The 90109-nt window shown below is 37.3% G+C and carries 109 protein-coding genes and 1 tRNA gene; 63 read left to right on the top strand and 47 right to left on the bottom strand.

Annotated features, from left to right (window positions below; all coding sequences use genetic code 11):
- The first annotated feature begins 191 nt into the window (after positions 1-191).
- From CDOM16188_RS08065 to CDOM16188_RS08040, 7 genes are all read left to right on the top strand, one after another.
- Positions 192-623 (top strand): DsrE family protein, encoded by a 432-nt coding sequence (locus tag CDOM16188_RS08065; protein ID WP_172201205.1) that lies wholly within the window; start codon positions 192-194, stop codon positions 621-623.
- Between the two features lie 175 nt (positions 624-798).
- Entirely contained in the window at positions 799-1815 is a 1017-nt protein-coding gene (locus CDOM16188_RS08060; protein WP_172201203.1) for a bifunctional 3,4-dihydroxy-2-butanone 4-phosphate synthase/GTP cyclohydrolase II, read from the top strand.
- A 29-nt stretch (positions 1816-1844) separates the two neighbouring features.
- Positions 1845-2261 carry a hypothetical protein gene (locus CDOM16188_RS11330; RefSeq protein ID WP_253908156.1) on the top strand — a complete coding sequence of 139 codons (417 nt, stop codon included), beginning with the start codon at positions 1845-1847 and terminating at the stop codon, positions 2259-2261.
- Positions 2262-2272: 11 nt separating this feature from the next.
- Positions 2273-3091, top strand: coding sequence for a sensor histidine kinase (locus CDOM16188_RS11480; RefSeq protein WP_367649343.1), 819 nt, complete (start codon positions 2273-2275; stop codon positions 3089-3091).
- Positions 3084-3812: a response regulator transcription factor gene (locus CDOM16188_RS08050; protein ID WP_172201201.1), complete on the top strand. Its 729-nt coding sequence runs from the start codon at positions 3084-3086 to the stop codon at positions 3810-3812. The genes CDOM16188_RS11480 and CDOM16188_RS08050 overlap by 8 nt, the downstream gene beginning before the upstream one ends.
- A gap of 193 nt (positions 3813-4005) precedes the next feature.
- Positions 4006-4584, top strand: coding sequence for a cytochrome C (locus tag CDOM16188_RS08045; RefSeq protein ID WP_172201199.1), 579 nt, complete (start codon positions 4006-4008; stop codon positions 4582-4584).
- A 113-nt stretch (positions 4585-4697) separates the two neighbouring features.
- Positions 4698-7256 carry a molybdopterin-dependent oxidoreductase gene (locus CDOM16188_RS08040; protein WP_172201197.1) on the top strand — a complete coding sequence of 853 codons (2559 nt, stop codon included), beginning with the start codon at positions 4698-4700 and terminating at the stop codon, positions 7254-7256.
- Positions 7257-7323: 67 nt separating this feature from the next.
- On the opposite strand, the gene CDOM16188_RS08035 is transcribed toward CDOM16188_RS08040, so the two are convergent.
- Positions 7324-7788, bottom strand: a complete 465-nt coding sequence (locus CDOM16188_RS08035) for a methylated-DNA--[protein]-cysteine S-methyltransferase (RefSeq protein WP_172201213.1) — start codon at positions 7786-7788, stop codon at positions 7324-7326.
- 128 nt (positions 7789-7916) lie between these two features.
- On the opposite strand from CDOM16188_RS08035, the gene CDOM16188_RS08030 reads away from it, so the two are divergent.
- From CDOM16188_RS08030 to CDOM16188_RS11320, 3 genes are read left to right on the top strand one after another with little or no spacing between them, the layout of a single operon-like run.
- Positions 7917-10472, top strand: coding sequence for a bifunctional aconitate hydratase 2/2-methylisocitrate dehydratase (locus CDOM16188_RS08030; RefSeq protein WP_172201195.1), 2556 nt, complete (start codon positions 7917-7919; stop codon positions 10470-10472).
- A 54-nt stretch (positions 10473-10526) separates the two neighbouring features.
- Complete coding sequence (locus CDOM16188_RS08025) at positions 10527-11429, top strand: hypothetical protein (RefSeq protein ID WP_253908155.1); 903 nt, start codon at positions 10527-10529, stop codon at positions 11427-11429.
- A complete protein-coding gene (locus CDOM16188_RS11320; protein WP_253908154.1) occupies positions 11422-11580 on the top strand; it encodes a hypothetical protein in 159 nt (52 codons plus the stop codon). The genes CDOM16188_RS08025 and CDOM16188_RS11320 overlap by 8 nt, the downstream gene beginning before the upstream one ends.
- A 47-nt stretch (positions 11581-11627) precedes the next feature.
- Here CDOM16188_RS11320 and CDOM16188_RS08020 read toward each other — a convergent pair whose 3' ends face one another.
- From CDOM16188_RS08020 to CDOM16188_RS08010, 3 genes are all read right to left on the bottom strand, one after another.
- Complete coding sequence (locus tag CDOM16188_RS08020; protein ID WP_169940720.1) at positions 11628-13169, bottom strand: inorganic phosphate transporter; 1542 nt, start codon at positions 13167-13169, stop codon at positions 11628-11630.
- Between the two features lie 109 nt (positions 13170-13278).
- A complete protein-coding gene (gene pdxA / locus CDOM16188_RS08015; protein WP_172201193.1) occupies positions 13279-14205 on the bottom strand; it encodes a 4-hydroxythreonine-4-phosphate dehydrogenase in 927 nt (308 codons plus the stop codon).
- Positions 14193-14966: a pyridoxine 5'-phosphate synthase gene (locus tag CDOM16188_RS08010; RefSeq protein ID WP_172201191.1), complete on the bottom strand. Its 774-nt coding sequence runs from the start codon at positions 14964-14966 to the stop codon at positions 14193-14195. The genes pdxA and CDOM16188_RS08010 overlap by 13 nt, the downstream gene beginning before the upstream one ends.
- A gap of 84 nt (positions 14967-15050) precedes the next feature.
- On the opposite strand from CDOM16188_RS08010, the gene CDOM16188_RS08005 reads away from it, so the two are divergent.
- Positions 15051-15494, top strand: a complete 444-nt coding sequence (locus CDOM16188_RS08005) for a GatB/YqeY domain-containing protein (RefSeq protein ID WP_172201189.1) — start codon at positions 15051-15053, stop codon at positions 15492-15494.
- Positions 15495-15729: 235 nt separating this feature from the next.
- Here the strand turns inward: CDOM16188_RS08005 and CDOM16188_RS08000 are convergent, their stop codons facing one another.
- From CDOM16188_RS08000 to CDOM16188_RS07930, 15 genes are all read right to left on the bottom strand, one after another.
- A complete protein-coding gene (locus CDOM16188_RS08000) occupies positions 15730-16995 on the bottom strand; it encodes a methyl-accepting chemotaxis protein (protein WP_172201187.1) in 1266 nt (421 codons plus the stop codon).
- Positions 16996-17005: 10 nt separating this feature from the next.
- Positions 17006-17515 (bottom strand): PAS domain-containing protein, encoded by a 510-nt coding sequence (locus tag CDOM16188_RS07995; protein ID WP_172201185.1) that lies wholly within the window; start codon positions 17513-17515, stop codon positions 17006-17008.
- A 15-nt stretch (positions 17516-17530) separates the two neighbouring features.
- Positions 17531-18775, bottom strand: coding sequence for a type II secretion system F family protein (locus CDOM16188_RS07990; RefSeq protein WP_172201184.1), 1245 nt, complete (start codon positions 18773-18775; stop codon positions 17531-17533).
- Positions 18772-20514, bottom strand: coding sequence for a GspE/PulE family protein (locus CDOM16188_RS07985; RefSeq protein WP_172201211.1), 1743 nt, complete (start codon positions 20512-20514; stop codon positions 18772-18774). The genes CDOM16188_RS07990 and CDOM16188_RS07985 overlap by 4 nt, the downstream gene beginning before the upstream one ends.
- Before the next feature lie 129 nt (positions 20515-20643).
- A complete protein-coding gene (locus tag CDOM16188_RS07980) occupies positions 20644-21582 on the bottom strand; it encodes a transformation system protein (protein WP_172201183.1) in 939 nt (312 codons plus the stop codon).
- Positions 21575-22396 carry an ATP-binding protein gene (locus CDOM16188_RS07975; protein WP_172201182.1) on the bottom strand — a complete coding sequence of 274 codons (822 nt, stop codon included), beginning with the start codon at positions 22394-22396 and terminating at the stop codon, positions 21575-21577. The genes CDOM16188_RS07980 and CDOM16188_RS07975 overlap by 8 nt, the downstream gene beginning before the upstream one ends.
- Entirely contained in the window at positions 22386-23996 is a 1611-nt protein-coding gene (gene mshL / locus CDOM16188_RS07970) for a pilus (MSHA type) biogenesis protein MshL (RefSeq protein ID WP_172201181.1), read from the bottom strand. The genes CDOM16188_RS07975 and mshL overlap by 11 nt, the downstream gene beginning before the upstream one ends.
- Positions 23974-24357, bottom strand: a complete 384-nt coding sequence (locus CDOM16188_RS07965; RefSeq protein ID WP_172201180.1) for a hypothetical protein — start codon at positions 24355-24357, stop codon at positions 23974-23976. Before CDOM16188_RS07965 ends, mshL begins: the two co-directional genes overlap by 23 nt.
- 44 nt (positions 24358-24401) lie before the next feature.
- Entirely contained in the window at positions 24402-25034 is a 633-nt protein-coding gene (gene pilO / locus CDOM16188_RS07960; RefSeq protein ID WP_172201179.1) for a type 4a pilus biogenesis protein PilO, read from the bottom strand.
- A complete protein-coding gene (locus tag CDOM16188_RS07955) occupies positions 25034-26563 on the bottom strand; it encodes a hypothetical protein (protein WP_172201178.1) in 1530 nt (509 codons plus the stop codon). The genes pilO and CDOM16188_RS07955 overlap by 1 nt, the downstream gene beginning before the upstream one ends.
- Before the next feature lie 70 nt (positions 26564-26633).
- Positions 26634-27503 (bottom strand): GTPase Era, encoded by an 870-nt coding sequence (era, locus tag CDOM16188_RS07950; protein WP_172201177.1) that lies wholly within the window; start codon positions 27501-27503, stop codon positions 26634-26636.
- Positions 27500-28822 (bottom strand): HslU--HslV peptidase ATPase subunit, encoded by a 1323-nt coding sequence (gene hslU / locus CDOM16188_RS07945; protein ID WP_172201176.1) that lies wholly within the window; start codon positions 28820-28822, stop codon positions 27500-27502. Before hslU ends, era begins: the two co-directional genes overlap by 4 nt.
- A 9-nt stretch (positions 28823-28831) precedes the next feature.
- Complete coding sequence (hslV, locus tag CDOM16188_RS07940) at positions 28832-29365, bottom strand: ATP-dependent protease subunit HslV (RefSeq protein WP_169940748.1); 534 nt, start codon at positions 29363-29365, stop codon at positions 28832-28834.
- Complete coding sequence (gene rplI, locus CDOM16188_RS07935) at positions 29365-29811, bottom strand: 50S ribosomal protein L9 (RefSeq protein ID WP_169974540.1); 447 nt, start codon at positions 29809-29811, stop codon at positions 29365-29367. Before rplI ends, hslV begins: the two co-directional genes overlap by 1 nt.
- A gap of 25 nt (positions 29812-29836) precedes the next feature.
- Positions 29837-31060, bottom strand: a complete 1224-nt coding sequence (locus CDOM16188_RS07930) for an argininosuccinate synthase (RefSeq protein ID WP_172201174.1) — start codon at positions 31058-31060, stop codon at positions 29837-29839.
- A 366-nt stretch (positions 31061-31426) separates the two neighbouring features.
- Between CDOM16188_RS07930 and CDOM16188_RS11315 the strand changes: the two genes are divergently transcribed.
- The 20 genes from CDOM16188_RS11315 to CDOM16188_RS07835 all read left to right on the top strand — a co-directional run bounded on the left by CDOM16188_RS11315 (position 31427) and on the right by CDOM16188_RS07835 (position 43371).
- Positions 31427-31585 carry a hypothetical protein gene (locus tag CDOM16188_RS11315; RefSeq protein ID WP_253908153.1) on the top strand — a complete coding sequence of 53 codons (159 nt, stop codon included), beginning with the start codon at positions 31427-31429 and terminating at the stop codon, positions 31583-31585.
- Between the two features lie 2 nt (positions 31586-31587).
- Positions 31588-32373, top strand: coding sequence for a transposase (locus tag CDOM16188_RS07925; RefSeq protein WP_253908152.1), 786 nt, complete (start codon positions 31588-31590; stop codon positions 32371-32373).
- Between the two features lie 147 nt (positions 32374-32520).
- Complete coding sequence (locus tag CDOM16188_RS07920; protein WP_172201172.1) at positions 32521-32961, top strand: hypothetical protein; 441 nt, start codon at positions 32521-32523, stop codon at positions 32959-32961.
- A gap of 91 nt (positions 32962-33052) precedes the next feature.
- Positions 33053-34549, top strand: coding sequence for a hypothetical protein (locus CDOM16188_RS07915; RefSeq protein WP_172201170.1), 1497 nt, complete (start codon positions 33053-33055; stop codon positions 34547-34549).
- 57 nt (positions 34550-34606) lie between these two features.
- Entirely contained in the window at positions 34607-34918 is a 312-nt protein-coding gene (locus CDOM16188_RS07910; RefSeq protein WP_169942434.1) for a hypothetical protein, read from the top strand.
- Between the two features lie 88 nt (positions 34919-35006).
- A complete protein-coding gene (locus CDOM16188_RS07905) occupies positions 35007-35249 on the top strand; it encodes a hypothetical protein (RefSeq protein ID WP_172201168.1) in 243 nt (80 codons plus the stop codon).
- A 12-nt stretch (positions 35250-35261) separates the two neighbouring features.
- The gene (locus tag CDOM16188_RS07900; RefSeq protein ID WP_172201166.1) at positions 35262-35810 is read left to right on the top strand and encodes a hypothetical protein; all 549 of its coding nucleotides are present in this window, start codon (positions 35262-35264) and stop codon (positions 35808-35810) included.
- Positions 35811-35822: 12 nt separating this feature from the next.
- Complete coding sequence (locus tag CDOM16188_RS07895; protein ID WP_172201164.1) at positions 35823-36878, top strand: hypothetical protein; 1056 nt, start codon at positions 35823-35825, stop codon at positions 36876-36878.
- A 117-nt stretch (positions 36879-36995) separates the two neighbouring features.
- Positions 36996-37757 carry a hypothetical protein gene (locus CDOM16188_RS07890; RefSeq protein WP_172201162.1) on the top strand — a complete coding sequence of 254 codons (762 nt, stop codon included), beginning with the start codon at positions 36996-36998 and terminating at the stop codon, positions 37755-37757.
- The gene (locus tag CDOM16188_RS07885; RefSeq protein ID WP_169942424.1) at positions 37757-37948 is read left to right on the top strand and encodes a hypothetical protein; all 192 of its coding nucleotides are present in this window, start codon (positions 37757-37759) and stop codon (positions 37946-37948) included. The genes CDOM16188_RS07890 and CDOM16188_RS07885 overlap by 1 nt, the downstream gene beginning before the upstream one ends.
- A gap of 300 nt (positions 37949-38248) precedes the next feature.
- Positions 38249-38551 carry a hypothetical protein gene (locus tag CDOM16188_RS07880; RefSeq protein ID WP_172201160.1) on the top strand — a complete coding sequence of 101 codons (303 nt, stop codon included), beginning with the start codon at positions 38249-38251 and terminating at the stop codon, positions 38549-38551.
- 13 nt (positions 38552-38564) lie between these two features.
- Positions 38565-38921 carry a hypothetical protein gene (locus tag CDOM16188_RS07875; RefSeq protein ID WP_169942420.1) on the top strand — a complete coding sequence of 119 codons (357 nt, stop codon included), beginning with the start codon at positions 38565-38567 and terminating at the stop codon, positions 38919-38921.
- A 483-nt stretch (positions 38922-39404) separates the two neighbouring features.
- Entirely contained in the window at positions 39405-39752 is a 348-nt protein-coding gene (locus tag CDOM16188_RS07870; RefSeq protein ID WP_172201158.1) for a hypothetical protein, read from the top strand.
- A gap of 175 nt (positions 39753-39927) precedes the next feature.
- The gene (locus CDOM16188_RS11310; protein WP_253908151.1) at positions 39928-40107 is read left to right on the top strand and encodes a hypothetical protein; all 180 of its coding nucleotides are present in this window, start codon (positions 39928-39930) and stop codon (positions 40105-40107) included.
- Positions 40107-40313 carry a hypothetical protein gene (locus CDOM16188_RS07860; protein ID WP_172201156.1) on the top strand — a complete coding sequence of 69 codons (207 nt, stop codon included), beginning with the start codon at positions 40107-40109 and terminating at the stop codon, positions 40311-40313. The genes CDOM16188_RS11310 and CDOM16188_RS07860 overlap by 1 nt, the downstream gene beginning before the upstream one ends.
- Positions 40282-40620 carry a M15 family metallopeptidase gene (locus CDOM16188_RS07855; protein ID WP_172201154.1) on the top strand — a complete coding sequence of 113 codons (339 nt, stop codon included), beginning with the start codon at positions 40282-40284 and terminating at the stop codon, positions 40618-40620. Before CDOM16188_RS07860 ends, CDOM16188_RS07855 begins: the two co-directional genes overlap by 32 nt.
- A gap of 125 nt (positions 40621-40745) precedes the next feature.
- Positions 40746-40991 carry an RNA-binding S4 domain-containing protein gene (locus CDOM16188_RS07850; RefSeq protein ID WP_172201152.1) on the top strand — a complete coding sequence of 82 codons (246 nt, stop codon included), beginning with the start codon at positions 40746-40748 and terminating at the stop codon, positions 40989-40991.
- Complete coding sequence (gene tsaE / locus CDOM16188_RS07845) at positions 40988-41392, top strand: tRNA (adenosine(37)-N6)-threonylcarbamoyltransferase complex ATPase subunit type 1 TsaE (RefSeq protein ID WP_172201150.1); 405 nt, start codon at positions 40988-40990, stop codon at positions 41390-41392. The genes CDOM16188_RS07850 and tsaE overlap by 4 nt, the downstream gene beginning before the upstream one ends.
- Complete coding sequence (lptB, locus tag CDOM16188_RS07840) at positions 41385-42113, top strand: LPS export ABC transporter ATP-binding protein (RefSeq protein ID WP_172201209.1); 729 nt, start codon at positions 41385-41387, stop codon at positions 42111-42113. Before tsaE ends, lptB begins: the two co-directional genes overlap by 8 nt.
- Position 42114: 1 nt before the next feature.
- Complete coding sequence (locus CDOM16188_RS07835) at positions 42115-43371, top strand: RNA polymerase factor sigma-54 (RefSeq protein ID WP_172201140.1); 1257 nt, start codon at positions 42115-42117, stop codon at positions 43369-43371.
- Positions 43372-43482: 111 nt separating this feature from the next.
- Here the strand turns inward: CDOM16188_RS07835 and CDOM16188_RS07830 are convergent, their stop codons facing one another.
- From CDOM16188_RS07830 to CDOM16188_RS07815, 4 genes are read right to left on the bottom strand one after another with little or no spacing between them, the layout of a single operon-like run.
- On the bottom strand, positions 43483-44307 hold the full coding sequence (locus CDOM16188_RS07830; protein WP_172201138.1) for an adenylosuccinate lyase: 825 nt from the start codon (positions 44305-44307) through the stop codon (positions 43483-43485).
- Positions 44308-44343: 36 nt separating this feature from the next.
- Positions 44344-45066 carry an arginyltransferase gene (locus CDOM16188_RS07825; protein ID WP_172201136.1) on the bottom strand — a complete coding sequence of 241 codons (723 nt, stop codon included), beginning with the start codon at positions 45064-45066 and terminating at the stop codon, positions 44344-44346.
- Positions 45063-45248 (bottom strand): hypothetical protein, encoded by a 186-nt coding sequence (locus CDOM16188_RS07820; RefSeq protein WP_172201134.1) that lies wholly within the window; start codon positions 45246-45248, stop codon positions 45063-45065. The genes CDOM16188_RS07825 and CDOM16188_RS07820 overlap by 4 nt, the downstream gene beginning before the upstream one ends.
- Positions 45241-46707 (bottom strand): acetyl-CoA carboxylase subunit A, encoded by a 1467-nt coding sequence (locus CDOM16188_RS07815; RefSeq protein ID WP_172201132.1) that lies wholly within the window; start codon positions 46705-46707, stop codon positions 45241-45243. The genes CDOM16188_RS07820 and CDOM16188_RS07815 overlap by 8 nt, the downstream gene beginning before the upstream one ends.
- 288 nt (positions 46708-46995) lie before the next feature.
- On the opposite strand from CDOM16188_RS07815, the gene CDOM16188_RS07810 reads away from it, so the two are divergent.
- Positions 46996-47072: transfer RNA gene (locus CDOM16188_RS07810), tRNA-Arg, on the top strand.
- A gap of 197 nt (positions 47073-47269) precedes the next feature.
- Positions 47270-48466 (top strand): integrase arm-type DNA-binding domain-containing protein, encoded by a 1197-nt coding sequence (locus CDOM16188_RS07805; RefSeq protein ID WP_172201130.1) that lies wholly within the window; start codon positions 47270-47272, stop codon positions 48464-48466.
- Here CDOM16188_RS07805 and CDOM16188_RS07800 read toward each other — a convergent pair.
- From CDOM16188_RS07800 to CDOM16188_RS07725, 17 genes are all read right to left on the bottom strand, one after another.
- On the bottom strand, positions 48458-48658 hold the full coding sequence (locus CDOM16188_RS07800) for an AlpA family transcriptional regulator (protein WP_172201129.1): 201 nt from the start codon (positions 48656-48658) through the stop codon (positions 48458-48460). The genes CDOM16188_RS07805 and CDOM16188_RS07800 overlap by 9 nt on opposite strands.
- Before the next feature lie 11 nt (positions 48659-48669).
- Positions 48670-49038 carry a hypothetical protein gene (locus CDOM16188_RS07795; RefSeq protein ID WP_172201128.1) on the bottom strand — a complete coding sequence of 123 codons (369 nt, stop codon included), beginning with the start codon at positions 49036-49038 and terminating at the stop codon, positions 48670-48672.
- Complete coding sequence (locus CDOM16188_RS07790) at positions 49035-49826, bottom strand: hypothetical protein (protein ID WP_172201127.1); 792 nt, start codon at positions 49824-49826, stop codon at positions 49035-49037. Before CDOM16188_RS07790 ends, CDOM16188_RS07795 begins: the two co-directional genes overlap by 4 nt.
- A gap of 145 nt (positions 49827-49971) precedes the next feature.
- Positions 49972-50202 carry an XRE family transcriptional regulator gene (locus CDOM16188_RS07785; RefSeq protein WP_172201126.1) on the bottom strand — a complete coding sequence of 77 codons (231 nt, stop codon included), beginning with the start codon at positions 50200-50202 and terminating at the stop codon, positions 49972-49974.
- Between the two features lie 42 nt (positions 50203-50244).
- The gene (locus CDOM16188_RS07780; RefSeq protein WP_172201125.1) at positions 50245-50439 is read right to left on the bottom strand and encodes an AlpA family transcriptional regulator; all 195 of its coding nucleotides are present in this window, start codon (positions 50437-50439) and stop codon (positions 50245-50247) included.
- An 11-nt stretch (positions 50440-50450) separates the two neighbouring features.
- Positions 50451-50573 (bottom strand): hypothetical protein, encoded by a 123-nt coding sequence (locus CDOM16188_RS11440; protein ID WP_301538609.1) that lies wholly within the window; start codon positions 50571-50573, stop codon positions 50451-50453.
- Positions 50574-50582: 9 nt separating this feature from the next.
- Entirely contained in the window at positions 50583-50780 is a 198-nt protein-coding gene (locus CDOM16188_RS07775; RefSeq protein WP_172201124.1) for a hypothetical protein, read from the bottom strand.
- The gene (locus CDOM16188_RS07770; protein WP_172201123.1) at positions 50767-51171 is read right to left on the bottom strand and encodes a DUF4406 domain-containing protein; all 405 of its coding nucleotides are present in this window, start codon (positions 51169-51171) and stop codon (positions 50767-50769) included. Before CDOM16188_RS07770 ends, CDOM16188_RS07775 begins: the two co-directional genes overlap by 14 nt.
- Positions 51168-51503 carry a hypothetical protein gene (locus tag CDOM16188_RS07765; RefSeq protein WP_172201122.1) on the bottom strand — a complete coding sequence of 112 codons (336 nt, stop codon included), beginning with the start codon at positions 51501-51503 and terminating at the stop codon, positions 51168-51170. The genes CDOM16188_RS07770 and CDOM16188_RS07765 overlap by 4 nt, the downstream gene beginning before the upstream one ends.
- Before the next feature lie 9 nt (positions 51504-51512).
- Positions 51513-51977 (bottom strand): DUF736 family protein, encoded by a 465-nt coding sequence (locus CDOM16188_RS07760; RefSeq protein WP_172201120.1) that lies wholly within the window; start codon positions 51975-51977, stop codon positions 51513-51515.
- Positions 51978-51987: 10 nt separating this feature from the next.
- On the bottom strand, positions 51988-52617 hold the full coding sequence (locus tag CDOM16188_RS07755; RefSeq protein ID WP_172201118.1) for a hypothetical protein: 630 nt from the start codon (positions 52615-52617) through the stop codon (positions 51988-51990).
- 12 nt (positions 52618-52629) lie between these two features.
- Complete coding sequence (locus CDOM16188_RS07750; RefSeq protein ID WP_172201116.1) at positions 52630-52947, bottom strand: Rha family transcriptional regulator; 318 nt, start codon at positions 52945-52947, stop codon at positions 52630-52632.
- A 374-nt stretch (positions 52948-53321) separates the two neighbouring features.
- A complete protein-coding gene (locus tag CDOM16188_RS07745) occupies positions 53322-56234 on the bottom strand; it encodes a phage/plasmid primase, P4 family (protein WP_172201114.1) in 2913 nt (970 codons plus the stop codon).
- Position 56235: 1 nt separating this feature from the next.
- On the bottom strand, positions 56236-56541 hold the full coding sequence (locus tag CDOM16188_RS07740) for a hypothetical protein (protein WP_172201112.1): 306 nt from the start codon (positions 56539-56541) through the stop codon (positions 56236-56238).
- Entirely contained in the window at positions 56538-57212 is a 675-nt protein-coding gene (locus CDOM16188_RS07735) for a site-specific DNA-methyltransferase (RefSeq protein ID WP_172201110.1), read from the bottom strand. The genes CDOM16188_RS07740 and CDOM16188_RS07735 overlap by 4 nt, the downstream gene beginning before the upstream one ends.
- Entirely contained in the window at positions 57202-57558 is a 357-nt protein-coding gene (locus CDOM16188_RS07730; RefSeq protein WP_172201108.1) for a hypothetical protein, read from the bottom strand. Before CDOM16188_RS07730 ends, CDOM16188_RS07735 begins: the two co-directional genes overlap by 11 nt.
- Positions 57555-57971, bottom strand: coding sequence for a hypothetical protein (locus CDOM16188_RS07725; RefSeq protein WP_172201106.1), 417 nt, complete (start codon positions 57969-57971; stop codon positions 57555-57557). Before CDOM16188_RS07725 ends, CDOM16188_RS07730 begins: the two co-directional genes overlap by 4 nt.
- 92 nt (positions 57972-58063) lie before the next feature.
- On the opposite strand from CDOM16188_RS07725, the gene CDOM16188_RS07720 reads away from it, so the two are divergent.
- Positions 58064-58384 carry a hypothetical protein gene (locus CDOM16188_RS07720; protein WP_172201104.1) on the top strand — a complete coding sequence of 107 codons (321 nt, stop codon included), beginning with the start codon at positions 58064-58066 and terminating at the stop codon, positions 58382-58384.
- On the opposite strand, the gene CDOM16188_RS07715 is transcribed toward CDOM16188_RS07720, so the two are convergent.
- Complete coding sequence (locus tag CDOM16188_RS07715) at positions 58322-58612, bottom strand: hypothetical protein (protein ID WP_172201102.1); 291 nt, start codon at positions 58610-58612, stop codon at positions 58322-58324. The genes CDOM16188_RS07720 and CDOM16188_RS07715 overlap by 63 nt on opposite strands.
- Positions 58605-58880, bottom strand: coding sequence for a hypothetical protein (locus CDOM16188_RS07710; protein ID WP_172201100.1), 276 nt, complete (start codon positions 58878-58880; stop codon positions 58605-58607). The genes CDOM16188_RS07715 and CDOM16188_RS07710 overlap by 8 nt, the downstream gene beginning before the upstream one ends.
- Positions 58881-59021: 141 nt before the next feature.
- Between CDOM16188_RS07710 and CDOM16188_RS07705 the strand changes: the two genes are divergently transcribed.
- The 6 genes from CDOM16188_RS07705 (at position 59022) to CDOM16188_RS07685 (ending at position 61199) form a co-directional block, all read left to right on the top strand.
- On the top strand, positions 59022-59414 hold the full coding sequence (locus CDOM16188_RS07705) for a helix-turn-helix domain-containing protein (protein WP_172201098.1): 393 nt from the start codon (positions 59022-59024) through the stop codon (positions 59412-59414).
- Positions 59407-60069, top strand: coding sequence for a hypothetical protein (locus CDOM16188_RS07700; protein ID WP_172201096.1), 663 nt, complete (start codon positions 59407-59409; stop codon positions 60067-60069). Before CDOM16188_RS07705 ends, CDOM16188_RS07700 begins: the two co-directional genes overlap by 8 nt.
- Positions 60070-60089: 20 nt before the next feature.
- A complete protein-coding gene (locus tag CDOM16188_RS11205) occupies positions 60090-60212 on the top strand; it encodes a S24 family peptidase (RefSeq protein WP_216656267.1) in 123 nt (40 codons plus the stop codon).
- Between the two features lie 16 nt (positions 60213-60228).
- Positions 60229-60528 (top strand): hypothetical protein, encoded by a 300-nt coding sequence (locus tag CDOM16188_RS07695; RefSeq protein ID WP_172201094.1) that lies wholly within the window; start codon positions 60229-60231, stop codon positions 60526-60528.
- A 69-nt stretch (positions 60529-60597) separates the two neighbouring features.
- Entirely contained in the window at positions 60598-60897 is a 300-nt protein-coding gene (locus CDOM16188_RS07690; protein WP_172201092.1) for a hypothetical protein, read from the top strand.
- A 71-nt stretch (positions 60898-60968) separates the two neighbouring features.
- Positions 60969-61199, top strand: a complete 231-nt coding sequence (locus tag CDOM16188_RS07685; RefSeq protein ID WP_172201090.1) for a hypothetical protein — start codon at positions 60969-60971, stop codon at positions 61197-61199.
- A gap of 77 nt (positions 61200-61276) precedes the next feature.
- Here CDOM16188_RS07685 and CDOM16188_RS07680 read toward each other — a convergent pair whose 3' ends face one another.
- Complete coding sequence (locus CDOM16188_RS07680) at positions 61277-61957, bottom strand: RloB family protein (protein WP_172201088.1); 681 nt, start codon at positions 61955-61957, stop codon at positions 61277-61279.
- Positions 61950-63251, bottom strand: coding sequence for an ATP/GTP-binding protein (locus tag CDOM16188_RS07675; protein ID WP_172201086.1), 1302 nt, complete (start codon positions 63249-63251; stop codon positions 61950-61952). Before CDOM16188_RS07675 ends, CDOM16188_RS07680 begins: the two co-directional genes overlap by 8 nt.
- Before the next feature lie 168 nt (positions 63252-63419).
- Between CDOM16188_RS07675 and CDOM16188_RS07670 the strand changes: the two genes are divergently transcribed.
- Entirely contained in the window at positions 63420-65111 is a 1692-nt protein-coding gene (locus CDOM16188_RS07670; protein ID WP_172201084.1) for a hypothetical protein, read from the top strand.
- Here CDOM16188_RS07670 and CDOM16188_RS07665 read toward each other — a convergent pair.
- The gene (locus CDOM16188_RS07665; RefSeq protein ID WP_172201082.1) at positions 65108-66205 is read right to left on the bottom strand and encodes a hypothetical protein; all 1098 of its coding nucleotides are present in this window, start codon (positions 66203-66205) and stop codon (positions 65108-65110) included. The two genes, CDOM16188_RS07670 and CDOM16188_RS07665, sit on opposite strands and share 4 nt — an antisense overlap.
- A 9-nt stretch (positions 66206-66214) precedes the next feature.
- A complete protein-coding gene (locus CDOM16188_RS07660; protein ID WP_172201080.1) occupies positions 66215-67204 on the bottom strand; it encodes a DNA cytosine methyltransferase in 990 nt (329 codons plus the stop codon).
- 168 nt (positions 67205-67372) lie between these two features.
- Here CDOM16188_RS07660 and CDOM16188_RS07655 point away from each other — a divergent pair, with 168 nt between their 5' ends.
- The 20 genes from CDOM16188_RS07655 (at position 67373) to CDOM16188_RS07560 (ending at position 85646) form a co-directional block, all read left to right on the top strand.
- Positions 67373-67834, top strand: a complete 462-nt coding sequence (locus CDOM16188_RS07655) for a hypothetical protein (protein ID WP_172201078.1) — start codon at positions 67373-67375, stop codon at positions 67832-67834.
- Between the two features lie 2 nt (positions 67835-67836).
- The gene (locus CDOM16188_RS07650) at positions 67837-68361 is read left to right on the top strand and encodes a hypothetical protein (RefSeq protein ID WP_172201076.1); all 525 of its coding nucleotides are present in this window, start codon (positions 67837-67839) and stop codon (positions 68359-68361) included.
- An 18-nt stretch (positions 68362-68379) separates the two neighbouring features.
- Positions 68380-69306, top strand: coding sequence for a DUF5309 family protein (locus CDOM16188_RS07645; protein ID WP_172201074.1), 927 nt, complete (start codon positions 68380-68382; stop codon positions 69304-69306).
- Positions 69307-69315: 9 nt separating this feature from the next.
- A complete protein-coding gene (locus CDOM16188_RS07640) occupies positions 69316-69960 on the top strand; it encodes a hypothetical protein (protein ID WP_172201072.1) in 645 nt (214 codons plus the stop codon).
- Positions 69961-70026: 66 nt separating this feature from the next.
- A complete protein-coding gene (locus CDOM16188_RS07635) occupies positions 70027-71730 on the top strand; it encodes a hypothetical protein (RefSeq protein WP_172201070.1) in 1704 nt (567 codons plus the stop codon).
- A 9-nt stretch (positions 71731-71739) separates the two neighbouring features.
- Complete coding sequence (locus CDOM16188_RS07630) at positions 71740-72078, top strand: hypothetical protein (protein WP_172201068.1); 339 nt, start codon at positions 71740-71742, stop codon at positions 72076-72078.
- A 20-nt stretch (positions 72079-72098) separates the two neighbouring features.
- The gene (locus CDOM16188_RS07625) at positions 72099-72515 is read left to right on the top strand and encodes a hypothetical protein (protein ID WP_172201066.1); all 417 of its coding nucleotides are present in this window, start codon (positions 72099-72101) and stop codon (positions 72513-72515) included.
- Entirely contained in the window at positions 72512-72820 is a 309-nt protein-coding gene (locus tag CDOM16188_RS11305; RefSeq protein WP_253908149.1) for a hypothetical protein, read from the top strand. Before CDOM16188_RS07625 ends, CDOM16188_RS11305 begins: the two co-directional genes overlap by 4 nt.
- Positions 72813-73271, top strand: coding sequence for a hypothetical protein (locus CDOM16188_RS07615; protein ID WP_172201063.1), 459 nt, complete (start codon positions 72813-72815; stop codon positions 73269-73271). The genes CDOM16188_RS11305 and CDOM16188_RS07615 overlap by 8 nt, the downstream gene beginning before the upstream one ends.
- Positions 73272-73274: 3 nt before the next feature.
- Complete coding sequence (locus CDOM16188_RS07610; RefSeq protein ID WP_172201061.1) at positions 73275-73829, top strand: putative peptidoglycan-binding domain-containing protein; 555 nt, start codon at positions 73275-73277, stop codon at positions 73827-73829.
- Between the two features lie 74 nt (positions 73830-73903).
- Positions 73904-74281, top strand: a complete 378-nt coding sequence (locus tag CDOM16188_RS07605; protein ID WP_172201059.1) for a hypothetical protein — start codon at positions 73904-73906, stop codon at positions 74279-74281.
- Complete coding sequence (locus tag CDOM16188_RS07600; protein ID WP_172201057.1) at positions 74278-75381, top strand: hypothetical protein; 1104 nt, start codon at positions 74278-74280, stop codon at positions 75379-75381. The genes CDOM16188_RS07605 and CDOM16188_RS07600 overlap by 4 nt, the downstream gene beginning before the upstream one ends.
- Positions 75382-75391: 10 nt before the next feature.
- Positions 75392-75847: a DUF4376 domain-containing protein gene (locus CDOM16188_RS07595; RefSeq protein WP_172201056.1), complete on the top strand. Its 456-nt coding sequence runs from the start codon at positions 75392-75394 to the stop codon at positions 75845-75847.
- The gene (locus CDOM16188_RS07590; protein WP_172201055.1) at positions 75834-76136 is read left to right on the top strand and encodes a hypothetical protein; all 303 of its coding nucleotides are present in this window, start codon (positions 75834-75836) and stop codon (positions 76134-76136) included. The genes CDOM16188_RS07595 and CDOM16188_RS07590 overlap by 14 nt, the downstream gene beginning before the upstream one ends.
- Positions 76133-76735: a hypothetical protein gene (locus tag CDOM16188_RS07585; protein WP_172201054.1), complete on the top strand. Its 603-nt coding sequence runs from the start codon at positions 76133-76135 to the stop codon at positions 76733-76735. The genes CDOM16188_RS07590 and CDOM16188_RS07585 overlap by 4 nt, the downstream gene beginning before the upstream one ends.
- Positions 76735-78000, top strand: a complete 1266-nt coding sequence (locus tag CDOM16188_RS07580) for a hypothetical protein (protein WP_172201053.1) — start codon at positions 76735-76737, stop codon at positions 77998-78000. The genes CDOM16188_RS07585 and CDOM16188_RS07580 overlap by 1 nt, the downstream gene beginning before the upstream one ends.
- A 59-nt stretch (positions 78001-78059) precedes the next feature.
- A complete protein-coding gene (locus tag CDOM16188_RS07575; protein WP_172201052.1) occupies positions 78060-78341 on the top strand; it encodes a hypothetical protein in 282 nt (93 codons plus the stop codon).
- Positions 78341-79171: a hypothetical protein gene (locus tag CDOM16188_RS07570; protein WP_172201051.1), complete on the top strand. Its 831-nt coding sequence runs from the start codon at positions 78341-78343 to the stop codon at positions 79169-79171. The genes CDOM16188_RS07575 and CDOM16188_RS07570 overlap by 1 nt, the downstream gene beginning before the upstream one ends.
- A complete protein-coding gene (locus CDOM16188_RS07565; RefSeq protein WP_172201050.1) occupies positions 79171-83295 on the top strand; it encodes a hypothetical protein in 4125 nt (1374 codons plus the stop codon). The genes CDOM16188_RS07570 and CDOM16188_RS07565 overlap by 1 nt, the downstream gene beginning before the upstream one ends.
- Positions 83295-85646: a hypothetical protein gene (locus CDOM16188_RS07560; protein ID WP_172201049.1), complete on the top strand. Its 2352-nt coding sequence runs from the start codon at positions 83295-83297 to the stop codon at positions 85644-85646. The genes CDOM16188_RS07565 and CDOM16188_RS07560 overlap by 1 nt, the downstream gene beginning before the upstream one ends.
- Before the next feature lie 801 nt (positions 85647-86447).
- Here the strand turns inward: CDOM16188_RS07560 and CDOM16188_RS07555 are convergent.
- Positions 86448-88016, bottom strand: coding sequence for a hypothetical protein (locus CDOM16188_RS07555; RefSeq protein WP_172201047.1), 1569 nt, complete (start codon positions 88014-88016; stop codon positions 86448-86450).
- Positions 88017-88284: 268 nt separating this feature from the next.
- On the opposite strand from CDOM16188_RS07555, the gene CDOM16188_RS07550 reads away from it, so the two are divergent.
- Both CDOM16188_RS07550 and CDOM16188_RS07545 read left to right on the top strand, forming a co-directional pair.
- The gene (locus CDOM16188_RS07550; RefSeq protein WP_172201045.1) at positions 88285-89343 is read left to right on the top strand and encodes a tetratricopeptide repeat protein; all 1059 of its coding nucleotides are present in this window, start codon (positions 88285-88287) and stop codon (positions 89341-89343) included.
- A gap of 80 nt (positions 89344-89423) precedes the next feature.
- Positions 89424-90014 carry a LemA family protein gene (locus tag CDOM16188_RS07545; protein ID WP_172201043.1) on the top strand — a complete coding sequence of 197 codons (591 nt, stop codon included), beginning with the start codon at positions 89424-89426 and terminating at the stop codon, positions 90012-90014.
- The last annotated feature ends 95 nt before the right edge of the window (positions 90015-90109 follow it).

Genomic DNA, 90109 nt, shown 5'->3' with positions numbered 1-90109 from the left:
GGTTTTAGAATTTGACTGTATAGGCAAGTAAAAACGCAAATTCTTTTATAAAAAAGAATTTGCTATCTCTTCTTAAAAACTAGAAACTAAAAATACTAATAAATTAAATTAATACTGTTATGTCACAAAGTCACCAAATTTAAAGTCGGTTTTTGCTAATATGTCTTTAAATTTTATTTAAAGGAGACAAAATGCTAAAAAAGACTTTGTTAAATTTAGCTTTAGGAAGCGCGTTAGTAACCACTTTATACGCCTCTGGCGGCGAGATAAAAGGCCTTAACGTAATGCTTACGGCATCCGATACTCAAACGCAGATGATGGCGATGGTGTTATCCACAAAAACACTTGAACAAAAAAAGGACGTAAGGATAGTTCTTTGCTCCGAAGCGGGAGATCTTGCACTTAAAGAGAGCAAAAGCGAGCCGCAAAAACCGCTTAATAAATCACCAAAAGATCTTTTGCAAGGAGCGATAAAAAACGGAGCTAGTGTTAAAGTTTGTCCTTTATATCTTCCAAACAAAGGACTTGATAAATCAGCTCTTATAGAGGGCGTTGAAGTTGCTTCTCCTGATGAAGTGGCTAGAAGCTTGCTTGATGGGGAATACAAAAATTTAAGCTATTAAATTTACTTTTTTCTTGCAAAAATAGGCTTTCAAATAGATAAAGCCTATTTTAATATCCTTTTATTCATACTTTTATTTTTAGTTTTGAAGCCTTATTTTGCTGGCCTATATTTTTAATCTTGAATTTTAAACAAAACGGGTATAATTCATATAAATTTAATCATAAAGAGAAAAAATGGATAGAGTAGAGCAGGCGATTGCCGATATAAGAAACGGTAAAATGGTTGTGATGGTTGATGACGAGGATCGCGAAAACGAGGGTGATTTAGTCTTTGCGGGCGCATTTAGCGATACGCAAAAAGTAAATTTTGCCATCACTCACGCAAAGGGAGTTTTGTGTCTTGCGATTTCTGAAGATATCGCAAAAAGGCTTGAGCTTAATCTGATGGTTGATAAAAACACATCTTGCCACGAGACGGCTTTTACAGTTACCATTGACGCAAAGGCTGCCACAACCGGAGTAAGCGCTTATGAACGCGATATGACGATACGTTTAGCCACAGATCATACCTCTAAGCCCGAAGATTTTGTAAAGCCCGGACATATCTTTCCTCTTATAGCCAAAAAAGGAGGCGTGCTAAGCCGCACGGGTCACACTGAAGGTTCGGTTGATCTTTGCAAATACGCAGGCGTTACGCAATCAGCCGTAATTTGCGAGATCGTAAAAGAAGACGGAAATATGGCAAGAAGAGCCGATCTTGAGGAGTTTTGCAAGAAATTCGGACTTAATATGGTCTCTGTTTCAGAGCTTGTAGAATACAGACTAAAGCATGAGAGTTTAATTCATGTAAAAGAAAAGTCAAAATCGAAAATAGCGGGCTTTGACGCTATAAAATACGAAATAACCGACCATAAGGATCAGGTGCATTTTGCTTTTGTTTTTGGAGAGATAAGCAAGCGCACAAATGTAAAATTTCATAAAACTACAAGCGATATAGAGCTATTAACCTCGGCTAAATTTGAAGAGCTTTTAAAATCCATCGAGTATCTAAGCGAAAATGGCGGTATTTTGGTGTTTTTGCAAGAGGAAAAGACCTGCGATAGCACTATTAAGGACTTTGGTATCGGAGCTCAAATTTTAAGAAAGCTTGAGATCGAAGAGATCGAGCTTCTAAGCTCAAGCAAAAATAGAGAATTCGTAGCTCTTGGCGGATTTGGACTTGATATAGTTGAGTATAAGGAGCTTAATTAAGCTTAAATTTGCAAAACCAAGGAGGATTTTTGCAAAAAGTTATTTCGGCTCTGTTTTTGACATTTGAACTGCTTTGCATTTGGTTTTATTACGCTAGTGGCGATTTTAAATTTCTTATTTTGGCGGGTTTTACGCTTGGAGGATTTTTTATATATCTGCTTGTAGGTAAAAAAACTCAGCATCAAAACGACATAGAGCGAGCTTTTGCAAAAACTCCTAATTTAGGGCTTTTGCTTGTAAATGAAAGCGGTATCGTCAAATTTATCAATAAAAAATTTGAGCAAATTTTTGCTCTTGAAAGCAAAAGATACTACGAGCAAGAATTTGATACTCTTGTTTTAAACTCCAAACATCTTGAGTGCTTAAACAATTTCTCAAATTTGAAAAACAATCCTTATGATAATCAAAATTTCATTGTTTCTATTAATAATTTTTTTACAGATTAAATATCTCAAGCGTGCTTGAGGGTGGGGTCAAATTTGACGGATTTATCATCACTGCAAGCGATGTAACGCATGAAAGAGAGCTTGAGCAAAACGAAGCCGAGCACCATAGAATGCTAATAGCAAATGCAAAGATGGCGGTTGTGGGCGAGATGATAAACTCCATATCTCATCAGCAACGCCAGCCTTTAAGCTCTATCTTGCTATCGCTTGAAAATATTGAAGACTCTTTAAACGAAGATAGGTTTGATGAGATTGCAGAGCATCTTAATCGCTGTAAAAAAGGCGTTCGTCTTATGGATGAAACTATAAAAGCTTTTAGAAGTTTTTATAAAAACGATAATAATATAATAAATTTTAATGTAAAAGATGTTATAAACGAGCTTGAGTTTATAGTAAAGCCTCAGATGAATACAAACGGAATTTCGTTTGAATTTATATGCGAAGATGGTGAATTTATGGTTTACGCAGCCCCTTCTTACGTGAAGCAAATTTTATTAAGCTTACTTTCAAATTCCAAAGATGAGCTTGTAGAGTTTATGAAGGAAGATGTATTTTTTGAGCCTAAAGTTTGGATAAATTTGCAAAGTGTTAAAAATGAAATTTGCATAAGCGTAAGTGATAACGGAAGAGGCGTAAAAGAGAGTAAAGAGATGATTTACGAACCGTTTTTTACTACTAAAAAGGACACCGGAACGGGCATGGGGCTTTATGTGGCTAAAATTTTAGCTACCGATAAGCTTGGTGGAAGACTTGTTCTTGAAAGTGCGAAAGAGCCTACTAAATTCGCGCTTTATCTAAAAAAAGAGGCTAGAGAGGCGGACAATGTATAGCAAGATAAAAGAGATATTAAAAGATGTAAATTTGCTTCTTGTTGAGGACGATGATGACTTAAGAGAGGCGATAAAAAGCGCTTTGGCGCACTATACAAACGAAATTTACGATTGCAGGGATGCAAAAGAGGCGTTAGAGTGCTTTAACTCGCATAATATAAATTTGATAGTTTCTGATATCAATATGCCTAGAATGAGCGGGCTTAAGATGGCTTCGATAATCAGAAAGAGCGACGAGAACGTGCCTATAATATTTTTAACCGCTTATGATAACGATGAAAATATGCTAAGCGCCATTGAAGTTAAGAGCTCGGGCGTGCTTAAAAAGCCGTTTGATAAGCGCGAGCTGGTGATGATGATGAGTTTTGCGGCGAACAAATTTAGAAGCGATTTTGCAAGCGTGGATCTTAAAAACGGCTTTGTGTTTAACGCATTTACAAGAGAGCTTTATAAAGACGGCGAAGTAGTAGCGCTAACGAAAAAGGAGCAAGCGCTGCTTCATCTTTTTCTTAAAAACCAAGCTAGAACCGTTAGCTTTGAGATGATTGAGGCTAACGTATGGCAGGGCGAAAGCTGCACAAGCGACACTATAAGGTCTTTTGTCTATAAGCTTCGTAAAAAGCTCTACCCGGAACTTATACAAAACGCTCAAGGAAGAGGTTATAAGCTATGCTTAAATGAGGAATGCGACAGGACTATAAGCGGGGTGGGGTATGTGTAAGATAAAATACAAAAATTATAATCAGCTAAGCAATAGAAAACCGCTAAACTAAAAATTAAGTGTATTAATTAAAATTTTCTAAATATACAAAACTACTTAAATAAATTCATAAAATTTCGTAAATTTCAAAAAAATCATATTTAAATCATACTTTTTATCTATAATTTCTCTACAACCACGACAAAGGAGAAATATGAAAAAAGTATTATTGTCAGCAACGATAGCCTGTTCGCTGTTTGCATCGGGAGATGTTTATAGCGATGTTGTTAAGCCGCTATTTTTAGATGCGACTTCGGATAAGTCCATAGGCAGACTACTTCCGACTAATGCCGTTAAAATAAGCGAGGAGGGTTCCGATAGAGTAAAAGTAGTAATTCGCGGGTATAAAAATCCTGCCGTAGATAACGTGATTTATTATAGTGATTCACAGCGCGTCATAGCGGCGGCTTTTGCTAAGACGGCAAAGATTGATTATAAGATGATTGAAAAGGGTAAAGACGGCAAATGGGACAAAGTGGAAGTTGTCGCTTACACTCCTAAGGGTGAATTTGTAAATGAAGTTTCTTCTATGTTTGCAAGAGCCGATCAGATGTATAAAGATAACTGCGGCATCTGCCACACAGCTCATGCGACCGACCACTACAAAGCAAACCAATGGCCAAATCTTGTAAAATCAATGCTTAGCAGAACCGCTATAGATAAAAAAGATGAGTGGCTCATCACTCAGTATTTACAAAAACACTCTTCGGATGTGAGCGCAGGAGCGAAGTAAGACGCGAACTGCTTCGCGTCTGTGCCTAAGCGAATAGCCTTGAGTATATCGCAAAGCGATACGAAGGCTGGAGACGGATTAAGGATACAAAGATATTTTTATAAGGAGAAAAAATGAACAGACAAAGACGAGATGTTTTAAAATTCGGCGCGCTTTTAGCAGGAGCTCCGCTAATTTCAAAGGTTGCAGCTACGAATTTGCTTGCAGATGAGCTAAATTCCGGCCTTGTCAAAAACGGCACGGTAAATACCGCAGCTCACTGGGGTATGCTAAAAGTAGAGGTTAAAGACGGAGTGATCGTCGGCTCAAACCCTATCCAAAAGACAAGCGATATACCAAATCCGCTTCAAAATTTTACCGCCGATATGGTATATAAAAGTCGCATAAGATATCCGATGGTGCGCAAAAGCTATCTGATGGATCCAAACAATCCAAAGCCGGAACTTAGAGGCAAAGACGAGTGGGTTAGGGTAAGATATGAAGACGCTATCAAGCTTGTGGCCAGAGAGCTTAAAAAGACGAGAAAAGAAAAAGGAATTCAAAGCGTATTTGCAGGAAGCTACGGCTGGAAATCAAGCGGAAACGTGCATAATTCCAGAATTTTGCTTCATAGATTTATGAATTTAAGCGGCGGATTTGTGGGACACCTTGGCGATTATTCCACAGGAGCAAGCCAAGTTATCATGCCTCACGTTATGGGAAGTATAGAGGTTTATGAGCAGCAAACCAGCTGGCCGCTTATACTTGAGCATTCAAAAGTAGTCGTTATCTGGGGAGCAAACCCTCTAAACACACTTAGGATAGCTTGGACGAGTACTGATGAGCAAGGCTTTAAATACCTTGAAGAGCTTAAAAAATCAGGCAAAAAAGTAATAATCATCGATCCTATTAAGAGCGAGACGGCTCAATATTTCGATAAAGCTCAGTGGGTAACTCCGCTTCCAAATACCGATACGGCGATGATGCTTGGTATGATGCACTACTTATATACAAGCGATAAATACGATAAAGAGTTTATCTCGACTTATACGGTCGGCTTTGATAAATTCCTTCCTTATCTGCTAGGTAAGACGGACGGAGTGGCAAAAGATTTGGATTGGGCGAGCAAAATTTGCGGACTTAAAGCGTCTCTTATCAAAGAGCTTGCAGATACCTTTATGAATAACCGCACTATGCTAATGAGTGGTTGGGGTATGCAAAGAGCTCATCACGGCGAGCAACCTCACTGGGCTATGGTAACTCTAGCTGCTATGCTGGGTCAGATCGGACTTCCGGGCGGCGGCTTTGGCTTAAGCTATCATTACTCAAACGGCGGTGCTCCTACTTGCAAAGGCGGAGTAATCGGCGGTATGAATAGTGCAAGTTTAGGATTTTTCAACGAAGAAGGTGAATTTATCGGCACAAATACGGGAAGCTTTGATAAAAATGGTCGCTTTATAGCTAAACCTGTAGCGGCAAGCGGCACTGGTCAAAGTTGGCTTTCAAAAGCAACCGAGTATGTATTCCCATTAGCTAGGATAGCCGATGCATTGCTAAATCCGGGTAAAGTTATAGATCACAACGGTAAGAAGATAACATATCCTGATATAGACTTTATCTACTGGGTCGGCGGCAATCCATTCTGCCACCATCAAGATACAAACACTCTTGTAAAAGCTTGGCAAAAACCTCGCACCATCGTCGTAAATGAGCCTTACTGGACACCGACAGCAAAGATGGCTGATATCGTGTTCCCAACCACAACGGCTTATGAGAGAAACGACATCACGATGACGGGCGATTATTCAAATATGAACATCGTCCCTATGAAACAAGTGGTTGAAAAATTTGAAGAGTCAAGAGACGACTATCAAATTTTTAGTGATCTTTGCAAGGCTTACGCTAAAAATCTAGTCGTAGCATATACCGATAACGGCAAAGACGAATTTGACTGGATCAAAGAGTACTATGACGCAGCTTATAATCAAGTAATCTCAGTGCCTGATCTAGTAACCGACATGAAACCGTTTAATGAATTTTGGGCGGCAAATGAACCTGTGACATTTGCTTCTACTCCGGAGAGTGATCAATGGATAAGACACGGCGAATTTAGAGAAGATCCTATCCTAAACGCACTGGGAACACCGTCAGGTCTTATAGAAATTTACTCAGAAACTATCGAAAAGATGGGATATGATGACTGCAAAGCTCACCCTATGTGGTTTGAGCCTATCGAGTGGCTGGGTATGAAGGATAAGCCTGCTAAATTCCATATGATAAGCGCTCACCCTGCGGATAGACTTCACTCTCAGCTAAGCAATACGAGCATCCGCGACAATTACGCAGTGGCAAATCGTGAACCGATCTGGATAAACGAAAAAGACGCTAAAGAGCTTGGCATAAAAGACGGTGATTTGGTTCGCGTGTTTAACGCCAGAGGAGAGGCGTTAGCAGGTGCGGTCGTAACTAAAAACATATCAAGAAACGTCGTAAGGCTTTGCGAGGGCGCTTGGTATGATCCTGATATGAACGGACTTTGCAAAAACGGCTCTGCAAACGCACTAACCATAGATATACCGACCAGCAAGCTTGCAAACGGCAATATAGCTCATACGGCTCTGGTAAATATCGAGAAATTTACAGGCGTTGCGCCTAAACTAACTGCATTTAGCGATCCGAAATTCGCTATGTGATATCCAAATTCTACCGCTTTATTCGGCGGTAGAATTTATCTTTTTAAAATTTAGTTATTCATAGTTGTCAAAATTTACAAATTCTTTTTTCCAAATTCAGTAAAAATTCCTTTGTTTTTAAGCCTTCTCCACCTGAGTATCCGCCAAGTGAATTGCCGGCTACTACTCGGTGGCATGGGATGATGACAGGGATTTTATTTTTGCCGTTTGCGGAACCAACCGCGCGGCAAGCCTTTGGGTTGTCTATGTTTTTAGCTAGCTGGGCGTAGGTTATAGTCTTTCCGTAAGGAATTTTAAGTAGCGCCTCATATACACTTTTTTGAAAAGGAGTGCCTGAAATTTGAAATTTGCATTTAAACTCGCGTAAATTTCCTTTAAAATACTCATCAAGTTCTTTTAAACAAAGCTTTAAATTTTCATCTTTTATCTCTGTTTTTACAAATTTATCAACGAAATTTAGCTCGCAAATTCCGTTTTCGTCCGCGCAAATTTCTAAGATGCCGATAGGGGATTTTAAGTAGGCTTTTTGCAAATTTACTCCTTTTGGTTTCATATCCTTAAATTTAGCAAATTTTAGTTTAGTTTCTTATGCGTTTTTGGATAAAATAGGGCTAAATAGTTAAAAATTTCAGCTTATTTACTTAAGCAAAAGGATCGGTGATGGATTTTTTTAAAGAGTATGAAAAAAACGTTGATGAAAGGTCATTGCTCGGTATTCCGCCGCTTGCTTTAAGCGCAGAGCAGACACAGGAAGTTTGCGAGCTTTTAAAAGATGGCGATAAAAGGCAAGCCGAGCTTATAAATTTACTTGCCACTAGAGTAAATCCTGGCGTTGATGATGCGGCTAAGGTAAAGGCTGAATTTTTAAACGAGATTATAAATCACGATGTAAAGATCGCTAGCATTGATAAGCTAAGCGCGGTAAGCATGCTAAAGCCTATGCTTGGCGGATATAGCGTGATCGTGCTTATAGCCTCGCTTCAAAATAGCGATAAAGCAGTGGCAAAGGCTGCCTGTGAGGTGCTTAAAGAGACGATTTTTGTGCATGATTATTTTAATGACGTGCTAAATTTAAGCAAAAGTAACGAATTTGCTAGGGAAGTTATGATCTCATGGGCGAATGCAGAGTGGTTTTTATCGCGTAAGCCGCTTGATGAGGTGATAAAGGCGGTTGTATTTAAGGTGCCTGGAGAGACGAACACTGATGATCTAAGCCCTGCAAGTGAGGCGTTTACTCGCTCTGATATCCCGCTTCATGCTAATGCTATGCTGATACGCCGACAACCCGGAAGTCTTGATAAGATAGCTGAGCTTAAAAAAGGCGGTCTCGAAGTGGTTTATGCAGGCGATGTGGTGGGTACCGGCTCAAGTAGAAAAAGCGGCATAAACTCTATCCAGTGGCATTTAGGGCGAGACATTGACGGCGTGCCAAACAAGAAAACAGGCGGCATAGTTATCGGCACGACTATCGCTCCGATATTTTTTAACACCGCAGAAGATAGCGGCGCACTACCTATAATCGCTGATGTAAGCTCGCTTGAGACGGGCGATGAGATAGAAATTTACCCGTATAAAGGCGAGATAGTGCGAGCGGGTAAGGTTGTAAGTCGCTTTACGCTTATGCCAAATACCCTACTTGATGAAATTAGAGCAGGCGGGCGTATACCGCTTATCATCGGTCGAGGGCTTTGCATGAAGGCTAGAGCGGCGTTAAATTTAGGAGATGAGCAGATATTTACTAAGCCTACTCAGCCTAAGGATGAGGGTGAATTTGGCTTTACTCTGGCTCAAAAGATAGTAGGCAAGGCGTGCGGCATGCAAGGTGTGAGGCCAAATTCTTACGTTGAGCCTTTGACTTTGACCGTAGGCAGTCAAGACACCACGGGGCCTATGACAAGAGATGAGATAAAAGAGCTTGCAAGCCTTGGATTTTCGGCCGATTTCGTGCTTCAGAGCTTTTGTCATACGGCTGCTTATCCTAAGCCAAGCGATGCGATCACGCATAAGACTTTGCCGAAATTTATGAATTCTCGCGGCGGAGTTAGTCTAAAACCAGGAGACGGCGTCATACACTCGTGGCTAAATCGCATGGTGCTTCCGGATACGCTTGGAACGGGCGGCGATAGTCATACGCGCTTTCCTATCGGCATAAGCTTTCCAGCCGGAAGCGGTCTTGTGGCGTTTGCGGCGGTGCTTGGCGTTATGCCTTTGAATATGCCCGAATCCGTCTTAGTGCGATTTAAAGGCAAGCTTCAAAGAGGCGTCACGCTCAGAGATCTTGTAAATGCGATACCTTACTACGCGATCAAGTGCGGGCTGCTTACGGTTGAAAAGAAAAACAAGAAAAATATCTTTGCGGGCAAAATTTTAGAGATCGAAGGGCTTGAGAGCCTAAAAGTAGAGCAGGCTTTTGAGCTAAGTGACGCTTCAGCCGAACGCTCCGCAGCTGCCTGTGTGGTGGCTATTGATAAAGCGCCGGTGATAGAGTATATAAGATCAAATATAACTCTCATTGAAGCGATGATGAGGGCAGGGTATGAAAGCAGGGCGACTCTTGAAAGAAGGCGCGAAAAGATGCTTGAGTGGCTGGCAAATCCAACCTTACTAAAAACTGATAAGAACGCCAAGTATGCCGAGGTGATAGAGATAAATTTAGACGAGATAACCGAGCCGATACTTGCTTGTCCGAATGATCCTGACGACGTGGCGACTCTTAGTGAAATTTTAGCCGATGAAAGACGTGCTAAGAAGATCGATGAGGTATTTGTAGGAAGCTGTATGACAAATATCGGACACTACCGCGCTTTAGCCGAGGTGCTAAGAGGTGAGGGCGAGATACCTACGCGCCTTTGGGTTGTGCCGCCTACGAAGATGGATAAAGATGAGCTTGAGCGTGAAGGGTACTATGACGTGTTTAGAAGCGTAAAAGCGCGTATAGAGGTGCCTGGCTGCTCGCTTTGTATGGGAAATCAAGCGCGAGTCAAGGATAACGCCGTGGTCTTTTCAACCTCGACTAGAAATTTTGACAACAGAATGGGGCTTGGCGCGAAGGTCTATCTTGGAAGCGCAGAACTTGCTGCAGTTTGCGCTCTGCTTGGAAGACTTCCGAGCGTGGAAGAATATATGAGGATAGTTCCTCGTAAAATCGCAGGCAAAGAAGATGAAATTTACAGATATCTAAATTTTAATGAGATAGAGAATTTTAAGATAGATTAAATTCCGATTTAAGCGGGTAAATTTGCGAATTTGCCCGCTTGCTAAAGGACTAATATGCATGAAGCAACTCCTTTTTTTATAATCCTAATACTTCTTATCGTAACTTTCTTTATGGCTTTAATCAGACCCAAAGGCATACGTAAGCTAAGAGCGCTTCTTATATGGTTTTTAGTGTTTTTTGGAGATTTGTTGGTAATTTGGATTGTTGGTTATTATTATAGCTATAAGTATGCAAATATAAATATCTATGACGAGCCTAGTATAAATGCTTATTATTTGGGAGAGAGTAAAATTATGAAGGATAATATATATAATTTCCCTGTATTATATCCTACTACAACTAGATTATTCAATTTTCCCGAAAACGTAACCGATGCAAATTTTATCTCTTTAATGAACGGCTATGTGGATTTTATAGACTATAAAGAAAAAAGCGAAAACAATGCCACAAACGGTAAGTATTTTAGAATTTATCTTGATAATGATGGAGCCAAAGAGTGTTATTTGTCCACTAAGATAAGCGTTAAAACCTTTTTAAAAAACATCTCAAACAGCCTAATAACTCCTGATGAGCTAGAAAGGTTTTATAACGAACTTAATTCAAACAAAAAAGACGAGAAACAAATCATTAAAGATGTAGAGATACTAATTCAAGATAGAAATATTTCTGTAGCCAATATAGAAATACCGAAGAAAGTAATAAAGTACATTACTGCTAGAATGAAAAACCTCAAAGAGATCTACAAAGATAAATGTATAGCCCGTAAAGAAATTTCAGAAGATGAGATAGCTCCTATTGAGATTTTAACCCAAGATCCTCATAGTCGTCCAATGAAACTTAAACCTAATATAACAACTATATTTGATAATTTACTTGGAATAGAATTTAACTATGGAGGAATTATAAATGATAGAAACACAGGCAAGATATTGGCGGATAATATATATTATGGTTAGATATAAAGGCATAATGGTAGAGAGTCTTATAAAAGCAGTGGGTAGTCAATCAAGAAGTTCTTCAACCCGCTGTGACGGCGGTAAGAAGTATCATTTAGAAGAGTGTAATACTAAGCTAATAACAGAATTCTTTGGAAAAGACAATAAATAAAATTTGAGGCTTCTTTTGCCTCAAATTTGTAGTATCAAAATGAAATTTTATAGCCCAAGCAGGCTTTTAAGCACCATATAAATTATCGCCGCCGATCCGCCTGCTATCGGTAGGGTTATAACCCAAGCAAGCACGATAGGCTTAACCATAGCCCAATTTGCATCGCGGTTTAGTATGCCTATACCAAGAACGGCTCCTATTAAGATGTGAGTTGATGATACGGGTATACCAAGTTTGGTAGCTAGCAGGATAACCGTACTTGCCGCAAGCTCTGCACTAAAGCCCGTAGTAGGTAGAATTTCGGCAAGCTTTGAGCCGATAGTGGTGATAACCTCTTTACCCAAGAACCAAAGCCCGACCACAAGCGAAATACCAAACGTTATCATAGCGATACTAGGGATCGGAGCCGTGGCGTTTATGTTGCCTGTTTTTAGCACGTCAAGTATGGCGGCAAAAGGCCCTACGGCGTTTGCTATGTCGTTTGCGCCGTGCGAGAATGCAAAAGATGAAGCCGTAAAGATCTGAAACCATGAAAATATGCGATTTGTACTCTTTTCTGCGTCGTTTTTGCTCATGACGTTTATCATCGCAAGCGTGGCAAGGTATGTTACTATACCGATAACGCAGATGATCCAAACAGTACCTATAAAGCCGATACCTAAATTCAGGTGCTTAAGACCCTTAAATAGCATCATGGAAGATATGATGATAGCGCCAAAGCCCGCAACTATAGGGATATGCTTTCTCATTGCGCGGCTTGTGTCTATGCTCTTTTCACGTTCTTTCATAGATTTTATCATCGTTTTGTATTCGCTCTTTTCGCTACCTTCTTCGTCCTCATCGACTATGGCGATCTTGCTTAGAATTTTGATCTGCTCTTCAACCGGCTTTGTTTTAAGCTCGCGTAAGTATCGCTCTTTATATGCTTTGCGCTCTCTTTTTAGCATTTTTAGCTCGAGGTTATATTTTCTAGTAGGTGTTAAAATTCTGGTTTTTATGTAGCCATAGATGATGTATGAGAGAATTCCTCCAAGCAGAGGCGATATGACCCAGCTTATGGCGATCTTGCCGATACCTGCCCAAGAGACCATATTTATAGCGTTTTTTGCGTCCATCGTAGTAAAGCCCATTATAAGTCCAGCACCCACGATACCGCCTACTATCGAGTGAGTGGTAGAGATCGGCAAGCCCTTTTTAGAAGCGATAAAGAGCCAAAGCCCTGAACTTAGAAGCGCTGACATCATGATGATGACAAAGAGCATAGGATCCATGCCTGCTTCAGGAAATTTGATAATGCCTTCTCTTATAGTCTTAGTAACCTCTCCGCCTGCAAATATAGCCCCGCTTAACTCAAAAATAGCGGCGATGACAAGGGCTTGCTTGATAGTTACGGTTTTGGCTCCTACGCTTGTGCCAAAGGAGTTGGCTACGTCGTTTCCACCGATATTAAACGCCATAAAGATACCAAATATGCTGGCAACCAAAAATAACAAGAAGTGGTGAGAAGGGATATACTGATAACCCCAGATAAAAAAGCCTATAGAGGCTATCATAAACATACAAAATGCAAAGAGGTTGTCGCGAGCCAAAAATGCCTCCAATGAGTAGTTTTGTTTAAAATTATTATAGCTACAAATTTTTTAAACTAGCTAAATTTGGCTAGTCGTATTTGAAATTCATTAAAATAATTTGCTGTTTTTATAGATTTCTCTCTTCGCAAAGTTTAACGGCAAATTTAACAGCTTCGATATAGCTTGAAGTGCCAGCTATGCCATTGTATGCGATATTAAATGCAGTTCCGTGATCTACGCTTGTGCGAATTATCGGCAGATTTAAACTTGCATTTATGCTTTTATCAAAATAAAGTGCCTTAAGCGGAGCAAGTCCTTGGTCGTGATACATTGCAACCAGTCTGTTTAAATTTTTAAGCGAGCGAGGATTAAAGGCCGCGTCAGGCACCAAAGGTCCTGTAAAGATCTCTTTTTTAAGTTCTTTGTTTGCCAAATTTATAGCCTTTTGTATTTGCTTTTCTTCGCTTCCTCCAAGCACGCCGTTATCGCTTGCGTGGGGATTTAATCCCAAAACTCCGATACGCTCAAATTTCGTATTTTCATAAAAATTTATGAGAAATTTATAAATCTTTTTTGTTTTTATCTCTTTAAAAACATCTCTTAGCGCTATATGATCGGTGTAAAGCCCCACAAAAAGCTCCTCGCATCCCATCATCATGATAGCGTCTTGCTTGAATCTATGCTTAAGGTAGTCTGTGTGTCCTACGAATTTTATCCCGGCTTTACTCCACGCCTCCTTGCTGATAGGCATGGTTACGAAAGCGTCCGCTTCTTTTGACAGAGCCAAATTTATAGCGGTGTCAAACGAATCAAAAGAAAATTTTCCGCTCTTTTTGCTTATCTTGCCGGGCTTTATCTTAAAATTTTCTCCGCATTCATAAATTTTAAAATTTTCAGGCTTGCTTACTTCTAAAATTTTAAGAGCGCTAGTTAGCAAATCTTCATTTATACAGTAAATCGGCTCTGTAAATTTGGAAATTTCTTCATGCGCTTTTAGAGCGATTTCTATGCCCACTCCGTTTATATCGCCAACGCTAACTGCTATTTTATACACGCTATCATCTCTTTGATGGCGGTTTCAAGCCCTACAAATACGCTTCTTGCGATGATACTTTGCCCTATGTTTAGCTCTGAAATTTCCGGTATTTCAGCTATAAATTTTACGTTTTGATAGTTTAATCCGTGACCTGCTGCAACCTTTAGCCCGAGATACTTCGCCTCTTTTGCGCTTTGCTTGATCCTTGAAAGCTCAAATTCCAAAATCTCTCTTAGCTCTTTTTTGCTCTTTTGAAGCTCTTTTATAGAGTCTTTGCTGTGGGATAAATTTGAATTAAGCATTAAAAAGGTATTTGCATAAGCTCCCGTGTGCAGCTCGATCCACTGCGCGCCAAGCTCGTGAGCCAGCATGATGTCTTCCTGGTTGGGATCGATAAAGAGCGAAACTTCGATATCATTTTCGTTTAGAGTTTTGATAACTTCTTGTAAATTTGGACTTTGTAAATTTAGCCCGCCTTCGGTTGTTAGCTCTTGCCTTTTTTCAGGTACCAGAGTGGCTCTTGCAGGCTTTAGCTTAATAGCCAGATCAATAATGATTTTATCCATTGAACACTCTAAATTTACAGGAATTTTGGAGTGAGTTATGATGTTTTGCGTGTCAGTTTCGTTTATATGTCTGCGATCTTCTCTAAGATGGATCGTTATCTGATCGGCTCCTGCCATGCAGGCGCTAAAGCAAGCTTGAAGGATGTCCGGATCGTTTACGCGACGAGCCTCTCTTAAAACCGCGATATGATCTATGTTTACGCCAAGTAGCATGTCTATCCTTTTTTATTTGATTATATTAAATTTTGCTTTAAATTTACAATTGTTATAATTCAAAATCAAATTTAAAGGATAGAAATGACGATAAGAGAGCAAATTTTAGAAGATATAAAAACTGCAATGAAGCAAAAGGATAATTTTAGAAGAGATACACTAAGACTTTTAAATTCGGCTATAAAACAGGTTGAAGTGGATGAAAGAGTCGAGATGACCGATGAAAGAGTGCTTGAAATTTTGCAAACTCAGGTAAAAAGAAGGGTTGATTCTATAGAGCAATACACAAAATGCGGGCGTGAGGATCTGGCTAAGGCTGAAGAAGACGAGATGAAGATCATTAGTGAGTATCTGCCAAAGCAACTGGATGACACAGAGCTAGAAGCCAAAATAAGAGATATAATCGCTGAGATTGGTGCGTCAAGCGTAAAAGACATAGGAAATGTATCAAAGCTGGCAAGAGAAAGACTGGGTGCAACTTGTGATGCTAAGAGAATAGGGGAGTGTGCTAAAAAACTTCTTATGTAAGATTTAAAAGGCTATTTTGCCTTTTAAATTTGTGGCGTGTATTATGCTTAAAACAAAAGAATTTTATTGAATTGTCTTTATCTTGCCTTTAAAATTTGAAATTGATCTTAAAGACAAGATAAAGATGTTTGATTTGAAATTAGCTCTTAAAACGCAAACGCTTGTTTACAAGTTTTTGCGTTTTAATTCGTAATTTAATTTGAATTTCGCAATCGCAAATTTTGCTTTTATTTTTCTATTTTTTACTTTCTTCGATGACCGCGTCTATAATCTTAAATATGTCGCTGCTCGTATCTTTTAGCTTTTTAAATCTACTTACGAATTTTTCAATATCATCCATTGTGTAGCCGTCTTTTGACTCTTCTAAATTTTTAAGCATCAGTTCATCAAGCTGCTTAGCGGGCTCTTTAATCCTGTCAAAGCTCTTGGTTGAACCAAAGTATTTCTTGTAGTCATTTTCATACCAATTATGCATGTTTTCGAATTGTTTTTGCATGACCTCGTCAAATCCGCGTTCGTTTATAACGTTATTATAGGCGGTTTGTTTGTAGATCACTTGGATGATTTTGCCCATGATTCCTATTGATTTATTTTCAACGTGTTTTGAAATTTGAGCCGTTTTTGTAGCCCCCTCACTAAATACGTTGATCGCCTCTCTGAAATTAGCAACGCTTACGTTAGCTACTTGGGCTATTTGTGTTATTTTGTTTGAATTTTCGTTTAGATCGTTTGTTTGCTGCTGCAAGGTTTGGATATTTATGCCGATCTCGCTTGTTGCTTTTTGTGTGTTTTCGGCTAGTTTTCTAACCTCATCTGCCACAACGGCAAATCCGCGCCCATGCTCTCCTGCACGCGCCGCTTCGATGGCCGCATTAAGAGCTAGCAAATTTGTTTGCTCTGCGATATCTTTTATTAAATTTACGACAGAGCTGATCTCGGCCGTTCTGTTAGTCAAATTTCTAATTGCCTCGCTTGAATCGGTAATTAAATTTTCAAGATCGTTCATATTTGAGCTTAATTCATTTACGGCGATTATACCTTCGCTTGCCTTGCTTGAAGTGTCTTGCGCCACGCTTGAAATTTCACTTAGGTCTTTTATGCTTTGATCAAGATCTTTTTTTGCGTCAGCTATGCCAGTATTGCCGTTGCCAAGCTCACTAAATTTCTCAGAAAGAATTCCTCTGGTTTTGCCTTTTTGACCTGCTTTTATACCCTCTACGCCTTCACTCATAGACTGGGCATTTATCTTAAAAAGACCCCTAAAACCATCTGTAAAAATATTTCTATATGCGATCCCGCTTTCGGCCGATTTTACGCAAGTGCCCATCTCTCTTTGCAAAGCCTCTATCTGATCTAGCAGGTCGTTTATGCCAAGAGCTATTTGACCTAAAGGTTCGTTTGGGTTTATATTTAGTATTCTTGGTTCTAAAATTCCGTTTCTTGCCTGAGAAATTACATCTAAAATTTCATCGTAATTTACTTTATTTTTGTTAAAAAACATAATTTTCCTCTTATAATCTTTGCAGATTATTCATAAATTCATCATAAGTTGTATTTTTCTTTTTTAAAATTTGCTCAAAGAGCTTTAGCGAAGCGTCCATTCCGCCGCTTTTTTCCGCATTAAGCAAGTCTTTATAAAGAGGTATGATGACCTCAAGTGCCTTTGGATTTGGTTTTCTGCGCACCGAGTAAAAACCTATGATGTTGTCTCTTTCGTCAATCGAAGCTGTAACATTTGCAAATACCCAGTAAAACGATCCGTCAAAGCTTCTATTTTTGACATATGCAAAAATTTCTTTTTTGTTTTTTATGTATTCCCATAGAAATTTAAATATGACTCTTGGCATATCGGGATGTCTTACGATGTTATGAGGTTTGCCTATAAGTTCTGAGCTTTTTGCGCCTACAATTTCCGCAAAAGGCATATTACAATATGTAATCTTGCCTTTTGTGTCGGTTTTTGATACTAAAAAAGCGTCGCTGCTTACTTGACGCTCTTTTGAATTTGTAGTTAAATTCATCTTTTTTCTTTAATTTTAATTTTTAACCGCGCTTGCTAAATCCCACATAGGCATAAATATACCAAGTGCTAAAAAGACTACCATAACAGCGATAAATCCTATCAAAATAGGCTCAATGTAAGCGGATATGTTATCTACTATGTCATTAAATTTAACCTTGTAGTAATCCGTTACCTTTTCCATCATCGCATCTATACTACCGCTTTGCTCGCCTGCGCTAATCATCTGTATAAGCATACCTTCGTAAAGCTCTGTATCTCTAAACGCATCAGTAAGTGAAATACCTCTTTGTACAGCTATTTTAACTGTCGATAGTTTTTTGTTTATCTCTTGGTTTGAAACAGTTAAAGTTGCAGTATCAAGAGCTTCAGCGATAGGAATTCCGGCCCTTACAAGCTCTGTAAAGATGAGATTAAATCTATTCATGGTTGAATAAAAAATAATATTGCCTATAAGATAGACTTTAAGCAGGTATTTATCAAAGTTGTAGCTAAAGTCTTCATTTGTCCTATACATATATCTTATGCCATATATTATAAGTATAATAGCCCCTAATATATAAAGACCATAGTTGTTCAAGGCGTTTTCTATGCCAAGAAGAATCCTTGTAGGTAGCGGTAAATTTGCACCAAGTTGTTCAAATATCTCTTTAAATTTAGGCACGACATACATCATAAGTATTACGAAAGCTATGACTATGGCAGTAATTACTATCATAGGATATCTCATAGCTTTTTTGAATTTTTGCTGATTATCCCAAACTTCTTGCAAGATATCTGCTAGTTTTTGTAAAGACTCTGCCATATTACCCGTATTTTCGCCAAGTTTAACCATGGCTATTACTACATCTCCAAGCTCGGTTCTAAAATTTGAGATGGCGTCTGTTAGGCTTTGACCCTGATTTAAATCGTCATTTAAATTTGAAAAAATAGCCTTAAGTCTTTTATCTTCTGTAGCGTTTGCAACTTCTTTTATACTATCGTGGATTGAAATTCCGGCATTTGTCATTACGCTTAGCTGTCTTACGGCGGCTACTAAATTCGGAGTTTTTACCTTTGAGCCTTGAACAAAATTTTTAGCTCTTGAAAGTATATCTTGAAACTGCTCTTCAAGAGGAACGTTTTTGGTTTCTCCGATTTTAACTATAGCACCAGCATTTTTCATTTTTGCTACGTTTTTAGCTTCGTTTTGATTATTTGCTCTTAAGACCATCTTTTGCTTACGGCCTTTTGACATATACTCTACTTCAAAATATTTCATGTTTTAGCAACCCTTAAAATTTCATCTATAGTCGTTACGCCTCTTGCAGCTCTTATGATACCGTCTTTAAACATATCTATAAAGCCCTCTTCGTAGGCTACTTTTTTAATCTCTTCTTTTGTTGTTCCATTTGCTACCATGCTTGCAATCTTGTCGCTGATAGGTAAAATTTCACTTATCATCTCTCTTCCGGTGTATCCCGTTTGAGAACATTTTTCACAGCCTACATGCTTATAAAACTGATAATCTTGAGGAAGATAGTCTTTGAATTGCTCCTGAAGAGTTAGAGGGATAGTTGTCTTTTGCTTGCAATTTGGACAAAGTTTTCTAACAAGCCTTTGCGCTTCTATAGCTACTAAAGAACCGCTTATAAGATACGGCTCAATACCCATATCTACGATTCTTGTAACAGCGCTTATAGCATCGTTTGTGTGCAAAGTGGAAAATACCAAGTGTCCGGTAAGTGCTGCTTGCACGGCTATACGAAGCGTCTCTTGATCTCTGATCTCGCCGATCATTATGACGTCCGGGTCTTGACGAAGGATAGACCTAAGTGCTGAAGCAAAAGTAAGTCCTACTTTTTCATTTACATGAACTTGCTGTATCATATTTAACTGGTACTCGACAGGATCTTCGACAGTTATAATTTTCGTTTCTACACTCTTTATATCATTAAGTGCAGCATAAAGTGTAGTGGTTTTACCGGAGCCCGTAGGACCGGTTACTAAGATAATGCCGTAAGGAGCTTTCATTGCTTTATTAAATTTGGCAAAGCTTTGAGGATGCATGCCTAAATTTTCAAGGCTTATTAGTACTTTTGACTTATCAAGAATACGAAGAACAATACTTTCTCCGTTTAGTATCGGAAGAGTAGAGATACGAAAATCATACTCCTTGCCCATTATCTGAGCTGAAAAACGACCGTCTTGAGGCTTTCTACGCTCGGCTATATCCATGTTGGATAAAAGCTTCATACGAGATACCATAGGAGGATAGATGTCCTTATCAAAGATAAAGGTTTCTGTTAGCATGCCATCAATTCTGCTTCTTACGATACAGTTTGTCTCTGTAGGCTCTATGTGTATGTCGCTTGCTCTGCCTAGTATTGAGGTTTTTAGGATAACTTCAATAAGTTTTAAAATTCCCGAACTATTTTCATCTCCCGCGGATGCGGTCGTAGATAGCTCTTTTCTTATATCAGCAACTATGCCTTTTATACTTTCGCTTAGTTCTATTTTATTAAGATGCTTATCTATTTGAAAAGGATCTGCTATGACTACTTTTAGAAGTTTTCTGTTAAATATATTTTGAAGTCTATCTTGAGCAGCTATGTCAAATGGGTTTCTGAAGGCTACATAAACCCTTACTTCATCTTCTTTTACAGGTAAAGCCTCGTATTTCTTTAGTTGAGCAAGAGAGGTTTTTTCAGATAGCCTATAATCTATATCTATAGTGTCTAAATCCATATATTCAAGTTCAAATTTTTTAGCCGTAAATTTTAAAAAATCGCTTAAATTTATGATGAATTTTTCTAGGATATTGGCTATGCTTATTCGTTGAGTTCTGTAAAGCTCAGATAAGATGTTGATGATTGTTTGTTCTTGGATATCTGGTGCAACTTCTTTGATTATTTTTTCAAATTTATTATCTTGGGATAAAAGCTCTTCTATTTCCTGTTTTTGCTGTTGGGATATTAGATTGTTTTTTAAAGCGGTAGATAAGAATAGTTCATATGGCATATCTATCACAAACACTCCTTGTTATAATAACTAACTAATTTTTAAACATTGTATAGTTTAAATAGATATTTTTATTAAAAAAGCCGAGTCTATTAAATTTGTTTAAATAGACTCGGCAAAAATGTTGATTTATATTGAACTATTTTCAATATGTTTTATTAGAGTTTCAATCTCTTTTGAATTTGCTTTTTCATTATATATTTTAAGAACCCTAACAGCGTCGTATTTTTGCCCTAGGTTGTATTTTGATTTTGCAAAAATAACCCAGCTTTCTTCGTTGTCGCTGTTAAGTTCGTTTGCTATAACAGACCATTTTTCACTACTTTTATAGTCTTGTATGTCATAATATTTTTTAGCTATCAAAGTAGCAAGCTCAGAACTGTTTGTCCTGTCAAATTTTGATTTTAACTCATCAACAGATATCTCAGGACCTGATGATTGGATTTGAATTTTAAATGAATTATCCTCGTCTTTTTCAGCCATAATGCTATTTTGTATACTTTGAGTATCCGCTTCTAAATTTATAGCCTCTTCATTTGGAGCTGTAAATAAAACTTGTTTTCTTAACTCTTGTATCTCGACTTCACCGCTTGCTTTTGCTTCAAAAGAGGATTGAGCATTTTCATTTAAATATATCCATCCTTGCTGATTTTGCTGAGAATTCATCTGCGCTAAAGATGTTATATCTTGCTTCTCTGTCTCAATGCTATTTTCATTGCTCGCAAAATTATTATAGTTTTGGTTTAAAAGAGTTCCGCTTGGCAACTCTTCTGTCAAAGTTTCATGTTCTTTTGTTGTTGTAGTGTATGAGCTATTTATATTAGGCTCTTTTGTTCCAAAAGATTGTCTAACTTCTTGTGTTGTACTATTAGTGCTTGCCACTGCAACTTTCATTTTTGGTTCTTCAAGATAAAAAAACACAAGCGAAGCTGTGGTAACAGAAGCTGCAAGGAGTGCTACTAATAAATAGTTATAGTGAGTCTTTTCTTTAGAAATTGGATTTGCTCTTTTTTTGTCATAAGCTTTCCATTTTTTTTCTAATTCTAAAATTTCTTGTACTTCAAGCATTGATAAGCTCCGATCTGATGGCTGCCATCTCTAAAATTTTTGTACTCATTGTGTCCGTACTGATTATTGTTGGTTGATTATCCTCAAAATACTCATAAAGCTCAAAGAAATTAAACATAAGCCTATTAAGCATTGTAAGGCTTCCTCTTGTGATATTATTTATAAGTTCTAACTGCTCATCCGTAAATTTTAAAAACTGATAATCAAATTTTTTGGATTGTAGTTTACTTTCCATATAAACTCTCATCTCATTAACTTCAAGAGGACTCATCTCTATACTTTCCCAAATTCTAGCTTTAAAATAGTCTTTTGTCAAGACGTGCTCTTCGTCTGTTTTGCGAATTGCAAAAAGAAATTTAAAAAATCCGCTATCTGAAAGTAAGCGAAGTTTTTCTATCAAAAGTTCAGGATAAAGTTGTGCTTCATCAAGCAAAACCGTAAAAACTTTTTTATTTTCTTCATTAAATTTTGATTTATAAATTCTTGTAAACTCTTCGTAATTTTGAATTTTTTCTGTAGGCTTTTCTTTGAAAATTTCCTCGTAAAGAGATGTCATAAATTCATTTTCATTAAAAAATGGATATGAAAAAAATACTATATCTTCTCTATCCTTTAGATCCTCTACAACTTTTTTTAGCAAAAATGTTTTGCCACATCCCGGATTACCGTAAAAAAGTATAAGCTTAACTGGCTTTTCGATCAAATTCATGATCTTTTTATATGCTGCAAAAGATTTATCTAAGTGTATAAAACTACTATCTTTATTGTCTTCGGCAAAAAGATGTTTTATTACCGTATATTTGTTATTGCTCATACGTTGACCTTGAAAATCCTAAATCTTTTAAAGTCTGTTTTACCGGTGTAGGTGATGAGATATCTATAATTCTTGGTGTTATTATAAATACAAGCTCGGTTGTTTTAAGCTGATCTTTTGTGCTTTTAAATGCATGACCCAAAACAGGTATATCGCCAAGGAAAGGAACTTTAGTATTTTCTTTGCCTTTGCTTTGAGCTATAAGACCTCCAAGGACTATAGTATCACCACTATTTACGTGAACTACTGTAGAAAGCTTCTTTTGGATTGTATCAGGAGCTATCTCTCTTATGGCTGTTGTTTGTCTTGTGTCATCTTCGTTGTATTTAAAGCTGCTTAAAGATGGATTGATTCTAAGCATTATTTTGTTATCATCTGAAATTTCAGGAAGTATGTTTAACAAAATTCCTATAAATACTGAGTATTGTTTATATGTGATAGTTGTTTTGCCACTTAAGGCATTGTCATTTGAACTCTCTTGTTTAACCCTGTAGTTGATATTATCACCTACTGATATAAGAGCTTGCTGATTGTTTAAAGTAGCTATTTTTGGATTTGATACCACTTTTGTTTTTCCATTTATTTCAAGGAAATTTATAACTCCATCAAGATTAAATGTAAAGCCAGGTATTAGATTTATGGTTTGTGACAAACCTTTATTTAAACTATTTTGATTATTTCTGGAAGACCAGTGTATGGTATTTCCTGGAGTGGATCCATAAGTGAATTTTTGTATTGTAGTTGGATTGCCTGCAGCGTCTTTTGTGACTTCTTCGGTCATACCTATTGGTATAAATCTGTTAAATAGCCCTGTTTTAAACCCTATATTAAATTTACTCCAGTCAATACCCTTTGTATAGCTGTTTGCAAGCTCAACAGATATTATTGAAACATCTATTATTACCTGTTTTCTAAGGCGATTTTGAACATCTTCAATGTATTCAGAAACTCTTTTTATCTGTGCAGCTGTTCCTGTTACGGTAACTAGCCCTGCATTAGAATTTATGATTGGATCAGGAGCCACTATAGTTTCCGTGGTGTTATTTAGGATGGCTTTGATTTCGGCATCAAGCTTTTCCCAGAAGTCAAATCTTTCAACTGTTCTAATAAGGTTATCAAGTTTCCCGCCGCCTTTTTTAAGATCTTCCGCGCCTTTTTCATCATCTTCGTTACCAACTTCTATAGGTGCTGAGTCCACAGAAGCTTTTGTTATCGCGGTTCCTTCTCTGACCGAGGTTATATAGTCTATCTTAAATGTTTTTGTTTGAAGAGCCGAAATTTTTAATACACCTTTTTCAAAAGTATAGTTGATGTTTTTTTCGTGAAGCAAAATATTAAAAATTTCGTTTAACGTCATATCTTTAATGTTTATTCCTGACACCTCTTCACTTATAGCATTTTTAGCAAACTGGTCTTTTGTGATAACACTAAAGTTACAAAGATCTGAAAGCTGCGTTAAAATTTCTTGTATAGAAACTTGTTCACTTATTTTTAGGTTAAAAATTCTAGTTTTGCAACTATCAGCAGCCATTGCCGATGAAAAAGAAAAAGCTAAAAAAGCAATAATTGCTAGTATTTTATTTAATTTTAATGCCGACATTATTCTTTCCTTGAGTAATATTTAATTCTAAATTTTGTTCTTTGCTGGCTAAAATCACACTTGATTTTTTAATTTTGCCAACTTTGTATTCACCTATTTTCTCACCTGTTTTGTACCATTTATTATTAATTTTAACTCTATCTCCAAATATTGCATGCAGACTAAGAGTAGAACTTCCTGTTTCTGAACCATTTTCGTCTATTGTCTTTGGAGTAGATTTTTGAACTAAAAAAGGATCTGGTATCTTGCTTATATTACCGTCATTTAGCCCTTTTCTTGGAGTATTTATGGCCTTAAACATTTGATCATACTCTTGTATGTTCTCTTGCTTGACATCTTGAGGTGTTTCGTTTGCAAACATGAAACAACAAGATGCGATAATAAGTGATATCTTATAAAATTTCATTAGTATTTCATCCCCCATACGTAAATTCCTATATTTCCTATCAGATCTTTTTTGGTGGAATTGATATCCATTGAATTTACATCTACTACCAAATCGGATTCTTCTATAGAATTTATATATCCTACGATATTTTTAAAGCCTCCTTCAAAGTCTATCTTGATGTCTAATACTTGCTCAATTTTCTGAGGTGTGGGGTTTTTAAACTCGTTGGCTATTTTTACAATTTTTATATCGTTTTTGTCTGCTAAAAATGCCAAGCTGTCTAAAAATTTAGCCCAATTTTGCTCATTAAACAAAAGATAAGATAACTCTTTTAGCTTATTGTCAAAATATTGGTTTGTAAATTTGGCTGTCTCAAGATTATCTTTTAGCGCATTTAGTTTGGCTTGTTGCTCTTGAACTTTGCTTGTATTATTTGTAGCCAAATAATTATTCGTCTGATACAATTTAGACGTTATATCTTGATGCTCTCTTGCTGTAGTATCGTAAAAATCTTGCGCAGGATCCCAAGATAAGGCATATGTAAGATACCCGACCAAAACCAAAACTCCTAAAAGTATCATAGATACTTCACTGCTTTTTTTACTATCGAAATAGTTGTCTATTTTTACTAAAGTGCTGTCTTTTTTCATTATTTAATCTTTACCGTAACGTTACTTTCGTAAGTTGGATTTGGTTTATTTTTATCAAAGATAATCTCTTGTGTTGTTATAGAGTATTTTATCTCGTTGCTTACGTTTTGTATAAATTCCGTAAGCTGTTTTTCGTTGTTACTTAAAAGCATTATCGTCATATTTTTATCGTTGTTTACGACTTTACCTACTTTTATATCTTTTTCGCTTATTAATTTTGTTAGTTCGTATAACACTACGCTCTTCATAGGATAATTGGCTTTTTTGTCATGAATTTCGGTTAGAAGATTTTTCCTAAAATCTATCTTTTCGTTTTCACTATCAAGCAGTTTTTTGATCTCTTCGTATTCAGCTCCGATTCTTGCAAGTTCATTTTTGATCCTTGTTTCTTCGGCATGTGCGATATTGTATTCATCGGTTAGCTTGTTTACCTCTTGCTGAGTCATAAATCCTACCGCATATTGGTATGCAGGATAAGCAAATGCCACTAAAAATCCTGCGGCTATGTATAGCATAAGCTTTCCGCTATGACGCTTAAACAAAGGAGGAGGGCGTAAAAATGTTGAGAAGTTAAAATTGTCATTATGCTCTTCTTTGTAGTTTTGCGCAAAGAGAGTCATTATGGTGCTTAGATTGCTTACTTGTATATCTTTTGTATTTATCGAAATTTTGATATCAAAGTTGCTTGTAGGTATTCCTACTCTGTTTTCTATGGTTCCACATAAACCGCTTATGTTTACATCGCTTAATATATATAAATTTTGAATTTTTACGTTATATACTCTGCTTATGCTGTTTAAAATATCGCTTAGATAATAAGCTATCTCGTCAAAAATTTGAGCCAAGTGCTCTTTATCTTTTTCATTTTCGCTGTTTTGTAAAATTTGCATAAAAGAATATTCGTCTATTCTGTTCTCTTGAAGAACGGAAAATTTTTCGTTCATATTTTTTATAGAATATCTAAGCGGTCTTGACTGGACGTATTCTCCGTTTTGATAAACCGCAAGAAAAGCATCATCGTTTTGTATAACTACAAACGCGTCTGTGTTTTGAATAGACATTAAATTTTTCTTATACAAACCTCCAAACATCAAAGGGGCTGCAACTATATAGTCTATATATGAAGTTTTTTTTGCTATCGGGTTAAAAATTTTACCGATAGTGGCGCTTTCTATAACAAACAAATTAAATATCTTATTTTCAGAACCACCGCTATCAGCTTCGCTATATGTTATCTTGTAGTCTTTTGAAGTATCAAGATCGAATTCTTCGTAAGCTTTTATAGTTATGAGATCTGGGATATCACCGTCTTCGGTGGTGCCTGGGATCTCTGCCGTACCGATCATAAGATCTTTGTATTTTAGATAAGATATAAAGAAATTCTCTTTATTTACTTTGTCTATACTGCATTGAGCAAATTCATTTTTTGAAAATATATATGAATCTTGGGTATAAGGATCTATCGAGACAATGCCATTTTCGATCTTATTGCCGTTTTTTTTAATTTTAATTTTATCTTTGCCAAACATTTTGCAATCACTTTAAATTATAAAATTTATGAACAACCACGTCTTATTTTAATAAAAAACAAATTAAAAATCAATAGTTATTTATTTGTTTTATAATTTTTTCATTCTTGCTCCACCCTTTTTTTACTACAACTACGAGCTTTAAAAAGACTTTTTTGTCCGTTAATTTTGATATCATTTTTCGTGAATTTATACCTATTCTTTTGATTGTTTCGCCATTTTTCCCTATTACCATTGATTTGTGTAGCTCTCTATCGGTTATTATTGAAGCAAAAATTTCTATTATTTCTCTTTTTTCCTTAACTTTATCTATTAGCACATCCGTTGAGTAAGGTAATTCGTCGCTTAGATTGTCATATATCGCTTCAAGTATAAATTCTTTATAAATTTCTTTCTCATTAGTAGGCGTTAAAAATTCAGGATCGTAAAAATACTCATGCTCTGGCAAAAGCTTGCAAATTTCATCAAGCAACGGCTTTTTGTAAGTTTGTTTTTTGATGCTAAAAGGCATTAGGGCTGTAAATTTATCTTGAAATTTAGAATACTCTGATATTTTTTTTAAAATTTTATCATTTGATACTTCGTCAACCTTAGTTAAAACCAAGATGTGAGGCACTGAAGGTTTTAAATTTAAAAATTTCTCATATTCACCAGTTGAGTCATGAACCGAGGCTAAAAAAACAATCGCATCGCAATCGCTCATTGATTTCATCGCCTCGTTTATCATTAGTTTATTTAACGTTTTATCGCTTTCGTGAAGTCCAGGTGTATCGGTAAAGATTATCTGATCTTCGCTGTTCATTACTATACCGCTTATCTTACGCCTTGTAGCATTTTGCTTATGCGATACGATAGTGATTTTTTCATCAAGTAAGAAGTTTAAAAGAGAGCTTTTGCCCGCATTTGTTCTTCCGATTATGCTTACGAAGCCCGATTTCATAGTATATATCTTGCCAAATCTTGATCTTTTATGATATCTCCCAGCCTGTCTTCTACGAGCGCTTTATCAACTTCTATCGTTTTTCCGCTGTTTTCGCTAGCTTCAAAGCTTATATCTTCTATTACTCGCTCAATTACTGTATGAAGCCTTCTTGCGCCGATATCTTCCATTTTTTCATTGGCGTTTTGGGCTATTTTAGCGATAGTTCTTACAGCTTCATCACTAAATTTAAGCTCTACGTTTTCGGTTTTCAAAAGAGCTTCGTATTGCTTTAGTAGTGAGTGTTTAGGCTGAGTTAAAATTTGATATAGCGCATCCTCATCAAGACTGCTCAGTTCTACCCTAAGAGGAAATCTTCCTTGAAGTTCGGGTATGAGGTCGCTTGGCTTACTTATATGAAATGCGCCTGCTGCTATAAATAGGATATGATCTGTTTTTATAACACCAAATTTTGTAGTTACCGTTGAGCCTTCTACTATCGGTAGCAAATCCCTTTGCACGCCTTCCTTGCTAGGATCTTGTCTGCTTGAATTTCCAGAGCTAACAGCAACTTTATCAATCTCGTCTATAAATATAATGCCTTCGTTCTCGGCTCTTCTTAACGCTTCAGCCTTAATGCTTTCCATGTCCAAAATTTTCTCGCTAGCTTCGTTTTTAAGAGCTTCTTTTGCGTCTTTTACTTTCATCTCTTTTTTTGTGGTTTTGTTGCTTAATCCTATGATTTTTACAAAACTCTCTTGCATTTGAGCCATATCAGGCGGTATATTAGCTCCCGCGTCAAAGCTGCTTTGCGTGATCTCGATCTCAATGTTTAGATCATCAAGGTCTCCGTTTTTAAGTCTTGTTTTCATCTTCTCATAGCTTCTTTCATAATCAGCCTTTTTCTCTTCGCTTGCACCAGTAGGAAGCGGCGGAAGAAGCTTTTTTATGATTTTATCCTCGACGTACTCATCGATTTTATCTTGATTTTTCTCTCTAAATTCGGTTTTTACAAGACTTATAGCAGCCGCAACCAGATCTCTTACCATAGACTCCACATCGCGCCCAACAAAACCAACTTCGGTGTATTTGCTTGCTTCTACTTTGATAAAAGGCAAGCCCATCATCTTTGAAAGGCGGCGGGCTATCTCGGTTTTACCAACGCCCGTTGAGCCTATCATAAGTATATTTTTAGGCACAATGTCATCTTGCATCGATTTTTCAAGCTTCATTCTGCGATATCTGTTTCTAAGTGCAATTGCTATGATTTTTTTAGCGTCTTTTTGACCGATTACATAATCATCTAAAAATTTCACTATCTCTTTTGGGGTTAAATTCATACTCTCTCTTTATTCTAAAACATAAGTTTTTATATTTGTATTTGTGTATATGCAGACTTCTCCTGCTATTTTTAAGCTCTCTTTTACAAGCTCTTCTTCGTCAATTTGTGCAAATTTATCAAGGGCTCTTGCTGCGCAAAGTGCGAAATTCCCTCCACTTCCGATAGCAGCTATCTTTCCGTCTTCGGGCTCAACCACATCGCCTGTGCCACTTAGCAGAAAAATTTTATCGCGATTTAGCACCAGCATCATCGCTTCAAGCTTGCGCAGATATTTATCTTTGCGCCACTCTTTGCTAAATTCTATCACAGCCTTTAGCAGATCGCCTTTTGCGTGCTCTAAGTTGTTTTCAAACATATCAAATAGATTAAACGCATCGGCAGTGCTTCCTGCAAAGCCCGCTAGAACCTTTCCGTTATGAATTTTGCGAATTTTAACGGCATTTGCTTTAAGAACCGTGTTACCAAAGCTTACTTGTCCGTCTCCTCCGATCACGGATTTATTTTTGCCTTTGTAGGCTAGTATTGTTGTTGCATGAAACACTATTCGCCCTCGACTTCTAGCTTAAGCTTGGCGTGAATTCCGTGACCTAGTTTTACATCTACGTCAAAAATTCCTGTTGATTTTATATGTCCGTCGGTATCAAAGCTCTTTTTGTCTATGGCTAGATTGTGCTTTTCTTCAAGGGCGTGAGCGATCTCGTCTTTTGTAACGGCACCAAACAGCGAGCCGTTAGCGCCAAGCGGTTTTTTGATAACCAGCTTTATATTTTCAAGTTGCTCTTTTAGAGTTTCTAAATTTGCAAGTTCGTATTTTAGCTCTTCGGCCTTTCTTTTTTGAGCCGCTTCATATTGGCGAAGCACATCAGGAGTTGCGGCTTTTGCTAAGCCTCTGCCTATTAAGAAGTTGTTTCCATAGCCGTCTTTTACCTCTTTTATCTCTCCTGCTTTGCCAAGAGATTTTACGTCTTTTATCAGTAATACTTTCATTTTTTGTCCTTATTTAATTTAAATTTTAGTTAAATTTGCGCCCGTTTTTGCGCCCTATAATAAACCTTAACGCATTTAGCTTTATAAACCCGTCGGCATCTTTTTGATCATACACGTTATCTTCTTCGAAGGTGCAAAACGCTTCACTAAAGAGATTATCGCTCTTGCTGTCTCTGCCTAGTATGATTACATTTCCTTTGTATAGCTCGACTTTTACGCTTCCGTTTACGTTTTCTTGGCTTTTGTCTATTAGCGCTTGAAGCATGATTCGCTCAGGCGAAAACCAGTATCCGTTGTAGATTAACTCTGCGTATTTTGGCATGAGTTCGTCTTTAAGGTGAGCGGCTCCTCTGTCAAGAGTTATACTCTCTATGGCGCGGTGAGCCTTTAGCATTATCGTTCCGCCTGGAGTTTCGTAGCAACCGCGAGATTTCATGCCTACCGAGCGATTTTCTACTATATCAAGTCTTCCTATGCCGTGTTTTGCACCAAGGCGGTTAAGTTCGGCTAAAATTTCCGCAGGACTTAATCTCTTGCCGTTTATGCTTACGGGATCGCCTTTTTCGTATCCTATCTCTATGATTTCGCTCTCATTTGGTGCGTTTTTTGGATCAACTGTCCATCTCCACATATCTTTTTCTGGTGCATTGGCGGGATTTTCAAGAACTAAGCCTTCATAGCTTATGTGTAGCAAATTTGCATCCATAGAGTATGGACTCTTGCCCGGTTTTTTTTCTATTTTGATACCGTTTTTTTCGGCATAAGCTAGTAGTTTTTCTCTACTGTTTAGATCCCACTCTCTCCAAGGGGCTATTATAGTAAGATTATCTCCTATGGCGTAGTATCCAAGCTCAAATCTAACTTGATCATTTCCTTTGCCGGTTGCGCCGTGACTTACTCCATCGGCTCCTATGCTTGCCGCTATCTCGGCCTGTCTTTTTGCTATAAGTGGTCGAGCGATGGATGTGCCAAGCAGATATTCGCCCTCATAGATGGCGTTTGCTCTAAACATCGGAAATACAAAATCTCTTACAAATTCCTCTTTCAAATCTTCTATAAAGATATTTTCAGGTTTTATGCCAAGCTCTAGCGCTTTTACTCTTGCAGGCTCAAGCTCTTCACCTTGACCGATATCTGCGGTAAAGGTTATCACTTCGCATTTGTATTCATCTTGAAGCCATTTTAAAATAATGCTTGTGTCAAGACCGCCCGAATATGCTAAAACTACTTTTTTAACGTCTTTTTTCATAATAAAATCCTTATAAAAGTTAGATTTGTAATTTTAGCCAAATTTAATTAATTTCTACTAAAAATTTATCGTTTTTTGGGTGTCTAAACTGATATCAAATTCTGATTTTGAAGCTCGCAAAATTATAATTACTTGTATGATTACTCCACAAATCAAAAATCTAAATATACATTTTTGTATATTGATTTCTGATTTCATTTTTTCATAGAATTATAAAGCCTCTGATTGTATCCTAAGTGCTAAGACACTGCAAGAAAGATTTTAGGGGCTTTATAGGTTAAATCTGATTAAAAATCTTAGTGCTTTTATCTTAGACACTGAATACAAGAAAAGATTATACCTAATTTTTCTTTTAAGGAGTTTATTATGAAAAATGATTTCTTTGTAGGTGCGGATGTATCTAAGGACAAACTAGATATTTGCTTTTTAACTTCAAATGAAACTAAAAAACCTCTTTACGTTTCACTCCCAAACGATTATGAAACGATAAAAGCATATTTGAATACACAAATAACTATCATATAGTTTTGCAATCTGCCTTAAGTGATTTAAAACTTAGATATTCACTTTTAAATCCTGAAAAAACAAGCTATTTTTTAAAACATTTATCACATCAAAAAACGGATTTAAAAGATAGTTACGGGCTTGCTCTATATTGTAAAATTTTTCATTCCGAATTAAATCCAGCAACTTATAACAAAGAATACAACCTTATAAAATCTTATAACTCGGCTATACTTCTTTTATCTAAAATCCAAACACAATTAAAAAATTTTAAAAAGTCTCAAGATTTCGTAAGCGATCCAAGTCTTAATGAAATCATTACAACTCTAACTAATCAAATATCATCTTTATATAAAAAGCTTAAAATCCTCGCTTACAAAATCCTTAAAAGCTTTATCCCGAATTGTGATGAAATCGTAAATAATAATAAGGGTTTCAGCATAGATTTAGCACTAAATTTATTCCCCAATCTACACTTTAACCGAGATAAAACCGCAAAGCAGTTTATATCGTTTCTTGGTTTATCCCCTCGCATTTATGAAAGCGGAATATCGATTAAAAAATCCAAATGTATCAATAAAAAAGGTAGCTCAAGTATAAGACGTGTTTTATTCTTAGTTGCCATTGTATCTATACGTTTTAACGATAAATTCAGACAAAAATACGAAAACCTAATAAACAAAGGTAAAAGTAAAAAAGTTGCTATCGTAGCCGTTATGTGTGCGATAGTTAGATATTTAAAATCCCTTTTTAGCTTCGATGAAAGTTTTATAAATAGCAAAAATTTACATAAGCTCGGAGCATATTAAGATTTTATATAGCGTGTATAAACTTCTTTCAAGATATAACAAGCGTATATCAAGAAAGGATTTAATAAAAGAGAGTGGCGTTGATAAGACTAGGTTATCTCGTCTTATCCAAGATAGATATTTATTAGAAAACATAAAGGACTAAAAATGGCAAAGCAAACTAATGCCCTAACTACACCAGAGCAAGAATTAAGAGCAAGAGAGATTTATAACGCTCTTAATCAAAGTAACGATTTATTCGAGCAAAGAATAAAAGTTTTAAAACTCAAAAAAATTGACGGAAAGACTAAGACCGATAAAGACGGCAATTCTATGGTCGATGACTTCGGAGAGATCCAAAAATGGGAGGATAGCTACGTGATGACTTATGTCGCTATGAACTCGGGCGGAGAGCATACCACAAGGATTACTCAAGCTCAATTTTTAGAGCTTCAAGAAAACGAGATTTATATCGCAAGCGGAAAGATAGAATATAGGCCATATAAGGATAATTATAATTCGACACCTGTTATCGTCTTTGATAAATTTGTTCCTGCGATTGAGTTATTCGTATCTGCAATGCTTAGGTTTGAGGGAGTAAAAGCTTAATTTTCGGGGCGTTTTGTTTTGCTGACGCCCTGCCTATCAGGTAGTATAGGCGGGACAAACACTGAAATTAAGCTTAAAAGGATTTTTAACAATGAATTACAACCTAAACAACCTTAAAATACTTCATCAAGGCGTAGATACTTTAGTTATCGGTATTCTTTGCACCGATAAATATACTTTTGACACTCAATTTAAAAGTTTCGTTAATAAAGTAAGAGTAGCCAAAGAAAGCGCACAAAATATAAAAGCTTTCGGCGAAAAGGTTGTTAAATCAAGTTTATGGCTAAATCACGGCGATTTTTTTATAAGCTCAAAGGGTATGGCTAATTACTTCGGATTTGTAAAAAATGATGATGTTTTCTTTTCGGTTTCCGATACTGATTTCGATACGAAAGGCATATATCATATAAAATTACAATTTCGCTCCGTTTATTTGCTTAAATACGGTCATATCCTTTGTATGGAGCAGGTAAAAAGCTTTTTATCTAGTATTTTTGATGATAAATACGTTATTAAAATTTTACGTCTTGATTTATGCACCGATGTTACGGGTATTAAATACACTCCAAGCGACTTTTTTAATTTCCGTTCCCTTAAAAAGGTAAGTAGCTATTCCGATACCGTTCTATCAAGTAAAAGCGATGATGATTTATTAAGCGATGATGATTTATTAAGCGATGAGGAGCAGGTAAAAGGGCTAGTATCTATAAGTGATATAAACGTTAATAACTTTATGCGTTTTAACCGCTTTGAGGGTATGAGCTTCGGTAAAAGTCCTCATATGTTTAGGGTCTATGACAAAATCAAACAGATACAAAATCAAAACATCTCAAATTTAATTTTTACAAAGTGGGAGCTTAACGGATTTAACATTGAAAGGGATATATGCGTATTTCGCCACGAGGTAGAGTTTGGCAGGTTAATGCTTAAAAGGCTTATTCCTCTAAATACCATTGACGAGGTAAGCTTTGTATTTAATAATCTTGGCTCTTTTTGGCTAGACGGTCTTAAAATTTGTAAATGGTATGATTTAACGGACGATGAAAGGGAGCGTATAAGCTCTAATTCTATTGTATCAACTTCTATTCGTTCTATTTATTTCAGAGCTGAAAGTGATAACAACCGCTTTAAATTTTGGGATTATCTTGCTAATTGGGATAACTTAAAATTTAAACATCTAAGCAAACACGACTTTATTAAGTCAAGGGATTTAAAAAAATCTAAAAAGGCTCTTAAGGCTTTTATATCTGCTGTATATACAAATCTTGGTTATGAGCATAATAACTTTTTAATAGTTCTTGAGGAAGTCAAGAAAGATTTAGAAAAGCAGGGGCTAAATTTGCACGAATACGGCTTAAGTAAAATTGCAGGCTCGTTTAACGATAACGAAAAGGTTATTAACGATAACGGGCTTGATATTGTTAATCCTTATTCAAGCTTGGTTTATTTTGCTTTAGACCAATTTATTATCGCTTTAAAAGAGATGATAAACGAGGAGTATAAAAAACCTATTATAGATGCTTTAACAGCTATTAAATATCAAAGGTTAAATGATGAATTGGACCAGGTTTCAAGCATTGTGGCTTAAAAGGGGTTTTGTTGTTGTCGGAAATCCTTTGAAATTTTATGTTTTAAAGGTTTTAAAATGACTATTTTAGAAAGTATCTTAAATGACTTATTAAGCAAAGGGGATAAAAAAGTCTGTGTTGATTTCAATAATCCTAAGCTTAAGAAAGAATTTTTTAAAAGGTATGATGATATGCACTATCTGAATACGGGTAGGCATATAAAAGAGGGTTCGTGGCTTTTTGATAAGGCTATGATTGAATATAAAAATCAAAGCTATCAAATAAATTTAGCAAAGCTTACCGATGAAAAGGGATATTATCTTGTTCGTGGGGTTAAGTATCTTTTTGCTATCAAAGAAAATACATTAAATTTATATGACAAGGAGTAAAAATGTCAATCAATAAAGAAAAATTGCGGATTTTACTGATAAGGTAAATCCTATCGTTAAGGGGTTAGGTGCTTTAGCTTCTATATTCTTGCCAAAGGCTAGTGTTCCAATTGTTTTGGCTAGTGAGGTCTTAGACGAATTATCAAAAATAGATAGTAAAGACGCTAATGATGTTGTTTTAGGTCTTACTGCCACTTCGCAGGCAATAGATGATATAGCAAATCAGGCTAAAGAGGGTAAAAGCATAGATTATAAACAGCTTGAGCTATTAAGCGAAAATATCAAGGTTATAGATAAATCGCTTGATAAATTTTATAAGATAATCTCTTAAAAGGGGATTGATATGTTTGAAAATTTTGCTCTTGTTTATCCTCAAGGATTTGATGCTGATAACGGCTCTTTGCCTCATAAAACTCAAGTTAATGTAAGGGGTTATGACGGCATTTTTATCGTGCATAGTTCTTATTCTATGCTTGTCGCTGAAAATAGTTATGTCAATTTTTATGTTTTAAATAAGATCGATGATAAGGCTAAAGGTATTATTTGCCCAGAGCAATTTTTGAGTAAGGTTGATAAACCTGTTGAGGATAATTCGTTAATTCCGTCTCCGTTTGATATTGGTAAAAATTCTTTAAATGGAAGTTTTGGCTCTTTAAAAGACGGTCAATTTGTTAAGTTTAAATTTGATGATAGAGTTCATAAAATTGTTGCTTCTTTCTTTATGCTAAATTCAGTTAATGGATTTATAATTTGTTATAAATTGTCAAGCCTTTCGGGTGATTGCGTTTTTTATTGTCCGCAGTCTTTTTTAACTCGCACTTTTGAGCCTGAAACTATTATCAAGGATAATAATTCTGGTGATAATGGTGGCGGTTTTCCTCCTGCTACTTAATAGGGGTTTGTTATGGCTGTTCCTTTAGTTGGTGCTGCTACCGCTTATGTTAAGGCTAATTGGCTTAATGCTTTTATTGGTTCTAGTATTGGGACTGGTCTTGTTTGGCTTTATGATAGGGTTTTTGGTGATAAAGATAAACAAATTGATAAGAAAGTTGAAAATCTTGTAAGTAATGTTGAGAATACACCACCTCCTCCCACTGTTGGTAATACACCTTCTTTGATTTCTGTTCTTTCGGAACAAAATAAGATATTTGCTGTTCAAACAGAGCTTTTGACATCTCTTGTCTATGCTGTCAAGGTTTTAGGTGTTAATAATTTAGCTTCAAATCCTGATACTGCTGGCTTTGTTGCTCCATTGCTTCAAAAAATTGGCGATAAAGACAAAAACAAAGAGGGGTTTAAGCCTAATATATCGGCTGGTGATACTGTTGTCAAAGATGTTCCGCAGGATTTAACTAAGCCAGATGTTAAGCCGTCTGTTGATAATGTTGCTTTAAGGTCTATTGCTTCGGCTGTTGATAATCTTGGTAAAGCTCAACTCGCAAATAATGAGCTTATATCCGCTATGAATGCAACTGCGATTAATAACTCTCAACGTGTCGCAAATGCTATCACAAGCGGAAAAATGACGGCGGAAGTCAAGAATAACGTTAAAGTTCAAAACGATGTAGTTATAAGACGTTTGGAGGCTGAATTGTCCGTTAATAAGCCCGTTGAAGTTTCTTTGCCTGCCGAAGTTATGGCTTATAATAAATCTATGCTCGAGCAAAAAACAAAAGAGGTGGAAAACTCAACTAAAACCTATGAAATTTATAAAGATCAAGACACTTATCAAAAAACCGCTCAAAACATTGCAGATTTAGACGGCAAAACCATAACAAACGCTTCCCCTCGTGCTGTTGCTTTACAATATCAAGCTACAAGGGCAAGGACTGCAACCGATGTTAATTCGTTTGAGCTTGACGATACGGATATTGATACATTGTTTGGTAATTTGCCTGATATAACTAAGATATTTAATTTCACTTTACCTAGTGAGATTGATAAAGAATTTTCAAGTTAAAAGGATTTGTTATGAAAAAAAATCAAGGTCGTAAATTTACTTTTTTTACTTTTTTGTTTTTTATTCTTTTAGGTTTCTTTATTTCTGTTTCTGTTAGATTTTTTATGGGGCTTTAAAATGGCTGAAAATAACGGCACTCGGATTTTAAAACTCGGCATTGATGAAATGTTTGAGGATTTAACCTATAACGTCGCTTATAATGAGGTTTTACAACGTCTTAAGGCAAACGGAATGGACGACGGAATACTTAAAGAGGCTATTAACAGTGGTACTACTATTATGTTTAGTTCTGCTTTAATGCTTTATATCCAAAAACAAGAGGCAATTATCGGTAAAATTTTAGCTGTGGTTATTGCTCTTTTAGGCACTATTTTAAATCCTTTAGTTGGTAAAGCTACGGGTCTTTTAAAGAAATTTAAAAAAGGTGTTAAGGCAAGTATGTTCTCTAAAATTTTTGGTGCTTCTATGGAGGAGCGCATACAATATGCTAAAGTTGTTGTTGATGGTGCTAATACTGTTTTTAATGCACAGCAGAGCGCAAATCAATATTATAATCGTGCTGATGGTGTTATGAAACAACGTGAGCTTATAATGCACTCTAAAGACCAACAGTTGGCTTATGCAAAGGCTAAAGCCGATAGCTTTAATCAAACACTGCTTTTTAAAATCTTAACATCTAAATTTACCGCTAACGATAAAGAAATTTTAAGACGTATAACGGGTGGCACTGCTGTGGATATTGAAAGTCTTAATAAAGTCGCCGAGTTTATGTATGTAAAAGATGATAAAGGCAATATAACGGGCTTAAGCGAGCAATTTATGACTATGCTTAACGGCTTGGGTTATTTTAACAATAAAACGAAAGGAGTAAATCCCTAATGGCTCTTGATTGTGAAAACGCTTTCGCTCAAGAAATGGAGCAATTAAGAAAGATAAACGAAAATCTTGAAAAACTTAATAAATTTTTAGGTGCAGATAAAGAAACTAATATCACTTTATCGCAAAAAATAGATCAAACAAATCATTATTTAAAACTCCTTTGTTTGGGTATAGTCGGTAAGGATAAGTGATATTATGCTTGGTTTAATGGGTGCTTGCTGTAAATGCTGTGAAAGTTTTAAGGATTATTCTTTTGTTTCCAGCCATTCAAATTTTCTTAAAATGCTGTGTTTTATAAATGGTGAAGGTTATCAATATGGTGGCACTGATTTTTTTTCTTCATAGTAATTTAGGAATTCCTTTTTTTTTCTTATCACCCTTATAGACCTTTTGAGTATTTAAGCGCTCTTTCTATTGTCGGTTCTATCGCTCGTGGGTTTCCTTATGATATTTCTAAAATTAAATATCCTACTTCCTCTCTAGATATTGATGTGTCTGCTCTTTTAAATTTAGTTTGTTCTGTTGATGAGACGATTTTGGCTATTTTTGATAAGATAAATAATCATTTTTTGAACTCTTTATCTTTGCTTAAAGAAACTTGCACGCAGTTTTCTTATGATGAAATGAGTTATTTTAATCAGGATTTTGTTAATTATGTTCGCTCTTTTGACCACAAGTATAATTATAATTTTGATATAAAATTTCGTATTTTTTACAATCCTCAAACCCTATATTTCACTAGAATTGAAATGCTTCAACCTAGTATCGCTACGGCTGAATTTACTAAAATATAAAAAAAGGATAACTATGCCACTATACAAAATAACCCAGCAACAAGGAAACCGCACTATTACCTCACAACTTGAAGCCAAAAGCCTTGCAGATTTACAAGCTTTTCTTAAGGCTGTTTCTACTGCTAAAATTAAGTATATTTATGAGGTTCATTTTGAGGACGAAACAACCTTGCCGCCTATTGACGACTTTAACTATTATAAGCAATATAAAGCTTTTTGTAAAAACTCAAACCGCCGAAGCAAACAAACATTAATCCATAATGTTAAAAAGACAATGACCGAAAGCAAATTATCAAGCTTGATAAAGACACACCTAGAAACGGGCGGTATGAAAATAGAGGAAGTCAGCTGCGCTTTGTTTATGGAATAAATTTACCCCTTAACCCTGCTTACCCCCTCCCCAAGTTCTCATTTTCTCTCATTGTTTTCCTAATTGTGGGTATTTGCTTAAAAGCTTTGTGTGGAGCTTAGGGCGCAGTAAAAACTTTCCCGCGCTCTGCGCGATCTGAAAGTTTTTCAAGCCGTCAGCGTAACACCAGCTTTTTAAGCGGTATTTTTCCACAATAGGAAATAATGAGAGATGTATTTTTATCCGGCTTGATTGCTTGTTAAAATTTAACTTTTTGACTTGAGCTTTTTTTGTTTTTCCCGGTTTTAAATAATTAATTTTCTTTTATTCGTAATACTCTATTTGTCTTTTTCACTTAAATAAATCTTAATTAGTCGCATTTTACTCAATTACTTTCCCGTTGTTTAGGTGTTTTTCTTGTTGCTTTGTGCGACTTTACAATCCATTTCTTATAATTTCAAGCGTATATATACAAACATAAAATAAACTCAAGGAGTAAAGGAAATGTTAAAACAAACAATTCAAGGTTTAAGACCTTTAAGTATTGATGTAGTCGGCAGTGATGGCGATAAACAAAAACTTATCGGCATAATGGCTGGCAAGGTTGAGAAATATAAGTCTGTGGGTTCGGGCGGTCAAGCTCTAAATCAAATCCCTAATCCTTTAAACAAAAAAGTGTTTATCGTAGGCGATAGAAACGAAAACGGTAGAATTTCTACAATGTTTACACTTCCTCACGTTAAAAACGCAAGCGAATATCCAGAGCTTTTAGCCGATATAAAAGGTAAATTTGATAGCTCTTATGATAGCGATGTAAAATGCGAATACGTAACGCTTAAATTTGACAAGTAAGAAAGGATAAGAAAATGGCTAAATCATTAGTAAGAAATCAAATAGCAGGTAGAACCTTTGCTTTGCAGTTCCTGCCGACGGAGCAACGGCTAAAGCTTTTTGCGATAATCACTTAGAGGGAACTTACAACGTTTATGAGGTTGAAAGCACTTCGGGTAATGAAGTAGAGGCAAGCGTGTTAAGGGTAACCGTTACGGGTAAAAGTCAAGCAGGTAGAAAGCATACTTTAACTTTCTACGGCAAAGCTGGACTTAAAGAGAGCGAAATAAAAACAGCTCTACAAGACGTTACATTTAATAACGTTAAATTTGATGAAGTTTATATCATCGGTATATCAGAAGTTGCTATATCGTAATGACTTTATTTGATTTTTTAAATCATCTTGAGCCGATAGTAACAGTATCGGCTCTTTTGCTTACGGGTCTTAACTGGATAATATCTTTAAGGATAGATAGCATTAATAAAAGACTTGACAGCTTAGAAAACTTAGTTAAGATAATCACCAAACAAACCGAGATAAGATTTAAATATGACACTAGGAAAACATCAAGAAAATTTTAGTAAGGACTTAGCTATCCTGCTAAACTACCTCCACGATAATAACTACGATGTAAGAGTAGGCGAAGCCGAAAGAACTAAAGAGCAGCAAGAAATTTACATTAATCAAGGCAAATCTAAAACATCTAATTCAATGCACTTAAAAAGATGTGCTATTGATTTACATATATTCAAAGATAACAATTATATAACCTCAAAGCAAGAGCTACAAGCAATAGGCGACTATTGGGAAAGCTTATCAATTGAAAACAAATGGGGCGGAAATTTTAAAAGCTTTATAGATACTCCACATTTTGAAAGAAATTGCTAAAAACACTCTAAACACCGATTTATCAATAACTACAATCAACTGATCACAATCTATTATCAAAATCGGGCTTGACTTTTATCTTAAAATCTTATTAGATTAAGAGTTTTTTGGATAAAATCGCTTTTATGAGAGTAGATAAATTTTTAAATACGGTTAATATTACCAAGCGTCGAGCGATCAGTGAAGACATGTGCAAAAGCGGCGTAGTAAGCATAAACGGAGTTGTGGCAAAGCCCGCCAAAGAGGTGAAAATCGGCGATAAGATTACGATTAAATTTTTAGCCAAAGAGATGAGTTATGAGGTTTTGGCTATCCCTGTGACGAAAAGTATCCCAAAATCAGCCCAAAGCGAGTATGTAAAAGAGCTATGAAAAAAGAATTTATACTAAATTTAGACGAGCTTGATGAACTGATTCAAATTTTGCCGCGAGAAGGAGTTATAATCCTAAAGGGCGATCTTGCAAGCGGTAAGACAACTCTTGTAAAAGCCATAGCAAAGGCTCATGGTGTAAATTCGGACGTTACCTCTCCTACGTTTTCGGTGATGCAAGGGTATGAAAACGGAATTTTTCATTACGATATCTACCAAAACGGCTTTGAAGGAATTATAAAAAACGGACTTTTTGAAAATTTCTTTGAAGAGGGGTTGCACTTAGTAGAGTGGGGCGATGACGAACTTGAAAATATGCTTAAGAAATTTGATATAGATTATATAAAAATTTGCATAACTCCTCATGAAAAAGGAAGAAAATACGAGGTTTGCGGTGCATAAGCTAGAAGTTAAAAATTTACAAAAGACGATAAAAAAGACAAATATCATCAAAGGCATTTCGCTTGATATACAAAGTGGTGAAGTTGTAGGTCTTCTTGGTCCAAACGGAGCCGGCAAGACGACTACTTTTTATATGATCTGCGGGTTGATACCCCCAAGTAGCGGTAATATCTATCTTGACGGTGTCGATATCACAAATGTACCTTTGCACAAGCGCGCTCGCATGGGCATAGGATACCTGCCTCAGGAATCAAGCATTTTTAAGGATTTAACGGTAGAAGAAAATTTGTTGCTCGGGGCTGAAATTTTATATAAAGATACAGCCGTTCAGGAGCAAAAAGTAGATGAGATGCTAAATTTGCTTAATATCGAGCCGATTCGCTTAAGAAAGGGCGTAAGTCTAAGCGGCGGTGAGCGAAGGCGCTGCGAAATCGCAAGAAGCCTCATAATAACGCCAAAATTTTTGCTTCTTGACGAGCCTTTTGCCGGCGTTGATCCTATAGCCGTTAGCGATATACAAAGCATAGTGAGAGACCTTAAGAATTTAGGCATAGGAGTGCTGATAACAGATCATAATGTGCGGGAGACTTTGGCAATTTGCGATAGGGCTTACGTTATAAAAGACGGCTCGCTTTTAGCCTCTGGAAACGCCAAGGAGGTGGCAAACGATAAGCTTGTTAAGACACACTATCTCGGACAAGATTTTAAGCTTTTAGAATAATATGCTAAAGCAAACCGCATCTATAGCCCCCAAAGGCAAGCTTTCGCATACTCTTAGAAGTTGGCTTCCGATACTTAGTTCAAGTATCGAAGAGCTAAAAGAGACTCTTGAGCCTTTTGTGGCGCAAAATCCATTTGTAACGATCGAGCATAAAAATCAAAATTCATCTAAAAAGAACTTTTTTAGCGAAATTTCAAAAAAATCCTCAAGTGAAAATATCGAAACTTACAGCGTTTTTAAAGAGAGTCTATACGATAAGCTTTTGCCTCAAATAAACAAGCCGTTATTTCCTACTGAAAAATCCCAAATTATCGCAAATAAAATCATAGAGTGCCTTAGCGATGAGGGGTACTTTGAGTGGAGTGATGAAGTTTTTGTGGGCTTTGATAGAAGCGAAGTAGACCGGGTTAGGGCGCGCTTTGCCTATCTGGAGCCTTGTGGCGTGGGCGCGGTGGATTATAAAGAGAGTTTTTTATTTCAGATGGGTGAATTTGAGCTTGATAGCGAGCTTGAAAAAGATGTTAAATTTATCATCGAAAATTTTGAAAATTTGCAGAATTTGGCTCAAAATTTAAAAAAAATGAAGCGGTACGATGAGGCTATTTCTATCGTGCGTAAATTTAAAAACCCGCCCGCGATCGAGTATCTAAGTGATTCGCCGGCTAAAATTCCAGATATCTTCATAAATACTTCCGGCGGAAGAGTTGAGATAGCTATAAATGATGAATTTTACCCTGAAATTTTGCTTGATACCGAAGGACTTGATGAGAAAAGCGAGTTTGTAAGCACGCGTATAAAAGAGGCAAAAGACCTCGTAGATGCTCTTGATATGCGAAAAGCTACGCTAAAAAAGATTGCCTTGATGATAGTTGAGTATCAGTATGATTATTTTTTTGGAGGCGATATAAAGCCTATGAGACTAAAAGATATCGCGGATGACTTGGGGCGTAATCCCTCTACTATTTCGCGCGCGATATCAAACAAATATCTTGTCTGTTCGCGAGGCACGGTACCGATAAAAAGCTTCTTTTCGGCTGCTGTTGACGAGGAGATTTCAAATGCCGCTCTTAAAAATTTCGTCGCAAATTTAGTTAAAAATGAAAATCCTAAAAAGCCGTTAAGCGACCTTAAAATTTTAGAGCTTATCCAAAAAGAATTTAGCGTAAATATGGTCAGGCGAACTATTACGAAATACCGCAAGGCGCTAAATATCGCCAGCTCCAGCCAGCGCAAGAGAATTTATCTGATGCAAGGTTAAGCCGGATATTGTTTTATACTGTTTGGTGTGCAGGGTTTAGTCTAAATTTTAGATCGAATTTTAATACATCTATATTATTGGCACTTAAAACACTTTTAAGCTACTATAAGTTTATGCGCTTATGAAAATTTCTTGCTCTTTAAAATACGGCTTTAAGCTTTCGTAGGCGTTTTGGATATTTTCAAATTTCATGCGATATTCGTCTTGAATTTTAGCTGATTTGCCTGCATGACGATCGGGATGATAGATTTTAACCAGCTCAAGATATCTGCTTCTAACGCTTTGAAAGCTACTGTTTATATCGCATTCAAGCGTTTTAAAATGCTCATCAAAAAGCCCTGCAAGCGCTGAAAATCTTTTTACGAATTTTTGTGAATTTTGTATGTTTATCTCTCTTTTGAATTTGATAAAATCTCTTTGTTCATAGTTAAAATTCACGGCAAAATACATATGTTCGTTTTTACTAAATAGCTCGTCAAGCCCTTTTGTTTGGCTACTGTTTTTGATTATTATCGTTAGATTATCTTGGTTTTCATCTGAGAAAATTTCCGAGTTTTTAAATTTTTGAGAGATGTAGCTTATAAAAAGAGCGTTTGGTTTTCCAAATTTGAAATTTACTTCGTTTTTTGCAAATTTTACATCGGCAGATATTATGATTTTAAGCGAATTTGGCTGCTTGTAAAGAAGCTTGATTGTCTTGTACTCGGCAAATTTTATATCAAGCTCTTGGCTATGCGCTTTTTGGTAAAGTTTGCTTATAAATTTAAAAAAATATTTACGTTGCACAAGCTCACTCTCGTCATAAAACGATATAACTTTATGTTTTTGCCCAAGTGTTTTGGAAAAGTTTTTGTTCATCACGCTTTTAAGCTCGCAAAACAGCTTACTATCGGTTGTCTCTATGCTTAAAGATTCTAAAGTCTGCTTAACGTCCATAAATTTCTCCAATTTTAATTACGTTAATTCAAGCAATTAGCGTTCCATGCTACTCCAAACGGGCTCGACGTCCATTTCTACATATCCGGCTAGCTCCTGATAAGGCTTAAATTCGCCTTTGTAGGCTAAGCTAGGGCAGTTTTTGACATAATACCCCAGATAGATCCAGCGCAAATTATTCTGCCTTGCTAAAAAAATTTGCTGATAGAGCGAAAATCTACCTAGCGACAAATGCGAAAAATCAGGATCATAATAACAATAAATCGCAGAAATTCCGTCACTTAAAACATCGATCAGATCAACTCCTACGAGTTTGCCGCCGACATAATATGAAACCTCTTTGCCAAACTCGTCGTGTCCCGCAACGTAAAGCTCATAATACTTTCTAAAATCAAGCTCGTAATACTTCCATTCACGCTTTTGCTCCATGAATTTGTGGTATTTGCGGTATAAATTTAAATGATCTTCATCTACTATGGGGCTTGAGATGTATATTTTGGTGTCTATATTTTTAGTTATGGTGCGGCGAGCCGATTTGCCAAAATGAAAATTTAACGCATCAACTCTTATGCTTACGCACTCTTTGCATTCTTTGCAGTTTGGTTTGGAAAAATATCTGCCAAACCTTCTAAATCCACGCCTTGTAAGCGCGTCATTAAGTTTAAAATCACAATCGCTTACGTAGTTATACTCCATCCTTGAATCCCTATCTTTAAGATACGGACATAGGCTTGGAAGCGTGGAAAAAGGGATTATCATATCTTCCTTATATCGCTATTTTTTACGTATTTCATGAACTCCTCTTGAAGAGTCTGCTCCTTATGGGCGATAGCTTCCTCCTTGCTTACGACGTGCTTTTTTACTTCTTTTTTAGGCTCCGTACCAAGTTCTTTTATCATCTCTTTTTTTATATCTTTTAAGCTGTCAAAAAAATCATTCATCCAAATTCCTTTGCTTTAACTTTCTGGCGTCTTTTACCTTTTGAATCGCCGCCGTAATGGCCGCTATGACCTCTTCGTTGCTTTCGTTTTCTTTAGTTTTCATCTTTTCAAGTAGGGCGGGCATTTTATTTTCTACATATGAAGTGTCGAAAAATCCGCGTCTAAAGTCGCGTTCCTTGCTTATGCTTAGCAAAAACGGAATCGTAGTCTTTACGTCGCCTTCTATAGTAAATTCATCCAGCGCACGGTTAAGTTTATTTACCGCCAAATCGTAGCTTGTCGCACGAACGATAAGTTTAGCTAGCAAACTATCGTAAAACGGCGGAATTTGATAGTCTTTGTAAAGATGACTATCCACGCGCACGCTAGGGCCAAGAGCGGGGTAATAACCTGAAATTTTGCCAGGGCTTGGGATGAAATTTTGCCAAGCGTCTTCTGCCGTGATACGAGCTTCTATGGCAAAGCCTTGAGTAACGACATCGCTTTGTTGCATATGAAGTATGCCGCCTGCGGCTATTCTTATTTGCATCACTATAAGATCAACGCCCGTTATCTCTTCCGTTACGCCGTGCTCGACTTGAATTCTTGTATTCATCTCCATAAAATAGAAGTTATTGTAATCATCAAGCAAAAACTCAACCGTTCCTGCGTTTGTATAATTAACCGCCTTTGCCGCAGCAACCGCGGTAACACCCATGCTTTTACGTAAATTTTCGCTTATACTCGGACTTGGCGCGATCTCTAAAATTTTTTGGTGTCTGCGCTGTATGGAACAGTCACGCTCGGCTAAGTGAATGATATTGCCGTATTTATCGCCCACTATTTGAAATTCGATGTGGCGCGGGTTGATGACGTATTTTTCCATAAATACTTCATCGTTATTAAAAAATGCCTTAGCTTCGCGTTTGCAGCTTTCAAAGCTGCTTTCAAGTTCGTCCTCTTTCCATGCTACGCGAATTCCTCTACCTCCGCCTCCGCCGCTTGCTTTTAATATAACCGGATAGCCTATCTTTTCGGCAAAAAGCTTGATGTCTTCCATTGTTTCGTTATTTAGCTTTTCGGTGCCGGGAACTACAGGAATTCCGTTTTTGCTCATAAGGTAGCGCGCTATGTTTTTATTACCCATTTTGCGGATGACATCGGCGTTTGGACCGATAAAAATAAGCCCTGCATCTTGAACTTCTTTTGCAAATTCGTAGTTCTCGCTTAAAAATCCATATCCAGGATGTATAGCGTCCGCTCCGCAGGCTTTGGCAACCTCTACAATACGTTTTGCGTCAAGATATCCTTTGATTGGATCTATGCCGATTTGATATGCTTCATCAGCTACTTTTACATGCAGACAATCTTGATCGGGCTTTGTGTATATGGCTACGTTTTTGATATGCAAGTCTTTGCAGGCGCGAATTATGCGAACCGCTATTTCGCCTCTGTTTGCGATTAAAATTTTATGTATCACTTTTTCCTCACTCTTAAGGCTTTTGGGAGTTTTTAAGAATTATACAAAATTTTATTTTGAAATTTTAAAATAATCCCAAAATACTTCGCCTTGTCTTTTTGATTATTTTTACTGACAAACTAAAATTTAAATTTCATAACGATAGCATAAAGATTTTTTATTGATGATTAAATTTGATAAATTTTAAGATTTTATGGTTAAATTTCATAAATTCCAAAGAGTTTTTAAAATTTATGAAAGATTTAAGAAAGGTTTGGTTATACTTCGAGCCTTACTTAATTATATAGTGCGCTCGTAGCTCAGCTGGATAGAGCATTTGATTGCGGTTCAAAAGGTCAGGGATTCGAATTCCTTCGAGCGCACCATTTATACATTTTTTAAGCTTTCCTTGTTTTTCTTTTCTTTTCATAAAGCCTTGATTTTAGGGTGTTTTTAAGCATTTTCTTGTTTCTTTTTGTTTCTTTCTTTTTCTTATTTTTTCTTTCCTACCCAGTAATTTTTACTGACATTTTTACTGACATTTTGTATAATACGATTTTATGTCAGTAAAAAAGGTCTGAATATGCCTAAAATACAAGCTCCGCTTACAGATGCTACCCTTAAATCATTGAAGCCAAGGGAAAAGATTTACAGGATGTCCGATGGGCAAAATTTGTTTATTGCTGTTGAGCCGGGCGGACGTAAATTTTTTGTCTTTGAATATAAAAGCCCTATGACTTTAAAAATGAGAAGATACACGATGGGTAATTACCCGGAACTAACACTAGCAAAAGCAAGAGAGCTTAGGGCGGAGCTAAAGAAAAAAATATCCGAGGGTATTGACCCTATGTTTGAGAAAAGCAATACAAATAGGATATTTGAAAAAATAGCTATAGAATGGATAGAAAAGAAGTCCGGTGTAATCAAAGAGCATACCGCAAAAACTCAACTTAGGATAGCGCAAAAGCATTTATTTCCGTATATAGGAAAGAGGGATATCTCTAGTATAAAAGCTGCCGAGATAATAATGGTATTACAAAAAATAGAGGAGTCGGGATCGTTTGCGACATTAAAGAAGGCATTTCAGCTATGCTCGCAAATTTGGAAATTTGCAGTAGTGAGTCAAAAAGCCCCTCATAATATAATGGCCGATATAGAATACAAATATACTTTTAGAGCCGTAAAATCACAAAACTACCCAACACTTATAAGAGATAACGATATAAAGGCTTTAATCCAAGGCATTAACGAATATGGTGGAGACTATAAGACAAAAATAGCTTTAAAGCTTGCAATTTACACCGCCGCAAGATCGTTTAATATAAGAGCTGCACAGTGGAGCGAATTTGACTTGAAAAAAGATATTTGGAATATAGATATAAAAAAGATGAAGCAGGAGAGGGATTATTTTAATCTGCCCATGTCAAGACAGGTTAAATCGCTGTTGCTTGAGTATAAAAAATTTTGTGTTCATAGTGATTTTTTATTTTATAGCCCCGTTAGTAAGACAAAATATATGAGTGAGAATACTTTAAATGTAGCTCTTAGAAGAATGGGCTATACAAAAGAAGAGTTGGTATTTCATGGGTTTCGCTCTATGTTTAGCACTGTTTGCAATGAAAATATACATATACACGGATATAGTCCCGATATAATAGAAAAATGCTTGGCCCATAAAGAGGGCAACAGTGTCAGAGCCGCTTACAATAGAGCAAGCAACTTGACACATATGAGAGGTTTGATGCAGTGGTGGGCGGACTATTTAGATAATTTAGCATGATTTTGTCTCGCCGGGCACTACCTTGACCGCACTAGCTATAAAATTATCAATGCTTGATTTTGGGTATAAAACGGTTCGAGGACCCAGTTTGCGCTTTTCTATATAACCAGCTTTTACATATCGCCATAGAGTCGTATCACACCACCCGTAAAGCGCTTTAACTTGTTTTGTGGTTAAAAATTCGCCGTTCATTTTAGCTCCTTTTATACGCTACGATCCGCGATGTTTTGCGTGTTGCTATCGCCCATCTGATTGTTGCCGCCTTTGATATTGGTTATATCGCCGCTATTTTCACCTCCCACGCTTACGCAGCCGCTGTTTAGCGAGTGGGAGTTGTTGCTGTTGATAATATTGATAAAATTTATACTCACTCCGCCGTAGCCTGCTACCGCTCGAACAAACCTCTCTTTCTCCTCGGGAAGCATAGCGTCCATGCGCCTAAAGACATCTAAAATTTGACGGCGAAAGAGCCCCGCGTTTTTATTTGATTTTAGCGATGAGGATAGCGGCGTTTCGGACATAAGGTCGGTCTCTTTTTTAGTTATCCTTGAAACAAATTTATCCCTATTCACTCGGCGTCCTTTGGGTCGTTGCGAACTAAATAGACTTTAGCGGGACGGTTGCCGGCGCTGTTTTTTAGCTCTCTTATGTAGGCAAATAGCACGTCTTGAGTAGCTTTGTTCGCCTCATAGATGGCTTCTAGCTTGATAATCGTGTCCGAAATAGTTTTATCTTGGGCTTGCATATAGCCGAATTTTTCACTTTGTAGCTTAAAATTCTCCTCTTCTAAACGCTTTATCTCGCGCTTAAGTTCGTCTTCTCGCTTATAAAGCTCTTCTATGCGCATATTTAGCCTTACGGTATCTGAGCAATCCTCCCTATAGGCGATTTGTAAATTTTCAAGCTCTCTTTTGGTTCTATTTAGCTTTGAGTTGAGCTCCTCAAACTCGCTAGGCGGCAGGGGACGAGAGCGTGATAGGGCTTTGGCTCTATAATCCTCTATGAGTTTGTCCTTTTGTTTTAACTGCTCATTTATGTCGGCTAGGCGCTTTTGCTCATCCAATATCGCCTTTTCTAGCTCTTGCTCTGCCCAGATGCGGAAATTTTTAGCCTCTTTGGAGCGGATAAACATACCAATCTTAATAATGCCGCGGAGCGTCCATTTGATAATAGGTTTTTTAAACTTATTTGTGTCTATTAAAAAATGAATATTTTCTAAAATTTCATCATCGTGTAGTCGCTTGTGTTCTTTGATTGTTGAAATTTTTACTCCGTAGTTCTCAGCAACATATTCGGTAGTAAAAGTTTTAGAATTTAAAAATTCAACTTGTGTGTTTGAGTGTGTGGATAAAAAATTCATCTTAAACCTTTCAATTTTTGATTTTAAATCATAATTTGAAAGAATTATACTATTTTAAATAATAAAAGTCAATATTTTTTTTATTATAGATAATATTTTTTGTCAAAAACTTATTTTAAACTAGAGAGACAAAAATTCTGTCTCTCTAAATTTCTTTCAACAACTCTTTAAAAGCTATAAGTTTTGAAATTTTAGTTTTTAGCTCTTTATTCTCGAGCATAAGCTCCAAAAGATACCTGTAGGTTGGCGGCACTTCGCCTTTAGTTATCCATTGTGCAGGTGTGCCTGAATTCACCTTGATAATTTCCGCCAACTCTCTTTGTGTGATATTTAGCTCTTTACATACTTTTTTTACTATGTTGTCGCTACTATCCATATCGACTCCTTTTAAATTTAAGCGATTTTATCATAACTGCGCTTAAAGGGCTTTGGAAGGCGTAACCTTAACCGCGCTTGCTATAAATTTATCAATGCTCGCTTTTGAATATAGCACAGTGCGAGGTCCTAACTTAAATTTCTCTATGTATCCGGCGTTTACATATCTCCATAATGTCGTATTGCACCATCCATATAGCTCTTTAACTTGTTTTGTGGTTAAAAATTCTCCGTTCATTTTAGCTCCTTTTATACGCTACGATCGGCGGTGATTTGCTTGGTGATATACTTATCGTCTCCGTCATCATACTCAAGCATAGAGTAGGCGATAGAAAACAGCGCAACGTCTTTTAATTCGTTTTTAGTTATCACCCTCTATCCTTAGTCAAACAGTCCGTCTTTGGCTATACGAAGCTCACAATATGCCGGGTCAAACTCCCCGCCTGCGATCTTTGTGTGTTTTTCATCCGTCCAAACTCTAATCCATGCTTGCTCGTAATCAACGCTGATAACTTCATAAAATTTATCTTGATCGGGTAGTGAACCTAAATACGGAATTTTAACTTCAAGCTTTTGCATCGGTAAGTTCCTTTTCATATATATCTCTCATAAAAGTATCCGCAAAAGATACTTTTATGCCGTTTTTTTTGGCAAACTTATACTCCATCCATATGCCTTTTGAGTTGAGCACCATCTCTATTTCTCTCATGCTGTTCATCCCGGTGCTGATAAAAATTTCATCGCAACTTCTAAGCTGGGCAAAGCATATTTGCATAGCTTCATCGTGAGTCATATGCTCACACTGATACATGTTTGTAAGCACAGGGCTAAAAAGCTCGACGCGCTCATCCTCGTAAAAAGTATTAGCTCTTCTCATTAAACCAAGAGCAGCATGGCGGACATGGGTATCACTCTTTTTTTTAAGCTCGGTATATGGCGAGCAGACATAAATTCTTTTAACCGGTTTCATTTTGTATCCTTTAAACTTTGCCAATCGCCGCCGTTGTTGATTTTGTATGAAACAACACTATCTAGCGCTCCGTCTTTCTTGTCAAGCTCTCTAGTAGCTAGCTCTATGTAGGCCGCTGCGTCTCGCCAGCTGTCTATGTAGTCCCGGTTGCCGTCTAAAACTCTCGCTATCTTATGAAAGCACATATCGATAGCTTCTTTTTGGTATGACTCTAGTTTTGCCCAATTCCTGCCTCTTCTTGCAACCTCTTTTAATCCTTGTGAAATTAGAGCGTGCTCTCTAAACTCACCGTGTATCTTTTGTCTTTCTTCTAAAATTTTATCTACACTCATATTTTTGCCTTAAAACGGTATAACATCATCATCTGCGTAAGATGAGGCGTCTAAATTCTCATCCGCAGGCGGCACGTCTTGGTGCTCTCTTTTCTGCGGAGCGCTCCAAACTACATCATAGAGCATATCTTCTTTAGCGTTTTCGCCTACATTAAAAAGAGCGATATAGGCTTTATATCCGGGAATTAGCGGACTTTCTATATAGCCACTAATGAAGTTTTTAGCTCCGTCCTTGCTTTGTCTGTGCCATAAAGCACCTATGATCTGCCTAGCGCCTTCGTAGCCTTTAGGCTTTTGAAGCGCAATCTGATAATCGGGGAAATTCGCGTTTTTGGCTTTATCCTCTTTGCTTGTCTTTAAAAGTGCTACTTGAAGCGGTCTAAGAAACGGGAAATTTAACATCCCACCTGCATAGCCGACCTTATCGCCGTCTGCATTAACGTATTCCATACGTTTGAAATATCCTACGTTCACCTTATTCTCCTTATAAATTAACTAAAATTTGCGTAACTATTACAAAACTTACAATCAAAGCGGCGATGAAAAGCCTAGTTATCATCACTGCTAACTCTGCTTCAACGACATCATCTTCTACCTCGATTTCTATTTGGTTAAATCTCTCTATAATCTCATTTGCGCTTACGGCTTCAGGCGGCATCATGGCTTGACGATCAAGCATCTTGTCGTGGCGCATAGTGCTAAGAGTGCTTATAAACTTAAGCATATCCGCTTGCTCTTTGGTTAATTTCTCGCCGCGCTTTTTCTTTTCTAGAATTTCAAGAGCTTCAATCTCAAGCGCCTCGTAGCTTGCAGCTATCAAGACATTATTTCGCTCGATATCAACCTTGGTATTTTTAACCGCACTTTCAAGCGAGCTTCTTGTGATAAGCGCTACAACGTCTTTATTTTCACTCATGGCTAGAGTTACTTTGTTTTTAACCGCTTCGTTCCAGTTAAATTTGGCTTTCCAGCGATTTATGCTTGAACTTGAAGCTTTTAGCCCTCGCTCTTTTAGCTTTTCAGCCAGAGCCTCTTCGCTTATAGGTTTAAAGTCGTTTTCGTAGCAAGCGCTATCTAAAAAGATTTCAAAGGCGATTTTTTGAATTTCGTTCATCTTTTTGCCCTGTTACAAATTATTTTTAGATATATAATCAAGCATTAGATCAAAAGCTTCCAATGTAGCGACTTTATTTTTATATGAATGTTTGTCATTAATTCTAGAAACAAGTATCATAAATCCATCTCTTGTTAATAGAGTATGGTTATTTTTGTATTTGATGTTTTTGTTAGTAAAATCATCAATAGGAAGTTCGTTCACAAACTCAACTATTTGTTCGTGCTTTCTGTTAAAAATTTTAGAAATTTGTAAAGAATCAATATATAAAACCTTATCGATGTAGGTTAACTTTATAAAATAGTTTTTAATGTTTACTATTTTTTCCATGACATATCCTTTTGTGTAGTTGTGTCTTATGTGTCTTATGATTCATAAAAAATCGTAAGACAGAAAAAAGCCCTAAAATACTATGTTTAATAAAAAGTTGTCTTATTAAGGTTGAGAATTGTAAGACAGCATTTAGATACGATACTATCGTTACTTTCTTTATTAAGTTTTTTATCTGTCTTATTATTTTTACTATATTGCTTATAGAATTTTTTAAAAAAAATAAAAAATCAAAAAAAATAAAATTTTCTATAGCCAATATAGGGGAAAAAATTGTGTGACAATAAGACAAGGCAGACCTAGCCCCTATAAAATCGCTTTTTGTCTGTCTTATGACGGATAAAAAATCATAAGACAATCGTAAGACAGTAAGTCTATTCATCTGCTTTTGCTCCGTTTGCTTGGTATATACTCATGCTTTCAATCATAACCGCTTGACCGCCAAAATTCACGGTGTCAAAGTCTAAATTTGAGTTGATCTTAACTCCAAATGTGCAATACGGTCTCTCGTTTGTAAGCCCGACATAGCACGCTTGTAATCGCTTTTGTCCGCCACTTATGACAATGTTATTAATCAGACACTCATCGCGCAAAGCTCTAAAGAAGTTTTTTTCTTTAAGTGGCGTGCCGCCTTTTTCCTCTATGAAGCTTTTATAAACCCCGTATAGATATTTGTTTGGCACCATATAGTTTTCATCTGCAACAATCGCATCTCTAACAAAAGCGCGTATAGGATTTACTTCATCTTTATACTCTTCAAGCTCTGATAACATGCGCTTAGAGCGTGTAAATTTGCCTTGAGTGATAAGGCGTTTAAGACCGCTAAGAGCAAGGTTAAAAATGCCAGCCATCTCGTCGTTAAAGCGCTCAGATAGACCTCTTATCTTTTGGCTATCTTTTACCTCTTTGTCAAAGCTAATCAAAACCATACGTCTAAATACGCCGTTATCTATGCCTTGGCGCGGTTTTTCATTGCCGGCAAAAGCCAGCTTTGGCTTTTCGTTTGGCATTAGGTTAAACGGTTTTTCGTTTTTCGGGTTGATCATGATGGAGTCTTTTGTGGAGACTAGGGCTTTAAGGTTAGCCATCTGTCCCTTGTCGGTTCCGTTTTTATCGATCTCACTACCTATATTTATAAGTTTGTTAGCAAGTCCGTATAACTGGTGCCCTTCAAATTGCTGTAGCTGGAGACTTGACACGTTGTCCTCTCCGAAAAAGTTGCGAATGGTATCAAGTATAACGCTCTTGCCGTTGGCACCGCTTTTACCGTATAAAAACAAAAAGCTTTCAAAATCGTGACTTGGCAAAAAGCAATAACCGATAAATTCCATTAGCGTCTTGATGTCGTCTTCATCGCTCATAACATCTTTTAAAAATTTATCCCACTTAGGGCACTTGGCGTCTTTGTCATATTTAAATTCAAGTATGTTTAGTGCTCCGTCTTTTATGTCGTGGTGCGTTTTAAAGGTGATATGCCCGTTTTTGCTTATGAAAATCGTGCCGTTTAATAAATTTATGATACGTCTTTGCTCGTCTCTTTTTATATGATCTAGCACATAGGCTTTGTTTACAAGGTTTTCAATAATCTCTTTTGAATTATTTACGCTACGTTTTTTAGTATCTACATAGGCTATATTCATCCAAACGTTTTGTAAAAAGTTGCTAAGCGTAGTCAAATTTAGCCTTGCGTAGTGTGTGCCAGTCCAAAAATAAAGCTCGTTTTGATATTGGGCCAAGTGATAGCCTAGCTTATAAAGAGAGCTTTCAAAACTAGCCACCATGTCTATAATATGTGTTTGGTGGTAGTTCTTTCGCAGAGTCGATGATATTTTAAAGGCTTCATCAAACGCCTTTGCAAAACGATCAAACCTCTCTTCTTCTACCTCGGTTACAAGGAAATTTTTAAGATACTCATTTTTAAAGCATTCGTATCTTTCGCTGCCTATAGATTTTTTAAGAGCTTTTGCGTTATCTAAAACAATATCAATATACTCATCGTCAAGCTCGCCTTTAACCGGGAAGATGTTGATATAGTTTCCGTTTTCGTCGCGCGCTAAAAATTCGTTTGTAACTTCATCAAAATACTTAACGATTTTCTTTTGTTTAAACGCTTCAAGTTCTTTTCTTGCCTCCGGATAGTATTCGCAAATTTCATCTAGTATCGCATTTGTAGGTTTAAAGCAGCTAAAAGCGATAAGATCAAATATAGAGTTTGCGGCAAGCCTTGGCATATTTGAGGCTATAAAATCGCTTATGTCATAGTTATGCGGTAGGTTTTTTGCTATGGCGTAAAACAAAACTATCTGCACGCTTTTTGCGATATCTTTTAGCTCATAAAATTTCTTAATAGCGTTTTTATATCCTGCCTCGTCATGATCAAACCATATATAGACATGTTTGTCCCTTAAAAGCTCTTTATGAGGTTCAAAACTTGCCGTAACCCCACCTAGAGTAAGCACGTTTATATCAAAACTTAGCAAATTTAGCGCATCTTTTTCACCTTCGCAGATGATAACTCTATCGTCGGTATGCGCTTTAAAGTAGGATATAGGAAACGGATATGCACTTGCGTCAGCTTCGCCTATCCACTTGCCGGGCATCCTCTCGCTTGTAAGGGTTTTAGCCTCTTTGTCCCATCTGAATTTTTGTCTATATTTAAAATTTACAGGCTCGCCTTTTTCGTCTCTTATGATGACGACAAAGCTTTTTTGCTCCATATCGTAACCTAAAAGCTCTTTTGAATAGGCCTCAAAAGTCTGCGAAAAATATGCAGGGAAAATGTCCTCAATCTTATCTTTTAACAGATCGTAGTTATTTTTCCTTGCTAGTAAAAGCTCGGGAGCCGTTTTAGCAAGGCGAAATTTAAGATTTTTAACGCGTTTTTCTTTCTCTGCCGCCTCTTTAGCCAATCTTGCTTCGTTTTCTTCGCGCATAAGCTTTTGGTGTGCTTCATAAGCGGCACGCTCTTCTTCACTCATGGCTTTTACGTTGATATTGTTTGGAATATTGAAAAAATCACATACTTTTTTAGCCGCTTGAGTTGGGCTAAGCTGTTCTTTGAGTTCTATAAATTTAACTATATCACCGCTTGTATTGCATGCAAAACACTTAAAAAACGCTTCGTCGCCGTTTGAGGTAATACCAAGGCTTGGAGTAGAATGGTTATGATCGTGAAAAGGGCAAAAAGCATTTGTGCCTCTAAACTCTATACCGTAAATAGCGCTCACAAAGTCTTTAAACTGCTCTTTTGATACGGTTTGCTTTATAGTCTGAAATATATTATCCATTTTAATAACCTATCTCTACATATTTGCCACTGTTTAATGGTACTTCGGTTTGAGTTTGCAAACAATAGTAAAAACAGTCCGAATTGCTATCAAGTCCTGCGCCTTGGCAAAACTCTATGGCGTCCTGCTCGCTTGCAAACAAAGCGACTAGCCAGCTATTCTCTTGAATCACTTCTGCATCTACAAGAGCGTCATATAAAAACTTCTCTTTATACTTGAGTCTTCCCGTGCTATCAAACCAGTCGTCGCTATTTTCTATCTCATCAAGCACAATTCTATAAACCGCGTAATTTAAAATTTCACTCATAATAAGCCTCTTATCGTCTCTCTTAATCTTTTCTCTATTATTTCGCAATATTTAGGCTCTATCTCGCAGCCTATGAAGTTTCTGTTTAGCTCTTTACAAGCCGCCGCAGTCGTGCCGCTACCCATAAAAGGGTCAAATACTAAGTCATTCTCTTTTGAGCCGATTGAAATTTGCTGTTTAATTATCTCTAGCGGCTTTTCGCTCGGATGTCCAAACTCGCTTTTTTTGCAGTTATGAATACTTAGCCTTGACGTGCCTTTTATCTTCACGCCTTTTTCTCTGATATAAACAATCCACTCAAGGTCGGGCTTAAACGTATTATTTGTAAAAGGCGAGGCATTTGGTTTGTGCCAAGCTAACTCTGCTATGTTATAGCCATTGTCATATCCCCATTGCATTATTCTTGGTTTTTGTCTACTGGAGCAAAACATAAAGATATTTACTTTTTTACAAATTCTTTTAATCTCATTTAGTGTGGCTTCAATATCAAAGCCTTTAGAAATTTTGTCAAGGTTGCCATTTTGATAGACTGGGCGCTTGCCTAAGCCACCACCCTTAGTGTGTATCTCATAAGGTGGGTCGGTTACTACCAAATCCACACAATTATCAGGCATAGACTTCATAAACTCCAAGCAGTCGATGTTGTAGATTTTGTTTAGCTCAAAGCTCATTTTTACTCTCTGCCATTAAAAATTCATCAATCTTTTGTGCAAGCTCTTCAAGCTCAAAAAACTCTCGCGGGACAAAAGCTATCTCTATAATCAAGTTATCACCGATAGTAGTTTGTGAGGTCTCATGCTCGCATGCCGGGCTAAATTTACCTCTTAAAGATATGACAAAAGGTCCTTGCAGCTTGCCTTCGTATCTATACCAGCCAATAAAATCATCAAGACCAAGATAGCTTATAAGCTCATCGATGGTTGATTTTAGAGGTTTGGTTAGCTCGGATTTGGCAAAACTCACATCTAAAAATCTATTTCTTTGAGATATTTTTTCAAGCAGCTGTAAATTTGTCATACTCGGTTCTCTTCTTTTAAATCTTGCTCTAAGATTTCATCCGCAAATAGGCTGCTTTGCTTGATGTAAATTTTTAAAAGTTTGCCGACAATGCGTGCAAAATCAGGATTTTTAAACTTAAAATTCCTAAAATAGTGATAGACGCAATGCTCGCTTTTGCCGACTCTTTTGGCTACAAAACGGGCAATGTCTTTCTCACTAGCGCCACACTCAAGGGCTTTATAATAAAGCTCCGAGATCTCTTCAAAATGAGGACATTTGTAGTTGCTATGAACATACAAAAGCCCGTCTTTAAAAACAAATCTATCTTGCCTGCCGTTTTTCTTATCAAGATATGACAGGTTTTGCATATCTTTTTTTGTAATACCGAAGTATGTTTCCACGGCGTTAAGCGAGATAAATTCGCGGTTCATCTTAATCCTCTGAAAATAGATAAAAAGCGATACCGCCGATAAGAGCGCCACCCGCAAAGGTCGCCATGCTTATAAACATGATCGAATAAAATATGAAATCAGGCATATTGCCCTCCTTTAAAATTCACTCTTTAAGCTCCTTTGGGATAGAATGGAGTCCGCAAAACACTAACCCAAAAGGAGCCAAAACAATGAACGATAGTCAAAAACAAACTGAGCTCTTAGAAAAACTTCTTGAAGAGCTCAAGGTGTCAAACGATCTAAAAATTTTAGAACTCATGCTGAAATATAATGCCGATGTCAGCATGTTTTTCGGCAAGTTTTTTGAGCAGGACGGCAGAGAGGCCGAACTAGTCCCCCTTGCCGATCTCGCCCACGACCTCATAAATGAAGCTAGAAAGAGACCTCTCTAAGCTCTCAGCCGAGTATTTTCTTTGTCTAAAGATGTTTGCAAGGAGATCTTTAACCTCTTGCAAGCTCTCTTTAGACTCAACTACTCCCAGAAGCTCTTTAGCTTTTGCTACTCGAGCTTCACACTTAGCTATCTGAGCTTGAAGCTTTAAAATTTCAAGCTCATTCGCACTTATATCCGCTTGCAAAAATAGCTTTATATCGCTCTTTTGCTTTTGAAAATCAGGCATTTTCATCTCCTAAATTTTTGATATAAATTTCACCTTTGCCGTAGTAGAGCCAGTCCATGTTGATGCCATAGTAGTCTTTAAGCATATACGCCCACTCAAGAGGGAAGAGGACTTTGCCTTTTATAACTTGGTTATAGATAAACATAGAGCTGCGGAAAATTCGAACCGCCAACTCAACTTTTGGTAGTCCAAGCGCCATCCTAGCTATATCCAGTCTTTTGCCCGGAGTGCTTAAATCGTTTGGCGTGACGGGATATACGATGTTCATTTTGACAGTTCCTTTTAGCGTTATTTAGGTATAATGTAAAAATATTTAACGATAACTTTAAATATTTTGTATGAATTATACCAACAATTGTTAGTTATGTCAATAGTTATACTAACAAATTTTGCCTTAAAAAGGAAAAAAATGGAAAATTTGGAAGCCGTTTTGGCAAGGGCAAGGGCTGTTTTAGGGGTAAAGACTGATAAGCAGATGTGTGAAATTTTAGATATTCCATACGGCACGCTGGATATGTGGAAGGTTAGAAAGAAAATTCCGAAAGGAAGGCTTTTAGAGATTGCCGCCAAATTAAACGTAACACCGGAGTATTTACAAACAGGCGTAAATATATCAAACAATACAAATTCCGTAGTCGTTAATGGCTCAAATATAGGGACTATTAATAACGGACATCATCAAACTGAAGTGAGTAAAGAGCTAATGGAAGTAATAGAGCTTTTTAAAGAATATGGCAATACAAAGATGCTTAATAAATTTAAAACCGAACTTTTAAAAATCAAGGAGTTAGTTGATGGATAAAACGATAATAACCGATAACGAAAAAAGCATTATAGTAAACGGTGATAATAACGGGATTATAAATATAATATCCAAAAATAGCCCTTTATCTTTAAAAGATAGTTTATACGATCAAATGATGGATGTAATCAATGATATATTTTGTAAAAAACCCGTAACTAGAAAAGGGCATAAGATATTTTGGTGTTTTATCGAGCTTACATCTTATGATGACGATGAGATAGATAGCGACACAGCCGAAAAATTTAAATGGTATTTGATAAAATCTTTGAGAATAAAAACAATGCTTGATTATAAGGTTTGTTATTTTATGTTTAAATCCGCTTATGATAGCTATATAGCTAAAAAAGAGATTTGGGATAACAGACTTGACGATATTTACAATTTCGTCAAAAGAGAAGATTTTAGGCTATATAAAGGATATGCCGATTTTTTAGAGGAAGAGATAAGAAATTTCGTATTTAAACAAGCTATAGCCAAAGAGATTATTTCTGCTGCGGCGAAGCAAGAGCAGATACAAGGGCTAGAGGGTGTTAAAGCCGATGATAAGTTTTACTTGAAAAAAATGGACGATAACGGCTTTATCTATAAAAACTTTGAAATATTATTAAATAGTGAATTTGGGCGAAGATCTTTTTATCAAGAAAATTTTTAAGAGATTCGCTGCACGGAAGCGTGAAGCTAACATCGCTAAATGCGCATTATCAAGACATAGTGTTAAAGGACGAGGAAGTAAATGAGCTTAAGGTGATAGGAAAGGTCGTGTGTAAATTTTCTATCAATATGAAGGTGTTTTAAAATTTAAGGAGTTGTTATGAAAAAGACTTTGGCTATTCTTTCTGCGGCTGTTTGTTTGTTGTCAGCGGGAGGGTTTGAGTATCATGCAAGTAGCCTAATCGGCTACACAATAGTTGATGTTAAGACTATAAAAGGCAGTTTCAATGGTTGTGAGCTAGGAAAAAAAATATTTTTTACAGATGGCACATACGTTACATGTAGCGGCTTAGGGATTTCTATAGCTATTATGCCAGAAGCTGTTATATTTGCCAGACAATATCAAGGGTATACTTTTTTTAAGATGTATGTTGATGGCGACATTTACGATATAAATTAGTTTTTATTCGATAGCAGAATAGAGAAACTGCGCGTAAATTTATTGGTTTTGAAATTTTAAGGAGTTGTTGTGAAAAAAGTTTTAGTTATTCTTGCTGCAGCTGTTTGTTTGTTAAATGGGCTTGGGTTTGAGTTTCGTGCGCCTGAATTGATCGGGTATACTATAGTTGATGTTAAGACTGTAGCTGACGATTTTGAAGGTTGTGATTATGATAAAAAAATCATTTTTACAGACGACACATATGTAACTTGTAATAGTTATGGGTATTCTTATTCTTATAGGCCAAAAGCTGTTATATTTGCCACACAATATAACGGGCATACTCTTTTTAAGATGTATGTGAATGGAAATGTTTACAGTATAAGATAGTTTTTTGCACGATAGTAGAGTAGAGAAACTGTATGTAAAATTTATTAGATTTGAAATTTTAAGGAGTTGTTATGAAGAGAATTTTGTTTGTGATAATCGCGCTATTTTTGGCGTTTGATTTCTCTTTGGCGGCAGGATCAAAGAGAGTCGGAGGATATGTTAAGAAGAACGGAACTTATGTAGCTCCGCACTATAAGACTAATAAGGATTATAGTAAATTTAATAATTACTCTACAAAAGGCAATATAAACCCATATACGGGCAAAAAAGGAACAAAGGATCCGTTTAAGATATATAAATAAGAGTTGTATGAAAAAAGAGTTGCAGCAAAAAATGCAGGCTTAAGCTTTGAAACGATAATTAATATTAGATATACTTTTTAGTTGCCTAGGTCATTTAAAATTTTTACTAATTCATGAACTCTTGTAGATGGATTATCATTAGCCGGGTCTAGCGTAGGGTATGATTTCAAAAGATTTTCTGCGTTTTGTATTGCTTTTTGTTGTAGACTTTTTAGCCTATCATATATTTTTTCAACATATTCTACTTTTTTGATACTTTGTTCATCTAAGTCTTTAAAGTCTTGTGGGTGCTGATTTTTGAGGAGTTTAATAACATGTTTTAATATATCATCTCTTGTTATAGCAGTGTCTATGTATTTAAAATGCAATAAATACCATAATTCAAATGAATCATTACTATACGCAACTTCGATACTATTCTTTTTTGCATCTTTTAGCGCATTGTTAAAATTATTAGGTGTGTGGCCTATGCGCTGCATTCCAATAGAAGAATCTCTATCTATCACAATCCATCTGTGTTTAAAATCTTTATACGTGGCCCCTATATGCTGTTGTTTATATTCCATTAGATCTTTTAACACCCCTGATGGATCTGAGTGCCTGTGTGCAGCAATAACAAAAGATCCTGGCAATATTTTTTTTGATTCCTTTAATTCTTGTATGATTTTTTTAAAGTATGCAGGGGCTGAAACACTATCCTCGCATGCTATTATCACCCCTTGGATTTGTGATCTTGAATTTTTATTTTTTCTACGCATCTTTTTCGTCCGTTTTGGAGTAATGCTCTAATATAGAGTAGTCTATATATGGGGTTGCTCCATATTTCCCTTGCATATATTCTTTTTCAACGTTGCTATTTTTTCTGACCCCTTTTATATCTAATAAAGAGTATAGTTCGGTTGCCCCATACTTGTCTTTTTGTGTGAACCAAACTTGGTCTCTGTCAAAGACTTTAAATAAATTTACATCGTGTGTAGTAAAAATAATTTGAGCATTGTTTTTGTTATATTCACTATTAAAAAGCTCTATCAGAACTGCGGTTATGCCCGGATGTAGGCTAGCCTCTAGTTCATCTATTAAAATGATTTTTCCTTTTTCCAAAGTATCAAATATCGGACCTAGTGTTCTAAAAAGCTTTCTGGTGCCGAAAGACTCATGGATATTTAAGTCAAAAAATGTATGGGTATGATATTCTTTTTTCTCATTGTATACATCATGTAATGTGTTGATTATTGTATTTTTCATCTTTTGAATATCTTTTTTTTCTTCTTCTGGCATCTGCAAAGCATCTAGTATGACTTGAGGTATTGGTGGCACATCCTCTTCGGTGCAAGAGATATCTTTAATGCCTGTATCCATTTTATTAATAAAATCAGATATTTTTTTTCTAAAAACTTCATCTCTTTTTGTTCTGTGTGAAGTATACCCGCTATATTGGTCGCTTCTTGATCCATCGATCATGCCAATACGGTCTGCCCATTCTAATATGCTTTTTGAAATTTCCCCTCCCTCTTCATCGCATTTCCATAAAAAAAGCCTATTCTGCGATAGTTTAATTTTTGAAGTTAAAGCATCAAAAAAAGGAGCTCCTTCTTTAAATTTTACCTTATTCACATAATCTTTACTATGCTTGTCCCTTTCAAAAAGAATAGTTTTTTTACCTTTTTGGTCAGCATATAAATACTCTTTATAAATTGTTGTAGAATCGGAAGAAAGTCCGTAAGTGTATTTAGTATTATCTATAATGAATATCACTTCAAAAGATGTTGGAGCGTTTGAAGTTTCGGTACTTAAAAGAAAAGGTTTATGCTCTAATTTGTCTATAGATTGTATCACTCTTTTTCTATTTGAGATGGTGTTTGATATAAAATATAGTGCTTTTAAAACGTTACTTTTACCACTAGCATTTGCTCCATATATTACTGCAGTTTTTAAAATGTTAAAATTTCTTATACTTACAACACTATCAGAGCGTTTTGTATCTGCTATCATGCTAAAATCTATTTTGTTACCAAAAGATAAGAAATTTTCTATATTAAAACCAATAAGCATTTTGAACCCTTCTCAAAAAGATATCAGCGAATTGTATCATAATTAAGCTCTTTTTTGAACTTTTTTTACAAAATCAAGGTTTATTATAAAAATATTAATAGTAAAAATATATAAAATTTAGGAAAAACACTTTTAAACTGCTTTAAAAAAATATTGGAGTAGTTTTAGATGAGTGATGATCTTGAGCTTATAAATGAAGCGTTTAATAATCTTGAAGAGCAAAAGAATAGATTTTTAGAGTGTGAAAGGATATTTAAGGCCAAATATAAAGAGGATAAAAAAGGCCGCACTACTAAACTAAAGGCAAGCGATCGCTCACGCTCAAAGCTATATATACCGCTTGTAAAAACTACCGTATTTATCATCCACGCAATATTTAAAACCTCGTTTATGTCAGATCGTTGCCCGATAGAGATAACCAGAATCGGGCTAAGAAATGAAGACGATCTGATACTTCAAAACGCACTTACCGCAGCGCTCAAAAATAGATGGGCGAAAAAAGAGCATAAAATCGGACTATCTAAGGCAGTTTTATCGTCTCTTTATCTTCCGCTTGGGATAGTAAGCCTCTTTTTTGATAAGCAGATGAACGATATAAGAACTAGGTTTATACCGATAACCGATCTTGCTTTTGACAAAAGAGCAAGCGATATAAACGACATCGAATACGTGGCTTACAAGTGGAATCAGTCCATAAGGGAAGTGAAACAAAAGATAAAAGCAGGCTTTTACAAAAAGAAAGACAGCGAAAAGATATTTTCCGGGAATTTACGCTTGAGCGATAGAGTGAAAATGCAGGATCTATATGAAAAGAGCTACTCAAACGGGCAGGTAAGGTGGAAGCTAAAAAGCTACGCAAATGATGTGCTTGTAAGAGAGGCGACATTTTCTCGTCTGCCGTTTCACTTTGGCTACTGCATAGAGGCTATGCCTAGTATAGATATCGAGGCAAGAGAGGATGAAAACGCCGTATATGGTTCATGTGTGCCGGAACTTGTAGCTGAAATCCAAGAAGAATACAACATCAAACGCAATCAAAAAATAGACATCACCGAAAACCAGATAGACCCACCTATAGCCATTAATGCAAACGGGGACGGAAGTGTCGCGGTAAGCGATTTGGTCCAGAGAAAAAAGGTTATAAGAACACAGCTTGGCCCGGGTGTCAGAATAAGCGACGTTATAATGCCGATGCCTGTAGCAGGCACATATCAGCTTAGCGAAGAGATAGCGATGCTAGCAAAAGAGTATGAGATAGCAACAGGTGTAAATAGCGTAATGACAGGACAAACTAGCCCAAGCGATAGAAGGGCTATGGGCGCCTTGCAAACGGTTAATGCCGCAAGCTCAATGAGAATAGAGTCGATGCTACAAACTCTGCTTGAAACAATGCTTCAAAGCTATGCTCAGCATTTTGTGGAGCTGCTTTATAGATATGTAAGTGATGAGGAATTTGTAAGGCTTACCGAGGATGTAGAGATAGTATCAAAGATAGGAAGCCTGAATGAGCGTAAGAACTCAAAGCTTGATTTTGATGTGGCGGTAAATTTTGGCACTACGATAGCAAACGAAGTGAAAATCAACCAGCTTAACGGACTTCTTGGTGTGCTTGCACAAAACAATATGAATGCTCCGACAATAACTTCTCAAATTTTAAAAGAAATCTTAACTCTTATCCTTGGCGAAAATGCGCCTATCGAGCAGATAGGCATTGCGATGCAGATGATGATGCAAGCTGCTAATGCGCAAGACGCAGGAGAGGCTGCTATAGCGGAAGAGGTGCCACAAGATGGCGTAGAAGAGAGTGTTCCAAGCGAAGAGGAGCTGGAGATGGTGGCAATAATGAACGGAGGAGTTTAGCTTTGAACTACTACATCATTCCACGCTTTTTTATGCTGATACTTTATCACAGAATCATTTTTTAAAAGGTCAACATATTTTTCTATAAATTCCGCAGGGTCAAAAATCAATCGCAGATAATATTTTAATGTATCATATACGCCGTTTACTATAACTTGGCAACCGTGAATTTGAGCTATACGATCAACTTCTATTTTTATACTATCCCAGTCGGCGTTATTCATATTTACAGTTGTCAATAGGTAATATCTATCTGTTTTAAAAGATTTAAATTTTTCAAAAGCATCTTTAATTAAATCCGGAGTAATTACGATAAGATGCTTTATTTCTACGGCTTCAAACGGTTCGCCGTTGCTTCTTATAATATCCACGTCTCCGATACGTCCCGATTGTCTATCTGCAGAGGTGTGAGAAGCAATCGGGCAAAGAATTTTATCCTCATATCTTTTTACCTGCTTCATAATGCATTCATATGCAGCAAAAATAGCCAGTGAAGGTAGCCTTGAGGCTCCGTGGCAATCATAACTATATTCAAAATGTCGTTTTAATAATTCAATTATAGATTCGATTGACAATTTATGCGGCTTGGCTAGATTTATGTCTAGCAGTTCTCTTTGCTCTATTAATAGCGCAAAAATTAATTTTAAGGTAGTTTCAGGGTCCATGTCGTTTGTTTGGACTTCGTTAATGATTTTTAAAAATGCATACTTCACTTCTTGCGGAGTGATTTTCCCTGAATATGATAAATCATACGGATATGGCTGTTCAAGCGATCTGGTTAACCAGCCGCTTGAGGACATAGCAGGGAATTTGTTTTCTTTAAAAAATGGAGTTACGTAATTAGCATCTATCGTTCTACCGGAAAACCCGCCGCTCATGTTTTTTTGGTGATAGCGGATATCTTGGTTCGGGTATAAAATTTTTTCTAAAAGCAGTGTACTAATTACTGCTAATACGGCTTTTGCCCTTTCTGAATTGTCGACTATTATTTTTATCAAACTAATATTTTCATCGGAAAAATTACTACAAATATCGGCTATATCTTCTTTATTTGCGTTATTTAAAATTTCGTTTAATTTTTCTTTATAATCCATTTTGTACCTTTAAAAAAATTGTTTTTTTATCTGCTCTGCTACGGCTTCAATCATGGGAACGCATACCGAGTTTCCTAGTTGTTTATATTGTTCGCTTTGAGAACTAGGACGGTTAAAATCGCTAGGAAAACCCATTATCCTCCAACACTCTTTTAATGTAAGCTTACGAACTCTATTGTCCGGTAGCAAGATAAAGAATCTCCCTGAACTTTCTTGAGATGGGAGTGTGGGATGAGAGCCTAGCGCCGAATATATTCTATTGGGCTGTTTATGAACTCTTGAAAGGTGTTCTGTTTGCGGACGAACGCCTACTTTGCGAATAGTTTTATTACGATAACCGGCAAAAATTAAACCAGACGAGGCTTGTTGCTTAGTATCGTTGAGTAGTGTATATTCATTTTTATCTAAAAATTCAAATTCACCTACGGTATCTAAAAAATCAATCAATTTCTTTTGGGGAGAGCGTGCCAAGGTTGAGAAATCAAATTTATTTTTTTTTGCAGCAATTATCACAATTCGCTCCCTATTTTGCGGAACCCCAAAATGCAAACTGTTTAAAACTTTCCAATTCACGTGATAGCCTAAATTTTCAAGATTATAAATTATAGTGTTTAAGGTATTCCCTTTGTCGTGATGAACTAAATGTTTAACATTTTCTAGGAAGATAACCGCAGGTTGCTTGGATTTAACTATACGGCATATCTCAAAAAAAAGAGTTCCTCTAGTATCTTCAAAACCTAATTTTTTACCAGATATACTAAACGGCTGGCATGGAAATCCTGCGCATAATATATCATGTTTAGGTACTTGTTTTAAGCTAATATTATGAATGTCCCCAAGCGGCGTTTCGTTAAAATTGGCAGCATACGTCTTTTGGCATTCTATGTTTATATCGGATGACATTACGCACCCAAACCCTTGTTTTTCCATGCCTAAACGTATGCCACCGACTCCGCAAAATAAGTCGACAAATTTAATGTTTTGTTTGCTTTTCCACATTGGTATGTATTTATTGCTCTCAATCTTGTTTGTATCGTAATTTCTTTATAAATTTTAGCGGATTCAAGCTTAAAATCAAAACTTTTCCAAAATGAAGCGTTAAAAATATATAAATTTTAGGACGCTCATTTATAAAATAGTTTTAAAAATTTTCAAAGGAGTTAAAAAATGCGACATAAGGCAATGTTTTTGTTGCTTGGCACGATCGTGGCTATGGCGAGTAACGGGCTTTCGATTTATCGAAAAGGAGAAGAAGAGGGGCAGATCAGCGGTGGGAATATCGGTGATGTTGTGGTTAGGGATGTCGGGAGTCAAAATCCTACCGCCATAATAATAATTTCTGAAAGTGAGTGGGAGGCTATGCCAAAAGATGAAGAGGCAGCCGCAGAGATAGAGGAAGCTAGCAAAAGCAAGGAAAATTTAAAAGAGGAACTTGCAAAAGCTAAGAACAAAATTTCAGAGCTTGAGGCTGAGCTTGCAGAATCTAAAAATAACATCATAAAGCTTGAAGCGGCGCTTGCCAAGGCTAAATCAAAAAAAGGAAGCAAGGCAGACAGTGAGGGCAAAGGCGATGATGATAAGGGCTCGCAGGAAGGGTCTTTAAACCTAGTAAACGATGGTAAGGAGTAAAAATGCCTGATATATACGACCAAGAATTAGACGGCATAGAAACTGCGGCTACAGAAGATAAGAAAGAGGCAGAGACGGCGACAAAAGAAGCCGCCCCTGAAATCAAAACACCGGAAAGAGTGGTAGACAAAGACGTATCTAAAACAAAAGCGCCCGAGGAAGAAGGAGTAAGGCTAAGTAAGGATGAATATGAGAGCTTTAAAAGATCACAACACAAAGAGGAGCTCAATGCTTTAGAGGCTAGCTTTAAGAAGCAGTATCCTGATTTTGATATGGAGAAAGTAAAAGAAAAAATCATAGAAATTGACGCTAAGAGTCCGGGCTTTGCGGAGAATTATTTTAACCCGCTTGGGATTGAAAATGTTTATCTGACTCACTTTAAAGGCAAAACTATAGAGGCTGACGATGAGTTTGACATAGGAAGAGGTATCGGCGGAGGAAGCAGCAAGGCTGAGATGATTGGCAAGATAAACAAAGGTGAGGCAAGCTTGAGCGATAAGCAGGCCTTTTATGCAAAATATTTCTAAAGAAAAAGGAGTTAAGAGATGCCAACATTAAAAGAGGGGCTTATAGCATCAGAAGAGGCTTTTGGTAAGTCCGGGGTGGACTTAGAAAACACAATTAAACAGATAGGATGGAGATCTACACCGTTTCTTTCATCTATAGGGACAGCGGCGCCTGCTGATAGAAGCTCAAACGTGGCTCTTGGGCATCAGTGGCACTATGATGAGTTGCCGGACGGTGAGCTTGCGAATGCGCATGCTGAAGGTGGGGCAAAATCTGCTCTTAAATATAGTATAGGCGGAACTTTAAAAAATCACTTTCAGATCGTGAAAAACGCTTACGGCATCACAGGCTCGGAACAGCCTAGCAGAAGAGTTGATGGCAAGGCGGTTTTAGCAAACGAGGGTGAACATGCATCGGTAAGACATAAAAAGAGTATAGAAAAGATACTTTTGAGTGATCAGGCAGCCGTGCAAAGAGTTAAGTCAAGTTCAACCGTAGGTAAATGCGGTGGGCTAAAAAGCTTTGTAACTAGCGTGAATACGGTAGATGCAAAAAATGCAGCTTTAAGTATGCAGCTTATCAGAGATCTGCTCAAAATAGGCTATATGAAAGATCGCCCTTATGATTTTTTAATCATGGCGGATACTCAACAAGATAGGCTTATGGATATCTTAGACAAGATTAAACAAGCCGATATGAAGGTTGATTATTTAAACGACAAGATTCAAGTAATCAATTCGCAATACGGCAACAATGTGAAAATTTTGCTTTCTCCTGAGCTTGCAAATAATGAGATCATAGCCTATAGATCAGAGGATATTCTCAAAGTAAATTGGCGTCCGATGGAAGTTAGAGAGCTTCCAACCAGTGATGACGCGATCGAAAAAGAGATTATAAGCGAATTTACACTTAGAGTTTGTACTCCGGTTGCCTTTGCGTGGCTAAAGAACCTAAAAGCAGACTAGGAGTAAACAGTGAAACTAGGAGCATTTAAAGAACAGCTTCAAATTTTTACCAGAGGAGATATAAAGCTTCCCGGATTTGACGAGCTTAAAATGCTCATGGATGATGTGGCCGCAGATATACATCGCGCGGTCACTCCGCTTGAAAAAATTGAGCTAGATACGCTTGATTTTGAGGTGGATTACCATATAAACGATAAGTATTTCGTGAGGAAATTTAAAAGCATCGAGGATAACGATGAGTTTAATATAGATTTTGTTGATGAAATGCTTATAAACGCTCTTATAAACGGCATAGCGCTTAAGAGATGTTATGACGAGAAGAAGTTTGCAAAATACAACAGAGCTTATTTAAAAGCTCTTAGCGTGTACGAAATAAACAACTTTGATGAGAGAAGCTATGAGATGGATAGCGCTCTTGCCGCAAAAGGCTGGCTAAAGCCGTATGACATCAATTATGCGCTTGACACTAGATATGTTTGGGATGAAGAGTTTATAAACAAGCTTGATTTTTGGATGGCAAATATCCATACAGCTAAAAATTTGTCGTATAGGAAATTTGTGTATCTATTCATCGACTTTCAAAACGGAAAAGCTGATTCAAGAAGAGATTTAAGAGAGCTTGATAGGTTGATGAAAGCTAGAATAAGGCCATAAGGGGCGCAGTATGTCGTGACTAGAGACGGCATACTGCTTTAATAAAAAAATAATAAGGGGTTTGGAATGAATAAGGAATTTACGCAAATTTGTAGAGAGATTTTAGCTCTTGGGGATATGATTAGAAATAGCGGGCTTAACGAACAACTCATCGCCGGTAGCGTAGAGGAAGCTAGACAAATAAAAGAACAGATCGAAAAAATACGCGATCAAATTTTGGCTCATACAGGTGGCGACGGAATTAGTGAAGAGAGCCTAAACGAGATAAAAAATGAGCTAAATTTAAAGCTAAGTATAGCGGCCGCAGAGGCTCTTTATGTTACAAAAGAGGAGTTGCCTAGCATAGATGGTTTGTTGAGCAATGAAAACGCAGAAGCTACGTATCTAAAAATAGAAGCAGCCGATACTAAATTCGCGACAAAAGAAGAACTTACGGCGGCAAGTCTTGGCGGTGGAAGCGGCGGAGAAAATAGCGCAGCGATACGGCAGCTTCAAAATTCAATCAATGTAAAACTCGGTAAGGATGAAGCGGAAGGTATTTATGCAAAAATTTCACAAATCCCAAGTGTAGAAGGGCTGCTTAGCACCCAAACAGCGGAAGAGACATATCTTAAAAAAGTTGATAAACCAAATATTGACAATCTCGCCACAAAAGCAGAGTTGGAAAACTACGCTACAAAAGAGCAAATCCCTGATGTAGGCGGTTTTATAACTCAAACACAAGGTGATGAGAGATACGCTCTTAAAGGGCAAGGCGACGGCAACGGAAGCGGGCTTGATCCTGATTTGTTTCTGCAAAAAAACGATGCCGAGAGCATGTATGCTAAAAAAGCATCAGTTGAAGTTTTAGAAAACGGGAAGCTCGGCAAAAGTGAAAAGGCTACCGATAGTGCGCTTTTTAACGGCAATAGCGAAGAAATGTTTGTAAAACATAGCGATACGTCAGAAACCGCGACAAATTTATCCGTGGTTAAGCGCACGGCTAATGGAAGTATAGTCGCTACAGATGTAAACGTCAGCGGTAATTTAAATTTAGCCGATACTCAAACTGAGGACGGGGCGCTTGTTTCTGATGCGCATATAGTTTTTAGCGAAGCTACCGGTAAAGCTTTAATGAGAGGAAGCGTGAATAAATTAAAGCAGCTTGTAACTCCTGATTTGAGCGGGTATTTGGCATCAAATGCAGCGGACGTTATTTATGCCAAAAAAGGCGAGATTCCTAATTTGTCAGGGTATTTGCAAACTTCCGCAGCAGACAATAGGTACCAAAGCAAGTCCGCTATGAGTGGTTACCTGACTACTGCGGCGGCTGACGGCAAATATGCTTTAAGGTCTCAAATTCCCAATTTGTCAGGCTATCTTACGCAAAACTCTGCTGACTTAAGATATGAGAAAAAAGGTCAAGGAGGACTAAGTGCGGAAATAAATAAAAGTGAAAACGGATATATTAAGTTTTCAAACGGGCTTATTTTACAATGGGGCGTTACCGGCAAATTTGGTGGATATACTGACTATAGAGGCGGGGATAAAAAAACTTTATTTCCGATAGCGTTTCCAAATACCTTGCTCCAAGTGTCTTGCACCGTAATGGCAAGTTTGGAAAACGAGAGCAATACCTCCCCTAGTAGTGCTAATTTTAGCGTGTGTGTAGGAAAATGGGATAAAACAGGAATGTTTATTCTAGCCTCTGATAGGTTCCCAACTTCAGATAGCGTAAGTGATTATTACAACAATAGACTTAAGATCAAATATATCGCCATAGGGTATTAGGAGGCAAATATGAAGTATGTGCATTATGACAAAGAGAGCATGCAGATACAAGGGTTTTATGACGAAGAGGCGCATAGAGAGATACCTACTCCTTGTTTTAAAATAAGCGATAAAGAGTGGCAAAAAGCATTAGACGAGGGGGCTAATTTTGTAAATTTAAAAGACAATAGCTTGTTTTGCAAAGTTTCAAAAACAGATAAAAAAATGAAGCAAAAAGCAGAGATTGTAAGCTCAATAGCTCAGATTGAAGAAAAGATACAAAAAGCTTTGTTTCTAGGAGAAGAAGAAAACCTATCAAGCTTAAGAAGCGAATATAAAAAGATGCTTTCTGAATTAGAAAAGCTTTAAAAAAAAGGAGATGGTTTACTATGTGGGCATTCTTGTCAAAATTTTATCATCTGCTTCCGTTTAGTAAAGTTTGGATAGTAGTGCTTGCGGGTGTAGCTGGCATAGTGGGCGGTCTTGCAGTTTTAAATTATGCTCTTAAAACGCAGATTAAAAATATAAATCAGGAGTTAACACAGACTAGGCTTGATTTGGCTAATAAAGAGATGCAGCGATCGCTTACGCTAGCAAATTTAGGCGAATGTAATGCAAAAATTGATCTGCAAAACGCAGAGATAAAGAAAATTGCGCTTGATAATGAGAAGCTAAAAAATATCCGGTCTGAAATAAAAAAAGAGGTGGAAGTAAGGTATAAAACAATCAAAGTGCCCACAAAAGATAGCAAATGTGAAGCAAGGCTTGGCTATTACGAAAATCTATTTAAGGAGCTAGGAAGATGAAAAGGGCAAAGACAGCTCCAAGAAGAGCATATTTTATCCACAGAGTTAAGAAGTTTATCCTTGCAAGAGCTAGAGAGATAACATTTTATCTCATTTTAACAAGTGTGATCTTGCTAAGTGGATGTAGCGCAAAGCCTGAAATCATTACACGTACCGAATATCAAAATGTTTATTTGCCGGCAAAATGCAGAGTAGAGCTACCTCAAAAACCTAAATTTGATGAAAGCAAACTAGAAAGTGCAAAAGAGATAGCCAAATATTATCAGGAGATAGAAAGGCTACTGGTGGAGTGTGTGGATGAGTGATTTGCAAAACTTTTTTAATAATCTGCATGTTTATTGGCAAGCCGCAATAATCGGTATAGCAGGTGGAATTTTGGGCGGAGATGTTAAAAACGCTTCGATGAATAGGGTAAAAGGATGGAGATGGTGGGTTGCTACCGGCTTTGCTTCAGCTTCATCGGTTTTTACCTGTTTGATAGTTTTTTTGATAGCACATCCAATAACAGGCAGTGAAGAAGCGGCGCTTGGCTTGGGTGGGTATTGTGCTTGGAGAGGTGCGGAGTGGACAAAGAGCAAGATAAATAAATTATTAGACAGAAGAGTAAGCTCTGATCTTAGTTATAGGGGCTACTCATACGGCGGAGATATTGAAGAAGCCAAAACAGATAGACGAAAAAAGTATGAGGACGATGAGTATGAATATCCAAGACCGCCAAGGGTTGATATGAGCAAAAACTATAAGATGATGGAGTAGAAAATGGCAAATTTTAACGAAGCGTTTGAAATTTTAATGAGACTCGAGTTTAGAGGCGCTAGCGACGCACTACATATAAACCCTACTGAAGACGGTTTAACTTTTATGGGTATATACGAAAAGGCTCATCCGAGGTGGCCTGGGTGGGACAAGATAAGAGCTTCGCTGAGAGATTTCAAAAATTTAGAATACGTATCAAATCTTTTATATAAAGATAACGAACTTCGTGAGATGGTAAGGGTGTTTTATAAGCGTGTTTTTTGGGGCAAGATGAGAGGTGATGAGATAGATAGCCAACTTAAGGCTAATGAAATTTTTATATTTGGCGTTAATGTCGGGATGAAAAAAGCGATTAAAACGGCTCAAGAAATAGTCGGAGCTGAGGCCGATGGAGTGATGGGTGAGATCACTTTAGACGCACTTAGAAATTTTAAAGATGAGGACTTCGACAAGGCGTTTGATAGAGCCGAAATAGCTTATTACCAAAGAATTATACAAAACAATCCAAGTTTTAGAATATATGCTAACGGCTGGAGAAATAGAGCGTATGCGGTTTAGCTCGTATATAAAAATATGGTTGCTAGCGAAGCTTTCGCCCACAGACGGGGTTTTGCCTCGGCGAGGAGTAAAAAATGAATGCTTATTATGATAAAACATTTGTGGTGGATAGCGCTTTTATAATGGATGTAAAATATTACGATCATAATAATAAGCTGCTTAATTTTCCTTCTAAATTTACCGGTGTCGATATGGTTTTTACAAATTTAAAGAATGAAAAAACGCTTTTGATGAGCAGTATAGGCACGGTAAGAGAAGGAAGAATAAGGGTTGAGGCGAGTGCCGGTGAGTGGAATAGAGCCGAGAAAGGATTTTTTGAAGATTCGGTAAGCGATTTATATGGGTATGGCGGCAAGTGGCACTCGTATGCGCTTTGGTTAAAAAGCTCTATTTCCGATGATAGGATGTGTGTGCTTCGCGGTAAAGCAAAGCTTGTAAAGGCTAAAAAATGAGTGAAAATTACATAAACCCAAATGTTTTTGTTACACCCGATTATCTTGAAGTAAGACCGTTGGGCTATAACCCCGATACTGGAAATGAGGGAAACGGCGGCGAGCAGGGCGGTAACCCTGGTGGCACAGGTGGAGAGTTTAACCCTTTTGACCATTTAACGGAACTTGAACAAATCATAGAGGAATGGATTAACAAAGAGTATACTTTTGAGGGAGAGGATTTAAAAACCAAGCTCAAAGGTGTTTTAAAAAACATAAAAGAGCTAAAAACGGAAGTAGTCTCTATAAACGGCAAGATCAAAGCCATAGTAACTAATCAAGATATTGCTATAACTACGGATGATGAAGCTTTGGCTCAAGCTATACAGAAAATTAATGCCAAATTCGGTGAGATAACATCTTCTATCGATACTTTAAAGCAAAGTTACGCTTCGAGCAATCAAGCTATAGCACAAAAATTCGAACAGCTAAAGGCCAGCATCCCAAGCGCCGGCGGAATAGCTACAGAAATAACTAAAAACGTTCAAACGAAAATAGAACAGGCCGTAGACGGGAAAGTAACATCTATCACAGGAGATCTAACCCGCTTGAAAACCAAGGTTGATAATCAAGAGATAGCCATAACGGACGCTAAGGCAATTGCCACTCAAGGTAGGAACTATGCCGCAAGAGTAAAATCACTTGCTACGGTCGGAGATAGGGTAACAGGCTGGCAATATGCTGACGGCACGGGCAAAACTTCTACGTTTGAGATTATGGCGGATAATTTTAGGATTAGCAATTCAAATAGAAGCCTAAGCCCGTTTGTGATCGTGGGAGATAAAATAAGATTTACGGGAAACGTTGAGTTTGACCAGCAAAAACAAAGAAATACGATCATTAGAATCGAAAGATACGAAAATAACTCGTCATCGCCAAGGTCTATCAGTGTAAGCTTCCCGTATGGCTCACAGGCTGCAATAGCTCTGATTTCAAAAGGAGAGTCGGTGGTGTTTGTAGGCAAGAGCGCATCCGGCTCGGCATACAACTCTTTTGTTTTGCCCGGCGGAGCTTCGGCAGTTCTGCTGTATATGAACCAAGAAGATGTTGTGGATAAATAAGAGGCAAGAGATGTATTATTTCTTAGATGAAGAAAATGTTGTTATAGGAAGCGGAACGGCTCCTCACGGAGTGTATAAGAGTGTGGATGCGCAAACATTACATAAATATGCGCAAAATCCAATGGGGTATAAATTTAAAAACGGCAAACTTGAAAAAAGCAAAGACCTTTTAGAAAGAGAGGCCGAAGAAGAAAGGCGGAAGTTAAGAGATGTAAGAGACAAAAAGTTATTAAATTTAGTCGTAACGATAAAAAGCGGCAAGGAGTTTGATGCCGACGAGATAAGCCAAGCTAGAATGCTTATGGCTTTAAGAGCAGCTGAAATTTCAAAAGAAAAGACTATCAAATGGAAGCTTGCGAATAATTCAATAGTTGAAATCTCAAAAACTGAGCTAAGAGAAGCCATAGCCTTGGCAGTAGCTAAGACGAGTGAGCTTTTTATAGGAGAAGAGCATGGCGGTGAGTGAGACGGAATTTCAGGCTTTAAAAGCTCAAGTGTCAAGCCTGAGTAGTGAGTTTTTAACAATCAAAAATGCTTTTGCAATACTTGAAAACACGGTTAATAGTCAATACGCCTATGTTACCGGAGAGATTGATAAAATTAAAGTCGAAATTGAAAAATTAAAAGCCAAAGACAATGATATACTGGAAAGAGTCGGATCCAACGAAGCTCTTGTGCAAGGACTTCAAATACAAGATGAAGCCAATAAAATTTTAATAAATAGGATAAATAGAGAAAGAAAAGGGCTCATATGAAAAATAAAAGTTTTCAAGAGAATTATTTAGCAAATTTTAAGGGCATTCTAGAAGCTTCAGTAGATCATGGCTCGCCTTATCAAAAAGCGGTAGGGTATCTTAATGAGCAGTTTGACCGTTACAATCTAAGTGATGAGCTGAGGGCTAGGCATATCTCTGCACTCATGGCCGAGCTTACGGTAAGCTTTACAAACACCGCAATGCAGACGGCAACGGAGTTAGCTCACAGAGATATGACCCTAGAAGAGGAGCTAAGGGGGTTAAAGCTCAAAAACGATCTGCTTGAAGAGAAGAAAAAATATGAGGTAGAGATCCTTAAAGAGCAGGTGGAGCTTACTAAGGCTCAAAAGGCTAAGACTGAAGCTGATAAAGCCTTAACGGAAGCTCAGAAAAAAGCCATAGAAGAGCAAGTAAAAGATAATAGAGTGATAAAAGCATCCAGCGTCTTGGGTGAATTTTTGCAGATGATATCACGCAATGATCTTGTAGCGCCCGCCCCTATGAATCAGACACTTTTTTCTTTAATACTTCATCTTGTAAAAGACGAAGGTATCACCTTGCCTACTATACCGGACTATCAAATTAAAAAAGGCAAGTAATGAACACGTATATCGCCGTCAATGATATGCTAAATATCACAAACGACGATGGCAGCGATGTATACTCTTTTATGGCCGGGGGGATGTTTGACTATTTCCTTGCCGGTGGAAGCGGTTACTCTCAAAGCTTTGCACCGACTCCAAATTTAGAAGCGTTTTTTATCTCTCAAAGTTTTCCTTTAATTCTTTCAATGCTTGATTTTAATGAAGATTTTGTTGAGCTTGCTTTGCTTCCTATGCAAATTTTAATATTTAAAGAATACGAAGGCGATGTAGCCACCGAGATAGAAGAGGCCGTGGATGAGAGTATAAATACCGCCAAGAAGATAAACGATAAAAGCGGGGGAAGAAAAGGGTTTGACGCATACGAGAAAGATAAAAGCGGTATAACTTCGTCTAAGCAATCAAAAGATGAGTTTTTAAAAGAACTACTTGAGCAGCGCAAGAAAGGGGTTCTCAAAGGAGCTTTACAAGGGTGGGCTTTTGGTAGATACGGTCCTGCAGGGGCAATAATGGCCGGCTGGGTTTATGACGGCAAGGTAAGCGGGGCTGCCGTAGTGGATGTCGTAACAGGGACTCTTACTCACAAGGCAACTCAAATTTTAACCGAAGCTATAACCAAGGGGCTAAAGATAGGCTCAAACTGGGGGAGCTTTGGTATAGGCATGCTTGTGGGTTCTATTATAGAAGAGGCTTTTGAAGTAGCTACCGGGCTTGATAGAAACTTTGGTTTTGGTGGGGAGCTCGTAGGCGTTGATGATGTCCATGGAGCTTTTTATGAAGAGAGTTACGGCTTTATCGAGGGGATAAAAAATATGTTTTCAAGACGAGATATAGTAAGGCTTACCGATGAGCAGGGAAATTTAAAAGGATATAGCGACAAAACAGGGTCTTATAGATATACGAATATGCCTACTACTGCGGATATCATCACCGGTCGCGCTAAATTTGGAAGGCTTGAGTCTGAAAGAATAGGCAAAAGCGTGAGCGAAAAGATTAGAGATAGGTTTTATGACAGGATAGGCAAATTAGCCGAAGGCAAAGAGAGACTCTCGCAGCGCGCAATAGATGAGTCAAAAGGCAAGACGGGAGGTCTTAGCGATAGCTACTTTGAAGGCATTAGAAACGATGTGAAAAAAGAGCTTGAAAAGCTAAAAAACAATAAAGAAAAAGATAGGCAAAAAGAGGGTATGGCAAACAAGATGATGGATAAGACGAGAGATCGATCATCAAGGTCGGGCATATCTAAGCACGGCAGAAAATAGTATATAAATTTTAGGAATTTAAGGCTGATAATAAATAATAATAGTTTAAAGGAGCTCATATGTGGGATTGGTGGAATAATTTAGGAAGCAAAACGAGTGATTTTTTTAAAAACAATAGCGACGCACTTTCGGGAGCAGGCGCTCTTATAGGCGGTTTTGCGAATGCTTACGGCAATTACAAGCAAGGCAAGATGAATCAAAAAGTGCATAACCTGAATGTGGAGCTTTTGAAAGAAGAGAGGCGAAGAAGAGACAGAGCCGAGCAGAACATAGAGAGCGGTTGGTGGAGTGCCTTAGCAAAGAAAAAAGAGGATGAAGAGAAAGAAAAGAGGAGCTTGTAATGTCAAAGTGGTTTAATATAAATTATCTTCGCGCGCCTGAAATGGGTAAGGCAGCAAGCACAGGGGCGGCTTTTGGCGCGATCGGCGATAGCCTTATGAAGCTTGGTGCGATAGGGGCTGCGCGTGAAAAGATAGACACCGAGAATAAGAGACGTGCAGAGGATGTGGCCTTTAGAGATAGCGAGCTTGCGTTTAGAAAGGATGTCCACAAAGATGATATGGACTTTAAAAACAAAGACTTTATTTTTAGACAAGGCGCTCACAGAGACGATATGAATGCAAGAACAAATCAGCTAAATTGGGAGATGGAAAAATTCGGCAAAGAGCAAGATTGGAATAAGATGAAATTTTACAAAGAGCTCTTGATGGATGAAAAAAAGTTGGGCATAGAGGCGGTGAAGGCAAAAAACACAGCTGATTATTATGCTTATTTAAAAAGTGATGACGAATACAAAAGAAAGAAACAAGAGGCTGAGGACAGAGTAAATGTCGCTATTTATAGAGAGATGTTCCCTGAGCAGAGCAAAAATAAAAGCGATATAGAGATCCTTGCACTTGGCAAAATAATGCAGAATTTTCAGAATAATAAAAAAGAGGGGCATGACGAGCTTGTAAAGGTACCATGGGAATTTCATAAAGAACATGGGCATCTAAATGTGACAAAGATAACCAAAGACGGAGTATATGCTTATAAATGGTTTATAGATGGATTAGCAAAAGAGGCAGAGGCTATGAGTGAGGCCAAAGGCAATCAGGCAGGCTATAAAGACAGAGTCAATAATCTAAAAAAGAGTAAACCACTAATTTTTGGTGATGATGGAGCTATGTGATGCCTACAATAAGAGAATATCTTGGCGATGAAAAGATAGCCAAACTTGAAAGTATGGGATTTTTGCCATCGGTTGTAACTGAACTTGCCAAAACACAATACTATAAAGAAAAACAAGCTAAGCGTAATGAACTTAGCGATGCGGGACTTAGTGGGGATTTGGTCCAAAAAGTGATGAGAGGAGAGATAGACGAAAAGACGGCTTTTGGGGCACAAAAATTTCAAGATATAGGGCAAAAGACCCACGGGCTAGCTCTTGGCGGGGCTCACATGCTAACAGGCATTGCAAACGCAGCTGAGCGTGTGTCGGACTTCATAAATCCTTTTTATGAAGGAGAAAGAGACGAAAAGGAAGAATATGTCTATAAAAATGCGATAGAAAAAACTTTTAGAGATAAGGCTAAGAAGGCTGAAGAGTATAGAGATGATTGGGAGAAAGCAACCGGGAAGACGGCGTGGGGAAGCCATTTGGCGGAAGGGGCTTATGAAATAGTAGCCGACCCTGTAAATTTGATAGGCGGATATGGACTGCTTACGAAAGGCGGGAAGCTGGCTCAGTTTGCTAAAAAATCTCTTTATTTTTCGGCAACAGGTGCTGCTAGTGCGGGAGTGTCGTCTCTAGGAGAGGGGGCAAGAGATAAAGAGCTTTATAAAAATATGGCGATAGGCGCAGGAGCTGGATTTGTTTTGGGGCATGCGGTAGATCAAGCTATCATAGGCATACAAAAACTACTTGCGAAGCACGGTGCAAAATCAAATGAGAATGTTGCAAGTGATGAGGCTTTTATAAAAAAGGCTGAGAATAGTGATTTTTTAGATGTCTTAAATCCAAGTGATTCTTCTGGTGGAGGCGGGCAAAGCGGAACTAACAAAAAGACCATATATGATGTTCCATCTCTAGACGAATTTAGCACAAAAGTAATTAATGATGAGATGAAAAACGACACAATAGAGGCTAAACAGCAGGTCTTAAAAGAAGTTGCTAGCGGCAACGAGAGTTCAAAAATAATTAGCCAAGAAAAATATCAAAACATCTTAAATGACATAAAAGAGTATGGCGAGCAATATGAGGTAATCAAATTTCAAAACGAAAATCCAGACATGGCCAATCTATTTGAACAAGATTTAAAGAATAGTTCAAATAATATACAAAAAGCAAAAGAAAATTCTATAAATAGATACAATGAAGTACAAAAGGCCGCAATAAAATACAAACAAGAAAACCAAAATTTAACTCCAAAAATGCTAAAAGGGTTAATAAATGCTAACTACAAACCAACCCCGGAAGAGATATATATAACAAGGGCTATAAACAATGGGATGGATGTAGAAAATAGAGTATCAGGATACAATATCCTCTATGCTTTAGAACGAGATATAGCCTCACAAAATCCATATTTAACCCCTGAAATGTATTTTTCAAAAATCAAGAATACAGGGTATAACGATGAAGTTGCGATGGTGTTTAGCGAAGCTTATTCTAAAAAAAATGTAGACATAGCAGAAGACTTTGTGGCAAATAAAGTCGCCGAATATGGATACAAAAACGCAGTCAAAAATCTCGCAAAACATATGAAAGGAAAGGCAATAACAAATGAAAACAGCGGAGCAGAGAGTTCAGGAGAGGCTGGGAGAGTACGAGATAGCCTTTTTGATCTCGGCGATAATGCAAGCAGAGCAGAGGCAGGACAAGCAGGCGATGCGCAGATATCACAAAATGGCGGATCAGATATTGCAGTCGGTAGCGAGAACTTTGGGCGAGCCAAGATCGATGAAGCAGTGGAAGAGCGCGGAGCCGTTAAATTTGATGACGCGGATAATGCCGGCATTAGCTCAGAGCAAGTGGTGCCAAAACAAGCAGATGATGATAAAAAAGCAATAGCGAAAGCTTATAGCGACATAGATAATCTGAGCAAAGAGTATGACGTAGAGAGGTTTTTGAATGATAGGGCTGATATTTTAGCAAGTGAAGCAAAGCACTCAAAAACAAGAGTAAACAACGCCGAGATAAGACATTTTAATAGAGGCAACGGTTACGAAAGAGAGTTTGTGCCGGCAACTTATGATAAAAACTACAAGGCTGATTTTCGTATCACAAAACAAGATGTAGAAAGAATTAGATCGGGCAAGGCTACTCAGGAAATCATAAATAAGTTAAAAGATGATTTAGACGCAAGCGAGTATCTAGGATATAACTATAAAACTACAGACGAAAATTTAAGAAATGCGTATAAAACTGAGAATATAAATTGGAACGAAAAACCAAAAGGAATGAGAGATGATGAGTATGTGAACAATCTAATCTCAAACGGGAAAGCTCCTATACTCTTTTCAAATCCTGATATTGGTGGTGGGCTTGTGTCCGGCACACTAAATTCTGTTGATGAAGATGGTAATTTTAGCCCTGAAAGATTTGTAGCAGGGTTTTTGGCGGGGATTGCAGGGAGTAAAGCTGCAGTCATAGCACTAAAAAAAATCGCTCCTAAACTTTATGATAGTCTTGCAAATACCGCAAAAGCTTTTTCAAGCAAAAGCACAAAGGAAATAAGAAGCGAGATAGAAAAAATAAACGGCATAGTGCCTATTAAAAAATTCGGTGAGAACTATGCAGAGTTTTATCACAATGGCAAAGGAGCCGTGCAAAAACTGCTAGCTGAAAAAGAGGGACAAGTGGCAGGTGCATTTTTTCGCAAAGAGATAGGGGATATAACCTTACCTTGGGGCGAAGTTGGAACGGGCAGAAGCGACGGATGGGGGCTGGCTAAGATAGAAAAATTTCATCCTGAAGTTCTAGACAAGCTTGAAGAGTTAATAAAAACTTTGCCTATAAAAAAAGAAACTGACGGTAGATTTCAGCTAGAAGATAAAATTTATAAAGTTGGGATTAGAAAAGAGTTTGACGGCTATAAGCAAAACTGGGTGTTAACAGCTTTTGAGAAAGATAGCGCTTTTGCCAGCAGGACAGACTTTGGTAAAACTCCTATCAAAGCCAACGTGAAGACTGCCACGTCGAGCGACATCGTCCGAAGCTCTGGCGGCCTAAAGCCCATAGAACACTCTTCGGACAAAGGTATTATATCAAAAAAAATAAAAAATGGCGAAGATATAGATTTTAGCGATAAAAAAGTAGTAAATGAGATCCAAAAAAGTGTAGATAGCTTCGTAAAAGATAGCCTAAAAGACATAAACGTAAAGGATGAAATTTTAAGAGAATTTGATCTAAAAAATGTAAAGACGTTTGCAAAAGGCAAGAGTATATACCTAAACGAAGCACAGATAAAAACTCTTAAAAAGGATATATCAAACAGCCAAATAAAATCTATCAATGAGAATAAATTTTACTTTGATAAGGTTGGCAAAGACGGAGACAAAAAGAGATTCTTTCTGGATATAGATAAGAACGGAGCGGTTAAGATAGACGGCTTTAACAAGGCTGATACAGATGAAATCCCCGTGCAAAAAAGTGCTATGGATGAGCTTATAGACAAAGATAAGCTAAAAGGTATGAGCTTTGAAGAAAAGGCGGCTTATCACAACGAGCTTGATCCTATCAAAAAAGAAAAAATAGTAAAGACTGCTGAGCTAAACAGGCTAAAAAGGGAGATGCGCGGCATATATAATGTAATAAATAACGGCAAAGAGAGCGCAAACGTATATAAAGATCTGCAAAAAATAGACGATGCAATAAAACTAGAGGCGGGAAGCAACAAAAAGGGCGGCGGCGTTCATATCCAAAAACACTTAGACCCTGCCTCCAAAGGCGCCGTGACGCAGCAAGAGGTTATGAATATAGGAAACAATGTTAGGGAGTATCTAAAAAAATACAAAGAACCTTTTATCGACAAAGACGGCGGCAAAATTTATGAGTGGCAAGACAAAGACGGCGTAAGATTTAGAGTAGCGATATATGATAAAACAAAAAAGAGCGTCGGGGCGGGGTCCACAACCCGCATTACTACAACCGACGCTTATGAAAGTATTATAACGTTTTATTCTGACAGAAATCTTAATAGGCAAATGGAGTTTTTAGACCCAAGGGTAAGTGTAGAAGCTAAATTTGAAGAGTTTAAGGCTAAAAACCTAGATGAAGACGGAAATATAAAAGACGGATTGGAGTTGTGCTGATGGATAAGGTCAAATGTCCTTTAAAGAGCTTAAGAGAAAAACAGGGTGGGCTTTTAAAATATTTAAACAAGCTTGATAACTTTGTGGATGATGCCTTTGAAAAGGTTGAGGGTGGGTATGATAAATTCGCGAATTGGGCAGATGAGAATATCCCGTATGCAGGCAAAGTTCTTGATGTGAGGAAATTCGGCGAAGAGGTCGATGAGCTCTTGCAAGCTAATACTAGAACAAGATCTGCGATCTATGCTCAGGCGGCACAGTTTAAAGAGTATTTTGGAAATTTAAGCGTGAGCGATAGAAAGACGCTATTTAAAGCGCTTGACGGAGAGCTTGGCAAAGACGGGTTAGAAGAGCTTGCTGGTGAGAGTGTAGTAGCAACTGAAAGGATAGTAGAGAGCTTGCCGGAGCATCTTAGAGGGCTATATATAAAGGTAAGGCAGGCTATAGATAACGGAGCAAACGCTCTAGTAGAAGCGGGGGCTCTTGATAAAGACAATGTCATAACTCACTACATAAAGCACTACTATAAAAAGCATCTTGAAGAGGCGCAAGGTAACGCGAAAATAGCAAAAGCAATTTCTCAATCAAAATTTTTTAAAAGAAAAGATCTCACATGGGAGCAAAAACAGCTGCTTGAGATAGAGGATGACGCGGCATTTGCAATCACTAATACTATCTTGGAGCAGAAGTTGCAGCTGCAAAAGGCGAATTTGCTCAAAGAGTTTGCGGATAAATTTGGCAAAGACAGTATCCCGGAAGGTGCTTTTAGCGGCGAGTGGGTGAGGGTGAGTGATGAGAGCGTAGGTGGTGGGGTTAAAAAATATGGGGCGCTTGCCGGTAAATATGTCCCGAAAGAGATACACACGGCTTTAAAAGAGGCGGAAGTGTTCGGGCGAGAGATGGCGAGGTATAATCACTTCTATTTTAAGCTCATAGATCATATCAAGGTAAACGTAACTGTCAAAAATCCTTTTACGCATCTATATAACTTCGGTTCGAATATGTCTTTGGCATTTTTGCATGGAGACTTTTTGGAAAGCATGGAGATGTTTGGCAAGGCAATGAGTAGAGATGCCGAGTTTAAAAAATGGGAGAAGTTCGCGGACTCGCTGGGGCTTGATAGCCATTTAAACGATCTTGAAGGAGTGATAAAGCCGCTAAAAGGCGATGTGCAAAAGGGCAAACTGCGACAATTAGGCGAGTTTTTGTATATGACAGAAGGTTCTAAAAGCGGGGACTTCGCAAGGAGGCTGTATGCGCTGGAAGATAAGATATTTAAGATCGCGAGATTTAAGAAAAATTTAGAGGCTATCGCCAAAGATAGGGGCTTTAATGCAAACGACTTTAAGAAATTTAGCCCTGAAGAGCTTGCTGCGGCGATGAAAGACGCTCAGTATCACTATGTGGACTATTCTACTCATTTTAACGGCACTTTGAAACTAGCTGATAAGAGCGGCGTGATGCCTTTTATCCATTATTCGGTTAAAGCTACGCCTATGGTGCTAAAGGCAGCCATGAAGAAGCCGCATAGGTTTTTGATAATGCAGGTTGCGATGGCGGGACTCGGTGCGAGTGCTTGGCTTGGAGATAATGAAGAAGAAAATCTTGCAAAACCAAAATGGGCGGAAAGCGGAGTGCTGCCTAATATATTTGGACTAAAAAGCTGGACTAGAATAGGTAGCACTGGTTGGTACTTTAACTCAGGGCGGCTTATGCCCGGGTTTAGGTTTGACGGGTTTGACAAGCTTGAATTTACCGGCGGATTTGTGGGCGGAGTGCGTAATATCTTAGCAGGCAATAGCACGCTGGGATACAGCCTTGAAGGTGAGGATGACACTATGCTTGAGCGAATTTTTAGCCGCAGTGGAGAGCTTGTAAAAAGCTACTTCCCACCTATAACGCTTGGAAGATATGCAAGGCAACTTGGAGAACAGGCAATCGCGGATGTAACAGGGCTTGACATAGCGCCAAAAGACTACAACAAAGATGATCTAGGATATGGTGGGATACTTTTGCGCGGTGTCGGCGTGAGGCGATTTAACCCTGAAAAAGAGTATAAAAAAGAGCTAAATGAGGTTAAGCGCGAGTATGCGAAGCTCGTGCCTGTAGCGGTGCCTGATAGCAAGGACAAAGATAAGATGCGAAAGGCGAAAGCCCATAATGAAAAGCTTGCGAAGATGGATAAGATAAAGCTTGAAGAGAAGAAACGCGAGCTTGAGAAGAAATTTAGGACATATAAAGACATAGCATCCAAAGACGGCGTCAAGCTTGATATAGAGCTGCTTAAGCGTGAGAAGGCTGGCGGCTTTGGCGGCGCAGATCTGTTTAAGAGCCTAAAATTTGGCTCTTAATTAAATACAAACACACTCAAGGGCGCTTGAAAGGCGTCCTTTATTCTTATTTACATTACTGTTAAAATCTCTTTTGTAGGTATTTGTATGCAGGTGCTTGGCTTTTCTTGCCGGGCGCGGTTTTATATAATTTATTGGCTAAGCGCTCATCGTAGTGAAGTCTCGTAGCTTTAGCTAAGCACCAACACGCGGGAATTGCAGGAGCAAAATAACGAGATGAACTGTCGGGGTGGGGTGTGAGTGTGGGTTTTTGAAAACGAAACCCGCCCATTTGGCAAGACAAACGGAGATTTTGTGAGCGAATTTGGCTTAAGGTTTGGTTTTGTGTTTCGGGGCAAAAACGGCTTTGAAAATGTATAATGAAAAGAATACTTTTCAATACATAAATTTAAAAAGTGCGGCAAAATGGGCTTTTGTGGAATTGCGAAAATATCGGTTTAAGGTTGGCAAGGCTGATTTTGGTTAAATTTGGCTGATTTGGTTTAAGGTTAGAGTTGGCAAGTTAGTTTTATTTTTTAAGCTTTAGTTGGCTAGCTTTGGTTGTGGTCGGTCGGTTTTTATATGGTGGGGGGGGTATGAACCCATTGGACTGCCGAGCCATAATACCACGTTCAGTTTTAAAATTTTAAAAATTTGAGATTTTTACATTATAAATTTATCTTATATTTTATCTACAAAACTACGACAAGAGCGCATTTTTATCTAATTTGCTATACGTTTTATGTAAAATTATATGTATTTTAACTCTTTGCCTTTGCTTGGCGTCAGCGTTGGCGCTTGCCGGGCGGCCGGGTTGCGCATCTACACCCAGCTTTCATCTGCCCAGCCGTCATATTCCTCGTCTATATCATCTCTCTCGTCAAAGAAGCGATTTAGCAAGTATTGCAAAAGATAAGCTTCGGCATCCATTAGATCATCGCTTTTGCTCTCTACTTCCGGATCAAAGCTAAGTAGCTGCGCCTCAAGTTCATCAGTAGCGTTCAGGCTTGCGTTATGGTATATTTGCCCGGTGCGGTAATATGGCTCTAGATTTGATATCCTTGTGTTTTTGGCTTTGCCCTGATGGCTAAGCCCATCAATCGGAAGCCTGACTCCCGTAAGCTTTTGTATCACATCGATAGTGTAGAAGAAGTCATTTTGCATCCCGGCTTTTTCTATACCTATCCTATTTGGATGAAAGGCAAGATAAATTTCTATGATTTTTACGCTTTTTTCAAATGGAGTCCAAAAACCGCTTGATACGTCAATAATAAAAATTCTATTTTTTCTATCTATGGCCGAAGTCACAATAGCGGTTTGGTCTTTGCCTTTATCGCTTGCAAGATCTATCGTAGTAAAAATTCTACATTCACTTAGGAAAATTTCCTCTGCGTCTGCGGTTATTATGCTTTTGGCCTTACGTGTTTTTAACTCTCTATTATTAACACCATCTGTTACACTCACCGTTACAAAAGGTTTATCTATATCAAAATTTAGCTCTTTAAGGTATCTAAAATACTCCCTTTTAAAAATTGCCTTTTGAGGGTCAATGGCTGCACACATATACTCTTGATAAAATTCGTTTGACATTCCTTTGCCGGCCAATAAGTTTTTAATTTGCTTGATTTTTTCTAGAGGGAATCTTGACGGCCATGAACTCACTCCGTTTTTGAGTATCGGTATTTTGATGGTTGTCCATTTGAATTTATCAGCCTCTTCGTCGCCTTCTTTTGGGTTAATGATATTGTTTAATATGCTATCGTCATGTAATATCGTCCCTATAATTACGATCTTGCCCTTTGTCGGGTGCAGGGCAGGGAGTAAATCGGCATAAAACCAACTTTTTAGTTTTTGTCTGTTTGATTTGCTAGTGATACCGTATTGTCCGACTTTGCTTTCCAAATCATCTATGATAATAAGCGTTGGTCTGATGTTGTTTATATTTGCGCCGCGCGGATCTTGTCCTGCTGAGATAGACACCACGTAACACTTTTTCTCAATTTTTTTGCCGTTCTTATCTTTCTGCCCGGTATCAACTAAGACTTCGATCTTGTCTTTGTTCCATGTTTTGCCGCGCCTGATTCCATAGCCTTTGGCTGCTGCCTTGTCTATTATATTTTTTGTGGCTTCAAGAAAATTTATCGCCTTCTCTTCGTTACTAGAGGCTATCATGATAAAAGGCTCTGCCTTAAAGTATATCCGCGCAGTAGCATAAATTTTGTTTAGTAGAGTACTTTTGCCAGCACCCCTAAAAACTGCTGCTGCTTTATATTGTTCAGGTCTGTCGATAAATTTAATAAGGTCAAGATGAATTTTAGGAGTTCTATTTTCAAAAATCTCTGGTTCAATATCTTTAGCAAATTTTAGATATAGTTGTGGCGATATCTCCATAGTTAGCCTTTGTTTTTTTATTTTAAAGGCTACTTTTTATATTCCTAAAAAATATATATTGTTTTTTATACTGACTTTTTTACTGACATTTATAAAAAGGTAAAGAGTCATAAAGCAAATAATATAGGGGTTACTTTATTTTATATGAATTCCTTCGAGCGCACCATTTTCTTAAAAATTTTATACAATCATTAAATATTTTATAAACATAATAGTAACATTACGATATAATAGTCTTGTATTTTAAATTTGTTTTAAAGGAGATTTTATGAAAAGGCTTATTTTTTCGGCTTTAGCGATATGCCTAGGTTTTTCTTTCGTGCAAGCGGGACAAGATTATGCCAATGGAGTTAGTGCAAGAAATAAAGGCGATATGGTAAGTGCGATTCAGTTTTTTCACGCCAGTTGTTTTAATAAAAATAACGATTTGGCTTGCTACGAGGCGGGTAAAATTTATGAATTCGGCTTTGGTGGAAAAGTAAAAAAAGATCAGTCTTTAGCCCAGCAAGCCTATCAAAAATGCTGCGATAAAACAGGCAGAAGTGATTGCTGCTCTAAAGTCGGAAAAGATAGTGGCGGAGGACAAGTTCAGGAAGGTTCTGATTTTTCCAGATATGTAACCGCATGTGAAGGCGGCGACTCCGTATCATGCAATAAGGCTTACAAAATAAGCAAAGAGAAATTTTTCGCGCAAAAATCTTGCGATCTTGGCGATCTTGACGGTTGCAATGATTTAGGTAATTTTTACTTCGGCGCTAATGATTACAAAAAAAGCTTTGAACTATGGGAGCAAGGTTGCAAGAAAAACCACGGGCTATCTTGCCGAAATTTGGCATATTCTTATAGAGAGGGCAAAGGCGTGAGCCAAAATGTGGAAAAAGCCATTAAAGTTTTAGAGCCTCTTTGCGAAGGAGAAAGACCTCAAGATTGCTTGGTTTTAGGGATTATATATAAAGACGATCAATACGGGAAAAAAGATATACTAAAAGCTTATAATCTTATTAGTAAAGCTTGCGCAAGCGGTAAATCCAAAGACTCTTGCAAGGTCATTAATAGTCCTGATTTTATGGCGGCGGCTTGCGATGGTGGAAACGGCGAAGCATGCAGAAATTTAGGCTTTGCGTATGCAGCGCAAAAGGATCCTAAGGCTGTTGAGTATTTTGAAAAGTCTTGCGAATATAAACTTGCCGCAGGCTGCACGGGACTAGGGTTTTTGTATTTAAAAGGTGGTTTAATCGAAAAAAATGAGGCTGAAGCTAAAAAATACTTTAAGCTAGGTTGCGATTTGGGAAATAAAACAGGCTGTGATGAGCTGATGAATTTTTAAAATCATTGGTAGTTAGTATTTAGAGTGTTTTTATATCAATGGAGCAAAAAATAAAATAAAATCACTAAGAAAGGCTTAAGATGAAAGTATTAGCAGGACTTTTAGTCGTAGTTGCGATTTTTGGAGGAATTTTCTTAAAGTATTACAATCAAGTTCCAACACTTGACGAGACAACCAAAGAGAAGTGGTCGCAGGTGCAAAACCAGTATAAGAGGCGTGCTGATCTGATACCAAATTTAGTTAGCACGGTGCAAGGATATGCGGCTCATGAAAAGAGCGTATTTGCAGAAGTTACCGAGGCTAGAAGCAAGGTTTCTCAGATAACCATCAATGCAAACGATGCTAGCGATCCTGCGAAGATAAGAGAATTTATGGAGGCTCAAAGACATCTTGGAGGCGCTTTATCAAGGCTTATGGCTGTGAGTGAAAATTATCCGCAATTAAAAGCCGATCAAAATTTCCTAGCTCTTCAGTCTCAGCTTGAAGGCACTGAAAACCGCATCTCCGTTGCAAGGAAGGATTATATAGCTTCGGTTAAGGAGTATAACCTAGCTCTTAGAACTTTCCCCGGAAAATTTGTGGCTCAAATTTTTCATCCCGAGGCTAAGCTGAAAGATACTTTTGAGGCTAGCGAGAGCGAACAAAATGCACCGGAAGTATCGTTTAAATAGCAACCAAAAGGAGCTATCGTGAAAAAGATATTATCTATCTTACTTCTTTTTGCGTCTGTTTTTGCTGCCGATATCAAATTCCCCCACCTCACCGG

Source organism: Campylobacter sp. RM16188, assembly GCF_012978795.1.
In the GTDB taxonomy this organism is placed as follows: domain Bacteria; phylum Campylobacterota; class Campylobacteria; order Campylobacterales; family Campylobacteraceae; genus Campylobacter_A; species Campylobacter_A canis.
This window is presented reverse-complemented; position numbering and strand designations above follow the sequence as displayed.

Coding starts and splice junctions, on each gene's coding strand:
- tsaE (WP_172201150.1), top strand. CDS start 40,988: ATGAAAAAAGAATTTATACTAAATTTAGACGAGCTTGATGAACTGATT.
- CDOM16188_RS07755 (WP_172201118.1), bottom strand. CDS start 52,617: ATGAACGAAATTCAAAAAATCGCCTTTGAAATCTTTTTAGATAGCGCT.
- CDOM16188_RS07705 (WP_172201098.1), top strand. CDS start 59,022: ATGGAAAATTTGGAAGCCGTTTTGGCAAGGGCAAGGGCTGTTTTAGGG.
- CDOM16188_RS07930 (WP_172201174.1), bottom strand. CDS start 31,060: ATGAAAAAAGACGTTAAAAAAGTAGTTTTAGCATATTCGGGCGGTCTT.
- CDOM16188_RS07875 (WP_169942420.1), top strand. CDS start 38,565: ATGCCACTATACAAAATAACCCAGCAACAAGGAAACCGCACTATTACC.
- CDOM16188_RS07555 (WP_172201047.1), bottom strand. CDS start 88,016: ATGGAGATATCGCCACAACTATATCTAAAATTTGCTAAAGATATTGAA.
- CDOM16188_RS07545 (WP_172201043.1), top strand. CDS start 89,424: ATGAAAGTATTAGCAGGACTTTTAGTCGTAGTTGCGATTTTTGGAGGA.
- CDOM16188_RS07730 (WP_172201108.1), bottom strand. CDS start 57,558: ATGACAAATTTACAGCTGCTTGAAAAAATATCTCAAAGAAATAGATTT.
- CDOM16188_RS07645 (WP_172201074.1), top strand. CDS start 68,380: ATGCCAACATTAAAAGAGGGGCTTATAGCATCAGAAGAGGCTTTTGGT.
- CDOM16188_RS07830 (WP_172201138.1), bottom strand. CDS start 44,307: ATGGACGTTAAGCAGACTTTAGAATCTTTAAGCATAGAGACAACCGAT.
- CDOM16188_RS07740 (WP_172201112.1), bottom strand. CDS start 56,541: ATGAGTGAAATTTTAAATTACGCGGTTTATAGAATTGTGCTTGATGAG.
- CDOM16188_RS11305 (WP_253908149.1), top strand. CDS start 72,512: ATGAAAAGGGCAAAGACAGCTCCAAGAAGAGCATATTTTATCCACAGA.
- CDOM16188_RS07965 (WP_172201180.1), bottom strand. CDS start 24,357: ATGTTTGCAAACGAAACACCTCAAGATGTCAAGCAAGAGAACATACAA.
- CDOM16188_RS11315 (WP_253908153.1), top strand. CDS start 31,427: ATGAAAAATGATTTCTTTGTAGGTGCGGATGTATCTAAGGACAAACTA.
- CDOM16188_RS07735 (WP_172201110.1), bottom strand. CDS start 57,212: ATGAGCTTTGAGCTAAACAAAATCTACAACATCGACTGCTTGGAGTTT.
- CDOM16188_RS08045 (WP_172201199.1), top strand. CDS start 4,006: ATGAAAAAAGTATTATTGTCAGCAACGATAGCCTGTTCGCTGTTTGCA.
- CDOM16188_RS07720 (WP_172201104.1), top strand. CDS start 58,064: ATGAAATCAGGCATATTGCCCTCCTTTAAAATTCACTCTTTAAGCTCC.
- CDOM16188_RS07800 (WP_172201129.1), bottom strand. CDS start 48,658: ATGAACGGCGAATTTTTAACCACAAAACAAGTTAAAGCGCTTTACGGG.
- rplI (WP_169974540.1), bottom strand. CDS start 29,811: ATGAAAGTATTACTGATAAAAGACGTAAAATCTCTTGGCAAAGCAGGA.
- CDOM16188_RS11320 (WP_253908154.1), top strand. CDS start 11,422: ATGGTTAGATATAAAGGCATAATGGTAGAGAGTCTTATAAAAGCAGTG.
- CDOM16188_RS07625 (WP_172201066.1), top strand. CDS start 72,099: ATGTGGGCATTCTTGTCAAAATTTTATCATCTGCTTCCGTTTAGTAAA.
- CDOM16188_RS07995 (WP_172201185.1), bottom strand. CDS start 17,515: ATGAATTTAACTACAAATTCAAAAGAGCGTCAAGTAAGCAGCGACGCT.
- CDOM16188_RS07660 (WP_172201080.1), bottom strand. CDS start 67,204: ATGTGGAAAAGCAAACAAAACATTAAATTTGTCGACTTATTTTGCGGA.
- CDOM16188_RS07820 (WP_172201134.1), bottom strand. CDS start 45,248: ATGAATGATTTTTTTGACAGCTTAAAAGATATAAAAAAAGAGATGATA.
- CDOM16188_RS07750 (WP_172201116.1), bottom strand. CDS start 52,947: ATGGAAAAAATAGTAAACATTAAAAACTATTTTATAAAGTTAACCTAC.
- CDOM16188_RS07975 (WP_172201182.1), bottom strand. CDS start 22,396: ATGAGCAATAACAAATATACGGTAATAAAACATCTTTTTGCCGAAGAC.
- CDOM16188_RS07780 (WP_172201125.1), bottom strand. CDS start 50,439: ATGAACGGAGAATTTTTAACCACAAAACAAGTTAAAGAGCTATATGGA.
- CDOM16188_RS08010 (WP_172201191.1), bottom strand. CDS start 14,966: ATGCTACTTGGCGTAAACATAGATCATATCGCGGTTTTAAGAGAGGCT.
- CDOM16188_RS07615 (WP_172201063.1), top strand. CDS start 72,813: ATGAGTGATTTGCAAAACTTTTTTAATAATCTGCATGTTTATTGGCAA.
- CDOM16188_RS07715 (WP_172201102.1), bottom strand. CDS start 58,612: ATGCCTGATTTTCAAAAGCAAAAGAGCGATATAAAGCTATTTTTGCAA.
- CDOM16188_RS07985 (WP_172201211.1), bottom strand. CDS start 20,514: ATGCCATATGAACTATTCTTATCTACCGCTTTAAAAAACAATCTAATA.
- CDOM16188_RS07745 (WP_172201114.1), bottom strand. CDS start 56,234: ATGGATAATATATTTCAGACTATAAAGCAAACCGTATCAAAAGAGCAG.
- CDOM16188_RS07775 (WP_172201124.1), bottom strand. CDS start 50,780: ATGCAAAAGCTTGAAGTTAAAATTCCGTATTTAGGTTCACTACCCGAT.
- CDOM16188_RS07675 (WP_172201086.1), bottom strand. CDS start 63,251: ATGCTTATTGGTTTTAATATAGAAAATTTCTTATCTTTTGGTAACAAA.
- CDOM16188_RS07765 (WP_172201122.1), bottom strand. CDS start 51,503: ATGAGTGTAGATAAAATTTTAGAAGAAAGACAAAAGATACACGGTGAG.
- CDOM16188_RS07595 (WP_172201056.1), top strand. CDS start 75,392: ATGTATTATTTCTTAGATGAAGAAAATGTTGTTATAGGAAGCGGAACG.
- CDOM16188_RS07870 (WP_172201158.1), top strand. CDS start 39,405: ATGTTAAAACAAACAATTCAAGGTTTAAGACCTTTAAGTATTGATGTA.
- CDOM16188_RS08025 (WP_253908155.1), top strand. CDS start 10,527: ATGCATGAAGCAACTCCTTTTTTTATAATCCTAATACTTCTTATCGTA.
- CDOM16188_RS07955 (WP_172201178.1), bottom strand. CDS start 26,563: ATGTTTGGCAAAGATAAAATTAAAATTAAAAAAAACGGCAATAAGATC.
- CDOM16188_RS07565 (WP_172201050.1), top strand. CDS start 79,171: ATGCCTACAATAAGAGAATATCTTGGCGATGAAAAGATAGCCAAACTT.
- era (WP_172201177.1), bottom strand. CDS start 27,503: ATGAAATCGGGCTTCGTAAGCATAATCGGAAGAACAAATGCGGGCAAA.
- CDOM16188_RS07805 (WP_172201130.1), top strand. CDS start 47,270: ATGCCTAAAATACAAGCTCCGCTTACAGATGCTACCCTTAAATCATTG.
- CDOM16188_RS07655 (WP_172201078.1), top strand. CDS start 67,373: ATGCGACATAAGGCAATGTTTTTGTTGCTTGGCACGATCGTGGCTATG.
- CDOM16188_RS07550 (WP_172201045.1), top strand. CDS start 88,285: ATGAAAAGGCTTATTTTTTCGGCTTTAGCGATATGCCTAGGTTTTTCT.
- CDOM16188_RS07630 (WP_172201068.1), top strand. CDS start 71,740: ATGAAGTATGTGCATTATGACAAAGAGAGCATGCAGATACAAGGGTTT.
- hslU (WP_172201176.1), bottom strand. CDS start 28,822: ATGAATTTAACCCCAAAAGAGATAGTGAAATTTTTAGATGATTATGTA.
- CDOM16188_RS07600 (WP_172201057.1), top strand. CDS start 74,278: ATGAGTGAAAATTACATAAACCCAAATGTTTTTGTTACACCCGATTAT.
- CDOM16188_RS07695 (WP_172201094.1), top strand. CDS start 60,229: ATGAAAAAGACTTTGGCTATTCTTTCTGCGGCTGTTTGTTTGTTGTCA.
- CDOM16188_RS07860 (WP_172201156.1), top strand. CDS start 40,107: ATGACTTTATTTGATTTTTTAAATCATCTTGAGCCGATAGTAACAGTA.
- CDOM16188_RS07835 (WP_172201140.1), top strand. CDS start 42,115: ATGCTAAAGCAAACCGCATCTATAGCCCCCAAAGGCAAGCTTTCGCAT.
- CDOM16188_RS08050 (WP_172201201.1), top strand. CDS start 3,084: ATGTATAGCAAGATAAAAGAGATATTAAAAGATGTAAATTTGCTTCTT.
- CDOM16188_RS07610 (WP_172201061.1), top strand. CDS start 73,275: ATGGCAAATTTTAACGAAGCGTTTGAAATTTTAATGAGACTCGAGTTT.
- CDOM16188_RS08065 (WP_172201205.1), top strand. CDS start 192: ATGCTAAAAAAGACTTTGTTAAATTTAGCTTTAGGAAGCGCGTTAGTA.
- CDOM16188_RS07785 (WP_172201126.1), bottom strand. CDS start 50,202: ATGGATAGTAGCGACAACATAGTAAAAAAAGTATGTAAAGAGCTAAAT.
- CDOM16188_RS07590 (WP_172201055.1), top strand. CDS start 75,834: ATGGCGGTGAGTGAGACGGAATTTCAGGCTTTAAAAGCTCAAGTGTCA.
- CDOM16188_RS08030 (WP_172201195.1), top strand. CDS start 7,917: ATGGATTTTTTTAAAGAGTATGAAAAAAACGTTGATGAAAGGTCATTG.
- CDOM16188_RS07665 (WP_172201082.1), bottom strand. CDS start 66,205: ATGGATTATAAAGAAAAATTAAACGAAATTTTAAATAACGCAAATAAA.
- CDOM16188_RS07710 (WP_172201100.1), bottom strand. CDS start 58,880: ATGAACATCGTATATCCCGTCACGCCAAACGATTTAAGCACTCCGGGC.
- CDOM16188_RS08060 (WP_172201203.1), top strand. CDS start 799: ATGGATAGAGTAGAGCAGGCGATTGCCGATATAAGAAACGGTAAAATG.
- CDOM16188_RS07580 (WP_172201053.1), top strand. CDS start 76,735: ATGAACACGTATATCGCCGTCAATGATATGCTAAATATCACAAACGAC.
- CDOM16188_RS07585 (WP_172201054.1), top strand. CDS start 76,133: ATGAAAAATAAAAGTTTTCAAGAGAATTATTTAGCAAATTTTAAGGGC.
- pilO (WP_172201179.1), bottom strand. CDS start 25,034: ATGAAAAAAGACAGCACTTTAGTAAAAATAGACAACTATTTCGATAGT.
- CDOM16188_RS07725 (WP_172201106.1), bottom strand. CDS start 57,971: ATGAACCGCGAATTTATCTCGCTTAACGCCGTGGAAACATACTTCGGT.
- CDOM16188_RS07885 (WP_169942424.1), top strand. CDS start 37,757: ATGGCTCTTGATTGTGAAAACGCTTTCGCTCAAGAAATGGAGCAATTA.
- CDOM16188_RS07825 (WP_172201136.1), bottom strand. CDS start 45,066: ATGATAATCCCTTTTTCCACGCTTCCAAGCCTATGTCCGTATCTTAAA.
- CDOM16188_RS07915 (WP_172201170.1), top strand. CDS start 33,053: ATGAATTACAACCTAAACAACCTTAAAATACTTCATCAAGGCGTAGAT.
- CDOM16188_RS07635 (WP_172201070.1), top strand. CDS start 70,027: ATGAATAAGGAATTTACGCAAATTTGTAGAGAGATTTTAGCTCTTGGG.
- CDOM16188_RS07560 (WP_172201049.1), top strand. CDS start 83,295: ATGGATAAGGTCAAATGTCCTTTAAAGAGCTTAAGAGAAAAACAGGGT.
- CDOM16188_RS07895 (WP_172201164.1), top strand. CDS start 35,823: ATGGCTGTTCCTTTAGTTGGTGCTGCTACCGCTTATGTTAAGGCTAAT.
- CDOM16188_RS07570 (WP_172201051.1), top strand. CDS start 78,341: ATGTCAAAGTGGTTTAATATAAATTATCTTCGCGCGCCTGAAATGGGT.
- CDOM16188_RS07650 (WP_172201076.1), top strand. CDS start 67,837: ATGCCTGATATATACGACCAAGAATTAGACGGCATAGAAACTGCGGCT.
- CDOM16188_RS07575 (WP_172201052.1), top strand. CDS start 78,060: ATGTGGGATTGGTGGAATAATTTAGGAAGCAAAACGAGTGATTTTTTT.
- CDOM16188_RS08040 (WP_172201197.1), top strand. CDS start 4,698: ATGAACAGACAAAGACGAGATGTTTTAAAATTCGGCGCGCTTTTAGCA.
- CDOM16188_RS07855 (WP_172201154.1), top strand. CDS start 40,282: ATGACACTAGGAAAACATCAAGAAAATTTTAGTAAGGACTTAGCTATC.
- CDOM16188_RS07890 (WP_172201162.1), top strand. CDS start 36,996: ATGGCTGAAAATAACGGCACTCGGATTTTAAAACTCGGCATTGATGAA.
- CDOM16188_RS08005 (WP_172201189.1), top strand. CDS start 15,051: ATGACGATAAGAGAGCAAATTTTAGAAGATATAAAAACTGCAATGAAG.
- CDOM16188_RS07790 (WP_172201127.1), bottom strand. CDS start 49,826: ATGAATTTTTTATCCACACACTCAAACACACAAGTTGAATTTTTAAAT.
- CDOM16188_RS07900 (WP_172201166.1), top strand. CDS start 35,262: ATGTTTGAAAATTTTGCTCTTGTTTATCCTCAAGGATTTGATGCTGAT.
- CDOM16188_RS07770 (WP_172201123.1), bottom strand. CDS start 51,171: ATGAAACCGGTTAAAAGAATTTATGTCTGCTCGCCATATACCGAGCTT.
- CDOM16188_RS07605 (WP_172201059.1), top strand. CDS start 73,904: ATGAATGCTTATTATGATAAAACATTTGTGGTGGATAGCGCTTTTATA.
- CDOM16188_RS07920 (WP_172201172.1), top strand. CDS start 32,521: ATGGCAAAGCAAACTAATGCCCTAACTACACCAGAGCAAGAATTAAGA.
- CDOM16188_RS07680 (WP_172201088.1), bottom strand. CDS start 61,957: ATGCGTAGAAAAAATAAAAATTCAAGATCACAAATCCAAGGGGTGATA.
- CDOM16188_RS07700 (WP_172201096.1), top strand. CDS start 59,407: ATGGATAAAACGATAATAACCGATAACGAAAAAAGCATTATAGTAAAC.
- CDOM16188_RS07685 (WP_172201090.1), top strand. CDS start 60,969: ATGAAGAGAATTTTGTTTGTGATAATCGCGCTATTTTTGGCGTTTGAT.
- CDOM16188_RS07910 (WP_169942434.1), top strand. CDS start 34,607: ATGACTATTTTAGAAAGTATCTTAAATGACTTATTAAGCAAAGGGGAT.
- CDOM16188_RS07990 (WP_172201184.1), bottom strand. CDS start 18,775: ATGAAATATTTTGAAGTAGAGTATATGTCAAAAGGCCGTAAGCAAAAG.
- CDOM16188_RS07670 (WP_172201084.1), top strand. CDS start 63,420: ATGAGTGATGATCTTGAGCTTATAAATGAAGCGTTTAATAATCTTGAA.
- mshL (WP_172201181.1), bottom strand. CDS start 23,996: ATGTCGGCATTAAAATTAAATAAAATACTAGCAATTATTGCTTTTTTA.
- CDOM16188_RS07980 (WP_172201183.1), bottom strand. CDS start 21,582: ATGCTTGAAGTACAAGAAATTTTAGAATTAGAAAAAAAATGGAAAGCT.
- CDOM16188_RS07850 (WP_172201152.1), top strand. CDS start 40,746: ATGAGAGTAGATAAATTTTTAAATACGGTTAATATTACCAAGCGTCGA.
- CDOM16188_RS08000 (WP_172201187.1), bottom strand. CDS start 16,995: ATGTTTTTTAACAAAAATAAAGTAAATTACGATGAAATTTTAGATGTA.